Annotated in this window: 103 protein-coding genes and 1 other RNA gene (2 of these 104 only partly in view); 46 read left to right on the top strand and 58 right to left on the bottom strand. The window is 56.2% G+C overall.

Going from position 1 to position 115,343, the window contains the following annotated elements:
• Positions 1-1,272, top strand: the 3' portion of a protein-coding gene (locus tag STH12_RS13140) for an EAL domain-containing protein (RefSeq protein ID WP_237158617.1). The gene continues 774 nt to the left of window position 1, outside the view; the window shows 1,272 of its 2,046 coding nt (coding positions 775-2,046); its start codon lies beyond the left edge, outside the window; the stop codon is at positions 1,270-1,272.
• A complete protein-coding gene (locus tag STH12_RS13135; RefSeq protein ID WP_126167949.1) occupies positions 1,263-1,595 on the top strand; it encodes a hypothetical protein in 333 nt (110 codons plus the stop codon). Before STH12_RS13140 ends, STH12_RS13135 begins: the two co-directional genes overlap by 10 nt.
• A 93-nt stretch (positions 1,596-1,688) precedes the next feature.
• Here STH12_RS13135 and metK read toward each other — a convergent pair whose 3' ends face one another.
• Positions 1,689-2,840, bottom strand: coding sequence for a methionine adenosyltransferase (metK, locus tag STH12_RS13130; protein ID WP_126167948.1), 1,152 nt, complete (start codon positions 2,838-2,840; stop codon positions 1,689-1,691).
• Between the two features lie 368 nt (positions 2,841-3,208).
• On the opposite strand from metK, the gene tkt reads away from it, so the two are divergent.
• The 4 genes from tkt to fba all read left to right on the top strand — a co-directional run bounded on the left by tkt (position 3,209) and on the right by fba (position 8,799).
• A complete protein-coding gene (gene tkt, locus STH12_RS13125) occupies positions 3,209-5,200 on the top strand; it encodes a transketolase (RefSeq protein WP_126167947.1) in 1,992 nt (663 codons plus the stop codon).
• A gap of 120 nt (positions 5,201-5,320) precedes the next feature.
• Complete coding sequence (gene epd / locus STH12_RS13120) at positions 5,321-6,337, top strand: erythrose-4-phosphate dehydrogenase (protein ID WP_126167946.1); 1,017 nt, start codon at positions 5,321-5,323, stop codon at positions 6,335-6,337.
• A gap of 81 nt (positions 6,338-6,418) precedes the next feature.
• Positions 6,419-7,600, top strand: a complete 1,182-nt coding sequence (locus STH12_RS13115; protein ID WP_126167945.1) for a phosphoglycerate kinase — start codon at positions 6,419-6,421, stop codon at positions 7,598-7,600.
• A gap of 131 nt (positions 7,601-7,731) precedes the next feature.
• Positions 7,732-8,799 carry a class II fructose-bisphosphate aldolase gene (gene fba, locus STH12_RS13110; protein WP_126167944.1) on the top strand — a complete coding sequence of 356 codons (1,068 nt, stop codon included), beginning with the start codon at positions 7,732-7,734 and terminating at the stop codon, positions 8,797-8,799.
• Positions 8,800-8,883: 84 nt separating this feature from the next.
• Here fba and STH12_RS13105 read toward each other — a convergent pair whose 3' ends face one another.
• On the bottom strand, positions 8,884-9,282 hold the full coding sequence (locus STH12_RS13105; RefSeq protein ID WP_126167943.1) for a hypothetical protein: 399 nt from the start codon (positions 9,280-9,282) through the stop codon (positions 8,884-8,886).
• A 12-nt stretch (positions 9,283-9,294) separates the two neighbouring features.
• The gene (locus tag STH12_RS13100) at positions 9,295-9,762 is read right to left on the bottom strand and encodes a hypothetical protein (protein WP_237158615.1); all 468 of its coding nucleotides are present in this window, start codon (positions 9,760-9,762) and stop codon (positions 9,295-9,297) included.
• Between the two features lie 175 nt (positions 9,763-9,937).
• On the opposite strand from STH12_RS13100, the gene STH12_RS13095 reads away from it, so the two are divergent.
• From STH12_RS13095 to STH12_RS13075, 5 genes are all read left to right on the top strand, one after another.
• A complete protein-coding gene (locus tag STH12_RS13095) occupies positions 9,938-11,440 on the top strand; it encodes a protein adenylyltransferase SelO (RefSeq protein ID WP_126167942.1) in 1,503 nt (500 codons plus the stop codon).
• A gap of 155 nt (positions 11,441-11,595) precedes the next feature.
• A complete protein-coding gene (locus tag STH12_RS13090) occupies positions 11,596-12,336 on the top strand; it encodes a DUF481 domain-containing protein (protein ID WP_126169519.1) in 741 nt (246 codons plus the stop codon).
• 266 nt (positions 12,337-12,602) lie between these two features.
• A complete protein-coding gene (gene nhaD / locus STH12_RS13085; RefSeq protein ID WP_418856622.1) occupies positions 12,603-14,009 on the top strand; it encodes a sodium:proton antiporter NhaD in 1,407 nt (468 codons plus the stop codon).
• A gap of 162 nt (positions 14,010-14,171) precedes the next feature.
• Positions 14,172-14,876, top strand: a complete 705-nt coding sequence (locus tag STH12_RS13080) for a helix-turn-helix domain-containing protein (RefSeq protein ID WP_126167941.1) — start codon at positions 14,172-14,174, stop codon at positions 14,874-14,876.
• Positions 14,863-15,393 carry a hypothetical protein gene (locus tag STH12_RS13075; protein ID WP_126167940.1) on the top strand — a complete coding sequence of 177 codons (531 nt, stop codon included), beginning with the start codon at positions 14,863-14,865 and terminating at the stop codon, positions 15,391-15,393. Before STH12_RS13080 ends, STH12_RS13075 begins: the two co-directional genes overlap by 14 nt.
• A 36-nt stretch (positions 15,394-15,429) precedes the next feature.
• On the opposite strand, the gene STH12_RS13070 is transcribed toward STH12_RS13075, so the two are convergent.
• Positions 15,430-15,948 carry a hypothetical protein gene (locus STH12_RS13070; protein ID WP_126167939.1) on the bottom strand — a complete coding sequence of 173 codons (519 nt, stop codon included), beginning with the start codon at positions 15,946-15,948 and terminating at the stop codon, positions 15,430-15,432.
• A gap of 9 nt (positions 15,949-15,957) precedes the next feature.
• Positions 15,958-16,776, bottom strand: coding sequence for a cytochrome c3 family protein (locus STH12_RS13065; RefSeq protein ID WP_126167938.1), 819 nt, complete (start codon positions 16,774-16,776; stop codon positions 15,958-15,960).
• A 389-nt stretch (positions 16,777-17,165) separates the two neighbouring features.
• Here STH12_RS13065 and STH12_RS13060 point away from each other — a divergent pair, with 389 nt between their 5' ends.
• The 3 genes from STH12_RS13060 (at position 17,166) to STH12_RS13050 (ending at position 19,934) form a co-directional block, all read left to right on the top strand.
• Positions 17,166-17,927: a winged helix-turn-helix domain-containing protein gene (locus tag STH12_RS13060; RefSeq protein WP_126167937.1), complete on the top strand. Its 762-nt coding sequence runs from the start codon at positions 17,166-17,168 to the stop codon at positions 17,925-17,927.
• Positions 17,920-18,435 carry a hypothetical protein gene (locus STH12_RS13055; protein WP_126167936.1) on the top strand — a complete coding sequence of 172 codons (516 nt, stop codon included), beginning with the start codon at positions 17,920-17,922 and terminating at the stop codon, positions 18,433-18,435. Before STH12_RS13060 ends, STH12_RS13055 begins: the two co-directional genes overlap by 8 nt.
• Positions 18,436-18,530: 95 nt before the next feature.
• On the top strand, positions 18,531-19,934 hold the full coding sequence (locus STH12_RS13050; RefSeq protein WP_126167935.1) for a hypothetical protein: 1,404 nt from the start codon (positions 18,531-18,533) through the stop codon (positions 19,932-19,934).
• Here the strand turns inward: STH12_RS13050 and STH12_RS13045 are convergent.
• From STH12_RS13045 to STH12_RS13020, 6 genes are all read right to left on the bottom strand, one after another.
• Positions 19,924-22,140: a PAS domain-containing protein gene (locus STH12_RS13045; protein ID WP_126167934.1), complete on the bottom strand. Its 2,217-nt coding sequence runs from the start codon at positions 22,138-22,140 to the stop codon at positions 19,924-19,926. The two genes, STH12_RS13050 and STH12_RS13045, sit on opposite strands and share 11 nt — an antisense overlap.
• Before the next feature lie 83 nt (positions 22,141-22,223).
• Entirely contained in the window at positions 22,224-22,853 is a 630-nt protein-coding gene (locus tag STH12_RS13040) for a TatD family nuclease-associated radical SAM protein (RefSeq protein ID WP_126167933.1), read from the bottom strand.
• Positions 22,854-23,059: 206 nt separating this feature from the next.
• A complete protein-coding gene (locus STH12_RS13035; RefSeq protein ID WP_126167932.1) occupies positions 23,060-26,254 on the bottom strand; it encodes an efflux RND transporter permease subunit in 3,195 nt (1,064 codons plus the stop codon).
• 2 nt (positions 26,255-26,256) lie between these two features.
• Positions 26,257-27,465, bottom strand: coding sequence for an efflux RND transporter periplasmic adaptor subunit (locus STH12_RS13030; RefSeq protein WP_237158611.1), 1,209 nt, complete (start codon positions 27,463-27,465; stop codon positions 26,257-26,259).
• 227 nt (positions 27,466-27,692) lie between these two features.
• A complete protein-coding gene (gene srmB / locus STH12_RS13025; RefSeq protein ID WP_126167930.1) occupies positions 27,693-28,916 on the bottom strand; it encodes an ATP-dependent RNA helicase SrmB in 1,224 nt (407 codons plus the stop codon).
• A gap of 65 nt (positions 28,917-28,981) precedes the next feature.
• Positions 28,982-29,683 (bottom strand): tRNA1(Val) (adenine(37)-N6)-methyltransferase, encoded by a 702-nt coding sequence (locus STH12_RS13020; RefSeq protein ID WP_126167929.1) that lies wholly within the window; start codon positions 29,681-29,683, stop codon positions 28,982-28,984.
• A 549-nt stretch (positions 29,684-30,232) separates the two neighbouring features.
• Between STH12_RS13020 and brnQ the strand changes: the two genes are divergently transcribed.
• The 5 genes from brnQ (at position 30,233) to STH12_RS12995 (ending at position 36,846) form a co-directional block, all read left to right on the top strand.
• Complete coding sequence (brnQ, locus tag STH12_RS13015; protein ID WP_126167928.1) at positions 30,233-31,570, top strand: branched-chain amino acid transport system II carrier protein; 1,338 nt, start codon at positions 30,233-30,235, stop codon at positions 31,568-31,570.
• A gap of 228 nt (positions 31,571-31,798) precedes the next feature.
• Positions 31,799-32,677: a site-specific tyrosine recombinase XerD gene (xerD, locus tag STH12_RS13010; RefSeq protein WP_126169517.1), complete on the top strand. Its 879-nt coding sequence runs from the start codon at positions 31,799-31,801 to the stop codon at positions 32,675-32,677.
• Between the two features lie 143 nt (positions 32,678-32,820).
• Positions 32,821-33,546 (top strand): bifunctional protein-disulfide isomerase/oxidoreductase DsbC, encoded by a 726-nt coding sequence (dsbC, locus tag STH12_RS13005; RefSeq protein ID WP_126167927.1) that lies wholly within the window; start codon positions 32,821-32,823, stop codon positions 33,544-33,546.
• Between the two features lie 75 nt (positions 33,547-33,621).
• On the top strand, positions 33,622-35,346 hold the full coding sequence (gene recJ / locus STH12_RS13000) for a single-stranded-DNA-specific exonuclease RecJ (protein ID WP_126167926.1): 1,725 nt from the start codon (positions 33,622-33,624) through the stop codon (positions 35,344-35,346).
• 201 nt (positions 35,347-35,547) lie between these two features.
• Positions 35,548-36,846 (top strand): hypothetical protein, encoded by a 1,299-nt coding sequence (locus STH12_RS12995; protein ID WP_126167925.1) that lies wholly within the window; start codon positions 35,548-35,550, stop codon positions 36,844-36,846.
• Between the two features lie 48 nt (positions 36,847-36,894).
• Here STH12_RS12995 and rpiA read toward each other — a convergent pair whose 3' ends face one another.
• Positions 36,895-37,554 carry a ribose-5-phosphate isomerase RpiA gene (gene rpiA, locus STH12_RS12990; protein ID WP_126167924.1) on the bottom strand — a complete coding sequence of 220 codons (660 nt, stop codon included), beginning with the start codon at positions 37,552-37,554 and terminating at the stop codon, positions 36,895-36,897.
• Between the two features lie 210 nt (positions 37,555-37,764).
• On the opposite strand from rpiA, the gene STH12_RS12985 reads away from it, so the two are divergent.
• Positions 37,765-38,691, top strand: a complete 927-nt coding sequence (locus STH12_RS12985; RefSeq protein ID WP_126167923.1) for a DUF808 domain-containing protein — start codon at positions 37,765-37,767, stop codon at positions 38,689-38,691.
• Positions 38,692-38,815: 124 nt separating this feature from the next.
• Here STH12_RS12985 and STH12_RS12980 read toward each other — a convergent pair whose 3' ends face one another.
• The 6 genes from STH12_RS12980 to STH12_RS12955 form a co-directional block, all read right to left on the bottom strand.
• Entirely contained in the window at positions 38,816-39,595 is a 780-nt protein-coding gene (locus tag STH12_RS12980) for an EAL domain-containing protein (protein ID WP_126167922.1), read from the bottom strand.
• A 209-nt stretch (positions 39,596-39,804) separates the two neighbouring features.
• Positions 39,805-40,002, bottom strand: a complete 198-nt coding sequence (locus STH12_RS12975; RefSeq protein WP_237158608.1) for a hypothetical protein — start codon at positions 40,000-40,002, stop codon at positions 39,805-39,807.
• A 417-nt stretch (positions 40,003-40,419) separates the two neighbouring features.
• Positions 40,420-40,899, bottom strand: a complete 480-nt coding sequence (locus tag STH12_RS12970; protein ID WP_126167921.1) for a hypothetical protein — start codon at positions 40,897-40,899, stop codon at positions 40,420-40,422.
• Between the two features lie 145 nt (positions 40,900-41,044).
• Entirely contained in the window at positions 41,045-41,665 is a 621-nt protein-coding gene (locus STH12_RS12965) for a 5-formyltetrahydrofolate cyclo-ligase (protein ID WP_126167920.1), read from the bottom strand.
• A gap of 8 nt (positions 41,666-41,673) precedes the next feature.
• A non-coding RNA gene (gene ssrS / locus STH12_RS12960) (6S RNA) lies at positions 41,674-41,854 on the bottom strand.
• A gap of 52 nt (positions 41,855-41,906) precedes the next feature.
• Complete coding sequence (locus tag STH12_RS12955) at positions 41,907-42,215, bottom strand: cell division protein ZapA (RefSeq protein WP_126167919.1); 309 nt, start codon at positions 42,213-42,215, stop codon at positions 41,907-41,909.
• A 239-nt stretch (positions 42,216-42,454) separates the two neighbouring features.
• Here STH12_RS12955 and STH12_RS12950 point away from each other — a divergent pair, with 239 nt between their 5' ends.
• The 6 genes from STH12_RS12950 (at position 42,455) to gcvP (ending at position 50,304) form a co-directional block, all read left to right on the top strand.
• Positions 42,455-43,027, top strand: coding sequence for a UPF0149 family protein (locus tag STH12_RS12950; protein WP_126167918.1), 573 nt, complete (start codon positions 42,455-42,457; stop codon positions 43,025-43,027).
• Positions 43,028-43,057: 30 nt separating this feature from the next.
• Positions 43,058-44,338, top strand: coding sequence for a 2-octaprenyl-6-methoxyphenyl hydroxylase (gene ubiH / locus STH12_RS12945; protein ID WP_126167917.1), 1,281 nt, complete (start codon positions 43,058-43,060; stop codon positions 44,336-44,338).
• A gap of 3 nt (positions 44,339-44,341) precedes the next feature.
• Positions 44,342-45,523 (top strand): FAD-dependent oxidoreductase, encoded by a 1,182-nt coding sequence (locus STH12_RS12940; RefSeq protein ID WP_126167916.1) that lies wholly within the window; start codon positions 44,342-44,344, stop codon positions 45,521-45,523.
• Positions 45,524-45,804: 281 nt separating this feature from the next.
• The gene (gcvT, locus tag STH12_RS12935) at positions 45,805-46,899 is read left to right on the top strand and encodes a glycine cleavage system aminomethyltransferase GcvT (protein ID WP_126167915.1); all 1,095 of its coding nucleotides are present in this window, start codon (positions 45,805-45,807) and stop codon (positions 46,897-46,899) included.
• A gap of 25 nt (positions 46,900-46,924) precedes the next feature.
• The gene (gcvH, locus tag STH12_RS12930) at positions 46,925-47,314 is read left to right on the top strand and encodes a glycine cleavage system protein GcvH (protein ID WP_126167914.1); all 390 of its coding nucleotides are present in this window, start codon (positions 46,925-46,927) and stop codon (positions 47,312-47,314) included.
• Between the two features lie 101 nt (positions 47,315-47,415).
• Positions 47,416-50,304 (top strand): aminomethyl-transferring glycine dehydrogenase, encoded by a 2,889-nt coding sequence (gcvP, locus tag STH12_RS12925; RefSeq protein ID WP_126167913.1) that lies wholly within the window; start codon positions 47,416-47,418, stop codon positions 50,302-50,304.
• A gap of 491 nt (positions 50,305-50,795) precedes the next feature.
• On the opposite strand, the gene ampC is transcribed toward gcvP, so the two are convergent.
• Positions 50,796-51,968 carry a class C beta-lactamase gene (gene ampC, locus STH12_RS12920; RefSeq protein ID WP_126167912.1) on the bottom strand — a complete coding sequence of 391 codons (1,173 nt, stop codon included), beginning with the start codon at positions 51,966-51,968 and terminating at the stop codon, positions 50,796-50,798.
• A 672-nt stretch (positions 51,969-52,640) separates the two neighbouring features.
• Here ampC and STH12_RS12910 point away from each other — a divergent pair.
• Together STH12_RS12910 and STH12_RS12905 are read left to right on the top strand one after the other, a co-directional pair.
• The gene (locus tag STH12_RS12910) at positions 52,641-53,072 is read left to right on the top strand and encodes a DUF4339 domain-containing protein (protein WP_126167911.1); all 432 of its coding nucleotides are present in this window, start codon (positions 52,641-52,643) and stop codon (positions 53,070-53,072) included.
• Positions 53,073-53,115: 43 nt separating this feature from the next.
• Complete coding sequence (locus tag STH12_RS12905; RefSeq protein ID WP_126167910.1) at positions 53,116-55,017, top strand: GYF domain-containing protein; 1,902 nt, start codon at positions 53,116-53,118, stop codon at positions 55,015-55,017.
• An 80-nt stretch (positions 55,018-55,097) separates the two neighbouring features.
• Here the strand turns inward: STH12_RS12905 and STH12_RS12900 are convergent, their stop codons facing one another.
• A complete protein-coding gene (locus tag STH12_RS12900; RefSeq protein ID WP_126167909.1) occupies positions 55,098-56,252 on the bottom strand; it encodes a sterol desaturase family protein in 1,155 nt (384 codons plus the stop codon).
• A gap of 203 nt (positions 56,253-56,455) precedes the next feature.
• Here STH12_RS12900 and STH12_RS12895 point away from each other — a divergent pair, with 203 nt between their 5' ends.
• Positions 56,456-57,322, top strand: coding sequence for a DUF2927 domain-containing protein (locus STH12_RS12895; protein ID WP_164551208.1), 867 nt, complete (start codon positions 56,456-56,458; stop codon positions 57,320-57,322).
• Between the two features lie 91 nt (positions 57,323-57,413).
• Positions 57,414-58,568 (top strand): hypothetical protein, encoded by a 1,155-nt coding sequence (locus STH12_RS12890; RefSeq protein ID WP_126167907.1) that lies wholly within the window; start codon positions 57,414-57,416, stop codon positions 58,566-58,568.
• Positions 58,569-58,683: 115 nt separating this feature from the next.
• Here the strand turns inward: STH12_RS12890 and STH12_RS12885 are convergent, their stop codons facing one another.
• The 4 genes from STH12_RS12885 to STH12_RS12870 all read right to left on the bottom strand — a co-directional run bounded on the left by STH12_RS12885 (position 58,684) and on the right by STH12_RS12870 (position 62,472).
• Positions 58,684-60,192, bottom strand: a complete 1,509-nt coding sequence (locus STH12_RS12885; RefSeq protein WP_126167906.1) for a tetratricopeptide repeat protein — start codon at positions 60,190-60,192, stop codon at positions 58,684-58,686.
• 232 nt (positions 60,193-60,424) lie between these two features.
• Positions 60,425-61,033: a DUF1287 domain-containing protein gene (locus STH12_RS12880; RefSeq protein WP_218567747.1), complete on the bottom strand. Its 609-nt coding sequence runs from the start codon at positions 61,031-61,033 to the stop codon at positions 60,425-60,427.
• 56 nt (positions 61,034-61,089) lie between these two features.
• Positions 61,090-61,635 carry a peptidylprolyl isomerase gene (locus STH12_RS12875; protein ID WP_126167905.1) on the bottom strand — a complete coding sequence of 182 codons (546 nt, stop codon included), beginning with the start codon at positions 61,633-61,635 and terminating at the stop codon, positions 61,090-61,092.
• 57 nt (positions 61,636-61,692) lie between these two features.
• Positions 61,693-62,472 carry a PhzF family phenazine biosynthesis protein gene (locus tag STH12_RS12870; protein WP_126167904.1) on the bottom strand — a complete coding sequence of 260 codons (780 nt, stop codon included), beginning with the start codon at positions 62,470-62,472 and terminating at the stop codon, positions 61,693-61,695.
• Between the two features lie 381 nt (positions 62,473-62,853).
• Between STH12_RS12870 and STH12_RS12865 the strand changes: the two genes are divergently transcribed.
• Complete coding sequence (locus tag STH12_RS12865) at positions 62,854-64,002, top strand: ammonium transporter (protein WP_237158869.1); 1,149 nt, start codon at positions 62,854-62,856, stop codon at positions 64,000-64,002.
• Positions 64,003-64,100: 98 nt separating this feature from the next.
• Here the strand turns inward: STH12_RS12865 and yqfB are convergent, their stop codons facing one another.
• Entirely contained in the window at positions 64,101-64,412 is a 312-nt protein-coding gene (yqfB, locus tag STH12_RS12860; RefSeq protein WP_126167902.1) for a N(4)-acetylcytidine aminohydrolase, read from the bottom strand.
• Positions 64,413-64,502: 90 nt separating this feature from the next.
• Positions 64,503-64,745: a hypothetical protein gene (locus tag STH12_RS12855; RefSeq protein ID WP_126167901.1), complete on the bottom strand. Its 243-nt coding sequence runs from the start codon at positions 64,743-64,745 to the stop codon at positions 64,503-64,505.
• Between the two features lie 254 nt (positions 64,746-64,999).
• Between STH12_RS12855 and STH12_RS12850 the strand changes: the two genes are divergently transcribed.
• The gene (locus tag STH12_RS12850) at positions 65,000-65,797 is read left to right on the top strand and encodes a MerR family transcriptional regulator (protein WP_126167900.1); all 798 of its coding nucleotides are present in this window, start codon (positions 65,000-65,002) and stop codon (positions 65,795-65,797) included.
• Between the two features lie 48 nt (positions 65,798-65,845).
• Here the strand turns inward: STH12_RS12850 and STH12_RS12845 are convergent, their stop codons facing one another.
• Positions 65,846-66,412, bottom strand: coding sequence for a MarR family winged helix-turn-helix transcriptional regulator (locus tag STH12_RS12845; RefSeq protein ID WP_126167899.1), 567 nt, complete (start codon positions 66,410-66,412; stop codon positions 65,846-65,848).
• A 91-nt stretch (positions 66,413-66,503) separates the two neighbouring features.
• Between STH12_RS12845 and STH12_RS12840 the strand changes: the two genes are divergently transcribed.
• Together STH12_RS12840 and STH12_RS12835 are read left to right on the top strand one after the other, a co-directional pair.
• Positions 66,504-67,250: a hypothetical protein gene (locus STH12_RS12840; protein WP_126167898.1), complete on the top strand. Its 747-nt coding sequence runs from the start codon at positions 66,504-66,506 to the stop codon at positions 67,248-67,250.
• A 10-nt stretch (positions 67,251-67,260) separates the two neighbouring features.
• Complete coding sequence (locus STH12_RS12835) at positions 67,261-67,827, top strand: peroxiredoxin family protein (protein ID WP_126167897.1); 567 nt, start codon at positions 67,261-67,263, stop codon at positions 67,825-67,827.
• A gap of 78 nt (positions 67,828-67,905) precedes the next feature.
• On the opposite strand, the gene STH12_RS12830 is transcribed toward STH12_RS12835, so the two are convergent.
• Complete coding sequence (locus STH12_RS12830; protein ID WP_126167896.1) at positions 67,906-69,591, bottom strand: DEAD/DEAH box helicase; 1,686 nt, start codon at positions 69,589-69,591, stop codon at positions 67,906-67,908.
• 209 nt (positions 69,592-69,800) lie between these two features.
• On the opposite strand from STH12_RS12830, the gene STH12_RS12825 reads away from it, so the two are divergent.
• Complete coding sequence (locus tag STH12_RS12825; protein WP_126167895.1) at positions 69,801-70,325, top strand: hypothetical protein; 525 nt, start codon at positions 69,801-69,803, stop codon at positions 70,323-70,325.
• 1 nt (position 70,326) lies between these two features.
• Here the strand turns inward: STH12_RS12825 and STH12_RS12820 are convergent, their stop codons facing one another.
• From STH12_RS12820 to nirK, 5 genes are all read right to left on the bottom strand, one after another.
• On the bottom strand, positions 70,327-71,100 hold the full coding sequence (locus tag STH12_RS12820; protein WP_126167894.1) for a Crp/Fnr family transcriptional regulator: 774 nt from the start codon (positions 71,098-71,100) through the stop codon (positions 70,327-70,329).
• 217 nt (positions 71,101-71,317) lie between these two features.
• Positions 71,318-71,806, bottom strand: coding sequence for a copper chaperone PCu(A)C (locus STH12_RS12815; RefSeq protein WP_126167893.1), 489 nt, complete (start codon positions 71,804-71,806; stop codon positions 71,318-71,320).
• A 21-nt stretch (positions 71,807-71,827) separates the two neighbouring features.
• Positions 71,828-72,457, bottom strand: coding sequence for an SCO family protein (locus tag STH12_RS12810; protein ID WP_126167892.1), 630 nt, complete (start codon positions 72,455-72,457; stop codon positions 71,828-71,830).
• A 19-nt stretch (positions 72,458-72,476) separates the two neighbouring features.
• Positions 72,477-73,445: a hypothetical protein gene (locus tag STH12_RS12805; RefSeq protein WP_126167891.1), complete on the bottom strand. Its 969-nt coding sequence runs from the start codon at positions 73,443-73,445 to the stop codon at positions 72,477-72,479.
• A gap of 73 nt (positions 73,446-73,518) precedes the next feature.
• The gene (gene nirK / locus STH12_RS12800; protein WP_126167890.1) at positions 73,519-74,700 is read right to left on the bottom strand and encodes a copper-containing nitrite reductase; all 1,182 of its coding nucleotides are present in this window, start codon (positions 74,698-74,700) and stop codon (positions 73,519-73,521) included.
• A 290-nt stretch (positions 74,701-74,990) separates the two neighbouring features.
• Between nirK and STH12_RS12795 the strand changes: the two genes are divergently transcribed.
• From STH12_RS12795 to cydC, 3 genes are all read left to right on the top strand, one after another.
• Positions 74,991-76,304, top strand: coding sequence for a DUF3626 domain-containing protein (locus STH12_RS12795; RefSeq protein WP_126167889.1), 1,314 nt, complete (start codon positions 74,991-74,993; stop codon positions 76,302-76,304).
• A 202-nt stretch (positions 76,305-76,506) separates the two neighbouring features.
• Entirely contained in the window at positions 76,507-78,348 is a 1,842-nt protein-coding gene (gene cydD / locus STH12_RS12790; RefSeq protein WP_126167888.1) for a heme ABC transporter permease/ATP-binding protein CydD, read from the top strand.
• Positions 78,345-80,072, top strand: a complete 1,728-nt coding sequence (gene cydC / locus STH12_RS12785) for a heme ABC transporter ATP-binding protein/permease CydC (RefSeq protein ID WP_126167887.1) — start codon at positions 78,345-78,347, stop codon at positions 80,070-80,072. Before cydD ends, cydC begins: the two co-directional genes overlap by 4 nt.
• 87 nt (positions 80,073-80,159) lie before the next feature.
• On the opposite strand, the gene STH12_RS12780 is transcribed toward cydC, so the two are convergent.
• The 5 genes from STH12_RS12780 to STH12_RS12760 form a co-directional block, all read right to left on the bottom strand.
• A complete protein-coding gene (locus tag STH12_RS12780) occupies positions 80,160-80,336 on the bottom strand; it encodes a helix-turn-helix domain-containing protein (protein ID WP_126167886.1) in 177 nt (58 codons plus the stop codon).
• A 119-nt stretch (positions 80,337-80,455) separates the two neighbouring features.
• Positions 80,456-83,632 (bottom strand): bifunctional proline dehydrogenase/L-glutamate gamma-semialdehyde dehydrogenase PutA, encoded by a 3,177-nt coding sequence (gene putA / locus STH12_RS12775; protein WP_126167885.1) that lies wholly within the window; start codon positions 83,630-83,632, stop codon positions 80,456-80,458.
• Between the two features lie 273 nt (positions 83,633-83,905).
• Positions 83,906-84,478 carry a TIGR04211 family SH3 domain-containing protein gene (locus tag STH12_RS12770; protein WP_418856621.1) on the bottom strand — a complete coding sequence of 191 codons (573 nt, stop codon included), beginning with the start codon at positions 84,476-84,478 and terminating at the stop codon, positions 83,906-83,908.
• 153 nt (positions 84,479-84,631) lie between these two features.
• Positions 84,632-85,903: an inorganic phosphate transporter gene (locus STH12_RS12765; RefSeq protein WP_126167883.1), complete on the bottom strand. Its 1,272-nt coding sequence runs from the start codon at positions 85,901-85,903 to the stop codon at positions 84,632-84,634.
• Positions 85,904-85,918: 15 nt separating this feature from the next.
• Complete coding sequence (locus STH12_RS12760) at positions 85,919-86,599, bottom strand: TIGR00153 family protein (RefSeq protein WP_126167882.1); 681 nt, start codon at positions 86,597-86,599, stop codon at positions 85,919-85,921.
• A 234-nt stretch (positions 86,600-86,833) separates the two neighbouring features.
• Here STH12_RS12760 and STH12_RS12755 point away from each other — a divergent pair, with 234 nt between their 5' ends.
• On the top strand, positions 86,834-88,297 hold the full coding sequence (locus STH12_RS12755) for a CYTH domain-containing protein (protein WP_126167881.1): 1,464 nt from the start codon (positions 86,834-86,836) through the stop codon (positions 88,295-88,297).
• A gap of 79 nt (positions 88,298-88,376) precedes the next feature.
• Here the strand turns inward: STH12_RS12755 and STH12_RS12750 are convergent, their stop codons facing one another.
• The 8 genes from STH12_RS12750 to STH12_RS12715 form a co-directional block, all read right to left on the bottom strand.
• Positions 88,377-89,198, bottom strand: coding sequence for a potassium channel family protein (locus tag STH12_RS12750; protein WP_126167880.1), 822 nt, complete (start codon positions 89,196-89,198; stop codon positions 88,377-88,379).
• Positions 89,199-89,229: 31 nt separating this feature from the next.
• Entirely contained in the window at positions 89,230-89,559 is a 330-nt protein-coding gene (locus tag STH12_RS12745; RefSeq protein WP_126167879.1) for a hypothetical protein, read from the bottom strand.
• Positions 89,556-90,203, bottom strand: a complete 648-nt coding sequence (locus tag STH12_RS12740) for a hypothetical protein (protein WP_126167878.1) — start codon at positions 90,201-90,203, stop codon at positions 89,556-89,558. The genes STH12_RS12745 and STH12_RS12740 overlap by 4 nt, the downstream gene beginning before the upstream one ends.
• Before the next feature lie 319 nt (positions 90,204-90,522).
• A complete protein-coding gene (locus STH12_RS12735) occupies positions 90,523-91,212 on the bottom strand; it encodes a PspA/IM30 family protein (RefSeq protein ID WP_126167877.1) in 690 nt (229 codons plus the stop codon).
• A gap of 11 nt (positions 91,213-91,223) precedes the next feature.
• On the bottom strand, positions 91,224-91,637 hold the full coding sequence (locus STH12_RS12730) for a YjfI family protein (RefSeq protein WP_126167876.1): 414 nt from the start codon (positions 91,635-91,637) through the stop codon (positions 91,224-91,226).
• A gap of 101 nt (positions 91,638-91,738) precedes the next feature.
• Positions 91,739-93,466: a polyamine aminopropyltransferase gene (locus STH12_RS12725; RefSeq protein ID WP_126167875.1), complete on the bottom strand. Its 1,728-nt coding sequence runs from the start codon at positions 93,464-93,466 to the stop codon at positions 91,739-91,741.
• 1 nt (position 93,467) lies between these two features.
• Entirely contained in the window at positions 93,468-94,367 is a 900-nt protein-coding gene (locus STH12_RS12720) for a DUF350 domain-containing protein (RefSeq protein WP_126167874.1), read from the bottom strand.
• Between the two features lie 21 nt (positions 94,368-94,388).
• A complete protein-coding gene (locus STH12_RS12715) occupies positions 94,389-95,366 on the bottom strand; it encodes a hypothetical protein (RefSeq protein WP_126167873.1) in 978 nt (325 codons plus the stop codon).
• 197 nt (positions 95,367-95,563) lie between these two features.
• On the opposite strand from STH12_RS12715, the gene glnE reads away from it, so the two are divergent.
• The 3 genes from glnE (at position 95,564) to STH12_RS12700 (ending at position 99,471) form a co-directional block, all read left to right on the top strand.
• On the top strand, positions 95,564-98,443 hold the full coding sequence (glnE, locus tag STH12_RS12710; protein WP_126167872.1) for a bifunctional [glutamate--ammonia ligase]-adenylyl-L-tyrosine phosphorylase/[glutamate--ammonia-ligase] adenylyltransferase: 2,880 nt from the start codon (positions 95,564-95,566) through the stop codon (positions 98,441-98,443).
• Positions 98,440-99,072: a DUF6942 family protein gene (locus tag STH12_RS12705; RefSeq protein WP_126167871.1), complete on the top strand. Its 633-nt coding sequence runs from the start codon at positions 98,440-98,442 to the stop codon at positions 99,070-99,072. The genes glnE and STH12_RS12705 overlap by 4 nt, the downstream gene beginning before the upstream one ends.
• Before the next feature lie 204 nt (positions 99,073-99,276).
• A complete protein-coding gene (locus tag STH12_RS12700) occupies positions 99,277-99,471 on the top strand; it encodes a hypothetical protein (protein WP_126167870.1) in 195 nt (64 codons plus the stop codon).
• Here STH12_RS12700 and STH12_RS12695 read toward each other — a convergent pair.
• The 7 genes from STH12_RS12695 to STH12_RS12665 all read right to left on the bottom strand — a co-directional run bounded on the left by STH12_RS12695 (position 99,461) and on the right by STH12_RS12665 (position 106,173).
• Entirely contained in the window at positions 99,461-99,991 is a 531-nt protein-coding gene (locus tag STH12_RS12695) for a hypothetical protein (protein WP_237158606.1), read from the bottom strand. The genes STH12_RS12700 and STH12_RS12695 overlap by 11 nt on opposite strands.
• Positions 99,988-100,797, bottom strand: coding sequence for an FAD:protein FMN transferase (locus STH12_RS12690; RefSeq protein WP_126167869.1), 810 nt, complete (start codon positions 100,795-100,797; stop codon positions 99,988-99,990). The genes STH12_RS12695 and STH12_RS12690 overlap by 4 nt, the downstream gene beginning before the upstream one ends.
• 4 nt (positions 100,798-100,801) lie before the next feature.
• Positions 100,802-101,353, bottom strand: a complete 552-nt coding sequence (locus STH12_RS12685; RefSeq protein WP_126167868.1) for an FMN-binding protein — start codon at positions 101,351-101,353, stop codon at positions 100,802-100,804.
• Between the two features lie 44 nt (positions 101,354-101,397).
• Positions 101,398-102,294, bottom strand: coding sequence for a DUF6662 family protein (locus STH12_RS12680; RefSeq protein WP_126167867.1), 897 nt, complete (start codon positions 102,292-102,294; stop codon positions 101,398-101,400).
• A 143-nt stretch (positions 102,295-102,437) separates the two neighbouring features.
• A complete protein-coding gene (locus STH12_RS12675; protein ID WP_126167866.1) occupies positions 102,438-103,382 on the bottom strand; it encodes a LysR family transcriptional regulator in 945 nt (314 codons plus the stop codon).
• Positions 103,383-103,448: 66 nt separating this feature from the next.
• A complete protein-coding gene (locus STH12_RS12670; RefSeq protein WP_418856620.1) occupies positions 103,449-105,542 on the bottom strand; it encodes an alkyl/aryl-sulfatase in 2,094 nt (697 codons plus the stop codon).
• 286 nt (positions 105,543-105,828) lie between these two features.
• Positions 105,829-106,173, bottom strand: a complete 345-nt coding sequence (locus tag STH12_RS12665) for a DUF3634 family protein (protein ID WP_126167864.1) — start codon at positions 106,171-106,173, stop codon at positions 105,829-105,831.
• A 143-nt stretch (positions 106,174-106,316) separates the two neighbouring features.
• Between STH12_RS12665 and STH12_RS12660 the strand changes: the two genes are divergently transcribed.
• On the top strand, positions 106,317-106,499 hold the full coding sequence (locus STH12_RS12660; RefSeq protein WP_126167863.1) for a hypothetical protein: 183 nt from the start codon (positions 106,317-106,319) through the stop codon (positions 106,497-106,499).
• A 77-nt stretch (positions 106,500-106,576) separates the two neighbouring features.
• Here STH12_RS12660 and STH12_RS12655 read toward each other — a convergent pair whose 3' ends face one another.
• The 4 genes from STH12_RS12655 to aptA all read right to left on the bottom strand — a co-directional run bounded on the left by STH12_RS12655 (position 106,577) and on the right by aptA (position 110,684).
• Positions 106,577-107,305 (bottom strand): TorF family putative porin, encoded by a 729-nt coding sequence (locus STH12_RS12655; protein ID WP_126167862.1) that lies wholly within the window; start codon positions 107,303-107,305, stop codon positions 106,577-106,579.
• A 109-nt stretch (positions 107,306-107,414) separates the two neighbouring features.
• Positions 107,415-107,780 carry a cupin domain-containing protein gene (locus STH12_RS12650; RefSeq protein WP_126167861.1) on the bottom strand — a complete coding sequence of 122 codons (366 nt, stop codon included), beginning with the start codon at positions 107,778-107,780 and terminating at the stop codon, positions 107,415-107,417.
• 40 nt (positions 107,781-107,820) lie between these two features.
• Positions 107,821-109,311 carry a CoA-acylating methylmalonate-semialdehyde dehydrogenase gene (locus STH12_RS12645; protein WP_126167860.1) on the bottom strand — a complete coding sequence of 497 codons (1,491 nt, stop codon included), beginning with the start codon at positions 109,309-109,311 and terminating at the stop codon, positions 107,821-107,823.
• 32 nt (positions 109,312-109,343) lie between these two features.
• Positions 109,344-110,684 carry an omega-aminotransferase AptA gene (aptA, locus tag STH12_RS12640; RefSeq protein WP_126167859.1) on the bottom strand — a complete coding sequence of 447 codons (1,341 nt, stop codon included), beginning with the start codon at positions 110,682-110,684 and terminating at the stop codon, positions 109,344-109,346.
• A 429-nt stretch (positions 110,685-111,113) separates the two neighbouring features.
• Between aptA and STH12_RS12635 the strand changes: the two genes are divergently transcribed.
• On the top strand, positions 111,114-112,610 hold the full coding sequence (locus tag STH12_RS12635; protein ID WP_126167858.1) for an aldehyde dehydrogenase: 1,497 nt from the start codon (positions 111,114-111,116) through the stop codon (positions 112,608-112,610).
• A 77-nt stretch (positions 112,611-112,687) separates the two neighbouring features.
• Here STH12_RS12635 and STH12_RS12630 read toward each other — a convergent pair whose 3' ends face one another.
• The gene (locus STH12_RS12630) at positions 112,688-113,995 is read right to left on the bottom strand and encodes an NAD(P)/FAD-dependent oxidoreductase (protein WP_126167857.1); all 1,308 of its coding nucleotides are present in this window, start codon (positions 113,993-113,995) and stop codon (positions 112,688-112,690) included.
• Positions 113,996-114,294: 299 nt separating this feature from the next.
• Between STH12_RS12630 and STH12_RS12625 the strand changes: the two genes are divergently transcribed.
• Positions 114,295-114,843 carry a cupin domain-containing protein gene (locus tag STH12_RS12625; RefSeq protein ID WP_126167856.1) on the top strand — a complete coding sequence of 183 codons (549 nt, stop codon included), beginning with the start codon at positions 114,295-114,297 and terminating at the stop codon, positions 114,841-114,843.
• A 392-nt stretch (positions 114,844-115,235) separates the two neighbouring features.
• On the top strand, positions 115,236-115,343 hold the 5' end (the start) of the coding sequence (locus STH12_RS12620; protein ID WP_126167855.1) for a gamma-glutamyl-gamma-aminobutyrate hydrolase family protein. It continues 657 nt past the right edge of the window; the window shows 108 of its 765 coding nt (coding positions 1-108); it begins with the start codon at positions 115,236-115,238; the stop codon falls past the right edge of the window.

The raw sequence follows: 115,343 nt of genomic DNA, 5'->3' as shown, positions 1-115,343 counted from the left end.
ATTGCCATTTTCCTTGAAAGTCGTGATGCCCAAAGCCGAAACCTAGCCAAAATCGCGGCCCCTTTTTCGCTGGTTAATATCAACGAGCTGCTGATCTATGGCCTGCCGATTGTGTTTAACCTGCGCATGGCGGTGCCGTTCGTTGTCCTGCCTTGCCTAAACGTGCTGCTGGCCTGGTCGGTATTGCAAACCGGGCTGATGCAATTCGATGGCAGGCCATTCCCCTGGGTGACGCCGATTTTCCTCAACAGCTGGATTGCCTCCGGTGGCTTTGGGGTTATTTTGCTGCAAATTCTGTTGGTCATCATCGGGGTGTTTGTCTATCGCCCCTTTATCCGCCGCTACAGTGTGTTTACCGATACCAACAGCTTCGATAGAGAGCTGATTAAACGCGCCGAGCTGCAATATGACATTGAGCGTCTGTCTGAACGTCAGTACAGCCGTAATCAGTCGGAGACCCTGGCAGCCAGCCGCAACCTTGAAAAAACTGTCCGTGAAGTGCTGTCCGGTGAACTGCTTATCTACTATCAGCCCAAACTCAAGTTGCCGGAGAAAAAGGTTGTCGGTTTCGAGGCCTTGCTGCGGCTTAAAGATGCCCATGGTCAGATAAAAGGCCCCTGGTTTATCGATGCCTTCCAGAAGGCGGGCTTTTCCCACGTGATTGATCGCTTTGTGATAACCACGGTGGCAGAAGATTTAACTCGTTGGGAGAAAATGGGTTTTCAGCCCAAGGTGAGCATCAACCTTGACCCCAATAATCTCAACGATGTGCAAATGCTCGATCGCCTCAGAACCGCTCTTGGACGCTATGCGGCACAAATTGAGGTAGAGATCCTCGAAAGCGCCTTTATGAAGGATCTGGATGGCATCAACAAGTCGATTGAGCAATTGCAAACCCTGGGGTTCCGTTTCCTGCTGGATGACTTTGGCACCGGTTTTTCGAGCCTTAGCCTGCTGACTCAAATCGGGGTGGACGGCATTAAATTAGACCGCAGCATGCTGGCCAAGGCGCAGGAAGATAAGGGGCGGGTGCTCTATTGTCAGGTGTGCGATTTGTGTCAGAACCTGGGGTTTGCGCTGGTGGCCGAAGGGGTGGAAACCGAGGCCGAAGCCACCTTTGTGGCCAACGCCGGTGTAGGTTATGTGCAGGGGTGGCTGTATGCCAAGGCGATGCCGGCCGAGATTGCCCGCGCCTACGCCATGCTGCACAATGATGCCTCCAGCGACAGTAGTGAATACAGCGCCGACCAACAGGGAGAACCATGGCTGTAAGTCCCACCCCAATTGAATCCTTACTGGCACCCTACGCCCATCATCCGTTAAGTGCTTGGGATAAACTCAGGTTCGCCTTCAGCCTGTGTCAGCATAAAGGTCTTGAGGTCAGCGCATTTCGTGGTGGTATGCCGCGTGAAGGCTATTGGCTGCTTGCAGACGGGCAGGGGGTATTTTGTGGCGCTGTGAATCACTGGCAGGGATGCTGGGAATACCAGGAACTGCCAGCAGCTTCTGAGCTGACCGTGCTTGAAATGGTGGCCGTGCCTGAATCTCAGCTTGGTTTTATGTTGGTGGAAACCGCCCATTTCGATCACTGCTGATAGCGCTATCAAGGCCGTGCAGCCGCATCTTGATACCCAATTCAGGACAATAAAAAACCGCCTTTCGGCGGTTTTTTATGGGCAAGTGCCTGATTACAGACCTGAGTCTGCGCGCAGGGCCTCGGCCTTGTCGGTTTGCTCCCAGGGGAACTCGCTGCGGCCGAAGTGGCCGTATGCGGCAGTCGCCTGGTAGATAGGACGGGCCAGGTTCAGCATTTCGGTCAGGCCGTATGGGCGCAGGTCGAAGTGCTGACGCACCAGCTGGATGAGTTTCTCTTCAGGCAGCTTACCGGTACCGAAGGTCTCGATGCTGATGGACGTTGGCTCGGCCACGCCGATGGCGTAGGAAACCTGGATTTCACAGCGGTCAGCCAGACCGGCAGCCACGATGTTTTTGGCAACATAACGGGCAGCGTATGCGGCTGAGCGGTCAACCTTGGATGGGTCTTTACCGGAGAAAGCGCCGCCACCGTGACGGGCCATGCCGCCGTAGGTGTCAACGATGATCTTACGACCAGTCAGACCACAGTCACCCATAGGGCCACCGATAACGAAACGGCCAGTTGGGTTGATAAAGAACTTGGTGTCCTTGTTCAGCCACTGGGCAGGTAACACAGGCTTGATGATGGTTTCCATCACGCCTTCTACCAGATCAGACTGAGACACAGAGTCGCAGTGCTGGGTAGAAAGTACGATGGCATCGATGCCGATAATCTTGCCTTCATCGTAGGCGAAGGTTACCTGAGACTTGGCGTCTGGGCGCAGCCAAGGCAGGGTGCCGTCTTTACGCACTTCAGACTGACGCTTCACCAGCGCGTGGGCGTAGGTGATTGGGGCTGGCATCAGCACGTCGGTTTCGTTGCTGGCGTAGCCAAACATCAAACCCTGGTCGCCGGCGCCCTGTTCACGTGGGTCGCTGCGGTCAACACCCTGGTTGATGTCGGGAGACTGCTTACCGATGGCGCTCAGAACCGCACAGGAGTTGGCGTCGAAGCCCATGTCAGAATGAACGTAGCCAATTTCACGGACAGTGTTACGGGTCAGTTCTTCGATATCAACCCAGGCAGAGGTAGTGATTTCACCGCCCACCATTACCATACCGGTTTTTACGTAAGTTTCGCACGCAACGCGGGCCTTGGGATCCTGGGCCAGGATAGCGTCGAGTACGGCATCGGAGATCTGGTCTGCAATTTTATCGGGATGACCTTCTGAGACCGACTCAGAGGTAAACAAGTGTTTTGCCATGTTTGGAAAATCTCGTCTTTAAGCGTTAAACGTGTAGAAGCATCTACATCTAGACGGCCATTTTAGTTGAATTTCTCTCCACGATCATCCCCCGTTTGGGAAAATTTAGTGCCATTTGTGACCCAGATGCCTGACTGTCAGTGGGCTGTTTTGGCAAAGGAAATTATTAAATTCAACAAATTCAGCGTGATAAAGGGCTAAGTTGGCACGCCCTCTTGACTATAGTTTGCTGTAGCGGCCGCTGCATAAAAGCAACTGTGATTTTTCTACGACTGTGGTGGAAATTTAAATTTGCGTCCACAAGCCCTGTTAAGGGAAAATATGTGCCCACAATTGCCCGAAAAGCCTCAATACAAGCAGGAGAGAGCATGTCTCGTAAAGAACTCGCCAACGCTATCCGTGTCCTCAGCATGGACGCCGTTCAAAAGGCCAACTCCGGTCACCCCGGTGCCCCAATGGGGATGGCTGATATTGCCGAAGTCCTTTGGCGCGGTCATCTGAAGCACAACCCCACCAATCCACAGTGGGCCGATCGCGACCGTTTCATCCTCTCCAATGGCCACGGCTCCATGCTGCACTACTCGCTGCTGCACCTGGCCGGTTATGACCTGTCTATTGACGATCTAAAGCAATTCCGTCAGTTGCACTCTCGCACCCCAGGCCACCCTGAGTATGGTTATGCCCCAGGCATCGAAACCACCACGGGTCCTCTGGGTCAGGGCATCACCAACGGCGTGGGTATGGCCATTGCTGAGAAAGTGCTGGCTGCTCAGTTCAACCGTGACGGTCACGACATCGTTGACCACTTCACCTACGTGTTCATGGGTGACGGCTGCTTGATGGAAGGTATCTCCCACGAGGCTTGCTCTCTGGCAGGCACCCTGGGTCTGGGCAAACTGATTGCCTTCTGGGATGACAACGGCATCTCTATCGACGGTCACGTTGAAGGCTGGTTCACCGACGACACGCCAAAGCGTTTCGAATCTTACGGCTGGCACGTGATTGCCGGTGTTGACGGTCACGACAGCGACGCCATCGACGCTGCCATCAAGGCGGCCAAGGCTGACCCTCGTCCAACCCTTATCTGCTGTAAGACTGTGATTGGTTACGGCTCTCCAAACAAGTCCGGTTCACACGACTGTCACGGCGCGCCACTGGGCGATGCTGAAATCGCAGCCGCCCGTGAATTCCTCGGCTGGAAGCACGATCCATTCGTTATTCCTGCTGACATTTATGCCGAGTGGGATGCCAAAGAAGCCGGTATCGCTTCTGAAAAAGCCTGGGATGCCAAGTTTGCCGCTTACGCCGCTGCTTACCCAGAGCTGGCCGCAGAATACCAGCGCCGCGTGAACGGCGAACTGCCAGCCAACTTCGGCGCAGAAGCCCAGGCCTATATCGAGAAGTTGCAGAACAACCCTGCCAATATCGCTTCCCGTAAAGCCTCACAAAACGCCCTGGAAGCCTTCGGCGCCATGCTGCCTGAATTCCTCGGCGGCAGTGCCGACCTGGCCCCATCCAACCTGACCATGTACTCGGCTTCCAAGTCCATCACAGGTGACGATGCCAGCGGTAACTACCTGCACTACGGTGTGCGTGAGTTCGGTATGACCGCCATCATCAACGGTATCGCTCTGCACGGCGGCTTTGTGCCATACGGCGCTACCTTCCTGATGTTTATGGAATATGCCCGTAACGCCACGCGTATGGCTGCCTTGATGAAGGTGCAGAACATCCAGGTTTACACCCACGACTCTATCGGTCTGGGCGAAGACGGCCCGACTCACCAGCCAGTAGAGCAAATCGCTTCGCTGCGTGTGACCCCGAACATGAGCACCTGGCGCCCATGTGACCAGGTTGAGTCTGCCGTGGCCTGGAAATATGCCATCGAGCGCAAAGACGGCCCAACTTCGCTGATCTTCTCCCGTCAGAACCTGGCGCAAATGCCACGCAGCGCCGAGCAGCTGGCTAATGTCGCCAAGGGCGGCTACGTGCTGGTAGACAGCGCCGCGGCACCTGAGCTCATCATCATTGCCACCGGTTCTGAAGTTGAGCTGGCCGTGAAGGCGCAGGCCGAGCTGACCGCCAAGGGCAAGCAGGTACGCGTGGTGTCCATGCCATCTACCGATGCCTTCGACAAGCAGGATGCGGCCTATAAAGAAGCCGTTCTGCCTGCCAGCGTCACAAAACGCGTGGCCGTGGAAGCGGGTATTGCCGATTACTGGTATAAGTATGTGGGTCTGAACGGCCGCATCATCGGTATGACCAGCTTCGGCGAGTCAGCGCCAGCCAATCAGCTGTTCGAAATGTTCGGCTTCACCGTCGACAAGGTGGTTGCCGCCGCCGAAGAGCTGCTGGGTTAATACTGACGCGAGCAAGGTGGCAGCCTGGCTGCCACCGGTCTGACCGGCGTTGCCGGTCAGCCTCTGTCGGCAGGGGAGCCGACAGGGTTTTCACCCTCCCCAGAGGATTTGCTCACCACTATGATCCGTGTTGCTATCAATGGTTATGGCCGCATCGGCCGCTCCGTACTGAGGGCGCTTTATGAGTCCGGCAAACGGGGCCAGATGCAGCTGGTCGCCATTAATGAACTGGCCAAGCCCGAGGCCATAGTTCACCTGACCAATTACGACACCACCCACGGCCGTTTCCATACCCGTGCCAGCCTCAATGAAGGTATGATGCACCTTGGAGATGACGCCATCCGCTTGCTGGCCGTTGAAGATGCCGCCGCGCTGCCCTGGCGGAAGCTGGATGTGGATTTGGTGTTCGAGTGCACAGGCGCCCTCAATGACAGGCAAAGCGCCGAAGCCCATATTCATGCCGGTGCCCGCAAGGTACTGATAAGCCATCCGTCTTCTGCCGATGTCGATGCCACCATCGTTTATGGTGTCAACGATGCCAGCCTTAAAGCCACAGATACCGTAGTCTCCAATGCCTCCTGCACCACCAACTGTCTGGTGCCGGTCATCGACGTGCTCGACCGCCACTTTGGCGTGAGGAGTGGTGCAATCACCACCATCCACTCGGCCATGAACGATCAGCAGGTGATTGATGCCTACCATGACGACCTGCGCCGTACCCGTGCAGCCAGCCAGTCGATTATCCCGGTGGACACCAAGCTTGCCCGTGGGATTGAGCGCATTCTGCCGCAGATGAAAGACAAGTTTGAGGCTATCTCGGTAAGGGTGCCGACCATCAATGTCACCGCCATCGACCTCTCGGTGACCCTGGATACCCGCGTGGATATCGCCACCATCAACGCCGCACTCAAGGCCGCCGCCGATGGCAGCGCCAGTGGCATACTGGGCTATACCGACGAGCCTCTGGTATCATGTGACTTTAACCATGATCCGCGCTCCAGCGTGGTGGATGGCACCCAGACCCGTGTCAGCGCCGGACATCTGGTGAAAATGCTTTTGTGGTGCGACAACGAGTGGGGTTTTGCCAACCGCATGCTCGATACCGCCCTGGCCATGGCCGCCACACAAGCCGATTGACCCTACAGGATAATGAAGAAGAGCAGGGACAAGCTTTTCTCACAAGAATTTGTTTTTGATTAAAAATAAGGAAGCAATACCATGACAATTATCAAAATGTCAGACCTGGATCTTAACGGCAAGCGCGTGCTTATCCGTGAAGATCTGAACGTGCCTGTGGCCGATGGCGTTGTCACCAGTGACGCCCGTCTGCGCGCCTCTTTGCCCACCATTAAGCTGGCGCTGGAAAAAGGCGCTGCGGTAATGGTGATGTCTCACCTGGGCCGTCCGACCGAAGGCGAGTACAACGAAGAGTTCTCCATGAAGCCTGTGGTGAACTACCTGACAGCCGCGCTGGATTGCCCTGTGCGCCTGGTCAGCGATTACCTCGATGGCGTTGATGTTGCCGTTGGCGAAGTGGTTGTGTTCGAAAACGTGCGCTTCAACAAGGGCGAGAAGAAGAATGACGAGGCGCTGTCGAAGAAGATGGCGGCCCTGTGTGACGTTTACGTGATGGACGCCTTCGGAACCGCGCACCGCGCCGAAGCCTCCACCAACGGCGTGGGTCTCTATGCCCCTGTCGCCTGCGCAGGTCCCTTGCTTGCTGCTGAGCTTGATGCGCTCGGTAAGGCGCTGGACAACCCAGCCCGCCCGCTGGTGGCCATCGTGGGTGGCTCCAAGGTATCAACCAAGCTGACCGTGCTCGAGTCACTTTCCGGCATCGTTGACCAGCTGGTTGTCGGCGGCGGTATCGCCAACACCTTTATTGCCGCAGCCGGTAATCAGGTGGGCAAGTCGCTGTATGAAGCCGACCTGATTGATGAAGCCAAGCGTCTGGTGACCAATGCCCAGAGCCGCGGCGGCGATATCCCTGTGCCTACCGATGTGGTAGTGGGTAAAGAGTTCAGCCCAACTGCCGTGGCTACCCTGAAAGATGTGAGCGATGTTGCCGCAGACGATATGATTTTCGATATCGGCCCAGACAGCGCCGAGGCCCTGGCGGCCATCCTTAAGAACGCCGGTACCATCGTCTGGAACGGCCCTGTGGGTGTGTTCGAATTCGACCAGTTCGGTGAAGGCACCAAGCGTATCGCCCAGGCGATTGCTGAGTCTTCTGCTTTCTCTATCGCCGGTGGCGGTGACACTCTGGCGGCCGTGGATAAATACGGTATCGCCGACAAGGTGTCTTACATCTCTACCGGTGGTGGCGCCTTCCTTGAGTTCCTCGAAGGCAAGGAGCTGCCAGCCGTGGCCATGCTCACCGCCCGTGGTGCCAAGGCATAACACTGCAACAAATTACTATTATTAAAAAAACCGCCTCCCGGGAGACCGGGAGGTATAAAAATCAGTCCAAACGATAGCGACCTCGGTGACCCAAATTCAGCATGGATGTCACCCTATTAATGGAGTAAAAAATGGCCCTTATTTCCCTACGTCAACTGCTGGACCACGCTGCAGAGCATGGTTACGGTGTGCCTGCGTTCAACGTGAACAACCTTGAGCAAATGCGCGCCATCATGCAGGCGGCCGAAGCCACCGACAGCCCTGTGATTGTTCAGGCCTCTGCCGGTGCCCGCAAGTACGCCCGTCCTCAGTTCCTCAAGTACCTGATGAACGCCGCCCTCGAGCAGTATCCCGATATCCCTGTGTGTATCCACCAGGACCACGGCACCCACCCCGACGTGTGCCAGCGTTCTATCCAGCTGGGTATGAGCTCGGTGATGATGGACGGCTCTTTGATGTCAGACGGTAAAACCCCGGCTTCTTACGACTACAACGTCGACGTGACCCGCAAGACAGTGGCATTCGCCCACGCCTGTGGTGTGTCTGTTGAAGGTGAAATCGGCTGTCTGGGTAGCCTGGAAACCGGTACTGCCGGTGAAGAAGATGGTATCGGCGCTGCTGGCGTACTGAGCCACGACCAGCTGCTGACCACCGCCGAAGAAGCCGCGCGCTTTGTGGCCGACACCCACGTGGATGCCCTGGCCATTGCCATCGGTACCAGCCACGGTGCCTACAAGTTCAGCCGCAAGCCTACCGGTGACGTACTGCGTATCGACCGTATCAAAGAAATCCACGCCCGTATCCCTAACACCCACCTGGTGATGCACGGCTCGTCTTCTGTGCCCCAGTACTGGCTGGAAATCATCAACCAATACGGTGGTGAAATCCCTGAGACCTACGGTGTGCCGCTGGAAGAAATCGTTGAAGGCATCAAGCACGGCGTGCGTAAGGTGAACATCGACACCGACCTGCGTCTGGCCTCCACCGGCGCGGTACGTAAGTTCCTGGCCGAGAACCCAAGTGAGTTCGACCCACGTAAGTTCCTCAAGGCCTCCATGGAAGCCATGGCCGATATCTGTACCGAGCGCTACGAAGCCTTTGGCTGTGCCGGTATGGCATCGAAAATCAAGCCGCTGTCACTGCAGGCCATGTACAAGCGTTATCAGACCGGCGAGCTGGACCCGAAGATCAACCTCTAATCTCGCTGAATTGAAAAAGCCCGCAATTGCGGGCTTTTTTCTTTTAAGCTGAGCGAATTAACCAGAGGGAAAGCCCTCTCAGGCTCACATCGCAAGCTTTTTACGCATGGCATCGTCGCGCACATTGAGGGTGATTTCATAGGCGATGGCGCGTCTGAGTTTCACCATCCAGCCATCCACGTTTTCCTGCTTGAATTTGCAGTCGCAGCTGGCATCCACCAGTTTCAGCTTGGCCTCATCACCGACCACCGCCAGCTCGGCCTTAATCCGATAGCCCTTGTGGTTGATGGTGGCAAGGTAGAGCTGATCCGAGACCTTCTCATAGGTCCAGCCGTTACGGCTGATGCCTTTTTGCACCAGTTGATCCTTGTTGGTTAACTGGTCGCCAAAGGGCAGGGGATCGGTATAGGTCAGGGTCTGGGCAAACAGAGGGCCGGCGGCAAGGCTCAGCAGCACAGCGGTAATTAATGTTGTGATTTTCATAGTGCGCTTCCCTTAAACCTTATTGAGCTCGTTCACAATGCTGAGGCGTAAGTTTTTGATGTACTTGTAGTAACTTTTATCAGCCTTGTAGCAAATGCCATCCACCGGCTTGGTGCACACCAAATCGTTGCTGGATTTTTCGTGCTTGATTTGCACGTACTTGTCGTCGTATTCAATCCGCAGCAGTACCACGTCACCGCGGTAGTCAAAGCGGGCCATGATGTAGCCATCGCCTTCGCCGTCATACACCCAGGAAAAACCTTTGGTGTTAATCATGCCCTGCAGGATCCCAAGGCGCAGCTCTGGCGCTGAGCGGCCTTCGGCGGGGATTTCCTGATGCACAACACGAATGTATTTATCGGAGGTTTTACCGTTTATCGACTGGTCGATATTCAGCATACCGGGGGCAGCCTGAGCGGCGGCGCTTCCCAGCAAAAACAGGGCGGCAAGCCCGGACTTGAGGTTCAGGGGCAGGTTCACGGATTATTCCTTGTGGTGGTGTCCTTAAGGGCACAACTGTAACGGGATTGATGGCATTTGTTAAGCCGAAGAATGCCTTTGTCGTGCGCCTGACTGTGACAAGGCGCCGCTCTGGGTTACCATCGTGGAAATGTCTCAGATTTCACACCGCCTTGCGGTGCAGCCGGAGCCGTCCATGACGCAAGCTTTCGCCCCTTTTTCCTTTGATAACAGCTTCGTTCGCGATATGCAGGGTTTTTACGAGCCCTGGCAGGGCGCACGGGTGCCCAATCCCGCCATGGTGTGTTTTAACCTGCAGTTGGCCGATGCCCTCGGTATGGACATGAGCCTTGCCGCCGATGAGCGGCTCGCTGCCTTTTTTGCCGGCATGTTGACGGCAAAGGGCAGTGAGCCGGTGGCGCTGATCTACGCCGGTCACCAGTTTGGCGGCTTCTCTCCACGCCTGGGTGATGGCCGTGCCCTGCTGCTTGGCGAAGTGGTTGACGGCAACGGCAAGCGCTGGGATATCCATCTTAAAGGCTCGGGAAGAACCAATTTTTCCCGCGGCGGTGATGGCAAGGCTGTGCTTGGGCCTGTGCTGCGCGAATACTTGATGGGTGAAGCCATGTTCGCTCTGGGAATTCCCACCACCCGCGCCCTGGCGGCAGTCAGCACCGGAGAGGACGTGTACCGCGATGGCATTAAGCCCGGCGCTGTATTGGCTCGGGTGGCCGCAAGCCATATCCGGGTGGGCACCTTTGAGTATTTTGCTGCCCGCGGCGAACATGACGCCTTGGCGCAGTTGGTGGATTACAGCCTTCAGCGTCATTATCCGAAAGTTGCTGGGGTTGCTGGCGATGAATCACCGGCGCTGACGCTGCTCAAGGCGGTATCCCACGCTCAGGCACAGCTGGTGGCCAAGTGGATGGGCGTTGGCTTTATCCACGGGGTGATGAATACCGACAATGTGACCATTTCCGGCGAAACCATCGACTATGGCCCCTGCGCCTTTATGGACAGATACGATGCCCGCACCGTATTCAGCTCCATCGATCACGAAGGTCGCTACGCCTATGGTAATCAACCGGGTATCGCCCGCTGGAACATGGCGCGCTTTGCCGAGGCATTACTGCCGCTCTTGGCGGAGGATGAATCCGAGGGGCTGGCCCAGGCGCAGGCGGTGCTGGATGGCTACGCCGAAGTCTATACCCATGCCTGGCTTGCGGTGTTTGCTGCCAAGTTTGGCTTAAGGGAGGTTAAAGAGGGCGACCTTGACCTCTTTATGGACTTCCTGAAACTGCTGGGTGAACTCAATCTGGACTTCACCCAGGCCTTCAGAGCCCTTGGCTACAGCATTGAGCCAGGTGACGAAGCGTCGGCAAACGGGATTGCTGCCCTGGCGAGTGCAGCCGGTGTTGATACCAGTGCCCTCGGTGGCTGGCTTGGCCGCTGGCGGGCCCGTCAGGATCAGTCCGGCGCTGACACCGCCGCCATGATGGCGCAGCACAATCCGCTGTACATTCCCCGCAATCACTTGCTGCAGGCGGCACTGGACAGTGCCGAAAGTGGCGATATGCAGCCATTTGAGCAACTGCTGCAACGGGTAACCCGCCCTTACACCGAGGTGGAAGGTAAGGCGCAGTACGCCCAGCCAGCACCCGCCGATTTCGGTCCTTTCAGGACATTCTGCGGCACCTGATACTGACAAAGTCGCCAATTCAGGGCCATTCAACAGGAATGGCCTTTTTTATGTCTGACATTGGCATTTTGTGGCGGATTTCGCATTTTCATACTCAAGTGTTACCATGTGCGGCGATTTTGGGAGCGAAAACACCTGATAAGGATAAGAGAATGATGAACAAACTGCTGATTGCTGCGGCCTTGTCTGCGGCGATGCCTTTTGCGGCTGTAGCCGGTGCCGACTTTGTTGAAGGCGACAAGACCTTCGCAGGTGAAGCTGAGCTGGGTGCCACCCTGACCACAGGTAACACCGACACCACGTCGCTGAAAGGCCGTCTGGGTCTGAAGCACGAGCTGGGCAACTGGGAAAACCAGTACACTCTCGAAGCTCTTTACAAAGAAGATACTGACGAAGTGACCGCTGAGCGTTACTTTGCCGGTGCGCAGGGCAACTACAAGTTCGACGATAACGACTACCTGTTTGCCAACGCCAACTACGAGCAGGACCCGTTCACCGGTTACGACTACAAGTTCACTGCGGCAGTGGGTTATGGTCACCGCTTTATCGACACCGACAAAACCACCCTGGCAATGGAAGTGGGTCCCGGTTATCAGTATCAGCGCCTCGACGATGAGCAGGCTGCGCTGCTGGGTTACACCTCTGACGACAGCATTGTGGCCCACGGCGTGCTGAACTTTGAAACCGCCATCAGCGATTCTTCCAAGTTCAAGCAGCTGGTTGTTGCCGACTACGGTGACAAGCTGGAAGCCCGCTCTGAAACCTCGCTGACCGCCAACATCATCGGTGCCCTGGCAATGAAATTTGCCGTGATTGTGCGCTACAACAGCGAGCCGCTGGATGGCAAAAAGAGCACTGACACCGAAACCAACATGACCCTGCTGTACGCCTTCTAAGTACAGGTCATCATGCGGAAAAAAGCGCCTCAGGGCGCTTTTTTTGTTTTTTTATTACTACCTTGTAGGTAAATGTAAAAAAATACTGAAATTTTTTGTGATTCAGGCAAAGCTTATTCTAAGAAAGTTGCGCTCAATCAACATTTGCACCTCCGGCGGCGTGCTACTTTCTGCCCAGTTTCCAACGAATAAGGCGAACTATGAGAACAAGGCATTGGATGGGGGGAGTCCACCGCATTGCGGGGCTGGTGATTTCATTTTTGACCATGGCGTTGATGGCGCCGCTTGCCTGGGCCAGTGAGTCGGGCCAGGGCGAATGGCTGGATTTAACCCACTCGGGAGTGGGCTATCTGGCCATTTTTATTTTCGTGCTCGCCTATACCCTGGTGATGCTGGAAGAGAAGCTGCATCTGAGAAAATCCAAGCCGGTACTGGTGGCGGCCGGCATCATCTGGGGCATGCTGGGGTTTGTTTATTCCCAGCACGGCATGCCCCAGGTGGCGGAAGAAGCCTTCAAGCACAACCTGCTGGAATACGCCGAACTGCTGCTATTCCTGTTGGTGGCCATGACCTACATCAACGCCATGGAAGAGCGCGGCCTGTTCGATGCGCTGCGTGCCTGGATGGTCAGCCGCGGCTTCAGCCTGCGGCAGGTGTTCTGGCTTAGTGGCATTCTGGCATTCTTTATTTCGCCGGTGGCGGATAACCTGACCACAGCACTGCTGATGTGCGCCGTGGTAATGAAGGTGGGTGGCGAGAACCGCCGCTTTATCGGCCTTGCCTGTATCAATATAGTGGTGGCCGCCAACGCCGGTGGTGCCTTCAGCCCCTTCGGCGACATCACCACCCTGATGGTGTGGCAAAAAGGCATAGTGCCCTTTGGTGAGTTCTTCGATCTTTTCATTCCATCGGTGGTGAACTTTATGGTGCCGGCGTTGGTGATGAGCTTCTTTGTTGGCAATGAACGTCCTGCGGCCGTATCGGAGCGGGTGTTTATGCGCCGCGGCGCCAAGCGCATCGTCGGGCTGTTTTTGCTGACCATTGCTTCTGCTGTGATGGCCCACTCTTTCCTGGGAATGCCACCGGTGCTGGGCATGATGACCGGCCTTGGCATGCTGCAGTTCTTTGGCTTTTTCCTTCGCAAGACCTTCGACAGCTCGGTGGAAAAGGCCCGCGCCAAGGCGGAAGCCAACAAAGACAACGACCGCCTGGCCAATCTGGGCAACGTGGTGCCCTTCGATGTGTTCAGCCGTGTGGCCCGCGCCGAATGGGATACTCTGCTGTTCTTCTACGGGGTAGTGCTGTGTGTGGGTGGCCTTGGCTTTATGGGCTATCTGACCCTGGTATCGGAAGCCATGTATACCCATTGGGACCCTACCTATGCCAACGTCGCCGTGGGTTTGCTGTCGGCTGTGGTGGATAACATTCCGGTGATGTTTGCCGTGCTGACCATGAACCCGGACATGGCTCTTGGCCAGTGGCTGCTGGTGACCCTGACCGCCGGGGTCGGGGGCAGTTTGCTGTCCATCGGCAGTGCCGCCGGGGTAGCGCTGATGGGGCAGGCCCGCGGTATCTATACCTTCGGTACCCACCTCAAATGGACCCCGGTGATAGCCCTTGGCTATATCGCCAGTATTCTGGTGCATATGTGGCTGAACGCCGCCACCTTCTGATCACATGCCCTTATGCCGCGTTACCTTTGTAAGTATTTGAATCAAAGGTAATCCGGCAGGGTTCACGTTTTTGGATGATATTTCCCTTTAGGCAGCCTGGATCACAACGCCGGGTTGCCGGTCCCTTTTATACTGCCGCCCCTTTTAACGGAAGGTGGCAGTATGCAAATAGGCCCGGCGCGGTTTTCTCCCCAAGCTTTGACACTCTCTTTTGCCGATGGACGCGAGCTGGCGTTATCGGCGGCTCAGGGTGCCTTACTGCTGATGCTGGGAAGCGAGCGTGGCCGGGTGGTGTCCCGCTCCAGTTTGCTCAGTGCCCTCAAACGGGTTGGCGTGGCCGAGCCCCGACTCGACAGTGAGATGCGAAGCCTGGGGGCGCTGATGGGCAAAGACTGGCCCCGGCTGCTGGAAGTAGTAGGCGATCAGGGCTTTATTCTGCATGCACGTCCACGGCCCGGGCGTTCGCTGTTTGGCCGCCCGTTGGGGGAGATGTCCAAACCTCTTTTCCTTGGATTGATGCTACTGATTGGTGCGGCGCTGGCGCTGATGCTGCTGGCGATGCCTTCACGGGTCACACCGCCTTTCAGCAAGCTTGAGCGGCTGACAGTTGCCAACGGGCAGCAGGTTGAGCTGCGCAGATTTGGCGAACCACATGCGCTTATCGGCGAGCTTACCAGCGTGCTGGAAGGCTGCAAACCGGCGGATTGGTCGGTGATTACCGTGTCGGTGGCGACCCAGGGTGAGCTGATGCATCTGGTGCTGGAGCAGCCCGGTGCACCGCCCCGGAATCTTAAGTTGCTTGGCAGCCAGGAGGCGATGCTGGCACTTGATATGAACGCGCTGAAGGAGGCCGGTGTCTGTGACTAATTCGCCATTCTGGAGCCGGGCCCTGCTGTGGGGCGTTGCGGTGGCGCTGCCGCTGCTGGGCTTGATGCTGATGCAGCTTTTGAGTCATCAGCGCAGTGATATAGAGCTTCACTGCGATTCCAGCATGTTTGTTGCCGGGCAAAGCGATGCTAAACGAGTGCTGCTGGATGTGCGCATTCGTGAGGGTCTTGCCGAGCTTGTGTACGGCATAGAGCGGGACGGCCGCGAGCTTGGTGCAGTGCGGCTCAGCGGTCAGCTGGTGGATTGGGCTCCGGCAAACCTCTGCTATCAGTTGTCCCTCGATAGGGGCCAGGTGCTGATGGATTTTACCCAAACCCAATTGCCGGAGCATTTGCAGCAGGTACTGCTGCTTGGCCGCGAGCCCTTGCTGCGTGGTCAGTCGCTGCCGGTGAATTTTAAGATGCTGGAGCAGAGTGGCACGCGGGCGCTGCTGGGGTTTGATGACAGCAACGCCCTGTGGAGCTGTGAGGTAAAAAAGCAGGGGCCCATGGGCTAGCGACCCCCGTTGTCGCATCACGGCGCGTGTAGCAGCTTAGGGTGCTTCTGCGACAAATTGCATGTCACTGCTGGCCTTGGCGCCGTGGAAGGTGATGGCCAGTCGATAACGGGACAGGGTGCCGTCGGGGGCGTCCTGGCTCCAATCCAGCCCCTGAGCCTGGAACAGATAACGGCCTTTGGTATTGCCTTCGGTCAGTACCCCTTCACAGTCGGCGGGCACGTCGCCGCACACAAAGCTCTGGGTCACGTGCCAGCGCTTCCACGCCTTGGCATTCCTCGAGGCCTTGCCTTCGGCGGGCAGACCAAAGTAAATCAGTTCGTACTGTTTGGCTTCGGTCACCGCCAGTCCGGCGCCATCTTTCAGCACAAACTCCACTTCACCGGTTAAGGGCTCAAAGCTGACCACTTCCAGGCTCAGCGCCTCGGCTTCATCTATGTGGACAGTGTCGGCCACCGGTGGCTCTGGTGGCTCAATGTCCGGGCTGTCGTTATCGCTGCCACAGGCGCCCAGCAATAAGGTGCCCAGCAGGGGATAGAGTAGTTTTGCGTTCATGGCGCCTCCTTAATTGAAGTGGCCGGTGTGACAGGTGGTGCACTCCATGTCTGTCTTGACGCTGGCGGCCGGGCCCATGGTCTCTGTGGTGCCGTGGCAGGTCTGGCAGCGCTGGGCTTCATCGGAAGGCTTGGCTTCAGGGGTACCGGCAATAACTTCACCCTTGTGGGCGCGGTTAAGGAGTTCAACCAGATGGTAGGCCATGGAGGCCGACAGACGGTAACAGCGCTCGCCTTTCTGACTGAAGGTTTTGCCGGATGCCTTGGACCAGTTACTGATGGAGGAGTGACACAGCACGCTGTTAGCGATGGAGGAGCTGCCAACCAGGGCGGTTTTCTCGGCGGTGGAGCCAATACCAGCAATAAACTCAGGCGTTTCCAGCGGCAGCATGGTGTTTTCATACCAGCGGAAGGCGGCGCCAATCACGGCGGCGTTCTGGCCGTTGATGTCATCGAGCAGGTTGACCAGCATACCGATGGCGTTGAGGTTGCCACAGAGGGTGCCTTGTCCCACCACCCCGGCAAAACCGTATCCGGCCAGTGCGGTTGGAATGCTCTTGAACTTGTCTGCATCCACACTGGCCGAGGCGGCCAGCATGGTTACTGTGGCGTGGAATACCTGATGCATACAGCCGCCGCCGGTTTCATAGGCCAGTTTGGCGGTGGCCATGGGGTCCAGAGGTACATACTTAAGCTTTTCACCCAGCGCCAGCTGATAGTTGCCGTTTTCATCTGTGGCGGCCATCAGCGAAGTGCTGACCAGACCAAGGCCAGCTGCGCTGCCGAGGCCGATGATTTGTCCGAGCGCCTGTCGTCTGTCGATTTTCATATAGTTATTCCTCTTAGTGTGATGCCAGGGCCAAGTGGCCATGGAGCCAGTATGGCGGCCAGTAAAACGAAGACTGTGATTTATCCCCCTTGAACCCGGGGGCGGAACCGACGGTTTTTGGATAGGCGTTTTCGAACGATATGCGTTATGGCAACAGGGAAATAAGGGCGATAATCGCGTCAGATCGCGCTATTTGTAATATTCATGTGAATTCATCCACCTTCATGACGCTTCAACGCTGGACTGAAGCAGATTCAACATCCTGTGCGGATTCACAATTTTCAAAGATACCTCCTTCGAGGCAAAGAAAGACCGCGCCTTAATCCAGATCACAGTTGATTTGTGCCCGTTCCGTTACAATTGCCCCGTGCAACTGTTGAGGGTTTGGAATGCAATTGGGTGAATGCTGGTTTGATGACGCCAGGGGGGAGCTGACCAACAGCGCCTCCGGCGACGTATGGCATTTGCCCCGCGCCGAATTGCAGGTGCTGAGGTTGTTGGTGCGTCATCCCGACGAAGTGGTTTCCAAATCGGATTTACGCCGCGGCGATGAAGCCCATGACGACTTGAGCGACTCGTCCGTTGCCCGGGCGGTATTTATGATCCGCTCCTTTATCGGTCCCGGCAGCGAGCTGTTGATTGAAACCGTGAAGGGCCAGGGCTATATGCTGCGCCAGCAGGTTGTGCCCCAGGCTGCCCCCCACCAAAGCTGCCAAATTCGCCTTGGCCGCCGCTTCAGTGTAATGCCGGTGTGGCTGCTGGCCCTGCTGATGCTGCTTGCCATCAGCGCCAGTATTTACTACGCCTACCGGGTCGGCGAGCTGGCGCCGACCGCGCCGCTGCGAGTGCAAACCCTGACTCAGGCCGACGGCCAGTTGGTGAAATTGGTGCTCTATGCCCATTCCCGCAGCAACAATACGCTGCTACTGGATAAGGCCGCTATCATCGCCGGTGCCCTTGGTGATTGCCGCAAGTCGCGCTGGCGCGACGTGTTTGTGTCGTTAAGTCACGACTCAAGGGTGCTCAATATCACCATGCGTGGCGATTATCTCGGTCAGGCGGTGGTGAGAAACCTTAAAGTCAGCGATGGTCGTGAGCCCAGAGCCTTTATCAGCCCCGAGTGGCTGAAGGAGGTCGACATCTGTGACTAGGCCCTGGATTTGGGGGATTAACCTCAGTATTTTACTGCTGCTGATGCTGGCGCTCGGTACTATCTATTCGCTCACCCGCGGCGCAGAAACCACCTTGCTGAATTGCTCATCAGAACTCTATGAGCCGGGGGATGGCGGCAAGGCGCGTCAGTACCTGCTGGTGGATCTGGTGACCAAGGGCAAGCGGGCGCAGATGCATTACCGTTACTTCAACCTCGATGGCACCCAGGCGGGCAGCATCAGCATGGAGGGGAAACTCAATACTTCCCCCGGCGCCGGTAACCGCTACAACATCGCCATCCACAGCAAGGAAGAAAAGCCCGGCAAGGACGGCTCGCCAGTGCCCATGCACATGAGCTATGTTTCCTATGTCAGCGGCCTGAATCTGTCCGGCAAAGGCTTACATGAGCTGGAGCTGGAAATCCTCGAGCTGGATACTGCCCGCGACTACGCTATTGTGCTGTTTCAGCCGAGCAATACTGTCTGTGGTTGCCGGTTGATCCATTAACGCTGTCTTGGCACACTGAAGGGGAAGGCTAAGCTTATGCCTTCAATCACTTTTTTAAATCCGCTTTCTCTCTTTCCAACCCCTTCGGGAGGCTTGTGGCCAACGTTCAGTTAAAACAGGAAGACGCGCTTTCGGTTAAATTTTCCCATCAGCTCGGCACGGGCGATGCCTGCCGGTTGGATCTCTATTTTGCCCTGCCCAAAGAAATGGGCATTGGCCCCGAGAGCCTGGATGAAGAGGAATACTTCCACAGCGCCATTGTGGGGCGGCGGGCTTACTATTCCGACGGCCTGCATCTGCCGTTGGTGCAAAGCCGTTTTATCAGCCTCAACAAGCGCACTATGGAAGAGTTCAGGCTCTATCTGAACCTGTTTGCCTATCAGTTTGCGGTGGCGATGGAGAATGACACCAAGGAGCTGCTGCAACTGAAAACGGCGGAGGAATTCTTTCCTGCGCTGTCGGAGCTTGGCGAGCAGGTGGTGGGGATCTTGAAAAAATTCCGCCGCAGCGAGCCCACCGAGCCCAAGTGGAAGCCCTGGTTTGAACACGCCGACAACTATTTATCCTGGCACTGCGAGCAAAAGCTGTTGCAGCTGTTGATGCATGCCCCTGAGTTGCCGGCGGAGGAAGCTGAAAGCTTTGAGATGGTGCGCGAATCGACGCTGGCACTGTGTCGCAGTGAATCAGAGTATCGCGACTCCAGGCGCTACAACTCAGAAAAAACCAAGTCAGATCATAACCGTATCTCCAATAAGATGTTGCTGCTCAGGCGGCTTATCCAGCAAGGGGTGGTACTGAAAGAAGAGCTGAAACCCCTCGGTGTTGGCCTGAAAAAGTTTGTCACTGGCCTTGCCACCGGTTTGGTGATGTTGGTGGTGTCGGCGCTTATCATCAAGGCTCAGGGGGTATTCAGCGGCCTGACCATGAGTCTGCTGTTTACCCTGGCGGTGATTTACGGTTTTCGCGAGATTTTTAAAGAAGATATCCGCAACGTCATGTGGCGGGCCATTCAGCGCGGCCGCCCGCGCTGGAGCCGATTGCTGCGGGACACTTCCAGCCAAAAAGTCATTGCCCGCCAGCAGGTGTGGCTCGACTTTATGCGCAGTAAAGACCTGCCGACGGCGGTGACGGAAATCCTCAGCCGCCGTCACCAGCAAAACCGCATCGAGGCGGAATACCTGCATTACGGCATTTCCACCCGGGTAAACGATGAAGACTTTTTGGCGGGGTACGACACCCTGTCGGAGCAGGTGTCATTCAGTCTGGTGCCCTTTGTGCGCTATCTGGAGCGCGGCAAGGTGAGGGTGTTTCGCGAGCAGGAAGGCAATATCAGCGCCGAGACCGCCGAGCGCCGTTATCAAATCAACGTGGTGTTGGTGTACCGCGAGGGGCGCAAACCGCCCCGTTATGCCAGATACAAGATCACCTTAAACCGCTCCGGGATCATCAGTGTGAGTGAGAAATCCCTGCCGGAGCAGCTGTTGGGTGTCAGCGGGTAAAGGCCTGGCAAATCTTCTGATCGCCGGTTTGTTTGGCCCGCTTAAGGGCGATTTCGGCGTGGCTGATGTAGGCTTCCAAATCCTGACCGTCCTGATACGCGGCAATACCGATGGAAATCCCTTCGCCCAGGCCATGGGTGTTGAGTTCACCCAGCACATCCATAGCGTATTTGTGAGCCTCGTTGTTGCCGGTGGATGGCAGAATGATCACCAGTTTACCCAGTTGCCAGTGGGAGATCTGGAAGTTTGATGGCAGCTCTTTGAGCAGCAACATTTCCACTTCCTGCTGGCGCTTCTCCAGCTGGCCGATATCGCTCATATGGCTCAGCATTCCCGATGGGCTGATGTCCATCAGCATTAGGCAGGAATCACTCCGGCTGGATTCGCCCAGGGCTTCGAAGTAGCGCTGCAAATCTTCAATATTGGCCAGAATGGTGCTGCGATTGGGGATAAGGTGGCCGTTGTCTTTGCCACGGCGACTGGCGGCCTGCTCCAGGGTACACACCAGATATTCCACATCCCCTTCGTCATCGAGATGACCTTTGAGCGTGGCTTGCAAACAGGTGGAGGCATTGTTGGTGCAAAGGATTTGCCCTTGCCAGCTGCCCTGCATGGCCACCATCTGGCTGATGCGCGGCCACTGGTTGCCCAAATCGTTTTCCAGAATATCCGCCAGATTGCCACTGATGGGCTCGGCAATATCCAGCAGTTGCTCAAAGGCGCTGTTGTACTTGAGCAGGGTGCCATCGGCGCGGGTGAGGGCGGTGGCCACAGCGCTGTCGGCCAGCAGGCGATGCAGGGATTCCTGCTTGCGGCTTTGGGCCAGCTCACTGATGTCGGTCAGGCCCACCAGGAAGTAGCGCTGACGGTCGCGATTGGCGCGGGTATAGCGGATTTGCACGGTCAGCAGTGCATCCGGGGTATTGTCCAGACTCATCTCACCGCGCCATTCGCCCTTGTTCTGGGCGGTTTGAATGATGCGGGCGTAGGTGTCGTCGTCGAGCTGCAAACAGCGCTGCAAACTGCGGTCGGTAAGCTGATCGGCCGCCAGCGCCAGCAGCATACCGGCGGTAGGGTTGGCACTCAGTACCCGGCCCTTGTCGTTCACCAGCAGCATGCCTTCATCGCCACTGAACAAGTCTGCCGCCAGTTGAATACTGTTGTGGCGGGCGCGCTGCTCGAGACGATACAGGTGAGTGAGCACCACAGCCGCCGAGGCCAGCAGGGTGAGAATTACCGCGCCAACAATCAGAATGGTTTGCCAGCGGGCAAAGCGAGAGGCGATATCATCGTTGCGGATGTAGGACACCAAAAAGTATTCGCGGCGGGTTTCGTATTGGGTGGTCAAATCCACCTTGAGATACACGAAGGTGGCATCGTCGCCGTGGAACTGGCCGAAGTTGCTCATGGCCATTTGCCGCCACAGTGCCGGATAGCTCTGACGCAGGCTGGCGTTGAGGGATTCGGGCAGCCTTGGCAGCGGATTATCACTGGCACCGGCGTACATCAGGCCCTGGGTGTCGAACATCATCATCGGCGATTGGCCGGAACTGATGGCCGGTTTCACCAGCTCCAGGGTGCGCAGCATGGAGTTGTAGGTGACCAGATAGCCGCGCACTGTCTGATCCGGGTTTTCGAGCCAGGCCAACTGGTACATGTAGGGCTCGAGGCCGCCATTGATGGACAAAAACTCCATCGGCGAGCTGTAAATCTCATTGCCGCCCATATTGCGGGCACCGCCCAGCAGCGAGGGGGGCAGGGTTTGGGTGCCAAACTGGTTGGTGGAGGCAAACATAAACTCGCCCCGGGCATCAAACAGAGCTATCCCCATCAGCTCCGGCATGTTTTTCTGCAAGCTTGTCCACTGACTCAACAGCTTTTCTTTAATGGCCTCATCGCCGCTTTCCATGTATTGGCGCAGCAATTCGCCGCGGGCGAAGGTTTGGGTGCGAAACTGCTGAAAGGTCACCTTGTCGGCAATCATGGTGCCCACGGTTTGTAGTTCGCTGTATCTCTGGGTGGCCCATTCTTCCTGTAAGCGCCGCTCACCCAGGGTGATAATCACATTGGTTACCAGCACCACGCTAATCACCAACATGGCCAGCTGGCTGGCGATGGCCAGCATCCGCTGATGGGACCAGCGTACGCCCTGAGCGTCGGTCAGCAGTGAGGTCAGAGGTGAGAGTCCGGTGTTGGGTTTGAGCATGCCAAATCAGGTTGGGTCAAAAGTGGACAACATGTTAACACGAATCCCCGACCAATGAAGAGAGCATTCAAGGAGCTGCGGCATCAGCCCATGATGTCGAGCTTGCGATGCTTGAAGCGGCAACCTGCAGCCTCCACCAGGGCGCGGCAGGCATCAATATCCACGCCTTCCAGGCCCTCGATGGCTGACACTTCCACCCGCGCTATGTATTTGGGTGCCTCTTTTATAAAGGCATTGACCGCGGCAAAGGAGCCCTTGAGTTTGGGTTGGCAGTGACGCAGATAGGTGTCTTCGTCCTGGGCATTGAGGGAGACCGACAGGGCATCCACGCAGCTCGCCAGTTCAGGCAGGATATTGCGCTTATGGAACAGGTTGCCAAGGCCATCGGTGTTCACCCTGACCTTGCCGCCACGGGCTTTGATTTCCCGGGCAACCCCCAGCAGAGTTGCCAGATTTAAGGTGGGTTCGCCGTAGCCACAAAAAACATATTCATCGAACTGACTCACATCGCCAAGCAGGGGCAAAAAGTCTGCGGTGGTCGGCTGGCTGCTCAGGGCAAGCTGATACTGATGAATTTGCTTGCTGCCCTGCTGCTTGGGGCAAAAGGCGCAGCGCAGGGTGCAGCGGCCGGTGATGTTGAGATAACGGCTTTGACGGATATCGTAAACCAGCGTGGGCTGGGTCTGTTCGCTGATGGTGGTGTCTGTGTGCATGGAACTGCAGTGCCTGGGGCACGTCCTTACTCAGGATGGATGGCGGCAGTCTAACAAAGGGATGCGCCGGAAAATGTCTGCGGGATCAAAAAGGGAGAGCCTGTGCTCTCCCTTTTCCTGTTCTGGCGTCGGTATCATGGTGATAGCCGCGCGCCTGAATTACTGCCTGTGCCTCGCACCTTGTGCCTGCAGTGCCTCAGCGCTTGTCACAATGCGTCATGCTTCCCCGGCATATCGCTGTGGCCTGAGCTTGGGCTCATGTGCGCAGCTTCATGGGCGTGCTCCTGGCTTGCCGGGCGCCACCACCAGTTAAAGAAACGGCGCCACAGTTTGCTGAAATCAGCCAGAATGACGTACAGCAGCGGCACCAGGATCAGGGTCACCACGGTGGAGAACAAAATCCCGAATGCCAGCGAGGTGGCCATGGGGATCACAATCTGCGCCTGCAGGCTGCGCTCCAGAATAATCGGCACCAGACCGAAGAAGGTGGTAAGCGAGGTCAGGATAATCGCCCGGAAGCGGAAACAACCTGCATTCACTGCCGCATCTTTTATCGAGTAACCCTGCGCCCTGGCGCGGTTAACAAAGTCCACCAAAATCAGCGAGTCGTTCACCACTACCCCGGCAAGGGCGATGATGCCGCACAGGCTCAATACGCTCAGCGACAGCCCCAGTATCAGGTGGCCAATGATGGCGCCAATCATACCGAAGGGAATAACCGACATGATGATAAGCGGCTGGCTGTAGGATTTAAGCGGAATCGCCATCAGCGCATAGATGGTAAAGAGCGCGAAGAACAGCCCCTGCAGCAGGCTGAACATGGCGCTGGCTTCTTCCTGACTCTGGCCATCGAGCGCACTGGATATATGGGGGTACTTGCGCTTGAGCTGCGGCATAAAGTCTTTTTCAATCTCTGCCACCACTTTGCCGGGCTCAACCTTGTCTTTGTTGGCGGCGGCGGTGATGCTGATGGCGCGGCGACCGTCCACCCGGGTGATGGCGGAGTAGGAATCGCCCACTTCAAAATCGGCCACGGTGGCGAAGGGCACGGCATTGCCATCCGGGGTGCGGATCAGCATGTTTTCCAAATGCCCGAGGGTGCGGCGCTGCTCCAGTGGGTAGCGCACCATCACCTTCACTTCTTCTTTGTTGCGCAGGATTCGCTGGGCCTCATAGCCGTAGAAGCCGTAACGCACCTGACGCGCCAGATCCGACAGGGTCAGCCCCAGTGCCTCGGCTTCGGGGCGGATCTTCAGGCGAATTTCATGGCTGCCGGAGGAGTAGTTATCGGCAATGTCGTACAGCCCCTCGTAGGTACCAAGCTTGGCTTTAAGCTCCTTGGCGGCCAGCGCCAGTTGCTCAAGGTCGCTTGACTGCAGGCGGAAGGCCACATCGGCGCCGCCATCCCCGGTAGTGGCGTTCATCGACAGTTTTTTCACCCCGACCATTTCCGGCACCGCATCACGCCAGGCTTCGGTAATGGCATTTCCGTCCAGCTCGCGATCTTCACCCTTGGTCAGCTCGGTGAAAATAAAGGCGCTGGTGCGGGAGTTGAGGGCAAAAAAGCTGTGCTTGACCACAGGTTCACCGTACTTTTGCTCCATCTCACCGTTCATGCGGTACAGAGCATCTTCGATATCCTGCAGTGCCTTGAGGGTGGTTTCTTCCGAGGTGCCTTCTTCCATTTCCAGCTGTACCTGGACGAAATCCGACGGAATGCTGGGGAAGAACACCCAGCGCACCATGCCGCTGCCCACTAGGGCAATCGACAGGAACAAGACGCCAATAAAGCCCGCCAGCCAGCTGTATCTGTGGTAGATGGCGCGCTCAAGGAAGCCTTTGTAGCTGTGATGGATAAAGTGGGCCACTCGTTCGTTGAATCTTTGCTTCATCAGTCCCAGGCGGCTGGTGGGTGCCTTGGTGCTGACTTTCATATGGCCAAGGTGAGCCGGCAGAATGAGTTTGGATTCCACCAAAGAGAAAGCAAGACAGAGGATGACCACCATGCCGATGGATTTCCAGATGATGCCCATGGGGCCATCCACCATCAGCATAGGGATAAAGGCGGCAATGGTGGTCAACACCCCGAAGGTGGCGGGCATGGCCACCTTTTGGGCGCCGCGAATGACGTTATCCATGCTGTGGCCGTGGCGCTCCACCTCGGTGTGCACGCTCTCGCCAATCACAATGGCGTCGTCCACCAATATCCCCAACACCAAAATAAAGGCGAATAGGGTGAGCATATTGATGGTCAGCCCGAAGGGTTCCAGCGGCATCACCAACACAGTGCCGAGGAAGCACACCGGGATCCCGACCATAACCCAGAAGGCGAGTTTGAGGTCGAGGAACAAGGCCAGAATTACAAATACCAATGCGGCGCCCATCAGCATGTTCGACAACATCATGTTGAGGCGACCGTTGAGGTAGTGGGTCAAATCGCCCCAGTAGTCGAGCTCGGCGCCGGCCGGCAGGGTGAGTTTGCGCTCACCAAGGTAAGATTTCACGTCTTCGGCAATGGCAACGGCGTCCTGGCCTTTCAGGCTCAGCACTTCCACTATCACTGCGGGTTTGCCGTTAAAGCGGGTGTATTCGAGCCGCTCTTCGAAGTCATCCTTGATGGCCGCCACATCGCTCAACATTACCCGGCTGCCGTCCAAGCCGGTGGCCACCACTATGCTGGAGAAGTCATCGCCTGTGTAGGCCTGGCCCTTGGTGCGCAGCAAAATATCACCGTCTTTGGCGCGAATGGCACCGCCGGGCAGATCCAGTGAGGAGTTTTGCACCGCCATGGCCACCTGGGTGAAGGTAAGGCCGTATTCCCGCAGCTTATCTTCAGACACCTCGATGCCGATTTCATAATCCCTGGCACCAGCCACCTGAGCGCGGGTCACCGAAGGCAGCGCCGCCACTTCATCACGGATGTTTTTGGCCAGCTCCTTCATTTCGTGGGGATTGAGATCGCCGTACACCGACAGCCAGATCACATTGTTTTCAGGCTTTCGTTGATAAATGTTGGGCTTTTCAATGTTAGCCGGGAAGGTGGAAATCGCATCGATACGCAGCTTGGCTTCATCGAGTACGGTTTTGGGATCCACCCCGTCTTCAACTTCCACGGTGATGTTGCCAAAACCATCGCTGGCGACCGACGTCACCTTCTTGATGCCGGTAACATCCTGAATCGCTTCTTCGATTTTGATGTTGATCCCTTCTTCGATTTCCTGCGGCGCCGCGCCCGGATAGGCCACGGATATTTGCAGCAGGTTCATCTCGAAGCTGGGGAAAATTTCTTTATTGATGATTTGGGTGCTGAACAGACCGCCAATCAGCAGCACTATCATCAGCAGGTTTGCCGCCACACTGTTGCGGGCAAACCATGCAATTATGCCTTTGTGGGTGTCCATGGTTACTTGTCCCCTGCCTGCGCCAGACGCTCATCGGAAGGCGCTGTGTCGTCCTTGCTGCTGTCAGGTTTGTCTTCGCCCTGGATTTTCACCATCTGGCCACTGCCCATGTTGCCGATATTGGTAATGGATACACGCTCGCCGTTTTTCAGGCTGTCTTTGATGAAGGCATGCTCCACATCGGTGCGCACAACTTTGACTTCACGCAGTTCCAGGGTGTTGTCGGGAAGTACCACAGGCACTTTACTGTCGCGCACTATGTAGCGGGGCAGTTTAACAATGCCATCGACGGTGCGGCCCTTGATGATGGCATTCACGAAGGTACCAAACTTAAGTGGCAGTTCGCCGGTGCTCTTGTGCAGGCGCAGATAAGGGTCTTTCACCTCGGCAACCAGATACACCATGCGGTTGCTCTGATCTATAACGCCTTCGCTGCGCACGATTTCGCCCTGCCATACCACGTCACGACCAGCCAGGGTGGCGCTTAAGGTGACTTGGGTGTCGGGGTTATCGACCGATTCAAGGTAGGCCAAATCGGCATTGGTAATCGGCAGGCGAATTTCGGCAACGCCGGTGTCGTAAAGCTCACCAAGCTTAGTGCCAAGGGTGACATACTGGCCCAGATCCACGCTGCGTGCCTTGACGATACCGTCGAAGGGGGCGCGGATCACGGTGCGTTCCAGGTTACGTTTGGCGCGGGCAAGTGCTGCCTCGGCATATTTCACGTTGGCCTGTTCTTTTTTCAGCTGAGGGATACGCAGACCAAGCTCTGGTGGCACGCCTTTGTCGTACCCCTTGAACTCGATCTTGGCCACTTCGCCGCGGGCAATCTCTTCATTCAGCGCTGCTGTGGCCTGAGCCAGACTGGCTTCTGCCTGCATCAAATCGGCTTGATAATCTGAAGGCTCAATCACCGCCAGCTCATCGCCTTTTTTCACCACACCACCGGAGACAAAGTTTGCCGACACGCTCAGCAGGCGTCCCTGTACTTCGGCGACCAGTTGGGTCTTGTGTTTGGGGGCAACCACACCGTAGGAAGGCAGGTTGAGAGAGACGGTTTCCTGATGGACTTCAGTCACTTCAATTAACGGCAGTGGCAGCTCGTCGGCTTTCTGCTCGGGCGCTTCCTTCATGCCGAGCAATACCACGGCGGCAAATATAAACAGGAAGAGGATGATGATAGGGAGGGTTCTTCTTAACAGTGTACTCATAGCGGCCCGCTTATCCATTTTCAGGTAACGGTGCCTAAGTTACCAAATGCGGCTTGCTATACCAATCAGTTTTTGTAAAGGAAATGTATCTGATTTTGTTCCGCTAATAGGCGTTTGAGTGCTGCCAAGTCCTTGGCAAGCCTTTGATATTTGGTTGGGGCTGAATAAATGCTGCGCAAAAAGAAAGGGAGCCTGTGGGCTCCCTTAACAACAAGTTACAAAAGTGGTTATTTTTTAGCGGATTTTTTGGGCTTCTTGGCCTTGCCGTCTTTGGCTTTGACCTTCTTCTTGCCCGGTACCTTGGCTTCTTTGTGCTTGGGGCGCAGGCCTTCGATTACCCGACGCTTGAGCGACTGCTCGGTGTAGCGCTCAATCTTCCCCAGAATACGCATATCGTGGGCTTCAACCAGCGAGATGGCCGTGCCCTTGGCACCGGCACGACCGGTACGGCCAATACGGTGCACATAGGTATCGGCCGAGCGTGGCATGTCGAAGTTAATCACATGGCTGATATCGTCGATATCGATACCACGGGCGGCCACATCGGTGGCCAGCAGCACGTTCACTTCACCCTTGGTAAAGCGGCCCAGTGCCTGGAAGCGTTTCTTCTGATCCATGTCACCGCGCATAAAGGCGCAGGCAATGCCTTCCTGTTGCAACATGCCATCGAGGCTGGCAACCACTTCGCGGGTCTTACAGAACACAATGGCGCGGGTCACGTCTTCCTGCTTGAGCAGGTGACATAGCAGCGCGAACTTGTGGTTCTTGTCATCGGCAAGGTGGATCCACTGGTGGATTTTGGCCTTTTCGCTGCGTGGTGGCTCGGATTCCACAAACACAGGATCGTTCAGCAGTTCGCGGGCAAAAGCACCTACACCGCCGCCTTCGAGGGTGGCAGAGAACAGCAGGGCTTGCTTGCGGCCCTGAGCTTCAACAGCCAGGGTTTTCACCACATCGCCAAAGCCCATGTCCAGCATGCGGTCGGCTTCATCAATCACCAGGGTTTCAACCAGCTCGGCGCTGAACAGTCCCTTGTCGAGGTACTCGAGCAAGCGGCCTGGGGTGGCAACCAGAATGTCCACGTTTTGTTTCAGCATGGCTTCCTGGGGCTGGTAAGGCACACCGCCGGTGATGATCTTGATATCCAGCTCGAGGTCGGTGGCCAGATGGCAGGCGTAGCGATGCACCTGGCTTGCCAGTTCCCGGGTGGGGGTAAGGATAAGCACCCGCGCCTGACCGGGACGGCGGCGAGGGAAATCAATCAGGTGCTGCAGCGCAGGCAGCAGGAAGCTGGCGGTTTTACCTGTGCCGGTAGGGGCACGCGCCAGAATGTCCCTGGCTTCCATCGCAAGAGGGACTGTCATGCGTTGAATGGTGGTGGGGGACGTATGCCCCATGGCTTTCAGCGACTCCAGCAGGGCGGGGTCTAATTGGAAATCTTCAAATTGCATGGCGGCGTTCCTACGAAATCAGGCGCGGTATTATAGGCGCTTTGTTGGCGCTTCGATACCTTGTCTTACAGTTTCAGGTAAAAGTCTCTGGTGAGCTCAGTCATGGCCTGGGTGTAATGGCCTTGAATGTCACGGATTGCCAGCTGGGTTTCTGTGGGCTGGCAAGGTATTTTCGATATCGCTATCAATAGCCTGCGCGGCGGTTTCCCCTCAACGGTACTGACGGCCACCCGGCGGCTGACATAAAGCTCAGCGTGAGTGAGTGCTTGCAAAAAAGCCGCTTCGCTCTCGGTAGGCAGGATAACACTGGCAACGCCATTTTCGCTAAGGTGTGTTGCAAACAGCTGACACAGCGCAGTAAAACTCAGGCTGCCTGTGTGCCTTGCCTGGGCGCGGCCGGGCTTGTCGCTGAGTGGACCTGTCTCAAAATAGGGCGGGTTACACAAAATGTGAGTAAACACTTCGCCGCTAAGCGCTGTGGACGAAGTGGCATCGGCTTCAATCAAGCAAAGCCTGTCGGCCCAGGGGCTGGCGGCAAAGTTGTGGCGGCAGGCGTTGGCCGCGGCTGTGTCGATTTCGACGGCGGTAATGCTGGCATCAGAGCGCTGGGCAGCCATCAACGACAGCAAACCGCTGCCGGCACCGAGATCCAGTACTGAGTCGGCGCCGTCAAGGTCGGCCCAGGCCCCCAAAAGCACACCGTCGGTGCTCACCGGCATGCCGCAGCCCTCATCGTCGATATGAAATGCCTTGAAGCTGAACCCCATCGTTTGATTGCCCTTGTTGGTTGTCTGTTATCTGTGGTCGCCATTATCACTTGGGGCCAATATGCCTTCAGTGCCCGCGGCTGCGCATTGCCGGGCATAGTAGCAGAGCCCTTGTCCAATTGCCGGAAAATCCCAGTTCTACCTGTGAGCCCTGGTTTAGTTCTGGTCTTACCTCTAGGCGTTAAAGGTTAGGGGGATGTGACGCGCCAAGGCCCACAAACGGGCAGCTTTGTGATCCCGGGCAACATCGCGTTAGCCCCGATGTTGCATCCGCGCGCTTTTTTAGCGGATGAACGGCCGTTTCCTTGCGCTCGGGCGATGGCTTTGATAATAGTCTCTGTCCTTCCCGGGGCTTTTTACACGACTTCGGGCCCCTCGGCGGCGATTTTTAGCAAAACTTGCCTCGGGGCTGCGGTTTTTTTGGGCAGTTCACGCCAAATTTACCCATTTTTTCCTGTAAGCATGGCTTTACAAGTCCGATTGCGTCGATGCAAGCCGGTAGCCAAGCGCGGGATAATCACTTAAGTTTGTTAACAAAACACTAATAAGATGGGGCTTCTTGTGCAAAACAAGCAGATGAGTTTCTCAGACACCCTGAGTCTGGGATTTATGACCTTTGCGTTCTTTTTGGGGGCTGGCAACCTGATATTCCCGCCGTTTGCGGGCATGCTTGCCGGAGAAAACATGCCACTGGCGATGATGGGCTTCCTGGTGACGGCCGTGGGTATGCCGCTGGTGGGCCTGATTGCTGTGGCCAAAACCCAGGGTAAGGTTATGGCCTACCTGCCTGCGGTGGCTGCCACTGCGCTGGCGGTGGCTATCTATATCATTATCGGCCCTGCCTTTGCAGCGCCCCGCACCGGCCTGGTGGCGTTTGAGATTGGTGCCAAGCCCTTTCTTGGCGATACCAGCGCCGTGTGGATGCTGGGCAGTGTGAGCCTGAATGTGGCTCAGTTGCTGTTCACCCTCGGCTTTTTCACAGTAACCATGCTGCTGGCGCTGTTCCCCGGCAAGCTGATGGACAGCGTGGGTAAGGTTCTGACGCCGGTGCTGATGGTACTGCTGGTGGCGCTGGCCGTGTCGGTTATCCTGCTGCCCGGCGGTGAAACCGCTGCCCCTCAGGGTGATTACGCCGCAAGCCCACTGATCAAAGGGGTGATTGAAGGCTACAACACCATGGATACCCTGGCCTCGCTGATGTTCGGTATGCTGATTATCGACCTGCTGCGTAAAAAAGGGGTGGACGATCCCAAGGCACAGACCCATGCGCTGGTGCGCGCTGCCATTATCGCTGCATCAGGCCTGGCGTTTGTGTATATCTCGCTGTTTTTCCTCGGGGCCACTGCCGGTGATATCGCCGTTGGCGCCGACAATGGCGGCCAGATCCTGACCCGTTATGTTGACCGCGAATTCGGTACCCTCGGCGCCGCCATGCTGGCGACTGTGGTATCGCTGGCCTGTCTGACTACGGCGGTTGGCCTGGTGAGTGCCTGCTCCGATTACTTCAACGAGCTGTTTCCGCGCATCAAGTATCGCCAGTTTGTGATCCTGTTCTCCGCCATTTGTGCCTTGGTGGCCAACGTGGGGCTGGCGCAGCTTATCAGCATCAGTATTCCTGTGCTGGTGAGCATCTATCCTGTGGTGATTGCGCTGGTGGCGGTGACCTTCCTGACCGAGCGCATGCCAAACCCTGTGCTGGGCCACAGACTGGTGCTGGCGGTGGCGCTGCTGTTTGGTGCCATCGATGGCCTGAAAGCCGCCGGTGTTGATATGAGTCTGGTGGACTTTATGCCACTGTACGCCGAGGGTATGGCCTGGTTGTTGCCAACTGTGGTGACCATGGTAATCTGCCTCTTTATCGGTAATCGTCAGGCCGAGGCGGCTTAACCGACATAGATTCAGACAAAGCCGGGCCTGCCCGGCTTTTTTGTTGTTTTGAGAGGCTTCTTGCTTGCCTCAGTGATGGAGTGTGACTTGAGCGCCAACGCTGCCCCCAAATCTTCCAGCAGGAACTCCCGTAGCGGCAGATCCCGTGGTGATAAGTCCCGTAGCGATAAGCCCAGTCGCAAGACGTCCAAAACTACCGCGGCGGTGAAGCCCAGCGCCCAAGGCGCCATGCTTATCGATGCCTTTGTGGATGAGCTCTGGTCGCTGCACGGGCTGTCGGACAATACCCTCAGTGCCTATCGAACCGACCTGGCGCAGTTTGAGGTGTTTTTGGGAAGCCGGGGCATGACACTGCTGACGTTGGACACCCTGACCTTGCGGGACTATCTGGCGTTTCGGGTCGAAAAGGGCATGGCCAAAACCTCCACCGCGCGCATGCTCTCGAGTCTGAGACGCTTTTACCGCCATTTATTGGTGTCGGGGCAGATAACGGAAGATCCCACCGCGCTGGTGGAATCACCCAAGCTTGCTAAACCTTTGCCCGGCAGCCTGTCCGAGGCCGAAGTGGAACGGCTGCTGGCCGAGCCAAACAGCGAAGATCCGATAGAGTGCCGTGACAAGGCCATGCTGGAGCTGCTCTATGCCACCGGGCTGCGGGTCAGTGAGCTGGTGGGGCTGGGGATGTCCGAGCTTAGCCTGCGTCAGGGGCTGGTGCGGATTATCGGGAAAGGCGGCAAGGAGCGGCTGGTGCCTATGGGCGAGGTGGCTCAGGATGCGCTGGAGCTGTTTTTCGATGGCTCGCGTCAGCAACTGCTCAAGCAGGGTGCTTGTGATGTGGTGTTTCCATCGAGCCGTGGCCAGCAGATGACCCGCCAGACCTTTTGGCATCGCATCAAACTCTACGCCCTCAGGGCCAGTATTCACACCGAGCTGTCGCCCCATACCTTAAGGCATGCGTTTGCAACCCACCTTTTGAACCATGGCGCCGATCTGCGGGTGGTGCAGTTACTGCTGGGCCACAGTTCATTGTCGACAACCCAGATCTACACCCATGTGGCCAGGACCCGACTGGCGGATTTGCATGGTCAGCACCACCCAAGGGGCTGATGCGAAACGCCAAAAACATTATCTGATACAAAATCGACGGCACTCGATTTGCTTTTGTCGACATTAGTCGGTAACTTTTCAGGCCATTCGCGGGTCTAAGTCTTTAAGCGATATTGAACCGCCGTGCTTATCAAGGAATTCACATGAAATTGTCTCGCACCCTGACCCTTTGGGTTTCCCTCGCCCTGGCGCCATTGGCCTTTGCCAGCTCGCCAACGCCAAACGATATGCTCAAGAAAAAGGTTGAAGATACCCTGGGGCTGGAAGTGAGCTCGGTCGCCGCCGCGCCAATCTCAGGCCTGTATCAGGTGATCACCAACCGTGGCGTGCTCTATATCACCCAGGATGGCAGCAAGCTTATCCACGGCAATATCTACGACCTCGACAGCTCGATGAAAAACCTCACCGAGGCCGCGCTGGCCGGTCCGCGTCTGGAAATGCTGAAAAACTTCGAAGACAAGATGCTGGTTTACAAAGCCAAAAACGAAAAACACGTGGTGACTGTGTTTACCGACATCACCTGTGGCTACTGCCGTAAACTGCACCGCGAGATGGCCGACTACAACAAGCTTGGCATTACCGTGCGTTACCTCGCCTTCCCACGCCAGGGCGTGCCTTCACCAAACGCCGATGAGATGGAAGCCGTGTGGTGCGCCAAAGACCCACTTAAAGCCATGGACGATGCCAAAGCCGGTAACGCCATTACCGCCGCCAGATGTGACGCCGACATCGCCGGCCAGTACAATCTGGGTGGCTCTTTCGGTGTGAATGGCACCCCTGCCATTGTGCTGGAAGACGGCTCTATGATCCCGGGTTACCAGCCACCCAGTGCGCTGTTTGACCTACTGGAGCGCGTAAGCGCCCAATAAACCGAACCAGCTCGGTTTCCAAGGTGAGCCCAGGCTCACCTTTTTGTTGTCAGTCTTTTGCAAGGAGTTTCCGGCGTGAAGTACAAGCTCACCAGACGCCCTACGGTGGATGATTCCCACCTGCCTGCACACCTGCATCCGCTGCTGAAACAGCTGCTGGCCCGTCGCGGCGTGGCCGCCGAGGAATGTGAGCAGGAACTGGCCTCCTTGCTCAGGCCGGAAACCATGCTGGGATTGCCAGAGGCCGCAGCCATTCTGGCGGATGCGGCCGAAGCAGGAAAGCGGCTGCTGATTGTCGGTGACTTCGATGCCGACGGTGCCACCTCCACCTCAGTTTGCCTGTTGGCGCTGGCGATGATGGGCATAGAGGGCGCCGATTTTCTGATCCCCAACCGCTTCGATTATGGCTACGGCCTCAGCGTGCCTTTGGTGGCGCTGGCGGCGCAAAAGGGCGCCGAGGTGCTTATCACCGTGGATAACGGTATCAGCAGCATAGATGGCGTGGCCGCCGCCAAGGCCGCAGGTATGCAGGTGGTGATCACCGACCACCATTTGCCCGGACACGAGTTGCCGGTGGCCGATGCCATCGTCAATCCCAATCAGCCCGGCTGCCAGTTTGCCAGTAAGTCCATTGCCGGTGTCGGGGTTGCGTTTTACCTGATGCTCGCCCTGCGTGCAGAGCTTAGAAGCCGCGGCTGGTTTGCCCGCCTCGGCAGACCCGAGCCCAATCTTGCCACCCTGGTGGACATAGTAGCGCTGGGCACAGTGGCAGACGTGGTAAGCCTGGATGCCAATAACCGTATTCTGGTGGATGCGGGCCTTAAGCGGGTGCGGGCAGGGCGCTGCCGCCCCGGCATTACTGCGCTGCTGGAAGTGGCCAAACGTAATCCCGCCCGCGCCGTGGCTGCCGACTTCGGCTTTGCCGTAGGGCCAAGGCTCAATGCCGCCGGTCGTCTCGATGAAATGTCCCTCGGGGTCGAGACCCTGATGTGCAGCGATATCATGTACGCCCGCCGTATGGCCGCAGAGCTTGATGGTCTTAACCTCGAGCGCCGTGAGCTGGAAACCGGTATGCAGGCCGAAGCATTAAAAAGCCTCGAGCGTCTGCAGCTTAAAGAAGATGAATTGCCCTGGGGCATTGCCCTGTATCAGGACGATTGGCATCAGGGGGTGATAGGTATTCTCGCCTCGCGGATTAAAGACAGATACCACAGACCGGTTATCGCCTTCGCCGAGGCGTCAGACACTGAAATCAAAGGCTCGGCCCGCTCCATCAAGGGGCTGCATATGCGGGATCTGCTGGAGCTGATTTCAAGCCGCCATCCGGGACTTATTCTGAAGTTTGGCGGCCATGCCATGGCAGCCGGTCTGAGTCTCGGTAAAGCCGATTTCGAGCGCTTTAACGCCATCTTCGATGCTACTGTGCGGGAGATATTGGCGCCAGAGCTGCTAACCGGGGAAATCCTCTCAGACGGCGAGCTGCCGGTGGAGTTTATGACCCTGGAAACCGCTGCGCTGCTGCGTGCCAGTGGCCCCTGGGGGCAGGGATTTGAAGAGCCGCTGTTTGACGGTCATTTCCGTTTGCTGCAGCAGCGGCTGGTGGGCGAGAAGCACCTGAAAATGATGGTGGAAACCGAATGTGGCCGCCTGATGCTGGATGCCATCGCCTTTAACGTGGATCTCAAACTCTGGCCCGATGCCACTGTGCGCCACGTGCAGCTTGCCTACCGCCTCGATGTGAACGAGTTTCGCGGCAATCAAAGCCTGCAGCTGTTGGTCGAGCAGATAGAGCCTATGTAACCCTTATTCGGGGTTCATACGGTAAGCTCATAAAAATCAACAAATTGATGCGGCAGTAAACAAATTGTCTTAGGATGTTGCCAGGTCGGCGCCAGGACTGGTGCTAATCGTGGCTCGCTGCTGAAAATGATAACAACAGGCAAGCACGGGGTTGCGCGCACCTTACTTGGGTGGTGCCGACATTTTTCAAAGGAATTGAATATGTTCAAATACTCTCCCTTCGCGTTGGTCGTTGCAGTTGCTCTGGGTGGCTGTGGCGGCTCGTCAGACTCTGTTGATGACTACCGCCCCGACGTCGCTCCGCCTTCCACCTCTGAACCAGATACCTTTAAGCTGCATGCGGTTAAAGTGGATGGCTGTGGTGTTGGGGCTGATTTTACCGATGCCGGCATGCTCATTCACGATGCCAATGGCGCTGTGTTATCTGAAGTCAGTGCAGATGCCAATGGCAAATTTGAGTTTGAGCTGCCCGGAAATGCCAAACATGTCACGGTAAAGGGATATACCCGCTACATCAACTGGAATGGCTTGCTGGTGCAGGAGCCTGAATACATCAGTTTTCTCGATGTCAGCGCCCAGGATCTCGGTGAAGTTCGTTTTCTTGATATTAGTGAAGAGGCAAACTGTGGTTGCCGGACTATCACTGCCGATGTGACCGATTTAGCAGCTGTACGCACAGGCTTCATTCTGGATAGAACCGCCCTGGATGCAGCAGATACTCAAAGAAGCATGGAAGTTTGCACAGTCGATGCAGATAAGCTCAGGGTACAGCTTGGCACACCAGATGGCTCAGCAAGTCTGGCAGCCCGTATCGATGTGTATAACAAGACTGAATTCACGCTTTCATTGAATGACTTCAGCCATGCGGGTGTGAAAGTGAAACTGAGCGCTGAAGTGGCTGCCGGCAGCCGTAAAGGTGTTTCCCAGTATTTTACCAATCCCTACCATTATGGCTCCTATGATAGTACCACCAGGCTGGCATCTGAGTTTGTTTATCCATCGCTGAGCGAAGCTAACTTGTTTATTGCTAATGGTGACAACGAAGGCACTGGTTGGGGGATTTTGGCCTGGGTTGATCAAGAGGCAGATTTATCCTCCGTTAAGCCTATGGTACTTGGCGCTCAGGGGCAGGCCTTGAAGACCGAACTGACTCAGGGTGTGCTGGCTAAAAGCTACCCGCTCAGCTTTGATTTTAGTGTGGTATCTCCAACAGCAGTTAGCTCTAAGTTTTCGATTTATCACCGGAACCTTCAGGGCGACGCCACCTCTTGGCGTATTCATGGCGGTGCCAAAGGCCAGTTGCCGGATCTGGTACTGGGTGGTGGCGAGCAGTTGAGTCAGTTTTTCGGGGCTAGCGATGCGGTGTCTGTCACAGACTTGGGCAAGGCCATGGATCTGAAGAGTTATCGCGCCGAGCGAACCAAGGTGCAGAACAGCTTTTTGGATGCCAGGGACGCAATGATGGTACAAAGTACATTGTCCTTCAGCATTCGCCAATAAAACAAAAAGCCACCTTCGGGTGGCTTTTTAGTGCTGAAACGGCGGCTATCAGGCTGTAACTGTCTTCACGCCTTCCGGAGTACCTACCAGCAGTACGTCGGCGCCGCGATGGGCAAAGAGACCATTGGTCACTACGCCTACGATGCCGTTGATTTGCTGTTCAAGCTTCTTGGGCTCCATGATCTTCATGTTGTGCACATCAAGGATCACGTTGCCGTTGTCGGTGACAACCCCTTCGCGGTATACAGGGTCGCCGCCCAGTTTGACCAGCTCACGTGCTACATAAGAGCGGGCCATGGGGATGACTTCAACCGGCAACGGGAACTCGCCGAGAATCGCCACTTCCTTGGTGTTATCCACGATGCAGATAAACTTGTCGGCCACGGCAGCGACAATTTTTTCGCGGGTCAGGGCTGCACCGCCGCCTTTGATCATGTCCATCTGGCCGTTGATTTCATCGGCACCATCCACGTAAACCGACAGTCTGTCGACACTGTTCAAGTCATACACCGGAATGCCCAAGGCCTTGAGCTTGGCGGTGGAGGCTTCGGAGGATGACACAGCGCCTTCGATATCAGCCTTGATTGTACCCAGGGCATCGATAAAGTGGTTCACCGTGGAGCCGGTACCCACACCGACGATGCTGTCCTTTTCTACGTACTTGAGTGCGGCCCAGGCGGCGGCCTTTTTCATTTCGTCTTGAGTCATGGTGAGGTCCTGTAAAAGACGTTAATGCGAAAAATTGCCCTTAGTATACCTGTAACTTGTTGTGAAAGTGGTTGGGGCTTAACAAAAATCCATCCTAGGTCCTCTTTTACGGGATCTGCTGCCGGTTTGGCAAAATCGGGGCTGCGCTTTGCTGCGGCAATGGATTAGGATAGCCTTTGAAAATTCAGGATAGTTTCACAAGGAGATGTTATGGCCGGAGCCAGTTTGCTCACCTTACTCGATGATATTGCGACCATTCTTGATGATGTGTCTGTGATGAGCAAGGTTGCTGCCAAGAAGACTGCCGGGGTGCTGGGTGATGATTTGGCCCTCAATGCCCAGCAGGTTACCGGAGTGAATGCCGATCGCGAGCTGCCGGTGGTGTGGGCGGTTGCCAAAGGCTCGTTTCTCAATAAGCTGATTTTGGTACCGGCGGCACTGCTTATCAGCGCCTTCGCCCCCTGGTTGGTGACGCCTTTGTTGATGTTTGGCGGCCTGTTTTTGTGCTTCGAGGGCTTTGAGAAGCTGTGGCACAGCAAGGCCAAGCATGAGGGCACAGAGGGCGAAGATGCCCATGAGGCGCTTGTCCCCAAGGGCATGGAACCCAAAGAGTACGAAAAACAAAAGGTAAAGGGCGCGGTACGTACTGACTTTGTGCTTTCTGCCGAGATTATTGCCATTACCCTGGGAGTTGTGGCTGAGCACCCCTTTATGACACAGGTTGCCACCCTGTCGATTATTGCCGTGGTCATGACCATAGGCGTGTATGGCCTGGTGGCGGGCATAGTAAAGCTGGATGATTTGGGGCTGTGGCTGTCGAAAAAGGCGTCCGGCATTGCTCAAACCATTGGTGGCTGGATCCTGGCGGCAGCCCCCAAGCTGATGAAACTGTTATCGATTGTGGGCACTGCGGCCATGTTTATGGTGGGAGGCGGTATCCTTACCCACGGCGTGGCAGTGCTGCATCATGGTATTGAGGCTGCCGCCGAACATGTGGCTGCCATCGCAGGGATTGGCCCTGTGCTTGCATTTTTAACCCCAAGCCTGCTTAACCTGATTTTCGGCATTATTGCCGGAGCACTGGCGGTGATGCTGATGAACCTGATAGCAAGGTTCAAGGGCGCCGAGGCGCATTAAGCCAGCGTTCTGTCAGATGCTAAATCCGGCTTTAGCTCAGAGCTCAAGCCAAAACTCAGAGCCCAAGCCAAACTGGGAGCCAAATGATGAAAAAGCAGTGCCTCGGCACTGCTTTTTTGTTTATTCAGTTTGGCGAGCCCAGCAAGGGGATGTCGGTGGCAGGGGTTAAATACTCCAGACTGGGTTTGGCAAACAGGTAGCCTTGCAGGTAACGGATCCCCAAGCCGGTCAGGCACTCCAGTTCAGCAAGTGTTTCAATACCTTCAGCCAGAACCTGGGTGCCCTGCAGCGCGCAGTGAGCCATGATGTCTTTAATTTGCGCCTGTTTTTGCGGCTCCCGGTCGATATTGCGAATAAGCGACATGTCCAACTTGAGCACATTGGGCTTGAGTTCCGCCAGCCAGCTAATGTGGGTGTAACCTGCACCATAATCATCAATGGCGGTGAGAAAACCGAATTGGGCGTAACTCTGGAAAATATTTCTCAGGTGCACCTTGTCGATAATCTCTTCTCCTTCAGTCACTTCAAAGATGAGCTTCTTCAAATCGAAGCCGTAAAGATGGGCGGCTTCAATGGTTGCCCTGATACAGCTTTTGGGGTTGTAAACGGCATTGGGTAAAAAGTTGATGGTGAGGAAGGTATCGCAGCCCAGTTCGGCAGCGGTTTTAATGGCACTGACCCGGCAGGCCTGGTCGAAATAGTATTTATTGGCATCATTTATTCGCTCAAACACCCAGGCGGCGCCTTGTCCCTCAGGGCCGCGAACCAGGGCCTCATAGGCAAAAATATTGCGGCTTTGCCAGTCGATAATCGGCTGAAAAGCCATGCGGATATCAAAGCCGAGTGAGACGCCACTCAGGCAGTCTGCGCAGGTTTGTTGTTTGATTTCGCTGGGGAAGTCCACGTTTTCGTCTCAGGGAATCACTGAAAAGGGGCGTGATTTTACTGTAGACCCTGGCCTGCGGGAATTCCAAAAATCGGCGCTGCAGACATTTGATTATTGGCGATAAAAGCACACGCCAGATAAGCAAAAGACCCGCTTGGGGCGGGCCTTGGCTGAACGCTCTCGTCGCCAGCCATGTGGCGGCGAAGCCTGAGCTAAACTAAGCGATATCAGTGGCTTGGCTTGTCGTGAGCTGCAGCGTATTTCACTGCAATCACGGCAACCACCATCAGCACAAACGGCATAGGGGCGGCAACCATGCCAAGGGCGCTGACATTCAGCATAAAGCCCATTGCGATATGACCAACCAGTGCCAATACCAAACCCAGAGTCGCGAGCAGCAGTACAACCAGTTCTGATTTCATCATCGAATTCCTTTTTAAAAGCCTTTGTGCGGTGGCGAGGCTGGCTCGCCGTCTTGTTCTGTTGGGCTCAGTATGCGTTGTTGACGCAGCAGATATTTGATCGCTATCAATTTTTAGGTAGGGTTTCTTTGCTAGGGAAATAAAGTTTGCGCCAGCGCAAGCTTTGTTAAGAAATGGCGGAAAAGGTTAAAAAGTTGGCTTGGGTTATGCTTGGCTACCCATGGCCGCGGTCTGCGCTGCAGCCACAGGCCAGATACATGGCCAGAATCAGGTGAAAAACGTGGCCAGAACCAAGTGAAAACGTAGATAGAAATAAGCGACAAACGTTGAGAGCGACGATGTGGGGCTGTCGGGCGAGTCAGACGAGAGAGACGCCAAGATTTGGCTGGTTAAACCAATCGCTTGCCTAAAAGCGTTCGGCTATTCATCCGCGTCCTGATTTTCAAACTTGCCCATTTTGGCGTACCAGAGGGCGTTTTTCTCCAGCGCGGTCAGACGGGTGCGGGCACAAAACCCGGCAAGACCAATCCCAAGGGGCACCACTATCAAGTCTTCGCTGTGAAACGGCAGCAGATAGCTGAAGACCACCAGATACACCACGGCAGCCGTGGCGGCAGGAATGAGCAGCAGTTGCCACTCAAAACACTGGCCCAGCACTCTGGCACCAAGGCCAATCAGCACAGGTGGCAGTAAGTAGAGGAAAACCATGCCAAGGTCCTGCTGGGCGAGGACAGTAAAACAGCCCAATGCCACCACGGCGCCAATCAGGCTGCCAAACAAGGTTTTGTACACAGATTGCCTGGCCATCAGTGCATTGAAGGCGTTTTCCATCATGGTCATTTTGGTGCGGGCACGCTTGGCGCTGTCTATCTTGCCGGCGCGTTCGAGTCTGGGTGGCATGAATTGAGCTAATTGATTGAACCTGAATCACATCTTACCCAATTTGGCTGCCAAAAGAGAACCGCCCCGGATAAACCCCAGTGGCAGTGTTCTGAATTCAGCATGGCTGAGCTGTGGCGTTATAGTGCCTGTATTTTCTGGTTAATCAGCCGAAGCTATGTATGCGAGATGGCGTCACTATGGTTGCCAAAGGCACGTCCCAGGCTTCAACCGGCAGGGCGGGCAGGCGCTGGCAGTCGTGGGCAAGGCCTATCACCCTGGTGCTGTCAGGCAGCTGCGCCAGGGTGCGGTCATAAAAGCCGCCGCCCATGCCGAGGCGGTTGCCGGTCTCATCGAAGGCGACCAGCGGGGTAATAATGGCGTCGAGCCGATGGGCCGGGCACAGTTGATGGCAGGCCAGCACGGGCTCGGGAATACCGTAGAGGTTTTCGCGCATGTCGGTCTGGGCATCGTAGCGGATAAACAGCAAATGGCCTTCGGCGAAGGGATGCAGCACCGGCAGATAGACTTCAACTCCCAGTTGCCACAGAGCGGCGATTAAAGGGCGCGGGCTGATTTCACCGTCGTTTTCAAGATAAAGTGCGACTCGCTTGGCGCCTTTGAGCTCGGCCTGCAGACGAATGGCTGCCTGATGGGCGGCAGATGCCTGGATATCGTCCGACAGTGCGCGCCTTAGGCTGCGCACCTGTTTGCGGATGGCGCTGCGCGCCTGGAGATGTTGATGTGCTGGGGCGATGTTCGCCTTGGCGGTGACGGATGCCGTCATAAGTTGAGATGCTCCCCGGAATGCCGCTGCCGGTGTAGCCCTTGAACCGTAGGTTCAAGGCGGGCCTGCGATTACTTCCTAAGGCTTCTCGGTACGAGCCGAGCCTGCTCAATGTCGGTAAAACACCTGCCCTAAAGTCAAAAATATCGGCACAGGGACATTACCAGCTGGCGCACAACCCAGGGAGCAAATTTGGTGGTGTTACACCGGGACTGTACCCGGCGCAAAACCTGTAATCAGTTTAATCGTCCTTGTGGCTTCGCTCAACCAAAGCCTGCTCTAACGTGCGTTGCAGCAGGCGGATCCTGTCATCCATTTGCTGCATATAGTCCTGATTTTTCCTCTGTTCTTCGTAAAGTTCGTGACCAAAATTCAGGGCAGCCATAATGGCCAAATCTTCCCGACTGAGGTTATTCGAACGGCTGCGAAGCGAGGTCAGTTGCTGCTCGAGCTTATGTGCCACCGCCCTGAGTGCCGCTTCCTGTCCGGATGGACAAGCGACCGAGTAGGTGCGTCCAAGGAGGGTGATGTCTATGGCGCTGCTGCTCATGGGCTATCCCTGTGGTGGTCTTTATGTGGCGGACTATATAAGGCGGGTTTCAAAAGTGCAAGGCCAAGGCAGAGGATCCGTCGCCTGACTTATCGAGTTTGCTGCTTGCGTGAGCAAAGCTGTGATATGTCGGACAAACGTCACGCAAAATTGCCATAAATCGCGACCACTGAACTTGGTGGTGTTGGCCCCATCTGATAGCATTGCCCCAATTGGTTTGACGCCACGGACAGAAATTTATGGCAACCCCACCTTCTTTGAAAATCGAAAAACTCCTCGCCGCGCTCGAGGCTGCCGAAATCGGTCAGCATCCGGTGGAAGTCCACGGCGCTATGGTCGGCCTGATTGCCGGCGGCGTAGAGCAGGGCCGCGGCGCCTGGCTCAAACCGCTGCTTGAGCTGATGAATGATGGTCAGGCGTTGCCCGGCGACCTGCAACAGCTGGTGGAAGAACTCTTTACCGACACCCAGGCGCGTCTGGCTGAGCGGGACTTTGGCTTTACGCCGCTGCTGCCCGAAGAAGAAGAGCCGCTGTGTGACCGGGTTGAGGCCATGTCACTGTGGGTGCAAAGCTTTCTCACCGGCCTTGCCATTATCCAGCCTGGGCTGAATAAAGCGCCCCAAGACGTGCGTGAAATCGTTGCCGATCTTGCTGCCATCGCTCAGGTGGAAATCGATGTGGCCGAGGATGAAGAATCCGAAGCGGCTTACACCGAAATCGTTGAGTTTGTGCGTATGGCTGCCATTCATTGCTATCAGGAATTTGGCCCCCAAGAAGGCGAAAGTGGCGACGACGGCACAGTGTTGCACTGATTTCAGTTTCCGACCCAGCTAGAGGTTCCCATGAGCGGTGATGCAGGCAGCAATCAAGGCACTTCTCCCCTCGAGACATTTGAGACCGATATCGCCATTGTCGGTGGCGCCATGGCCGGTGCCACTCTGGCACTGGCGCTGGACAAGCTTGCCAGCGACCTTGGCAAGTCCCTTCGCATTACCCTGATTGAAGCCAGACGTCCCGGTGACGAACACCCGGGCTTCGATGGCCGCGCCATTGCCGTGGCCGAAGGCTCCATCACCGAACTTAAGCGCCTCGGCGTTTGGCGCCATTTGAGCCAGCTTGGCACCAGCATTACCGACATTCACGTATCCGATCGCAGCCATTTCGGTATGACCGAGCTTGGCAGCAAGGCCTTTGGCCTGCCGTATCTGGGGCAGGTGGTCGAGCTTGAAGCTGTGGGCAAGGCGCTGTTTGCCGCCATCGAAAAGAGCCAAATCCGCTGCTTATGCCCCGACAGCCTGCAACGCCTCGAGGCCGGACAAGACGCCCACACCCTGGTGCTTGCCAGCGGCGTCGTGCTCAAAGCCAAACTGGTTGTGGCCGCAGACGGCTTGGGCTCGGCGGTGCGCAGCCACTTCAACTTACCGCTGGAGCAGGTGGATTTTGGCCAGAGCGCCGTTATCGCCAATGTGGCGCTGGACAGGCCCCACAATCACTGGGCCTGGGAGCGCTTTACCGGTTCTGGCCCGCTGGCGCTGCTGCCGATGGCCGACATTCATGGTCAGCACAGATTATCGCTGGTGTGGGCCATGCCGCCTGAAGAGGCCGAGCACTACCATCACTGCGATGAAGCCGAGTTCGTCAGCGCGCTGCAGCAGGCCTTTGGTTACCGCGCCGGGCAGTTCACGGCCGCTGGCAGTCGTCACAGCTATGAGCTCAAACTCAGCTGGATGCCAAGGCCTATCCATCATCGCTGCGTGTTCGTTGGCAATGCCGCCCAGACACTACACCCCATTGCCGGTCAGGGCTTTAACCTGGGCCTTAGGGACATTGTCGATTTGTTGTCAGTGGTTAAAGCGGCGCTGGTGCAGGGTGAGGACATCGGCGATATCCGCCAGTTGCACGCCTATTTACGTCTGCGCGAGCAGGACAGACGCGAGACTTTGCTCGCCATCGAGTCGCTGGTGCGCGGCTTTTCCAACCAATATTGGCCGCTGGTGGCCGGACGCAGTCTTGGGCTTAGATTGCTGTCATGGTGCCCACCGCTGAAGGCGCCTTTGGCCAGCCGTGCCATGGGCTGGCGCCGCGGCGTGCGCCTGTCGACTGTTTCCCCTTGTGAGGATTGATTGATGCTCAGGACCCAAAGCTGTGATGTGGCCATCGTTGGCGGTGGCATGGTAGGGCTGGCAACGGCCATTGGCCTTGCCGAAGCCGGGCTTAAGGTGACTGTGCTGGATGCGGGCTCCCAGGCTGCGGTGGAGGGTGAGCCGCGCCTCAGAGTCAGCGCCATCAATCGCGCCAGTGAAGATTTGCTGAAGTCCCTCGGCGCCTGGCATTTGCTCGATAGAGAGCGTCTGGCGCCCTATGGCCGGATGCAGGTGTGGGACAAGGACGGCATGGGTCGTATCGGGTTTGATGCCAATGAGCTGGGTGAAGACAGCCTTGGCACCATCATCGAAAACGACAACATTGCCTTCGCGCTGGCCAAACGTGCCGCCGAGTGCGACAACCTCGATTACCGTGAAGGCGTGCGTTTAAGCAGGCTCGCCTTTGGTGAAAAGGAAGCCTGGCTGACGCTGGAAGAGGGCGACATGCTCTCGGCTGCGCTGGTGATTGCCGCCGATGGCGCCAACAGCTGGGTGCGCAGCCAGTGCAATATTCCGCTCACCTTCTGGGACTATGGCCATACTGCCATTGTTGCCACCATAGAAACCGCTGAGCCCCATCAGGACTGTGCCCGCCAGGTGTTCCTGCCGGACGGTCCGCTGGCGTTTTTGCCGCTGTATCAGTCAAACCTGTGCTCTATCGTCTGGTCAGTGACCGAGCCCAAGGCGCAGGCGCTGCTGGCGATGGATGATGAAAATTTTTCAAAGTCGCTCACTGCCGCCTTCGATGCCCGCCTCGGGCTTTGCCGCGTGGCCAGCGAGCGTATCGGCTTTAATCTGCGGATGCGTTATGCCCGCCACTTTGCCCGTCACCGCCTGCTGCTGGCGGGGGATGCGGCCCACACTATACATCCGTTGGCGGGGCAGGGGGTAAACCTCGGCTTTCAGGATGCCGCCGCGATTATCGACACCGTTGCGCGCCTGAAAGACGACGGTAAAGACATAGGTGATTACCGTCTGCTTCGGCCGCTGGAGCGTGAACGCAAGGCTGCCGCCCAGGAAATGATTGCCACCATGGAAGGCTTTAAGCGCCTGTTTGAAGGCAATAATCCCATTAAACAGGCGGTACGGGATCTGGGGCTGAACCTGGTTGATAAGTTGCCTGGGCTGAAAACAGTGTTCATCAAACAGGCCATGGGCAGATAAGCAAACAAGCTTGCGAAAAACCGTCTGCGGCAGGGGGAAGTCAGTGCCGCGCGCTGATGATTTTTGCAGCAAATATCAAACAATTGGCGCAGTTTTCGGCCAGTGAAGAATTTTAACGTTAGTTTTTCGAATGTAACTCATGAGAAAAACTAATGATTTGACTGTTCGGATTAGAAAATTCTCTTGTATACAAATTTGTGACGCAAGGTATAATTTCGCCGCATTTTAACCAGGTGCCGTTTCTATTTTTGGCACCAAAGCCCCGGATAGAAGGGATAACAATGGCTAATAAAACTGTACTCTTTAGCAAGCACCTGGAATCAAACGCCAAGATGGTGGATTTCCACGGCTGGGATATGCCCCTGAACTACGGTTCGCAAATCGAAGAGCACCACGCGGTGCGCCGCGACGCCGGTATGTTCGATGTGTCCCACATGACTGTGGTTGACGTTGAGGGTGCCGATGCCCGTGCCTTCCTGCGCAAACTGCTGGCTAACGACATTGCCAAGCTGACCGTTCCCGGCAAAGCCCTTTACGGCGGCATGCTGAACCACGAAGCCGGCGTGATTGACGACCTCATCACCTATTTCCTGAGCGATACCCACTACCGCGTGGTAGTGAACTCCGCCACCCGCGAAAAAGATCTGGCCTGGATTGGCGAGCAAGCCAAAGCCTTCGAGGTGACCATCACCGAGCGCCCTGAACTGGCCATGATTGCCGTGCAGGGTCCTAACGCCAAAGCCAAAGCCGCTACCGTATTCAGCGCCGAGCAAAACGCCGCCGTTGAAGGCATGAAGCCTTTCTTTGGCAAGCAGGCCGGCAGCCTCTTTATTGCCACCACAGGTTACACAGGTGAAGCCGGTTACGAGATCATCGTACCCGAAGCTGAGGCCGAAGCCCTGTGGCAAGCTCTGCTGGATGCCGGTGTGCAGCCATGTGGCCTGGGTGCCCGTGACACCCTGCGTCTGGAAGCCGGTATGAACCTCTACGGCCAGGACATGGACGAGAGCGTTAACCCACTGGCGGCCAACATGGGCTGGACCATCGCCTGGGAACCAAGCGATCGCGACTTTATCGGCCGCGAGGCCCTGGAAGCCATCAAGGCCAAGGGCACCGACAAATTGGTCGGTCTGGTGATGGAAGAAAAAGGCGTTCTGCGTCATGATATGGCGGTGTTTTTCACCGACGCTGACGGCAACGAGCAGCAGGGCGTGATCACCAGCGGTACTTTCTCACCCACTTTGGGCTATTCTATCGCGATGGCGCGTGTACCCGGCTCCGTTGGCGATACCGCCGAAGTGGAAATGCGCAAGAAGCGTGTGCCTGTGCGTGTTATCGCACCCAGCTTCGTACGCAACGGCAAACAAGCATTTTAAAAGACCCGATTAAGGAACAAGAACAATGAGCAATATCCCGTCTGAACTCAAGTATGCTTCTTCCCACGAATGGATCCGCAAGGAAGAAGACGGCACCTACACCGTAGGTATCACTGAGCATGCTCAGGAGCTGCTGGGTGACATGGTGTTCGTTGAGCTGCCTGAAGTGGGCGACACCGTATCTGCCGGCGAAGATTGTGCCGTTGCCGAGTCTGTAAAGGCCGCTTCTGACATCTACGCCCCTATCTCCGGTGAAGTGGTAGCCGTGAACGAGTCTCTGGAAGATTCTCCTGAACTGGTAAACAGCGATGCTTACGGTGACGGTTGGTTCTTCCGCGTGAAGCCTTCTGACGAGTCTGAGCTGGACAGCCTGCTGGACGCCGAAGGTTATCAAGCAGTTATCGACGAGGAATAATCCTCGCCAGGAAAAACGAAGCCCCCCGGGGCTTCGTTTGTTTTATCCGACATAAAGCAGATCGGTCGCTTACCAGACCGGCGTAATTTGAAAGGTTTATCATGACCAAGCAAACCCTCACAGAGCTGGAACAGCACGAGCTGTTTCTGACCCGTCACATAGGTCCCGATGCCGACGAGCAGCAAGCCATGCTGAACTACGTTGGTGCCGAGTCACTGGAAGATCTGACCAAGCAAATCGTACCCGAGTCTATCCGCCTGGGTCGTGAGCTGAACGTGGGTCCATCCAACGCCGAAGCCGAAGGTCTGGCCTATATACGTAAGCTGGCCGACAAAAACCAGGTGTTCAAGAGCTACATCGGCATGGGTTACCACGGCACCGAAGTGCCAAACGTTATCCTGCGTAACGTGCTGGAAAATCCAGGTTGGTACACAGCTTACACCCCTTACCAGCCAGAAATCGCCCAGGGCCGACTTGAAGCCATCCTGAACTTCCAGCAGTTGTCCATCGACCTGACCGGTCTGGACCTGGCCTCAGCCTCCTTACTGGACGAAGCCACTGCCGCTGCCGAAGCCATGGCGCTGGCCAAGCGTGTATCCAAGGCCAAGAAAGCCAACCGCTTCTTCGTAGCCGACGACGTATTCCCACAAACACTGGACGTGGTAAAGACCCGCGCCGAGTGTTTTGGCTTTGAGATTGTGACCGGTCCAGCTGCTGATGCCGCTAACCATGAAGACCTCTTTGGTGCCCTGTTCCAGTACACCAACCGTCTGGGTCAACTGACCGATTTCACCGAGCTGTTTGCCAAGCTGCGTGAAAAGAACGTAATTGTGACCGTGGGCGCCGACATCATGTCGCTGGTGCTGCTGAAGACCCCGGGTGCCATGGGCGCCGACGTGGTATTCGGCTCTGCCCAGCGCTTTGGCGTGCCAATGGGCTTTGGTGGCCCACACGCTGCCTTCTTTGTGTCCAAAGACGAGCACAAGCGCTCTATGCCAGGCCGTATCATCGGCGTGTCCAAAGACACCCGTGGCAACACCGCCCTGCGTATGGCCATGCAAACCCGCGAGCAGCACATCCGCCGCGAAAAGGCTAACTCTAACATCTGTACCGCACAGGTGCTGCTGGCCAACATGGCGTCTTTCTACGCCGTATTCCACGGCCCACAAGGTCTGAAGGTTATTGCCTCACGCATTAACCGTCTGGCCGACATCCTGGCCGCCGGTCTGGCTGCCAAGGGTGTGACTGTACTGAACACCCAGTGGTTCGATACCATCAGCTTCAAGGCCGATGTGGACGCCGTACGCGCCCGCGCCCTGGCTGCCGGTGTGAACCTGCGCTATGACGCCGACGGCGTGATGGGCGTAAGCATTGCCGAAACCACCACCCGCGCCGACCTTGCCGAGCTGTTCGATGTGATCCTGGGCGCCGGTCATGGTCTGGATGTAGCGGCGCTCGATGCCGATATCCTGGCCAGGGGTTCAAGCTCTATTCCTGCGGCCCTGGTGCGTGAAGAAGCTTTCCTGACTCACCCAACCTTCAACAGCTACCACAGCGAAACCGAAATGATGCGCTACATCAAGCGCCTCGAGAACAAGGATCTGGCACTGAACCACTCCATGATCTCGCTGGGTTCCTGCACCATGAAGCTCAACGCTGCCGTTGAGATGATCCCGGTGAGCTGGCCTGAATTTGCCAACATGCACCCATTCTGCCCATCTGAGCAGGCCGAGGGTTACACTCAGCTGATTGGTGAACTGTCTGACTGGCTGGTGGACATCACTGGCTACGATGCCGTGTGCATGCAGCCTAACTCAGGTGCTCAGGGCGAATACGCAGGTCTGCTGGCCATCCGCAAGTACCACGAGTCCCGTGGCGAAGGCCACCGCAATGTGTGTCTCATTCCTCAGTCTGCCCACGGCACCAACCCGGCTTCTGCCCAGCTCGCTGGCATGAAAGTGGTGGTTACCGCCTGTGATAAAGAAGGTAACGTGGATCTGGACGACCTGCGCGCCAAGGCTGCCGAAGTGGCCGAGAACCTGTCGTGCATCATGATCACCTATCCTTCTACCCACGGTGTGTACGAAGAAACCGTGCGTGAAATCTGTGACATCATTCACCAGCACGGCGGCCAGGTATACCTGGACGGTGCCAACATGAATGCTCAGGTAGGCCTGACCGCCCCTGGCTTTATCGGTGCCGACGTATCGCACCTGAACCTGCACAAAACCTTCGCCATCCCTCACGGCGGCGGTGGTCCAGGCATGGGCCCAATCGGCGTGAAGAAGCACCTGGCGCCTTTCGTAGCCGGTCACGCTGTGGTTAAGCAAGGTATCGAGAGCGACAACAATGGCGCCGTATCTGCCGCACCATTTGGCAGCGCCGGTATCCTGCCAATCAGCTGGATGTACATCAAGCTGCTGGGCAGCAAGGGTTTGAAGCAATCTACCCAGACCGCCATGCTGAACGCCAACTACGTTACCAAGAAGCTGTCTGAGCACTATCCGGTGCTGTTCCGTGGCCGTAACGATCGTATTGCCCACGAGTGCATCATCGACATGCGTCCGCTGAAAGAAGCCTCTGGTGTAACCGAGATGGACGTGGCCAAGCGTCTGAACGACTACGGTTTCCACGCCCCAACCATGAGCTTCCCGGTTGCCGGCACCCTGATGATCGAGCCAACTGAGTCTGAATCCAAGGCCGAGCTGGACCGCTTCATCGAGGCCATGGTTGCCATTCGCGGCGAAATCGCCCGTGTTGAGAGCGGCGAGTGGCCGGTTGACAACAACCCACTGGCCAACGCCCCGCACACCATGGCTGACATCATGGACCCGGCCTTCGATGCCCGCCCATACAGCCGTGAACTGGCGGTGTTCCCAACCGAGTCAGTGCGTGCCAACAAGTTCTGGCCAACGGTGAACCGTATCGATGACGTTTATGGCGATCGCAATCTGTTCTGTGCTTGTGTGCCGATGAGCGACTACGAGTAAAAATTGCTGCCTGGACTTGCTCCTGCGGCGTTAAATCTCGGTTCCAGTGCTCATTTACAAAAGTAAACTGCGCGCTGGAACCATCGATTTGCCTTGCATGAGCGGCGTCGGCAACGCAATTTTGGCCTTGTTGCCCCTTGGCTAGACTGACAAATAAAAAACGAGTGCTTCGGCACTCGTTTTTTTTATGGGCTAACAAAAGCCCATTTTTGTCCGCTGTTGTTGAAACCCTGTCGGCTTTTACCGCTGTGCCAGCAGCAGAAAGTTGTGGGTCTCAAACCGGGAGCGCCGAGCCCACACCCGGGGAAAGTGCGAAAGCGTGCCATTGGGCAAGCGACAGAATTAATTTTGTCGTTTAGCCGGAGCCGAAAGCTTTTCTGTCACCAGAGCTTGGTCTTGCTACAGCTTCGGTATCCTGACCCAGACTACGCGCCCAAGCTTATCGTCCTTGGCACTTCTCAGGAGGGAGCAATAGGTCATCTCTTGGCAATTCATTGCTGTGCAGCGCCGAGGATCCTGTAGGCCGCTTCAACCCTGGCGGGGATTGGGTAGTTTTTATTTGCCAGCATGACTATCGCCAGTCTCCTGCTTGGCACATAAGCCACATAGGCACCAAAGCCGCCGGTAGAGCCGGTTTTATTGATGAATACCTCATCCTGGGAATTGGCGCCAGTAGCGGGTGTTACTGGATTAGGCTTGGTTATTACATCCTTTGAGTTGCCCGCCAGCAAGGTGTCCAGCGTCGTTGGGTAAGGGTAGATTTCCCAGCCCAGCGCCTGGGTAAAATGGGTGGTTTGGTAGCGGCCTTTGTGGGTTTCTTCGATGGCGGCGCTTATCTCGGGCGATAATGGCGTAAGCCCCATATTGGCTTCGAGATACTTGAGCATGTTGCTGGCGGAGGACTTGATGCCATAGGCCTCAGCATCGAACATACCGGTCGACAGCCGTATTGCCTTGCCCTTGGCATTGTAGCCAAACGAATATTGCCCAAGCTTGGCTTCAGGCACCTTGATAAAGGTATTGTCCAGTTTCAGCTGGGGCAAAATAGTCTTTTCCATCAAGGTGGTAAAGTCAGCTTTGGCACTCAGGGCCGCAAGGTATCCGTACAGGCCTATGCTGGGGTTGGAATACATTCTGTGACTGCCCGGGGCAAACGCCGGTTGCCAGGCTTTGTAGTAGGCCAGCATCTCGTCATGGGTGCGGACGTTATTCGGGAACTGCAGTGGCAGCCCGCCGGCGCTGTATGTCGCAAGCTCAAGCAATGTGGCGTTGCCAATAGGCGTGCTTTGCCAGGCGCTGACAAAGCTCGCGGCTGTGTCATCAAGCTTGAATGCCCCCTGATGCTGCACATAGCTGCCCAGGGTGGCGGTAAAGGTTTTGCTGATGGAGCCAAGTTCAAACAAGGTGTCGCGGGTAACCTCTTTGCCCGCGGCGACATCGGCAAGGCCATACTGATAAAAATGCTGCTGACCATCCATGCTTATCGCAATCGCCATGCCGGGGATTGCGTAGTCTGTCATCAGCTGATTGGCTTGCTTGTCGACTTCCTGGGTCAGTGCCTGAAGCCTGGCATCCGTGGTTTCTGCCGTGGCCAAATGAGCGGATAAGCCGATTACCAGGGTGATGGCGCAGGTTGCGCTTTGCCTTATATTCATTCGGTTCATAGCATTCGCTCCATTCGCTCCATTCGTTCCATTCGTTCCATTCGCTCCATTCGTTCCATTCGTTCCATTCGCGCCATTCGTTCCATTCGTTCCACTCGTTCTATTGGGTTCAGCCCAGCCCGCTCAGTGCCAGCTCAGCTTAGCCCAGCTCAGTGTTAGCTCAGTATGGATTTATTCAATCCCGCTCTGCTGTCAGCCTGATGGCAGGCATGCAGCACAAGCCGTTGCCGCGAAACTGTGGATTCCATTCAACGCTAATCCAGTAACCAGTAAAGATAGTCAGAATCGGCACTCGGAAACAGTTAATAAAGCTTCATAAATACATTTGTTTCAATGCCGCGTTGGCAGGCATTGGCTGGCGTTGGCGCCGTGTTCAGCGCTGACGGAGTATTCCGTATTGGCGAGGATTAATTTTCCAAACTTGATGGCCTGAAACAGTAGTTTTGTTAAAAACTATCGGTTAATGTAGCCTGTTGACGTATTGGGTTTTCCCCTGAGAACGGATATGGAAATCTCTTGGTTGAACAAGCCTTTCAAGCTGTTGCTTTAAAAGAGTTTTCGCCCCCATACGCCATAAACAACTTACGCAGGACGCGCCACTTGCCCGCTCTGCCATCTGCCTGAAAACGATAATGAGTAGTTCAAACACTATTAAAGGGTAAGAGTTGACCTATGAAAGAGTGGTATTTCTCCCATAACGGTGAAGTCAGCGGGCCGCTGGGCCTTGCTGAATCAAACCTGTTTATTGCAAACAACCCAAATAGTTACGCCTGGCACCCGTCCTTTGCGCAGTGGATGCCGGTGAGTCACATCGACGAGTTTGATATTGCCATCACGCCACCACCGCCACCCAAGGCCATTCCCAAAGAGCTGATTGCTCACTTCATTGCCAAAGAGCAGGAGCTGAACAAATCGCTTGGGCGTATCGAAGATACCTTAAGGTCGATAGACAATTCGCGTGCCGAGTTGGAGCGCGACATTAACGAGACCAAGGGCGTGACGCAAACCTTGAATCAGGAAGTGAACACCACCCTGCGCAGTATCAACGAACAATACGAAGCGCTGCAGAAAAAACTGGCGGGATTCAAGTCCAAGCAGTCCTGAACCGCACCCTGATAACAGTTAACGGCGAATAAGAATAATGACGATGAAAAAATGGTTTCTATCCCAGGATGGCGAACTCACAGGGCCATTAACCGAAGCTGAGGCTATCGCCTATTTACAGGACAAACCCAATTGCTATGGCTGGCATCCCACCTTCAGCCAGTGGCTGCCGGTGAGTCACATTGCCGAATTTGTTGGCCGTGTGCCTGCGGTTGAGTCGCCTGCCAAAATTCCCAAAGAGCTGATTGACGGGTTCAATACCAAGCGCACCGAGCTGCAGCACACCTTCGGCGCTATGGATGAGTCTATTAAGTACACCAAGACTTATCTCTATGAGCTTGAACAGGAAATCAACATCTACAAGCGTCTCACCAATAAGCTAAGCGACGAAGTAAAGCAGGGTATTGGCGGCATTGAGTCCACCTATCAGGGCTATCAGAAGGTGCTGGAAGATTTGGTTTATGCGGTCAGCATGGCCAAGGTGGAAATGGAAGAGGTCACCGCCGAGTTCGATCAGCGCCTGTTTGAGCGCGAAAAGGACCTGGCTTCGGCGCCTGCTGCGCCCCAGGCTGTGCTGAACACCGCTGCCAGCCTCGGACTCGCCCTCGACCCGGTGGCAGTAAAGGCGGCCGCCGCGCCTGTTATTCCGGCGCCGGTTATGTCTGAGCCAAAGACAGTACAAAAGGACCCCTTGGCCAGCGCTGCCAAAGACGCCGCCGAGGCGCTGAAGCTATCCCAGTCAGCAGCCATCGAATTCGATATCGAGCCACCGGCTGCAGAGCCAGAAGTTGTGGCCGAGCTTGCTGAACCAGAGCTGGTTGAACCAGAGGCAGTTGTTTCTGCGCCAATCGAGCCCGAGACAATTGAACTCGAAGCCATTGAGCCTGACCCAGTTGAGGCTGAGCCAGTTGAGCCCGAAACCGTTGAAGTTGAAACAATCGAGCTTGAAGCCATCGAGCTAGAGCCTGTCGCCCCCGCTGCGCCAGCCAAGGCTGAGTTGGAACTGGTCGCCGACCCGGTGGCAACTTCAGTTACCCCTGATGCCGCCCAAGAACTGGTGGCCCAGCTTGAGCCTGTGGCGGATATTCAGGCTGAGATTAAGCCAGAGCCCAAGCTGCAGGTGGTGCAGGATGCGGTAGCCAGTAAGCCTGCTGCGGCGGAAACTGTCTCCCTGGATCCCGTGGCTGCCAAACCTGCTGCTATCAGCAAGATTGCACCGCCGCTGGATATCGACCCAGTAGCGGCGCAGCCAGCCAAGCCTGCTCAGTTGGACCCGATTGCCATGCCAGTTGATCCGATTGCTGCGGCAGTTGATCCAGTAGCCGCGGCAGTTGATCCAGTAGCCGCACCTGCCAAAGCAGCGGCCGTATCGCTCGACCCGGTTGCCACCAAGGCCGACCCCAATGATTTTTTTGCTGAATTAACCCAGCGCTCCCAGTCCCTCGACCCTGTGGCCAGCAGGCCGCCTGCGGGTATGGACAAGCTGCTGTTTGGTTTCAGCCCGGAAGAGTTTGGCGCAGCCAGCGGCGATGCCAAGCCTGCACCTCTGGCCGAAGTGCCCAAGGCTGAGCTGCCTGCCGATGCAGAGCCCTTAGCCAGTGCCGATAAGCAGGCCGATAACAAGGCTGATAGCAAGGCCGATAACAAGGTGAAGTTCAGCGAACAGCCAGAAGGCGATGAGGACGGTAAGAACGATAAGGGCGAACCCCTTGCCAAGTTGCAGGCAGTCACCAGCATCTTCAAGTCGGTATTCAAGGGCGAGAAGAAGGATGAGATCCGCTTCCTGTCTGAATCAGAGGCTGGCCCGGGCGCTGCCCAGGCAGAGGACGCCGCCGAGCCAGAATTGGCAGAGGCAACCGCTGACAAGCCCAAAGAGACTCAGCCAAAGGAAGTGAAGAACGACATCGAAGGCCGGATGCGCCGCCGTAGCAGAAGGCGCGGTTAACTTCCGCAGTCTCTTCTGCTCATGCAAACAAAACGCCCGAACCTTGAGTCGGGCGTTTTTGTAGCTGCTTTCAGCCTGGGTCAGCTGCCGGCGCTGCGGCGCTTGAGCCAGCAGCCAAAGGGGTACCACAGCTGGCCTAAGAAGGAACGGGGCAGCGGCTTGGTGGTGCCGTAGTGGGCGGGCCAATGTTTGGATGGCACATGCAAAGTACCAAACAGCCAGTCGTATATTGGCGTGTGGGCGCCGTAGTTGGTATCTATCGCCGGTTTTTCTGAGCTGTGATGCCAGTGATGGAACCAGGGGGTCACCAACAGATATTTCAGTGGTCCAAAATGCAGCCGGGTGTTGCAATGGATAAGCACCGCCTGCAGGGCGGCGAAGGCCACATAGATATCCAGCGCAGCCTTGTCGGGGCCAAGCAGATACAGGGGCACCATCACCATGGCGCGCTCAGAGAACATCTGAATAAAATGGCCGCGGGAGCCTGCCAGCCAGTCGAGATCTTCTACCGAGTGATGCACCGCATGAATGGGCCACAAAAAGCCCACTTCGTGAAACAGCCTGTGTTCCCAATAGAGCACAAAGTCGGCAGCGAGGATAATGGCCACCACCTGCACCCACAGCGGCAGTGCCTGCACCCAGGCCTGCACATCGTCACTCACAGCCCAGTGGAAGTGGCTCACATGGTAGTTGGCGTAAAGCAGGATGGCGGAAATCGCCAGATGGTTAAACACAAAGTACCACAGATCCAGCCCCCAGCCGGGTCGCAGGATCACCTGATCCCTGTACCTTGGCAGCAGCTTCTCGAGGGTCATAAAAATAAAAACCGAGCCGAGAAACGCCAGGATCAGCCAGTCGACACCGAGGGACAGCTGTTTTGGTGCCACTGGCCCCACAGGAATTTGCCAGCCGCCCAACAGAAATGCGATGCTGGTCAGGGTGATACCCGTTATCCCCAGACGGCGATAGCCCCCAAGCACAAAGGTCAGCAAGCCAAAAAACAGTGAAAAATACATGCCGTATTTCAGCACCTGCTGCAGCTCTTTGGCGTCATAAACCGCCCGAAGCTCGGTGGTGGTCAGGTAAGAGGGGTACAGGTAGGCAAGCACGGCCAGCAGCGACAGCGCGCCCAGAAACACGCTGGCGTAACCGCTGATCTTGCCTTCGCCGATGCGAAAGGCTTTATGAGGGCGCGACGGCACCTCGCGTTGCTGATATTGATACTGCTCGTTCATGGTCACATCCTTGTTTTGCCCGCCAGTTCAGCGTTGTGGGGCAGGGTAACTGGCCCTTGGTTGGCGCGTTGGCGTGCCGCTATTCTAACAGGGTGCAATACTTTTAACAGAGCAGGCGTACGGCATCAGCTTGTATACATGGGTTAAGCCGAAAGCCTGGGCAGTGACTGAGTAAATAATTTAATGAATCAATGGGATATAACATGAGTCGAGCCCAGTGCCCGCAAGATATGCCAATCAGCGCCAGGCCCGGCCGCGCAAACTTTGGGTTGGTGTTTAGCCACGGTTTGAACTACCTTGCCGCCGCGCTCGGGGCCTTGCTGTTGGCGGGCCAGAGCCTGGCTGCGCCGCTGCGCTCAGCCGACGCCAATTACCTCAATACTGCCTTTATCGCCAATGCCTTTACCGCCGTGGTGCATGGGCGGGAATATGAAGCCGGCAGCTTTGTCCTGTCCCGTTGGCCGGGGGAGATTAAGTTCCATATCCATGAAGGGATACAGGATCCCCAGGCTGTCTCGCTAATCGAGATGCACCTGAGCCAGCTTGGTGACATCAGTGGCCGCCGCTTTACCAAGGCACCCGCCGCTGAGGCCAGGCTGGAGATTTTTCTTACCCGTCAGCGGGACTGGCAGACACTGGTGACTGACCGTCTCGGTGCCAGGGCCGCGGCAAACCTGCATGGCGCCGTGTGTCTGGCCAATTACAGTGCTCCCGGGGGCGTGATAACGGCGGCGCAGGTGTTTATTCCGGTGGATCAGGCCAGGATGCAGGGCAAGCTGGTGTCCTGCGTGGTGGAAGAAATCACCCAGATCATGGGCCTGCCCAACGACAGCGAGGCGGTGTTCCCATCGATTTTCAACGACAGAACCCCGGACGACCTGTTAACACCGCTGGACTGGGTGCTGATAAAGCTGTTGTATCACCCCGATTTGGCGCCGGGGATGACAGCAAGCCAGAGCGCGGTTGCGGTGAAAACCCTGCTGCGCCAATGGCAGGCTGACGGCACCCTGCAAGGTGCTCCGGCGCAGGTAAAGCAGGGAGAACTCTACCGTATTCTGGGTCGGCGATGATGGGCCCTGTGTGTTCACACTGGTGCAACAACCGCCTTTAAGGTATCTTGGGGCGGAGTTTTCAGGCCTTATGGAATAGCCAAATAGAATCATGGAATTACCTGCATCGCTTAACAGTTTTCGCGCCCGTGTTACAGGGGCATTTCGTCGCCCGGCCAACAATTCTCTTTCCCGCGCGCTGGTGAGTTTGCGTCAGTTCTGGCACAGCCTGAATTTTGCTCAGCGCAGCTATTTGATGGCGACCCTGCTGTTGATTGGCGAAACAGTGTTGATGTTGGATTTGGGCACCTGGTTTATCAGTTTGCTAACGCTGATGGTGCTTGCAGCCCTGGCCAGCGAATTCTGGCCGCGCTTTTTGCATGTGTGGCACAGTCTGCCAGGTAAGGCATTGATTTTGCTGTTTTACGCGCTGGTGGCTAACTTTGCCCTGGGGAATGCTGCTGGTATGGTGAATGAGGTGACCGGCGTCTCGGCCGCAAGCCTGCCATACAGCCACAACTTTGCGATTTTGCTGAGTTTACCCGGCTGGTTTTTTATGACCTCCGTTATGATGCTGCTGCTCGCACAAGTGGCCATGCCCTTTTATCTGCTACTGTTGCTACTGCTTAAACCCTTTGGTATTCATGCTCTTTGGCATCCTCCCCATTATCGTTTTGTGTTTACCACCGCCTTGGTACGTTGGTTTTGGAGTATTGCGCTGCTGGTGCAACTGTTGATGTTTGGCGCCTTCACCGGCGTCGGCTCCGACTCAGGTACTTTAACGTCCAAGCTGTATGATGGCTTCATGGAGGCGGAAAAAGAGCTGGTAAACGAATTGCCGCTTAAGCAGACTGACGCTGATGAAAACGAGGTGATTGCAGCCGCTGCGCCGGTCGAGCCCGGGGCGGATGAGGCCCTGGTTGATGAGGCCCTGATTGATGATGCTCTGGTTGATGACGTGAATACGCCGGATGCTGAGTTCGGTATTCATTTATCCACAAATGGTGAGCGGCGCTCGTTGGCGTCGATGCCGATGCAGGAAATGCGCGCCAGAGCCTCGCGCTACCACAGCTTAAGGCAGTCGATGCTGGAATATTTTATCTATCACTATGAGGCCGATAGCCGTTCCCGCTGCGAGCACGAGGACGGCAGCAAGGTGGTGGAATTGAACGACTACGAAATCCTTGAAATCCTCGATCATGAGGCCGGGGACGTCCGTTACAGCTATAAGGTGAAAACCTGTGTGTCACCGGCCTTTGGTCACTGAACACAGCTATTGACCATGCTGCAAAACAAAAAAGCTGCCAGGGGCAGCTTTTTTTATGGGTGGCTTTTTTATGGAAGGCCTTTCTTATTCGAGGCTCAGGCGCCTGGTTTGTCAGTTATGCCGCTTCAGCGAGCGCTTTGCGGCGTGACTCCAGCCGAACTTCATACAGCGCCGCTTCGGTTTCAGTGAATGCCTGCTTCAGTGAGTGCAGGGTGGCCTCTGCCTTGCCGCTACTGAGCAGAAAACCATGGATTTCAGTCATCAGCTTGGCCCATACAGCGGCATCCACCTTATGCCCCTGCTCGAGGCAGGTTTCATAGAGCATATCAAGGGCAAAGGTGTTACCGCCGATCACCGCCCGCTCCAGCAGTTCTATAGCCCGTTCCGGGTCGCGCTTACCCTGCTCGCCGTCCTGCAGCAGGCGTATGGCATGGTTCTGATCCATATCGGCCTGGGCACTTTGGCTGATGGGGAAGCGGCTTAGGAAGTCCTGATAGCTGTTTTCGGCCTCAGTTTTTTCGTACTGCCCCAGGCGTTTGGTTAAGTCTTCCAGCGCCTGCACATGCTCGGGGGCACGGTCGGTGGCCGCCAATTTGTAATATTGCCGGGCGGTGGGCAGGTGTCGGCGTACTCCCAAACCCCGCTCGTGGGCCTGTGCCAGCAAGAACTGGGCGTGGGTCCACCAGGCCTCGGCCATCGGCGTCAATATCGCCACGGCTTCGGTGTGGGCGTCGTTGCTGTGCTTATGCAACAGCAACAGCTCGGCCAGGGTGAAGGCGGCACTGAGGTTATCGCTGTCGTCTTCCATGGCCTGGCGCAGCAAAGCCTCAGCCTTGTGCAGATCCCGCGCAAGCAGATTGCCGTTCAGGTACATCATCCCCAGCTCTACCCGGGTGTATTGGTCGTCCACTGCCAGCTCTTCAAGCAGGGCGGCGCCCTGGCGGATGTCATCGCGGTTATGCTCGTTTTGCAACAGTAACCAGGCGAGTTCCCGCTTGGCGCTGCTATCGCCGCCGGCGCTTGCCAGTTCAAACTGCTCCCGAGCCTTGGCGGCGTCGTTGCCATGCTCTGCGGACTGATAGTATCTGCCCAGCTTGAAGTGGGCTTCAGCGTGGCCTTTTTCGGCGGCTTTTTGCAGCCAATACAGGGCTTTGCTTCCATCCGGGTCGGTAAGTGGATTATCGAAATACATGGCGCCCAACTGGGTCTGCAAATCCACATCACCGGCCTCGGCGCCGGGACGCAGCAGCGACTCCAACTGCTGCTTATCGCCACCCAATACCGGGTGTACATTGAAGCTCAGCAAGGTGCGTTGTTTGGCGGCAAGGAGCGGGTCCAGCTCGGCGGCTTTGGCGTACCAGTGGCGGGCCTTGGCGTCATCGAGCATGCCGAACTCTTCCAGGCTGTATAGCTCAGCCAGCATTTGTGCGGCTATGCCATTGCCTTGTTCGGCCTTGTCCTGCAACAGGGCGGCGAGTTCGTCATATTTGTTTTGTCCCATCAGGCGCATGGCAGCTTTGATGATGGCGTCGGTGTCACCGTCTTTAAGGCGTTGGCGCTGGCGCCAACGGGAGAAAACGACAAACAGGGTAACGATAAACAGAATGGCAACTAACAGCTTCATAGCGATCCTTCACTGTTTCAAAGCATGGGCTCGCAGAGCGCGGGCCGGTTAATGAAATGTCTTACAAAGGTTGCCACGATGAAAAGAAGTCAAAGGAATTCATGTACATCCCTGCTGCAACCTTGGCTTCTTGGGGTCAGTGTGCATGGATTGAGCTGCAAGCGCAAGGCGATGTGAAGGCCATGTGCCAGGCAGCATGGCCATGCCAGAGGGGGAGTGTTGGCCGCAGCCCTTACTGCGCTTCAGCCTTTTGGGGCAAAAAGCGGAAACGACCTGTGATGGGGTAGTCGAACAGCATGTCTTCCAGCACCGGGCCCTGACCTATGTTGTGCACTATCAGCGGCCGCTTGCCATCGGTGGAGCGCTTGTCGGTGACTATGCCAATATGGGGCAGGCTGGCCGATACTGTCCAGGTCACCAGATCGCCGGGTTGGTAGTCGTCGCCACTGGCGCTGACCTTAAGTCGCTCACCATGGCGGCTGAAAAAGGTTTGCAGATTGGGCACCCGCCGGTGATCTATGTTGCTGTCTGGCTTGGATAAACCCCAAATGCGTTTGGATGGGTATTGGCTGAAATTGGCGCTGATGTCTTCGTGCACCAATGCCTGCAAATCCAATCCCAGGGCACGGTAACTGCGAATGACCACATCGGTGCAAACACCGATATCGGCCGGAACGTCGCCCATGGGGTAGGGAATGCGGTGGTAGCTGCCATCGTAGCGCACCTGATGTTGGGTGCGCTCAAGGGCCGCAGCAACCAGCTCGTCGGCGGTGATGGCGCTGGCAAGCCCTGGGGAGAGCAGCAACAGCAGCCAGAATGCGCATGTGAACTGACCTTTCACTTGAGTCTCCCTTTCACTTGAGTCTCCCTTTCGGTTTAGTGTTTGAAGCCGTGGGCTCAGTGCAGTCGAATGGCGTTGATGATGACCGGTGTTTTTGGCTCATGGAAGGCAATTTTTTTGTCATCATCGTAATATTTTTCAATTACTTCCGTATTGGCGATGGCATCCAGAACGGCTTGACCTTCAACCAGTTGCCCAAACACTGTGTAGCGGCCATCAAGATGGGGCCTGGCTTCATGGCAGATGTAAAATTCGGTGGAGCCTGAATTGGGGTCTTCATCCCTGGCCAATCCAAGTGTGCCCTTGATATGGGGATGGCTGTTGAATTCCGCCTCCACCATGGGCTCGCTGTTTTCATCCAGGCTGCCCGCCTGGATCACATGGCCCTTTACTACCCGATAAAACTGCTTGCCGTTGTACCAGCCACTGGCCGCCAGCCGCTGGAAGTTGGCTACGGTTTTGGGCGCCTCGTTGGGGAAGAACTCAAAGGTCATTTCCCCCATATTGGTTTCTATGGTGGCCAGGTTGTCGGCGCGCCCCTCGGGGCTCAGCAGCACAAAGGCAGCAGCGGCAATGCAAAGCAGGTAACGGGCAGGGTTCATGGGTTATTCCTTTTATATTATTGAGTTATGTTTTGATTTTCTTGATGTGTTGTCCGGTTAAATGTGGATTTGCCCCACCAGATAATCGGCGGCCTTACCTTCCAGGCTGACCCGTTCGCCCTGCAAATGGCACATCACAGTGCCGGGGCGTGACGATATTTGCCTGCCGATAAGCTCGCGCTTGCCGAGCCGCGCAGCCCAGTATGGCGCAAGCTCGCAGTGGGCCGAGCCTGTGACCGGATCTTCATCCACCTTGAGCGCCGGAAAAAAACAGCGGCTGACAAAGTCCACTTCATCTCCGGGAGCGGTAACCACCACGCCTCTGAGGGGCAGGTTCAGCCAGTGCGACAGCGTGGGCGTTAGATTCTTGAGGGTGGCTTCATCCTTTACCCGAATGAGGTAATCGAACCCCGCCAGCACCTCTAAAGGCTCAGCATTCAGGCCGTGAAGCAGCGCCGCAGGCACCTCACAGGGGGTGGGCATGGTTGCAGGGAAGTCGAGTCGGTAGCCATACTGGGTGCGTGCCACCCTGAGTGTGCCGCTGCGGGTAAAAAAGGCCACTGAGGCGGATTGCCAGCCCAAATGGGTAAATATTACATGGGCCGCGGCGAGGGTGGCATGGCCGCACAGGTCAACCTCCTCCCCGGGGGTGAACCAACGCAGGGCAAAGCCGTCGGCTTCGGGGATAAAAAATGCGGTCTCGGACAGGTTGTTCTCGGCTGCGATCTGTTGCAGCAGGGTATCGTCCAACCACTGCTGCAGAGGGCACACGGCGGCAGGGTTGCCTTCAAATACCCGTTCGGCAAAAGCATCCACCTGATAAATGTCGAGTTTCATTCACATTCCTTATGTTGATATCAGCTTTGTTTGTCACAGATTTAACCAAGAAGGTCAATCCTTGTTCGCAGTAGCGACCATTCGTCAGCCGCAGGTCGTTGCGGATTGTGCACTTAATTGGTGCACGCTTTTGGTGCGAAGGCACCAATTGAGTGCGCTGCCAAGTGATTTTTTATGCACTTTATTTGCGCGTGGCTGCACTGCAATGGCGCGTGGGCGGGGCTGATGCCCCAAGGCATAAGGCGCTGCCAGTCTGGCCTGCTTTTTGAATTCTGCCATTCATTAACATTTTGGCATCAATTGGTGCCCGACTTTGGGGGATACAAGGTGGAGTCATTGAAAGCGGGCACAGATGTGCTGTTTATTCTGCTGGGGGCCATCATGATTTTGGCCATGCACGCCGGGTTTGCGTTTTTGGAGCTGGGTACGGTGCGGCGTAAAAATCAGGTCAATGCGCTGGTGAAAATTCTCACCGACTTCTGTGTCTCAGCCATGGCGTACTTCTTTATTGGCTACGGCATTGCCTACGGGGTGAATTTTTATGCGCCTGTGTCTGAGCTGTCGCTGGATAATGGCTATGAGATGGTGAAGTTCTTCTTTCTGCTGACCTTCGCTGCCGCCATCCCGGCCATTGTGTCCGGCGGCATTGCCGAGCGTGCCAGATTCAAGCCGCAACTGCTGGCGACCTTTTTGCTGGTGGGCTTTGTGTACCCACTGTTTGAAGGCATGATTTGGAACAACAACTACGGCGTACAGGACAGCCTGAGTCAGTGGTTTGGCGCGCCATTCCACGACTTTGCCGGATCAGTGGTGGTGCACTCGGTGGGGGGCTGGATTGGTCTTGCCGCAGTGCTGATGCTGGGTGCCCGCAAGGGGCGCTATCACAAAGACGGTTTGATGACTGCCTTCCCGCCGTCCAGCATCCCTTTTCTGGCCCTGGGTGCCTGGATTTTGATTGTGGGCTGGTTTGGTTTTAACGTGATGAGCGCGCAAAAAGTGGAAGGGATTTCCGGACTGGTGGCGCTTAACTCGCTGATGGCCATGGTGGGCGGCACTCTCACCGCCATGCTGTTTGGCCGCAACGACCCCGGCTTCATTCATAACGGCCCGCTGGCGGGCCTGGTGGCGGTGTGCGCCGGCTCTGACATCATGCATCCACTCGGCAGCCTGGTGGTGGGCGCTGTGGCTGGCGCCCTGTTTGTGTGGCTGTTTACTGCCACCCAAAACCGCTGGAAGATTGATGATGTGCTTGGGGTGTGGCCACTGCATGGCCTCTGTGGTGCCTGGGGCGGCATAGCGGCGGGGATTTTTGGTCTGGAGGCGCTGGGCGGTGCTGGCGGCGTATCCCTGGTGACTCAGGTGGTTGGCACCCTGATGGGGATTGCGGTGGCGCTGCTGGGCGGCCTTGTAGTCTACGGCGCGCTGAAAAAGCTCACCGGCATTCGCCTCGATGAGGAGCAGGAATACATAGGCGCTGACCTCGCCATTCATAAGATAAGCGCATCCCCCGAGCGGGAGTCATTTCGCTGAGTGGGCTGTGATTATCATGCGGCAGGCAAAGGCAAGGGCTTCCCTTGCCTTTTTGCTTTTCGGCTTAGTCGAAGATATCCAGGCGCTGCCGCGCTAATTCAGGCGAGGCGGTATTCAATCACATACAGCGAATCGATACCGGGGTAAATCTCACGGATAAGCGGCTTTAACGCGTCCAGTGTCAGGTACTCCTGACGGGCGTGTTCTTCGGTCAGCTCATCGAAGCTCACCGGCGTGACCGAGATAATGTCGATATCACAAAACCAGCGGTCCGTTTCCAGTGTGTGCACCGCCACCCGGGTGCCGGGTACGTAGTGGCTCTCGGCTTGATCGCGGATGGTGATGGTCTTGTCGCCACTCAGAATAATCGGCTCGAACCGCTCGAAAAAGGTGATTTTGGTTAGGGGCATTCAAAACTTCTCCATGTTAAGGATCTGTTTTACCGTACATCACGCCCCATCTGAGCCCTCACTTAAAAAAGTGAGGGCAAATTTACCTTTTTACTTGTAAGCCCATGCGGTGCATTGCCACCCAGGACCAACGTGCATGTTATAGCAGCTTGATATTCCATAGGCTGTAGCATCTGGCCTTGCATATTTTGCTGCACCAAGAGCATTACTTCTGGCTTGGCTTTCAGAAGTTCCGTATGCCGAGTGGTATGTTGTTCCATAAGTTGTGCCAGCATAAGCTGCGGCGGAGGCGAAAGCACCAACAGTAATCAGGGTCAATAAAGCTTTTTTCATTGTAAATATCCTTTTAATAGTCATCCTGCGGATTTGCAGGAAGCGGGTACATCCTTATCCCGCAGGTTATTATTTGCACATTTATGACAGCGTTGTCAATTGAGGTGTGAGTCATTAATAAGTCTGATTTTTTGCTTTGAATTATTATTATCGGGATTGAAAAATTAGCTTGCGTCTCACGTTACGTGAGGCTCAAGACTCGCTGTGGTGTTCGGTTAGAACACGGATGTATGGACGGTTTTTAAGGAGAGCGTGTGGCGCAGTACAGTGTCAGTGATCTGGCCAGATTGGCCGGGGTGAGTGTGCGAACCCTGCATCACTATGATGAAACAGGGCTATTGTGCCCCAGTGGTCGCAGTGCCGGAGGCTACCGGATTTACGGTGACAGGGAGCTTATCCAACTTCAGCAAATCCTGATGTATCGGGAGCTGGGGCTCAAACTCGCCGATATCAAAGCGCTGATGCACAGCCCTGGGAATAGCCCTCAGCAGGGCACAGATCAACAGATGCTCGCCTGCCTTAAAGAACAATATCAACAGCTTGGCGGCCGCATCGCCCACTTTGAAAAACTGCGGGGCATGCTGGCATTGGCCATCGACAGGCTCGAGAACGGGCCGCAGGAGTCTTGGATGACAGATAAACATGCAGCAACGGCGCTTTTCAGCGACTTCAGTGACAAGGCGCGCAGCGAAGAAACCCTGCGTAAAGAAGCGGTAGCAAAGTGGGGTGAGGAAGCTGTTGCCAAAGGCGGCAGCGGCAGGGATGGGCTGACGCCATCGCAAAAGGCGGTGCTGGACGCAGAAGGTGAAGCCATTGCCATGGCGCTTGCCGGCTTATTGGGGGAGTCGCCCGGATCTGAGAAGGTGCAGGCGCTGATGCAGCGTCAGCATCGTTGGCTCAGTGCCAATGGTGAGTGCCCCAAAGCGCGGCTTCCCATGCTGGCGGCTATGTACCTTGCCGACGACAGGTTCAGGCAATTTTACGACCGCTTCGGTGAAGGCACCGCAGCGCTGATGCACGATGGTCTGCTGGCCTACGCGGCAAACGATTGAGCTTACACAGTGTCAGAAAAAAACCGGCGTAATGCCGGTTTTTATTTGCTAATCAATAGCTTCATATTCACGGCAGATAAGCCGGGTATCCGCCTCAGACAGTGCATCACCGGTCAGGCCGCATTGGAAATGCCCTTCTGTTGGGCTTTGGTTGTAGCGGCACTGGCGGCACACACCAAAGGCGCGGCCACCATTGGCCTGTTGCAGCTGCTTTAACAGCTCAGTGAGGGCGCCTTGCAGCCGGCTGTCGACTCCATGCTCTGTGTGCAAGGCACAAAGCAGAGGAGACTGGGTCAGCTCGCTGAGCAGTGCCAATCCGGCGTCCGAGGGTTTGAGGTGCACCACCCGCTTGTCTTTGGCGTCGGCCTGGCGCTCAATCAGCCCCTTTTTCTCCAATACTTTCAGGGTTTGCGACACGGTTCCCTTGGTCTGGCCCAGGTACTCACACAGGGCCATCAGGGTGTCCGAGTAGCGGTTGCTCTCTCCCAGATAGCACAGGGCATCGAACTGCACCGGAAGCAGCCCCAACTCGACTAATTTGTTTCGCCTTTCGCCGCGCAGCAGCGCCGCAATGCGTTCCAGCAACTGCTGGATCTGGATGGTTTCTGAGGTCATGAAATAATTGTATCGCCTCGAAACTATATTGACAAGGCTGGATCATTTTGGTTTTAATTGTTTCGACTCAAAACAATCAAGGAGATCCACCATGAAACCATCACAACTCGCCATTGCAACCCTGTCAGGTTTGCTGTTCAGCGCAGCCGCCATTGGCCACGGCGCCCATCAGGGCGGCATTCAGGCCAAAACCGATAAGGCGATAGAATCCGCCTTTGACTTAGTGCATGCCAAAATCACCACCAAGGGCAATGTGGCTACCTTCCACATGGGGGTTGCCGGTGAAGCAGGTAGCCTTATTCCCAAGGCCGGTGGCAAGCTCGCGGGCGCTTCGGCCTTTGCCTACGTATGGCCGACCAGTATCGACAGTGGTGAAGTGGGCTTTGACGCCGGGGCTGGCATTCTGGCGCTGGCGGTGGCGAGCCACCCGGACTTTGACGATACGCCGCTGTTCGATGAAAACGGCGATAACAACACCGACAACGATGGCGACCTGTGGCACAGCCACTGGGTGGTATTGGTAGCCGATGACGTGTGCGGCCCCGGCAAGCTCAAGGTGAAGGATATACCCGAAGGAGCGCGCCCCAAGCTACCCAAAACCTGGCCCGGTTTACCCCTGTATATCGACAGCCCCGGTTTTGACCCGCTGCTGAGCGGCGACAGAGTCGAGGTGAAGGTGCCATTTGACAATATCGATGTTGTGACGTCCGCCAGCTTTGATGGGGTGACGTCGGGGCTTAGAGTCAGCGCCAATCTGCATGCGCCGCTGTTTTGCGTGGTGGATGTGTTCGATGTGGCCTCTGGCGACCTGAGTCTGCCGGGTAAGGTAAATCATTAAGGAGCCGTTTATGTCGCACATCGAATTTCCACTCGCTCCAGAGCTTGCAGTCAGTGGCTGGCTGAATACGCCAAAACCCTTAAGCCTTGAGGATTTTCGTGGCAAGCCTCTGCTGATTTACGTCTTTCAGATGCTGTGCCCCGCCTGCATCAGCCATGGTCTGCCGCAACTTGCCCGGGTGGCGAATACCTTCGGTGATGACATTGCCATTATTGGGCTGCACTCGGTGTTTGAGCACCATGGGGTGATGGGGCCGGAGGCGCTGCAGGCCTTTGTGCATGAGTATCGGCTCAGGTTTCCCATCGCCATCGACCGTCCGGCCGGGCGCATTCCCGAGACTATGGCCCGCTGGGGATTTCAGGGCACGCCGACCCTGGTGCTGCTGGATGCAGACGGGCGGGTGCGGATGCAACATCTTGGGCCGCTGGAAGATATGAAGCTCGGTAAGGCGATAGGTGCCCTGCTGATGCAAGAGGCTCTGCTGGGAGGGAAGGTTAATAGGCGTGAGGCTTCAGACTCTGGCATGTCAGCCGATTCAGGTGCTGAGTTATGTAACGACAGGCTCTGCCAGTTATAACAAGCGGCCTTGGTGACTCTTCCCTCAAACAAAAAACCGGCCATTGGCCGGTTTTTTATGGTCTCGCCCGGGCAAAGATCAGCCCTGATTGCGATCGCCAACTTTGGCATTGCTGCGCGGGCGCTGCTGGCCTTGTGAGTGCTGGCCTTGAGCTCGATTGCCGCTGCGGGGTTTGCTGTTTGCCGCTCTGTCTGTATTCGAGCGGTCATTGCGAGCGCCGCTTTGACGGTTGCTGTCGCTACGGGAACTGTCATTGCGGGGACTACCGTTACGGAAACTGTCGCTACGAGCTTTGTCGCTGCTGCCATGCTCAGCACGGGAGCGATCGCTGCGGGGCTTGTCTGTGCGCGGCTTGTCACTTCTCGGCTTGTCACTTCGCGGCTTATCACTTCTCGGCTTGTCAGTGCGAGCCTGGTCGTTACCGCCTCTTTCGCGGCGTTGCTGTTCGCTGCGGGATTGGCTTCTGTCCTGCTGGTTGCGCTCTTCCTGCGCTCGGCTGCCCTGACGCTGCTTGGGCTGAGCATTGCGGCCCTGGCCCTGAGGTTTGCGGCCCTGGCTGTTATTGCCGGGCTTGCCACCCTGCTTATTGCCTGGCTTGGACTTGCCCTGATTTTCGCTGGCGGGCAGGCCGTGAACCGGCTCAAAACCCACAAATTCTTTGCGTGGCAGCGACTGCTTGATCAGTCGTTCGATATCCCTTAATTGCTTGGCTTCTTCACTGGATACCAGTGACGCGGCTTCACCGCTGGCACCGGCGCGGCCGGTACGGCCGATGCGGTGCACATAGTCTTCCGGCACGTGGGGCAGTTCGAAGTTCACCACGTTGGGCAGTTCGTTAATGTCGATACCACGGGCGGCGATGTCGGTGGCAATCAGCATCCGAATGGCGCCGCGCTTAAAGTCGGCCAGCGCCTGGGTACGGGCGTTCTGGCTCTTGTTGCCGTGAATGGCAGCGGCCTTAATGCCTTCTGCGTCCATCTGGCGTACCAGACGGTTGGCGCCGTGTTTGGTGCGGCAAAATACCAGTACCTGCTGCCAGCGATAGAAGCGGGTCAGCTCGGCCAGCAGTGCGGGCTTCTTGGTTTTGTCCACCGGCACAATCCACTGCTTGACGGTTTCGGCGGCGCTGTTTTTCGGCGTAACAGACACCTCGGCTGGGTTGTGCAGCAGTCCGTGGGCCAGGGTGCGGATTTCTTCCGAAAAGGTGGCGGAGAACAGCAGGTTCTGACGTTTGGCCGGTAGCAGCTTGAGGATGCGGCGAATGTCGTGAATAAAGCCCATGTCCAGCATGCGGTCGGCTTCATCCAGAACCAGAATATCCAGTCCGGAAAAGCTCACCACACCTTGCTGGTGCAAGTCGAGCAAGCGTCCGGGGGTGGCCACCAGAATGTCTACACCGCGGCGCAGGGTGGTGATCTGCGGGCTAATGCCCACGCCACCGAATACTACTGTGCTCTTGAGTGGCAAGAACTTGCTGTAAGCGTGGATGTTTTCACCGATTTGCGCAGCCAGTTCGCGGGTTGGCGTCAGAATAAGCGCTCGAACCTGCTTGGGGCCGGCCTTTTGGGTTTGAGACAGTAATTCCAGCAAGGGCAGGGTAAAGCCGGCAGTCTTGCCGGTGCCTGTTTGGGCTGCGGCAAGCAGATCCCGTCCTTTCAGTACCACAGGAATTGCCTGCGCCTGAATGGGAGAGGGGGTTTTATAGCCCTTATGATCGAGGGCTTTGAGGATGGGAGCCGACAGTCCCAGAGAGGCAAAACTCATGCAGTGTACTCTTGCTGGCAGGAAAAGTGCCCGCTGCAAAGGCCAGTCTTTGCGCGGGGGCGCAAGCTTACCAAAGCATAGGCCTTACCGCCATCGCAGGGAGGGAATTTTGCGATTGTTCAGTGCCTTTTCAGTTTCATCCCCGTTTAATGGGGATCTGAAACACTGATTGGCAATGGCAACTGACTGTCAGCAACAAAGGATGAAACATGAAATATCACCTAATGACTGCCGCCGCTGCGGCTCTGGCGTTGTCGGGCTGTGGCTGGTTCGGTGGCGATGAAAAAGCGGCATTGGAGCAGGCCTGGCTTAACAAGGATGTGGAAATAAAACAGGCGGTTGAGCAAATTCGTACCCAGGGGCTGGAGGCGGTGGCGAGCAGCGCTCAGGCCGGGTCAGTGGCCGCCTGTGTGGCCGACCGACTGGCGAAAGACCCGCTTGGGGAACTCGCCACTGTAGAGGGCGCGCTGGCTGAGTCTGCCAAGGTGGCAGAGCTGTTGGCTGAGCTTGAGAACCTGATGTCGCAGGAATTCAGTTTCGACAGCGCTGCCAGCTTGCTGCAAAAGGGCGCCGATATGGCCGCCTATGCCAAGGTGCTGATTGAAGAGCAAGGACTGGAGGGCGCTTCCAAGAGCCTCGCCGCCATGGCCACTCAGGCAGAATCTTTTTCCCAGCAAGACCTTGGCGCTCATTTCCAAACCCTTATCGAAGGCTGTAAAACCAGCACCAACTGAGTCATTCGGCCTTGGTGGGAATGGTGCTTTGGCGTCTGGGCTCCCTCGCCATCGCCATGGGGCAGCGACCACAACTGCTGCTGGCGGGCTGCTGAATATTGGCGTAAAGCTTGGCCAGATCGGGAATATTGATAAGCCCTCTGGACTCTTCGATGATGCCTTCGCTGTTCATCTTTTTAATCAGCCGGGAGAAGGTTTCCGGCTGAATCGATAGCCGTGACGCCAGGGTTCGCTTGGGCACATCCAGCGTCAGCTCACCGCTGTTGGCGCCGGAGCGCTTGCTGTGGCGCACCAAAAACAGCATCAGTCGGTTTTCGGCATTTTGCAGGGTCAGGTTTTCGATTTCCTGCAAATCCTTGTGCAGGCGCATGCTCATGGTTGCCATCACCGCCAGGCAGGCTTCGGAGTTTTGCTTCAGCAGCCCCAGATAGGTTTCGGCATCGAAGCTGATAAGCTCGCAGCCCTGCACCGCCTGGGCCGACACCGGATAAAACGCCTGCTGGTTGAATATCAGCGCTTCGGCAAAGGTGTTGTGGGGACGAACCACCTCCAGCACCTTGAGTTGCCCCTGGCTGCTGGTAATGTACAGCTGCAGATTGCCTTCCATCACCAGATAAAAGCGCCGCGCCTCGTCCTGGCGATGAAACAGATGTTGCTGCGGCGCCAGATGAATACGGCTGGCGCTGCTCATCAGCACCGCCAGCTCGTGGCTGTTGAAGGAAGAAAACAGGTGGTGCGCCTGGATCCTTTGGCTGGTTTTGGTATCGGTGATCATCTTGCTCCCCCGGTGATTCGCGAAAAGTTGCGCTGCTGCACACCGTGGAAACGGGTATCTATTAGATAAAGCGATACGGGTATCCATCTGGTAAAGCAGGGTTTTATTTGCATCTTTCCCTTTGGGCAAGCTAAGTCACATTTTGATTTGATTCCTTGATCTGGATCGCCTGTAGCGCGATAGCAGCGTTGGCATCCTTATTGGTTGCCGTTTGCTGTCAGTGATGATGCTCATGCCCGCTTGCACCCGAGGCATCTGCCGCAGGCCCTTTGATGACTTTGGCTTCAATCTGTCGTTCACTGCCATCATCGAAGTGGGCGGTAAACTGCAGGGATTCGCCCTCGGCGGGCACCCGTGACATCGCCATAATCATGCCGTGCAGCCCAATGGGCGCCAGGCTGACCATGGCATGGGGCGCAATGTCTATCTGCTCGACCCGCTGCATTTTGATGCTGCCGCCCTGATGCACACTTTGGTGCAGTTCAACCCGACCATCGGCAGAGGTGATGGCGGTGAGCGCAACTGGCGTGTCGGCGCCGTTGTGCAGGGTGAGATACAGTGGCAAAGCCCTAGCAGATGGCGGCATGGCACGCACCCAGGCGTCATGCACCATCACATCGGCGGCCATGGCGGATGTGGTGAACAGCAAGGCGGCGAGGCATCCAAGGTTGAACAGTTTTGCAGGAATAGTCAGCTTTAAAGACATAATCAGCTCCGTTTGTAAAAGTTATCCGGCGGCAGGGGCGGCAAGCAGCGCCGAAAGTTCGGTCTGCATTTCATCCAGCGGGGTGCCGGTGTAGAAAAAACCTCTGACCCGCCCTTTGGGGTCGAGCACAAAAATCTTGGCGGTGTGGGAGTAGAGATATCCCTTAGCCCCGGCGTCTTTGGCTTCCAGGCTGAGTTTTTTGTACTCGGTGGTCACCTTATCGTCGGCAAGTTTGCTGTAATCGGCGTGGTACAGGGCTGCCACTTGGTCGATTTTGGCGCGCTCGTCCACCAGACCGATAAAGCTTGGGTCGAAGTAGCTCAGGTATTTGTTCAGGTGCGCCGGGGTGTCGTAGTCGCTGTCGATACTGACAAACAGCACCTGGATCCGGCTGCGCTCATCATCGGGCATGCGCTGCATCAATTGGCTGACATGGGCCATGGTGGTGGGGCAGATGTCGGCGCAGTTGGTGTAGCCGAAGAACATCATGACCACCTTGCCGCGAAAGTCGGTCAGCGAGACGGTATCGCCTCTGCTGCTTTGCATACTGAAATCACCGCCTATGCCCTTGAGTACCGGCATCCCGGCGAGCGCGGCTGAACTTGCCAGCCCCAGCGCTGCTGCCAGGGGGATGAGAATGCGAAGTTTCATCTTTGGTCTCCTTTGAAAATTAACAGCGGATTTCGGCGCCAAGGTCGGTTACCGGTGGCAGATAGGTTTCGCGGTACTCCAGCACCTGCGCCTCGCTATGCTCGATAACCACGGTCATTTGCACCTCAATCTGAGCCAGCTCTTCTTCACCTTCGGCGTTCCACGCCCGCCATTGATACTCAAATCCAACCCGATACACGCCGGGCTGCTCTGAGGGTTGCAGGTTGAGGTTCTTGATTTCGCGCCGACTCCTGACGTAGTGCAGCGACTGCAAAAAGCCGAGGTAGCCTGCTGCGTCCGCCGGGTCTTTCTCGGCCACCACAAAGTTCTGCGTGCCTATCTGCTTTACGACCGGGGTGATTGTTGCTGGATTATCGAGCTGCTCAGTCCAGCGAAACACCAGTGCCTTTATGAGGTTGGTCTCACTGGCGCTGCGGTAGCGGGAATCGAAGTCGTCAATTTCATGCACCTGAGGGGTAAGGGAGCTGAGTTTCAACGTTTGGCTGTCGAACACAAGCTCGGCCTCCAGATAATGCCCGCGGGTTTCGCCGCTGTTGCTGCGGGGCAGGAATTCCAGCGTTACCGCGACCCGCTGCTGATGGCTGCCATCAGGGCTCTCGTCACTGTCTTCGAGGGTTACCGACAACAGGTGATGGGCGCCGCCAGCGGGGCTTTGTGCATACTCCGGCAGTGAAATCTCGGCGTTGGTGTTGGTCAGCGTGGCAGGGATCTGCCCCTGATCCAACTTGCCATACCACAGATACACGGCAGCATTGATGGCGTAATCACGGCCATTTTCTTCGGCGGCATGGGCGACGCTTATTAAACACAGCAGGGGCAAAAATAGCAGCGACAAATACAGCCCTAGCAAACGCAGCCGTGACAAACACAGCCGGGACGAATACTGTCGTAGCAAATACAGCAGCGATAAGCCCGGTATTGCCAGGGGCCGCCGAATTTCTGGCAAAGCACTCAGGAGTCTGACCATAACGCCTCCTTCATTTTGCGGCTGAATGCGCCGGGCCGAAGTTGGCCCGGCGATGGCGGGTAACGCCCTTTACTCAGGCGATGGCGGAAGGCTTTCTCACCTGCACCATCAGGTTGTCATCCCACTCCCCATCCACCTTGATGTGGGCGGCGGCGCCTTTCATGATGGCTTCAATCAGGTTGTGGTTAACGTAGGCATGCAGCCCGGGTTGACGGAAGGTATAGAGGGCGGCGGCCGCGCTGCCACCTGCGACCATCCAGGTTTCCAGATCCCGTTGAGGCCGGTCACTGAAGGAGCCCGCTGCCCACACATAATCGCCATGGCCGCCGATGATATGGGGACGGGTGTCGCGGTTGGCCTGGGAGTGAATAAACAGCACAGACTCGCCGACCTTGGCTGGCATGGCATTCTTGCCGGTGAGGGCGCCCACGGCGCCGTTGAACACGATATGGGACGGCGTCAGGGTCTTCATGGCAGCCAGCACTTCTTCCATGCTTTCCATCAGCAGCTTGTATTGCTTGTATTGACCTTTTTCATCCCTGGGCACGTAAAAGTCGGCTTCGCCAATGTAGTAAGCGCGGTCGTAGTGCAGAGGGTTGCCGTCGCCATCGCTCAGGCCTTCCCGAGGTAATACCATGATGGCGCCGTGCATGCCCATGGCCACGTGCCAGGGGATCATGATGCCGCCGGGGGCGCAGTGATACACAAAGGTGCCGGCCTTGGTGGCCTTGAAGCGGAAACATACTTCCTGACCGGGCGCGACCAGAGTCAGCTCGCCGCCACCCAAGGCGCCTGTGGCGCTGTGTAAATCAATATTGTGGGACAACACATTGGTCTTGGGATTGACCAGCGTCAGCTCTACATAGTCGTGCTGATGGCACACAATCAGCGGGCCGGGCACGCTGCCATTGAAGGCGCATACCCAGGCTTTTACGCCATTTTCGAGCTCAATTTGCTTCTCTTCGACTTCGAGCCGCACCTCAATGACCTTGGGTTTACCGGTGGCCACCTGATCATGTTTGGGCACCATTGGCGGCGGCACCAGTTCCTGCTTTACCCTTTCCAGTTGATCGGCGGTGTAATTGGCCATGCGATCGCTTTTGGCCTTTGCGCTGGCCGTTGCCGCCTGCGCGCCTGAGTTCATCAAACCCGATGCCAGCCCCAGCCCTACCACTCCTGCACCCACTGAACCGCCGAGGAACTGGCGGCGCTGTTGATTGAATTCGGCAGGCTGCTGCTCTGTTTTGTCTTTCATAAATGACTCCACTCGATTATGTCGCTTATTGTGTGGGCCTGGGGCCCTTGTGATGGTGAAATTTACATCGATTGGTGTCTAAATTAGCGCCGCCATGGCAAAAGCAATTGATGCAAGTCAACTGGCGAAAAAAACTTTCCCCTGACGTTAGCGGTAGCGCTAAGTGGATGAGCTAAATGAATAAAATTAAAAGGATTAAACTCCTTTAATATTCATGGAGCTTAGGGCCATCCTTTGCTATCTTGGCGGTAATTCTCATCGCCAACGGGCATGTCCCGGGAAGTACTGCAATGCCCACGGCCCGCGCGCGCCATTTTGCCGCCATCGATAATCTCAGCCACTACGCCCGCAGTCGTCGGGACGGGGCGCTGGCGATTATTCGCAATGTGCTGCAGATGTCGGATATTTCCCCCGCCCGCTTTAATGCCGCCATGCAGGCCATTGCCAGCCACGGTCAGGTGGCGCTGCATTTTCATCCCGACAGGTTCGACAGCCGTGGCCTGATGGTGGCTGAGGGCCTGGCGCAGGACGGCCGTTACCGCTGTCAATTCGAGACCCGGGTTTCCAGCGGTTTGTTATCACCGGAAATTGGTGGTGCCCGCGATCACTGGGAGCGCAGCTTTTTTGGTGAGGTAAGTAACGAGTTAACCGCACGCCCCAAATATGGCGCGCTGGATCTACTGCGAGCCCCCAACGGCCCGGCACCCCGATTCGGCAGTTGCTATCTGTTGACCAAGCCGGAAGTGCTTGAAAGAGCGACATTTTGCTTTCACGACTCCTATCGCAACCCCTGTGACAAGGGCACCGCCGAGGCGTTTGAGCTGGTGATGGCAGCGCTTTTGACCGAGAGTTTTGAGCGCCGTTATGCCCTGGGGGAATACGGTCTGTCGCCGGGCAAATTGATAGAAAGGTTGCTGATTACCCTGAATGAGGATGCGCAGCATCGCTTCATGCGGCCGCTGGCGGGCAATCTGGATCATTACATCGAAGCGCAAATTCATGGGCCTGTGCTGCTTGGCAATGATATCGACGCATTGGTGGCCGATCCGAGTTTCAGGGGTACCGAAATTGAGCCGCTGCTCAATGCCCTGGCGAGCCGTTATGACATTAATCTGATGTGGCATCGCGGGCTGTCGCTGGCGGTTGAGGATGTGGTAAGCGATTTTCGTGGCCCGTCTATGCCAACATTGGCCAGGCGGGTCGCGATTGACGGTCAAATCAATGCGTATGCCATCGGCGTTGCCGCAAGAGAAGTGAGCCGTTTCCCCACCCGCTGGCGCGACCGGGGGCATCAGGCCGATGTGCTCAGTGAGCTTAAATGGCTGTGGCATCTGCTGGTACGCTACGGCTCCACCACTGACTGCTGCGCCCCTGAGCCTGATGGGTATGGCGCTGACATTGACCTGGCACCGGAGCTGGAAGCTGGTGGGGAAAGTGGTGCCGGGGAAAGTCGTGTCGTGGGAAGTCGCGTCGGGGACACAGCAGAGCCGCAAGCCGTTACTGACACCCGTGCCATGGCAGATGAAGCCGCTTGCCTTAAAGCAGAACCATCAAAGCCGGACTCAAAAGACGCGCCAGGCTCCAAGCCCAGCACGGCCGACTGACGGCGCGAAGCCGCAAAAGCCTTAACCCAGACTTAAGGCTTTTTTTGATCTGGCGCAAATTTTGTGAATCCCTTAACAAATCAGTCTGCTCGGGTTTATTCGTTAAGAAAACGCTGAGATACTGCCTCCCTGCCGTCGTTTCCGGTCCAGTTGTTGGGCCCAGGTGCAGGGCCCCAATAGTGGGCTTGGATGCAGGATATTCATGGACAAATCCCTCGAAAAACAACTTTCCCAGTGGCTAAAGAGTCGCAAAGGCGCCTGCGGTCCCTTTTTGGCATTCAGCGTCGCCCTCGGTGTGCTTGGTGGCGTGCTGCTGATAGCGCAGGCTTTTGTTATCGCAAGCATTCTTTCGGCCGTGGTTATGGAAGCCGCAGCACCATCTTCCTTTATCAGCGAGTTTGCCGCCCTGGCGGCATTGATTGTGGCCAGGGCCTTATGTGCCTGGGGCCGTGAGCGGCTGGGGTTTGAGGCCGGGCGCCGACTGCGACTTGGTTTACGTCAGCAGGTGCTCACCCGGCTGACCGAACTGGGGCCCGCCTTTGTCAAGGGCAAGCCCCTTGGCAGCTGGGGCGCTGTGGTGATTGAGCAAATCGAAGATTTACACGACTTTTACGCCCGCTACCTGCCGCAGCTGTCGATTGCGGCGCTGATCCCGCTGATTATTCTTGCCTGCGTATTTCCGATGAACTGGGCGGCAGGCCTTATTCTGCTCGGCACTGCGCCGCTTATTCCACTGTTTATGATCCTGGTGGGTATGGGCGCCGCCGATGCCAATCGCAAGCATTTCTCGGCGCTGCAAAGGCTCTCCGGCCACTTTATGGACCGGCTAAAAGGGCTGGTAACACTGCGGCTGTTTCACCGCGCCGACGCCGAAGGCAAGGCCATCGAAAAGGCCTCGGATGAGTTTCGAAGCCGCACCATGGCGGTGCTTAGGATGGCGTTTTTAAGCTCGGCAGTGCTGGAGTTTTTTGCCGCTATCAGTATTGCGCTGGTGGCGGTGTACTTTGGTTTCAGTTATCTCGGTCATCTGGATTTTGGCCACTATGACCTCGGGATAAGCCTGTTTACCGGCCTGTTTGTGCTGATGCTGGCGCCCGAATTTTATCAGCCGCTTCGGGACATGGGCACCCACTATCATGCCAAGGCGCAGGCGGTGGCGGCGGCCGAAGCGCTGTCTGAACTGTTAAGCCTTGAAAACAGCGCCCATCAGGGCAAGCAGCCATTGCCGCAGCAGCGCGAGATTGTGGCAAAGGACCTGATTATCTACAGCCATCAGGGCGCAAAGTTGGCTGGCCCCTTAAGCTTTAGCCTTAACCCAGGGGAGCGGCTTGCCATAGTCGGGCCTTCTGGCTCGGGCAAAACCAGTTTACTCAATGCGTTACTGGGCTTTTTGCCCATCAGCGGTGAGTTTTGTGTGGGCGGGGTAAACATCCATGAACTGGACATGGGCGACTGGCGCCGAACCATCGCCTGGCTTGGGCAGGAGCCGCATTTGTTCCACGGCAGCTTAAAGGACAATATCGCCATGGGCCGCAGCCTTGATGAAAAGGCGCTGCTGGCGCTGTGCGACAAGGCGCAGATTGGCGATTTTGTTGCGTCATTGCCAAAGGGGCTTGAGCATCCCATCGGCGAAGGCGGTGGCGGTCTGTCGGTTGGGCAGGCCCAGCGATTCGCGCTGGCGCGGGCGCTTGCCGGTGAGCCTGAGCTCTTTTTGCTGGATGAACCCGGTGCCAGTCTGGATGTGGACAGTGAGCAGCGGGTAATGGCGGCGATTCATGCCGAAAGTCAGGGTAAGAGCCTGCTCATGGTTAGCCACCGACTGGATGAGCTGGAGCGCCTCGATGGGGTGCTGGTGATGGATGCCGGCCGCATTGTTGAACGTGGCACCGTGGCTGAGCTCAGTGCATCAGGGGGGCTTTTTGCATCCCTGTTGGCCGAGTCAGGATTGGCCGAGTCAGGGTTGGCCGCAGCAGGATTAGCACAACCAGATTCAGAGCTCGAAGAACAGGCACAGGAACCGCGACTGGGAGGGGATGCATCATGAGTCTGTTCAAGCTCTTCTTGCCGCTGCTGAAACGCCAATGGCTGATGATGTTCACCGGGCTGCTGCTTGCCATCACCACGCTGTTGGCGGGAATTGGACTGCTGTCGCTTTCCGGCTGGTTTTTATCGGCCACGGCGGTGGCGGGGCTCAGTGTGGCCACAGCTCAGGCGTTTAACTTCTTTACCCCCGCCGGAGGGGTGCGTTTCTTATCCATTGCCCGTACTGCCAGCCGATACGGCGAGCGGTTGGCGACCCACGAGGCCACCTTCCGCCTGCTGACTGAGCTTAGGGTAAAGGTGTGGCGCGCGCTCATGCCACTTGGCGATCGTGAGCTGAGTCACTTTCGCCGTGGTGAGCTTTTGAATCGGCTGGTGGCCGATATCGATACCCTGGATCACTTTTATCTGCGATTGATGGTGCCGATGGGCGCCTTTTTGGCTGTGTTGCTGGCGCTGTTTGCCTTTATTGGCTGGTTCGATACCAAGCTTGCAATGGTGCTTTGCGGCGGCTTGCTCGCCTGTTTGCTGCTGATCCCGGTCACCTTCTATCTGCTCGGGCGAAACAGTGCCGCTGCCGTGGTGAACGGCAAGCGCCGCTACCGGGTGCTGACCATGGAGTACCTTGGCGGTATTGCCGAGCTGTCGCTGTTTGGCGCTTTGGTGGGTTATCGCAATAGTCTCGATGGCGCTGAGACCGACTGGCAAAAAGCCCAGGCGCGGATGGCGAGTTTGCAGGGGCTGTCCCAGGCGGCAATTATTCTCGCCCACGGCGCGCTGGTGCTGACCATTCTGTATCTGGCTGCATCCGGTGTGGGTGAGCGAGTGCCACCGGGGCCGCTGGCGGCTATGGTGCTGTTTGCCTCGCTGGCGGTAATGGAAATGATGATGCCGCTGGCTGGCGCCTTTACCCAGCTATCGGGCTGTCTCGCTGCCAGCGATCGGGTGAAGGCACTGATAGATACCGAGTCTTCGATTTGCTTTGGGCCACAGCTTCAAGCCGCCCGCGGTGACCTGCGCTTCGATGCAGTGCATTTTGGCTATGATGCCAATACCCAGGTGCTCAGCGGTCTTGAGCTGACTGTTCCAGCGGGCGCACGAGTGGCAATTCTGGGTAAAACCGGTGTGGGCAAGTCCAGTCTATTTACCCTGCTGACCCGGGGCTACGATGCCGACAGTGGTCGCATTTCCATCGGTAATACGGATATTGGGCAGCTCTCGGAAGCGGCGCTGCGGGCATCAATGACAGTCGTCAGTCAGCGGGTGCATCTGTTCGCAGGCTCACTTCGGGATAACCTTGCCATCGCCTGTGAGCACAAACCAAGCGATGAGGCGCTGCTTGAGGTACTCGCCAGGGTGGATTTAGCCTATCTTGCCGAGGGTGAAGAAGGGCTTAAAGTCTGGATAGGTGAGGGCGGCCGTATGCTCTCTGGCGGTGAGCAGCGACGGATTGGTATTGCCAGGGCACTACTGAGGGACACGCCCTTGCTGCTGCTTGATGAGCCCACCGAAGGTCTCGACAGACGCACTGAGCTGCGGATGCTGGCGCAGCTGTTTGCCCACGCAGAAGGCAAAACACTTGTCATGATCAGCCACCGCCTGACTGCCATGGCACAGATGGACGCGATTCATTTGCTGGAAAATGGCCGGATTGTTGCCAGTGGCAGCCATGATGAGCTGCTTGGCAGTCATCCGGAGTATCGGGCGCTTTCCCTCGCCAAGGGCTAAAAGGCGGTTAATTCAGTAATAAAAAACAGGGCCTTTGCCCTGTTTTTTGCCTTCTGGTTAGTCCAAACCGGGTTAATCCAAACCGGGTTAACCAAGTCTTTTTGAAAACTCCAGGTAGCGCATTACTTCGTCTTCTTTGAACATCAAATCATCACCTTCTCCCTGAGCCGAGAGCAGGTTTTCCCGTGCATAACGCTTGATGGTGATGGGTTTTTGATCGAGGATTTTTGCGACCTCGTCCAATGTCAGCATTTTATCGCTCATCTGGCCTGTCCTGTGTGGGTTGCTACTGGGGATTTTTCAAGTATAGACAAAGTCTGCTTAAGGCAAGAAAAACAAAAAGCCGGGCATCAGCCCGGCTTTCTTTTACGCGAAATGCGTTATCAATCAGCGTCACCCAGCGACAGCAGGGTAGCGTTGCCGCCGATGGCGGTGATGTTGTTGGTGCGGGTCTTTTCGGTCACGAAACGGGTCAGGTAGTGTGGACCACCGGCCTTGGGACCGGTACCAGACAGGCCCTGACCACCGAATGGCTGCACGCCAACCACGGCACCGATCTGGTTGCGGTTGATGTACACGTTACCCACGTTCACCTTGTCGGCAACTTCCAGGGCATGGCCTTCGTTGCGGCTGTGGATCCCCAGGGTCAGACCGAAACCGGTAGAGTTGATTTCGTCGATAACCTTGCCAAGGTCGGCAGCCTTGTAACGCACTACGTGCAGGATAGGACCGAAGTTCTCTTTGCTCAGCACCTTGATGGAGTCAATTTCCACCGCGGTTGGCGCCACGAAGTGACCGTTCTCGGTGCCTTGTGGCAGACGCAGCTGGTGAATAGGACGACCCACCTGGTTGATGTGGTCGATGTGCGCGTTCAGGTTGGCCTTGGCGGCGGCATCGATAACCGGGCCCACGTCGGTTTTCACCGAGTTGGGGTTACCCACGGTCAGCTCGTCCATGGCGCCTTTGAGCACCTCAAGTACGCGCTCGGCAATGTCTTCCTGCATGTACAGTACCCGCAGCGCCGAGCAGCGCTGACCGGCGCTGGTGAAGGCAGAAGAAACAACGTCATTCACAACCTGCTCAGGCTGGCTGGTGGAGTCAACCACCATGGCGTTCTGACCACCGGTCTCGGCAATCAGCGGGATGATGGCGCCTTCGCGGCCGGCCAGGGCGCGGTTGATCACCTTGGCAGTCACGGTAGAACCGGTAAAGCACACGCCGCCGATACGCTCATCAGCGGTCAGCTTGGCGCCTACAAGGGCACCGGTGCCTGGCAGGAATTGCAGCACATCTTTTGGAATACCGGCTTCGTGGGCCAGCTGTACGGCGCGGAAACCAACCAGACAGGTCTGCTCGGCAGGCTTGGCGATAACTGTGTTACCGGTTGCCAGCGCGGCAGCCACCTGGCCGAGGAAGATGGCCAGCGGGAAGTTCCATGGGCTGATACACACGAAGGGGCCACGGCCCTGGAGGAACAGCTCGTTCAGCTCGCCTGTAGGGCCAGGCAGCAGTTCGGGCTTGCTCATCATCTTCTTGGCCTGAACGGCGTAGTAGCGGCAGAAGTCCACGGCTTCGCGCACTTCATCGATACCGTCCTGAATGCTCTTACCGGCTTCACGGGTACACAGGGCAATCAGTTCTTCGCGGTTTTCTTCCAGCAGGTCTGCCAGCTTTTGCAGGGCATTGGCGCGGGTTTCAACCGGAGTACGGCACCAGGACGCGAACGCGCGGTCGGCACCGGCCAGGGCCTGTTCGATGGCAGTCTCGTCGGCAAAGGCAACCTGACCCACCTTCTGGGTGGTGTCGTATGGGCTTAACACGTCACGCAGTTCGCCTGACAGGGTTTCACCGTTTACCAGCGGGCCTGCGGTCCACTGGGTGTCCTTGAACTTCTCCAGGGCGGCGAAGAAAGGCTCGGATTCGGAAATGATGTTCATATTGAGTCCCTTGGAGTTTTTGCGCTCAGCACCGAAGATGTCGGCGGGCTGTACTATCTTGTTGTTTGCCAGGGTCTTGTAGCCTTGCAGGGTTTTCAGCGGGTGGGTCACCAGCGACTCGATTGGGGTCTTGGGATCAACCAGCTTGTGTACAAATGAGGTGTTGGCACCGTTTTCCAGCAGACGACGCACAAGGTAAGGCAGCAGGTCTTTGTGGGCACCGATAGGGGCGTAGATACGCACTGTGGGTACGGCGGCTTCGGCCAGCAGGGTGTCGTACAGCTCCTGACCCATACCGTGCAGACGCTGGAACTCGTACTTGCGATCGCCAACCATGGAGGTGATGGCGGCCACAGTTTGCGCGTTGTGGCTGGCAAACTGCGGATAGATCACGCCGCGGGTAGCCTCAGACAGCAGATAACGGGCACAGGCGAGGTAAGACACGTCGGTAGCGGCCTTGCGGGTAAACAGCGGATAGCCGCCTTCACCGGCCTGCTGAGCCCACTTGAGTTCGCTGTCCCAGTATGCGCCTTTCACCAGACGCAGTGGGATTTCATCACCCTGTTCTTTGGCAAGGCGAGTCAGCCACATCAGCACTGGCAGGGCGCGCTTGGAGTAAGCCTGCACCACGATACCCAGCTGACCCCAGCCTTTTGAGGCATCGGATTGATACAGCTTCTTGAACAGCTTCAGGGACAGCTCGAGACGGTCAACCTCTTCGGCGTCAATCTGGATACCGACATTGAGGCTGCGAGCCTGCTGCACCAGCTTAACCAGGGTGTCGTACAGCTCGGTCATTACCCGGTCTTCGTTGGCCACTTCGTAGCGTGGGTGCAGCGCAGACAGCTTGATGGAGATGGTTGGACGCGGGGCTTCGGTCTCATCGAACTGGCCTGTGCCCAGCGCCTGAATGGCGTTGGAGTAGTCGCGGAAGTACTTTTCAGCGTCCTTGGTGGTCAGGGCGGCTTCACCCAGCATGTCGTAGGAGTGGGTGTAACCCAGCTTGCGCTTGTCGACCGCGTTTTTCAGACCTTCTTCGATGGTGCGGCCCAGTACGAACTGCTTGCCCATGATCTTCATGGCGGCGTACATGGCCTGACGAATTACAGGTTCGCCCAGACGGTTAACCAGACGGCTCAGCAGGTTGCTTGGCGTGCCGTCCATGTTTTTGTCGAGTTTGACAATCTTGCCGGTCAGCATCAGACCCCAGGTAGACGCGTTTACCAGCACAGAGTCACTCTTGGACATGTGCTCGTCCCACTTGGCGCCAGAGAGCTTGTCCGCGATCAGGGCATCGGCGGTCTCGGCATCGGGAATACGCAGCAGGGCTTCGGCCAGACACATGAGAATAATGCCTTCCTGGGTTTCCAGGGAGTACTGCTGCAGGAAGGCATCGATGCCGACCATCAGGCCTTTCTTCTCGTACTGACGTACTTTGGCCACCAGATCGTGGGCACGACTGGTGACGCGTGTGATCTCTTCGTCGCTCGACGGAACCAGCGCGATCAGCTCCTTGAGGTAGGCTTCCTCATCAACGATGTAGTTATGACTGATCAGACTGAACAATTCGTCGAGATTGGCGTTGTCGTAACGACCTGCCAGTACTTCACTCGCTTTGAACATAGTTATCTTTCCATCTGGGCCGGTTAAGGGGTAATCGGGTAGTACGGCTCGGCTTCACCCGAAGCTCCGGCGGACGTCTTTTTCATTTTGTATACAATTTGACGCCTCGGGCGCGTGAATTATACATGCAAAATGTGATCGGTGACACTGGACGGCGAACTAATGTGAAGATTGTTTGATTTGGATTAATCGAGGCGGGCGTAACGCACAATTGACAAGGCCCGGTCGTTTGAAACTGGCCGGGCCTTGGGGATTTTTAAGGGGATTTCGCGGTTAATTCATCCAGCGACCGGCGCGTTTGCGCTGGGGTCTTGGCAGGTAAACCAGAATCACACCAAGGAACAAACCGATAGCGGCAATAATGCCCCCTTCCTGCCAGTGACGGATGCGCTCGTTGTCACGCAGGGACTCGGCTTCGGCCTGGGCTTTGTCGCGGGCTTCTTCGGCGCTGGCCTTGTCGGCGGTGGCGGCGCGTACCAGCTCATCGGCACGGGCCAGCTGTTCACGCAGGTTGCCAATGGTACCGGCGCTGTCTTTGAATTCTTCGCGAACCGATGCCAGCTCAGCCTTGCTGTCACTGAGGGCCTGCTCGGCTTCTTCCAGCTTTTGTCTCAGGCTCTTGTCGCTGCTCAGAGCATCGGCACGTACCCAACCTTCGCGGCCGCGGTGGTCGACGATTTTGGCGTAGTCGTTGGAGGTTTCGCCGGTGAAGGTGACTGGCGTACCGGCGCTGACACTGCCCAGAATACGGAAGCTGGTGCCCGGGCCATTGTGCAGATAGACGTAGATATCATCGGAGATTACACGGGACTGGCCGTCGGCCATCAGCGCGGGAGAAAGGAGCAGGGCTCCGGCAAGAAAAAGGGGTCTGAGCACAGATAACATCTCATCAGCAAAAGTGTGCCACCATGCTAGGGATTTGGGGCGCTCAATGCAAGAGGGAAGTCTTGCGACTTCCCTCTTGATTTTGGCTCTTGTTCAGTGATTTAAACTGAATGTTCAGCCGCCGAAAATACCGCGGATGATATAGAAGAACACGATGGACAGACCGGCGCCCGCAGGCAGGGTAACAACCCAGCTCACTACGATATTGCGCACCACGCCCAGGTTGATAGCCGCAATACCACGGGCCATACCTACACCCAGTACCGCACCTACCAGAGTCTGAGTGGTAGAGATTGGCAGACCGGTACCCGAGGCGATAACCACGGTAGAGGCTGCAGCCAGCTCGGCGGCAAAACCACGGCTTGGGGTCAGGTGAGTGATGTTCTTGCCGATGGTTTGCATTACGCGCTTACCAAAGATGGCCAGACCAAACACGATACCGAAGGCGCCCAGAGGCAGAATCCACCAAACCAGTGCGGACTTGGAAGCAATTTCACCACCGCTGTTTACCACAGATACTACAGCAGCCAGAGGGCCGATGGCGTTGGCTACGTCGTTGGAGCCGTGGGCGAAAGCCATACAGCACGCAGACACAACCATCAGCACGGCAAACACTTTTTCCACGTTAGCAAACTGAGTGTGGCGGTCGGCTTTATCGGCCATTTTCAGGCGGCTGATAAAGATTTTACCCACGATAGCCACGGCAATACCGATGGCGATGGCCAGCGCATAAGCCTCAACGGCAGAGAAGTGCAGACCAACGTGCTTCAGGCCTTTCTTGATGGTCACCAGTGACATCACAAAACCAGCCAGTGCCATGTAGAAGGGCACGAAACGCTTGGCGTTGTCGAGCGGATTATCTGTGTTGAAAATCAGCTTCTGCGCACTTTGGAAAATCAGGAAGGCGATAAAACCAGAGATGGCCGGGGTGACAATCCAGGAACCCACGATGCCGGTAACCTTACCCCAGGCTACCGCTTCGGTGCCCACACCCACAGCGGCAAAGCCGATGATGGCGCCCACAATAGAGTGGGTGGTAGATACAGGCCAGCCCAGAGCGGATGCCACAACCAACCAGATCCCGGCTGCCAGCAGCGCCGAAATCATGCCGTATACCAGCAAATGTGGCACTTCGGCAAAATATCCGGCATCGATAATGCCGTTACGGATGGTGCTGGTTACTTCGCCGCCAGCCAGATAGGCGCCGGAGAATTCAAAGATCATCGCAATGATGATCGCCTGCTTGATGGTAATGGCGTTGGAACCTACAGAGGTACCCATGGCGTTGGCTACGTCGTTCGCGCCAATACCCCAAGCCATCAAGAAACCGAATGCAGCCGCAATGCCAATAAGCCACGGGCCATAGGTGACAAAAATATCAACCATAATAGAAAACCTTCGTTATACGCGAGCCAACATCAGCTCTAAACGGGAACCGACTCGCTCGGCCAGGTCAGCCAGATCGCCAACCCATTCGATGATTTTATAGAGGAACATCACGTCAACGGCGCTCATGCCTTCTTCGATGGCATACAGGCCGCGGCGGACGGCGATTTGCAGATCGTCAGTGTCTTCTTCGATAGCATCGAGTTCACGGACCATCTTCTCAACCAGGGCCACTTCACGACCACGGAAACCGGCTTCAAGCAGTTCGTCGAGTTCGTTGATGGCTTCTTTGGCCAGAGCTACCGCGTCCAGACAACGCTTGAGGTAGGCCATAAAAGGTTCCTGGATCGGGGCAGGGATAACCAGATTGCGGCCGATAATACGACCAGAGATGTCTTTTGTTTTATTGGCAATCTTGTCTTGCTGGGTCAAAAGCTCCAGCAGATCGGTTCGTTCAACGGGCATGAACAGACCGCCAGGCAAGGTCAGACGGATTTCACGCTTCAATGCGTCCGCTTCTTTTTCTGCCTTGTTGATTTGCTTGCGAAGTTCGGTTGCTTTATCCCAGTCGCCTGAGGTTGTGGCTTCAAAGAAGGGAACCAGGATATTGGCACACTCGTGCACTTTGTCGATGTGCTCTTGCAGAGGCTTGATTGGCGATTTTGCAAACACGCCCAAAATGGAGTTTACTGGCATAGCCGTTTACCTATGTAGGTTATTCCACTATTGGAAAATTGCGGGCGCATGGTAACTCATGCGTCCCCGTATTGAAACTGTGTTTTTACCTAAAAAACGTCAGTCTTTATACTATCGGGTTATAACCTAACCCGCGGCGCAAATCATACTGACGAATTATGACAGCTATGTGACATTATGACGCCAAGGTGTCAGTTCGATGAATTTTTGATGACGCAGTAAGGCCTTGACCCCATGGATGCCGAGATAGAACTCAAGCTTTTTTTCCTTCCTGAATTTAAAGATACCCTCATTACTGAGATCAATCACCTGTTTGTAGAGACTTTTCAGACAGATGTCATGCTCAGTAATGGTTATTTCGATACAGACGCACTGCAACTGCGCAGCTGGGACATGGGATTGCGGGTCCGCGGCCGAAACGGCAAGCGGGAGCAAACCATCAAAACGGCCGGAAAAGTGGTCGGCGGCATTCACAGCCGTCCCGAATATAATGTCGATATCGACGCAGATAACCCGGATCTTACGCTGTTTCCGGCTCATATCTGGCCTGAGGGCGCAGACCTTGCCGATACCCAGGCCAAGCTCAATTGCGTCTTTCACACCGACTTTCGCCGTCTCACCTGGCTGGTGACCGAGGGGGCAAGCCAAGTCGAGATTGCCCTCGATGAAGGCATTATTCGCAGTGGGAATCGTGAAGAGTCCTTATGCGAGCTCGAATTTGAACTCATGTCAGGTCAGGCCGCCGATCTGCTGACGTTGGCTGAAAAACTGATGGCCAGGGTGCCGCTGCGACTGGGTAAGGCCAGTAAGGCGCAGCGTGGCTACCGTTTGGCCGGACTGGGTGCCAAACCCATACTGGCGCAGCTCGATACTGTGCCGCTGCCGCCGGATTGCCACGCGGCCCAGGCTTTTGCGGCAACGCTTGAAACCGCGCTTGAGCGTTGGCAACTGCTGGAAGATGCCATAGCTCAATCGGCTGCCGATCCGCAAAGTGCGGCGCCGCTGTGGGCAAGGCTGCGCACCTGCATTGGTTTGCTGGAGGCCGGTTGCCGCCAATTTGGTGCCTTGAGTGACAGCCTGAAAAGCGGCTTTGGTCAGGTTCGCCGCGCACTTGCCTTTGTGGATGATGCCGTAGCGCTCTCGGCCATTGCCGAAAACCGTGATTCCCTGTTTGGTCGTCGTCCCGATGCGCAGCGCTGGCAAACCGAAGCGCAAAACTGGATGGCTCAGGAGAGTGTCCAGGCCAGGCTGGAGTCGCTGTGGCGCCTGCCGGCCTATGGTAAGGTGCAGCTCGAGCTGGTGACCTTGCTGTTTGGCAAGCCGGTTGAAAATCAAATGGCGCTCAAACAGGTGGCGGATCAGCTGCAACAGGTCTCGTGGGAGGGCATTCAGCAACTGATGCCCACCAAACCGTCCACCACTGACTTTTTGGCGCTGGGCGCTGCGCTTGATGATGCGCTGCTGGTTGGTCTTGCCTACGGCGAGCTCTACAGCGCCGATGCCCGCAGGCAGTACCGCGCGCCATGGCAGGATCTGCGCCGGGGCATAGATGCACTGCGCGCCTATGTGCTTCTTGGCGATATGGCGGGCCCCGATGCCGAAATGCAGGACTGGCTCGAAGACAAGGCGCTGAGTTTGATGCATGCCCTTGAGCAGAGCCATAAGAGTGCGCTGGCGCAGTCGCCCTATTGGCGTTAAGCACAGCAGCTGGCTAACCCGGTAAAGTGCTTAAAAACAAAGCCCGCCTAATTTCGGCGGGCTTTATTATTAGTGCAGATCAGGGCGTTTGCGGTTCGTCATCGTCATCGGCCTGTGCATCTTTCAGTGCCCGGCGCAGCGCCGCCATTTCCCTTAGCATAATTGCCTGATTTTCTTCCATACGTTTCAGCGCCTGCTCCATATCGTGACGCAGGTTCTCGGCGTGAGCTTCCTGACGCTCTTCCTCGTCCGGCGCTACAAACACAGAGGCCATATAACCCGAGATGATACCGAAGAAGCTGACGCCGCAGACAATCACCATGGAGCCGACGATGTGGCCAGCGGTGGTCACCGGGTAATGGTCGCCGTAGCCCACGGTGGAAATCGTGACCATGGCCCACCAGATGGCTTGCTCGGCGGTGAGGATGTTGGAGCCCTCGGCGGGGGATTCAACCAGCAAAATCGCCACCGATGACAGGGTGAGTATGGTGACCAGGGCCACCAACAGGCTGGCGAGGGTGGCTTGTTTGCGCTGACGCAATACCTGCGACAGCAGCGAGCGGCTCATTCGGATCAGCCGGACAACCCGCAAAATCTGGAATAGCCTGGCAAAGCGCAGCGCTTCAATCGCGGGAATACTGGCGACAAAATCAATCCAGTGATGGCGGATAAAAAACAGCTTGTCTTTGGCGCGGAACAGACCGGTGAAGAAGTTCAGCATAAAGATGCTGCAAATCCCGGTGTCTATCATAAACAGCAGTCGGTAGGTTTCTTCATCGAGCCGACCAAAGGTCATGACCAGCACCACGATAACGGCCAGCAGTGACAGCAGCATCATCGCCAGTTCAATGGGCGCTGGCGCCTTGATGCGTTTCACGTGGCCGTGTGTTGGTTCAGACATCTGACTCCCCCAAGTCATGGTGATGGTGTGTTCAGTCCTCGGAAACGAACTGAACCAGGTCTTCCAGTACCCGTTTTTTTATCTCAAGCTGTGCATCGGCGCTGAGGCCGTATTTCTCGGCCAGTGCCACATAATCCTCAGGGCTCAAAGATACAGTCAGTCTGGGCCGGGTAGGGCGCTTGGCCACCGGCAGCCCCAGAATGGCGCGAATTTGATCCGAGGGGCTGCGGTTGGCATCCAGTGCTGCCTTACGGATTTCGTATTGGAACTTTTCATCCAAATCAAAGGCCACTTGGGTCGCCTTGGCGGCCTTTTGGTTTTGCAGCCAGGTTTCCGGCAGCGGGTGTTTGGTCTTGGTCATGGGTGATTTCCTGGCCAGTACTCGCGAATAAGGCTGAGCGGTTTTGTCAGGCCGACGAGAACATCCGTTTCGCCGCCTTCAAACACTTCCACTTCGAGGCTGAATTGTTCGCCGTCGTCTTCCAGCTCGTAACGCTCAAAGGGCTCGCCGGTGGCGCCATTGGCATCCTGGGGCGGTTTGAGGCCGCGATAATCCTCGCGGTGAAAATAGCCAAACAAGGCGAAGCTCACTTCATGGTATTGATTTCCAAGCCACTGCTCAAGCCTCTGCGGAACGGTTTGGACGGTGAGACTCGCTTGGCTGTCTTCGTCAAAAATCTCACCAAAGGCGTCGAGTCCAAACAGGGATTCCACTTCGGGGCGGCTGATTTTGAGGCTGAAATGTACATGGGGTTCATCGTCATCAACCAGGGTCATAAACAGGGTATCGCCGCCAGCGCCCTTAAGTTGCCACTCGATTTCCTGGCTGCGCTCAAACTCGTAGGTGTTGATGGCAATGACTTCCAGCGACTGACCACGAAGCTGCGCAGGCAAACCAAAGTCATTGTCCAGGCTGATGATATCGCCTTTTGTCAACTCTTTGGGGTGCTTGATTACTCTGGGAGGGACGGACTTGTCACCGAAGAGGCTTTTAAAAAAACTCATGCTTGCTCTCCCGCGTCAGCGGTTTGATTTTCATAGTCAGGCTTAAGACTCAACAATAAGAGATAGAGAAACAATACTGGAGGTAAAGCGAGTAAGCAGGTCGCGATAACAGCGGTTTTTCTGGGCGTTGAGGTTTTGCGCTTTCCCAGAGAATAGCTCCAGGAATAGATTCCCCATACAAACAATGAAAATACGCCGAACGCCATTATCTGCCCGATTAAGGTCGTTGAGAACATAAACTCTTACTCCCCTTGAAATGCAGTAAAGGCCGAGCGTTGGGTAACGTTCGGCCAGTGGTGACGCTGTTATAATTGTCCGGTTAGCCCTTACGGGACTTGAGTCTTTCGAGTACCGCGTTGGCATCACTCTTTTGCTCACCAATGCCGGCTTCGGCCAGTTTGGCGGCAAGCGACTTGTCGCTGTCCTCGGCTTCCAGGGTCTCAGCGGCCTTCATGCGGTCGTCAAACTGCTGCTGACGGGCCTTGATGCGTTCAAGCGATTCTTTGGCATTCAGCAGCTTGGAGTTGCTGGAAGCAAAGGAGTCGGTGATGGATGCCGTGGCTTTCTGCACGCTTTCGGTGGTTTTGACCATCGACAGCTGACGCTGATAATCGGCCAACTGACGTTCGGTCTTTTTCACCAGGTCTTTCAGCTTGGCGGCGTTGTTGGAGAAAGCTTCGTTGGAAGACTGCTGCTCGGCCAGCTCCATTTCCAGCTGGGCGATTTTCTCAGCCACTTCCAGCGCCAGCGCTTCGTTGCCTTTTTCCAGCGCCTGGGTGGCATAGCCTTCGTGTTCGCTAATGGCGCGCTTGAGGCGATCCACTTCGCGGGCGGCGGCCATTTCTTTGGCCATCACTTCGGTCAGGTCGCGCTTGGCTTTGGTCAGGTGTTTTTCGGCGTCACGGATTTCCTGCTCGAAAATGCGTGTGGCATTGGCGTCGACAATGCTTTGGCCTACTTCGTTGGCACCACCGCGAAAGGCGGTCAGGATCTTGTTGAGAATGCCCATAATGCAGCTCCTTAGTTCAGGTAATCGGCCATTTCGGCAATAACTTCGAGACAGTTATCGGACAGGACGCTGAGCTCCTGCTCGATTTCGGCCATGCTGGATTTGAGTGACAGTGCGCCATACACCACATATTTGTCGTCGATTTTGGCAAAGGCCGACAGTGGCATGGGAATGTTCAGCTCCAACATGGTTTCAAACATATCGGCACGGGTTTCGGGTTTGACTTCGTCTTCGCCCCACAGATAGCTGATGCACAGCACCTGGTTATCGGTAACCGACACAAAAATCGGGATCTCCTCCCGTCCTACGATATTGACCTGCAACACCTCCACGTCACCTTCGATGGGATAGCAGTCAAACCGGAAACCGGTCTGGCTGTTGTCACCCAGTCCGTTAAGGTGATTGGCGATAGCGTGGATATTCATAGTCGTCCTCTCTGACATATTATGTCTGTGTTTCAAGATAACACCGGGACATAATATGTCAAGTGTTATCTTGGCCGAAATTTCGCCGCCTTGGCGAGTCCCTAAAAAAGGTTGATACCGCTCTCTTCTTTCCAGGCTTCCAGGTGGTATTGATAAATCACCTGGGTGCCGAAATGGTTGATGTCCACCTCTTGCTCGCGCAGCAGAAACCCGGGCGGGAAGGCAAAGGCTGCGCCAATCATCTCTTTGTTCACCCAGGGGTGAGTCGGTGCAGTGCCGTCCAGAATCCGCTGCTCTGGTGAGCCATTGAGGGTGCCCAGGGTCCAGCCCCATTCGCCGAAGCTGGGCACATTCTGATGATATCTTGCCACCTTAAAACCCGCCGATTCGAGGGTTTTGCCAATGCTCAAAAAGGCGCGGGTGGCGTGCCATGGCGAGGTGGACTGAATGGCAATGGCGCCATCGTGGCTGAGCACTTCTTTGAGTTTGCGATAAAACAAATCTGAATAGAGTTTGGATAAGTCCGGATGATTGGGGTCCGGCAAGTCCACCAAAATCACATCGAAGTGTTCACCGGCTGCAATCAGGCGGTCGATGCCGTTAAAGGCATCATCAAAGATAAGCCGCACCCGCGGGTCGTTGAGGGCATTGGCATTCTGGCGGAGTAGCCGCTCGGCCAGGCGTCTTGGCATGGTCTGCGGCGGCGATTGAAACAGCTTCACCAGCCGTTCGTCCAAATCCATCAATACCACTTCCTGCGGGTTCCAGCGCAGAGCATCCCGTGCCGCCAGACCGTCACCGCCGCCAACAATCAAAATCCGCTGCTGACGCGCCGCCGCCATCATTGGCGGCCACACCAAAAAGCCGTGGTAGATATGCTCATCCTGGGTGGAAAACTGCAAGCGACCATTGAGGTACAAAGCATACACAGGCTCTGCCTGTCCCCGTGGGCGTTCAGTAAACACCAACTGCTGAAAGCGGGTGGCCTCGGTGTAGATAACCTTGTCCTTGTAGAGCAGATTATTGAAGTCCTGCTCCAGTGGCGGCCCTTTTACCGCGAGCAGCACTAAGGCAAAGGATGCCAGAATATGCCCGGCAAGCAGCCAGCCAAACCCTTTCAGGCGCGCTCGGAAACGGAAGATAAAGGCAAAGCCCGCCAACAGGTTAACGCTGGCGGTGAGCGCTGCGGCTAGCTGAATATCCATTGCCAGCATCAGCCCGACCCAGATGGCTGCGCCTGCGCCTGCACCTATGTAGTCGGCGCCGTAAATGGTGCCGGCGTTATGCAACAGGTGCTCATCTGACAGCGCCTGACGCACCCGGGCAATCAGCGGAATTTCCATGCCAATCATCAGCCCCAGCAATGTGCCTACCACATAGGGCAGATACTGGGCAGCTTTTTGCAGCGCGCCCAACAGGCCGCCATTTGGCATCAGATCCGGCGGCAGGCCAAAGGTATCGGCAAGCAGTTGTGGCAGGGTTTGGGTGAGGCCAATGGCTGCGGCGCACAGCAGTACGCTGCCGGCCCCAAGCAGCGCTACTGCCAGTTCCAGCAGGGCAAAGCCAATGAAAGGATTGCGAATGGCTCTGGCGGCAAAGGCGCCCACACCCATGGCCACAATCATCAGACCAATCATGGTATAGATGGCCGCTTCCATGGCGCCAAGGATGCGCCCGGCATAGTGGCTCAGCAGATACTCGTAAATCAGGCCGCAGCCTGCGAGCGCCGCCATAATGCCAAGCAGCAGCGCGTCATCGGCCCGGCCAAGGTGTTTGGCCGGGCTCTGGGCGTCGGCTGTAGCCGACGCGCTTTGCGTCTGATTACTCACTTCAGGCCATCAGCCCGGTGAGGATAAGGGCAATCGCAATGCTGATGGCCACTTCCACTGCGGCAAGACCCACGTTGTGCTGGCGCTCTACTTCATCGGCAAGGTTAATACGTGCCAGCACCAGCAGCTTCACCAGCTTAAGCAGCAGGCTAAGTACCAGCAGCATTACCACTGAGAAGCACAGCCAGCCAAGCAGGTTAACCACATAGGCCGTGGGCTCGAACACAATAAAGTGGCTGGCGGCATTGAAGGTGAGTGCCATGGCGAGCATATGGCCTGAGTGACGGATAGCAAGGGCCGTGTGGCCTTTGGCCAGCGCTTCTTGCATACAGGCGCCCTGATTGCGGGCGCTGTAGCGGTTTTCACGCATCCGTGTCAGCAGAACCAGCATCAGCTGCGAGACCACAAAGGCGGTGGTGATGGCGATAAAGGTGTTGATGGTCAAATCGTCCACCCACAGCAGGCTGGCGCGGATGATGATGGCGGTGGCCACAGCCGCGGCGGCATCCACCAGCGCCACAGACACATTGCCTTTGAGGATGTGGGCGTTTTTGTCGATGTTGTTGAGGGCGATTTTGTCGTGCATCACCCGGCCAACTTTAATCAGCAGCATGCCAAACAGGCCATAGGTACCCATGCCAATGGCTTCGGTGACATAGTTGGGGGCCGCTGCGCCTGTGATGGCACCGGTCAGCACTATCCCCAGTGCCAGCACGGCGCCGGCTGTGCTGATCCCGAAGGCGAAATTGTCTTTTTCGGCCAGTTCCTTGCTGCTGTTTACCTTGACGCTCCAGCCCTGCAGATAGCGCATGGCGGTGAGCAGCAGAACAGCGATGGCCAGATCGATGGCCAATATGATCAGCAGTTCCTGAGTCAGGCCATAGTCTTGTAACAGTGTCATCTTTCAATCCTTATTCTGTTCTCACTTGCCACGGCGGGAGCTGCGGCTGGTGCGGTTTCCGGAATCGCGGAAACTGCTGTCCTTGGCGTAGTTGGAGCGAAACTTCTGCCTTTCGGTGCGGGCCTTGCTGGCCTGAGCCACGCTGGGGGCCTGCTGGCTCTGACGGGACAGTCCGGTCGCGCCGCTGCGGGTCTTGGCGTAGGGGCTGTCGAAGCGTTTGCCCTGATTGTCGAAGCGCTTCTTGGTCTGGGTAAATACCTGTTGCTGCTTGAGCACATCTCTGGGTGAGCTGTAACGGTAACGGCCGACATCGTGGTAGTAGCTGTAATGACGACGGCTGGACCAGTTGTCGTAATACACAGGGCGATGGAACAGGTTGGAGAACATGGCGTACATGCCATACCAGGCCCAGAAAGAGGTGCCGTTGCTGCCGGTCTGCCACTCGCCGTAGGCGGGGTTGCCAATCAGTTGGCTGCCGGGGCCAAAGTCGTCACCCAGGCTTGCCAGCTCTGATTCACGGCTCACCGCATTCACCCGCGGCAGGCTGCCACCGGACATGTCGGCGAGGGTGTTTAACGGGTCAGACAACATGTCGTTGTAGAGCGCCGGGTCGGCGGCCTGATAGAGGTTTTCAAGCTCATCGAGGCGCATGGCTTCATCAACAAAGTTGGCGGGATTGTTGGCCTCATCGAGGCGGCGTTTCAGGCTCTCGAACAAGGGGCCTTTGCCTGCGTCGGTGGCCAGCGCCGAGACAATCGGCGCCAGAGACGGGTCCTGTTGATTCAAGCGCTCGGCATAGTGCCCGATAAGGGTGGCGTTACGGATTTCGCCCTTATCCAGCATGGTACCGAGGGTTGCCAGACGGCCTGCGTCCAGTTCAAGGTATTTTTCAATTTGCCTCGCTTGTTCGGCCGCCCCGTTATCGGAACAGCCGCTCAGCGCCAGCATCAGCATCACGGCTCCCAGCGGGAGCAGTATGCGGCTAAGCCATCCTGCCATTTTATCTCCATCTTTCCTGCCATTTACCGGCGGGAACCTGACTAAAATTCAGGGAATATTATCGGTCTAGGTCATCCCCGGCGGTTTATAGTAACCTTAACCGGGCACCGGCGTCCCGGGTTTATCCCAAGGCCGGAAATGCATTACCTATATCATTCTTGACATAATATGTCGATACTCGGTCGCCAGGGATTAGTATGTCGCAAACGCAGCAGCTGGAAACACCACAGGAAATTCTCGAACAGGGCAACAAATGGCTGGCATCGCTGGCAATTCAGTGGCCCGATGGCCTGGCGGCGCTGAGTGCCGGGCAGAAACAGGAGCTGTGTCAGGTGGCCGGGCTGAGTGATTTTATTGCCCGTGAATTGCTGCGTCACCCCGAGCGCATCAGCGCGCTGTTTGCCGGTTTGCTTGATACTGTAGACAGGGCCAGTTTCGACCGGGAGTTGCACGCCGAACTTAACGACGTCAGCAATGAAGAAGAGGCCAAAGCGGTGCTGCGCCGTTATCGCAACTTCCAGATGGCCCGGCTTGCCTGGCGCGATTTTATGGGCAAGGTGGCATTGAAAGAATCGCTGCTGGATATCTCGGCCCTCGCCGAAGCGCTGATTGTGGCCGGTCGCGACTGGCTGTACCGCGACATGTGCCAAAGCCTGGGCACGCCCTGCGACAACGAAGGCAAACCGCAGCCGCTGATGATCCTCGGCATGGGGAAGCTGGGTGGCCGCGAGCTTAATTTCTCCTCCGATATCGACCTGATTTTTACCTTCCCCGAGCATGGAGAAACCCACGGCGGCCGCCGGGCGCTGGATAATCAGCAGTTCTTTATCCGCATGGGCCAGCGGCTGGTAAACCTGCTGGCGCAGGTCACCATGGATGGCTTTGTGTTCAGGGTCGATATGCGCCTTCGCCCCTACGGCGACAGCGGCCCGCTGGTGGTCAGCTACAGCGCCCTTGAAGATTATTATCAGGAGCAGGGCCGTGACTGGGAGCGTTACGCCATGGTCAAGGCCCGCGCGCTTGGCCCCTGGTGCGGTTACAGCGATGAGCTGCACAGTTTGCTGCGCCCCTTTGTGTATCGCCGCTACATCGACTTTTCGGCCATCGAATCCTTACGGCGGATGAAACAGCAAATTGCCCAGGAAGTGCGCCGCAGGCAGCTGACTGACAATATCAAGCTTGGCGCCGGCGGCATTCGCGAAGTGGAGTTCGTGGTGCAGAGTTTCCAGCTTATCCGTGGCGGCCGCGAGCCAAGCCTGCGCACCCAAAGTCTGTTTGGTGCCATCGACACCCTCTACAGCCTGGGGCAGCTCGAATACCTGGCGGTGGATGAGCTGAAAAATGCCTATGTGCTGCTAAGAAGGGTGGAAAACCTGTTGCAGGCCATCGACGATAAGCAAACCCAGACTCTGCCGGACAATCGTCTCGATTGGCAGCGACTGTGTGCGCCGCTGGGCATGGCCAATGAGATTGACCTTCGCACCCATATCGAGGCGGCCATGGGCAAAATCCACCGCCATTTCCGCGACACAGTCGGCGGTGAAGAAACCGAAGAAAATCATGAGCATTGGACCTGGCAGTTCTGGAATGTGCAGGAAGAAGATCACGCCGAGGCGCTGCTGAAAGATCAGCAAATCGATGATGATGAGTTTTGGCCATTACTGAAGGGCTGGCGCGAAACCATGGCTAGGCGCCCCATAGGTCCCCGTGGCCGCGAAACCCTCGACCGGCTGATGCCCAAACTGCTTGGCGAACTGGTGGCCATGCCCCGGCCGTCGGCGGCGTTTGCGCCCGTGTTCAATGTGGTCGAGCAGGTGCTGACCCGCACCACCTACCTTGAGCTTTTGTGTGAAAACCCCGGCGCCCGCGCCCAACTGGTCAGCCTTTGCTGCGCCAGCCCCTGGATTGCCGATCAGCTGGCCAAGTTCCCCATGCTGCTGGATGAGCTTATCGACCCGGCGGCGCTGTACGACATTACCTCGCTGGATGATTACGGCAGCGAGCTGCGTCAATATCTGTTACGGGTACCGGAAGACGATATGGAGCAGCAAATGGAGGCGCTGCGCCAGTTCAAACTGACTCAGCAGCTGAAAATTGCCGCCGCCGATGTGACCGGGGTGCTGCCGATTATGCAGGTAAGTGATCACCTGACCTTCCTCGCCGAAGCCATTATCGAGCAGGTAGTGCATCAGGCCTGGGGACAGGTGGCGGCCCGACACGGCGTACCATCGCACCTGGAGCCGGGCGAGATGGGCTTTGCAGTCATCGCTTACGGTAAGCTGGGCGGCATTGAGCTTGGCTATGGCTCGGATCTGGATTTGGTGTTTTTGCACAATCATCAGGGCAGTGGCGTTACCAATGGGGATCGCCAAATCGACATTGGCCACTTTTACGTCAAGCTTGCCCAGCGGATCTTGCACCTGTTTTCAACCCGCACCACATCGGGCGAGCTGTATGAAGTGGATATGCGTCTGCGGCCATCCGGCGCCTCAGGTTTGTTGGTCAGTGAGATTGAACGCTTTGGCGAGTATCAGCGCGATGAGGCCTGGACCTGGGAGCATCAGGCGCTGGTGCGCTCGCGGTTTGTGTTTGGCGACAATCAGTTAGCGGGGCAATTCAGCCGTATTCGCGCCCAGGTGCTGGGGCAGCAGCGCGACGCTGGCAAATTGCAGCAAGAGGTGAGGGAGATGCGCACCAAGATGCGCGAGCACCTGCTGAAGGTGGACGAGGGCATGTTCGATTTGAAGCAAAGCCCAGGTGGTATCGCCGATATCGAGTTTATCGCCCAGTATCTGGTTTTGAAAAACAGCTTCGAGCACGATGAGTTAACCGTTTGGTCTGACAATGTGCGGATTTTCCAGACTGCCGCCGAACTCGACATTCTGCCGCTGAATCTGGCCCAGCAGCTGATTGCGGCTTACTGCACCCTGAGGGATGAAAACCACCGCCTGACGCTGCAGCGGGAGGCCGGTCAGCTGCCGTTTATTGCGGTATCGGATCACAGTGAACGGGTACTGTCGATTTATCGGGACATTCTGGGCGACGAGCAGCCTGGCCAGTCGGAGAGCGGCGAGTGAGCTGTGGGTTGGGAGACTGCCAGTATCTGATTGCGGCCTGTATCGATAAGCGTCCGACCTTTATGCACCTTGAGCAGCTTGAGGGCTGGCAGGGCATGGTGGATGGGGAGATTGCGGCCATCGGCAATGCCTGTGGTAACGGCTGGCGCAAGGTCTTTAATGTGTACGCCAAGCTGCTGTGGGCGCTGGCAAAAGACCCCGTGATTGCCAAGGCGCTGCGTCCGGCATTATCGTCCGTTGCCAGTTTTGACCGTTGGCAGGATTACCGCGACGCTTGCCTGCTGCGTTCTGACTCGGGTACGGCGCTGCTGTTTTCCGAGCCCTGTTTTTCGGAGCCCATCTCGTCAGGCTCAGTTTTGAGCGAGGCAGGTTCAGCCTTGAAAGTTCCGGGCGAGAGGGCGGAAACCCAACCCCTGCACATCATCATGGGCAGGGGGTATGGCAAGGCGCTGGCCTGCAAAGCCGAGGCACCCTTTAGCCTGGAGTGGCTCAATGACGCCTTTGCCATCGACCGCCATCGGCGGGTTATTGTCTGCCCCTATTTTGATTATCGTCAGCTCAGTGATGCCCGTATCGACACCCTGGTAGGCCTGGTGAAAAGCCTGTTGGTCCAGAATAGTGGTCGCTGAGAAAAGGATGTGCGCGCGGACTTATCTGAATCTATCCAACATTTTCATCTGGCATTATTTACCCTGGATTGTCAGACGCCATTCAGCTTGAATGTGTTACTTACAAAGGTTAATGGTAACAAGTGTATTTGCGGCGCGGGGTTGTCTGTGATGACCCGGGCGAAGATGCCAGTAAATGATGTAACAAACGACAGGAGTTGAAGCGTGAAAAAAGCAGTGGTACTCATGGGTGTGTGTCTGGCGAGCCTGGGGCTCGGCGGCTGCGAGAACCTCACCTGGGTGGAACCCAAACCGGCAAAGGAAGTCAATCAGCCACAGATCCCCGAACAGGATGGCATGGTGCAGGACAACGAGCGCATTCTGGAAGAGGCTCGCCGCGACGGCAGGCTTAATCGCTGACTGGCTCGTTTGGCGCCGCCGGGCTTAAGCCTGGCTTGGCGGCCCGGCGACCAGGTTTCGCCTGGGCCGCGCGAAGATGTCCGGCGCGAATTTGATGACCCCGAACCCAATGCCATACAAAGCTTAGCGACAGCCCCAACCCCAGCAGCGAGTGCAGCACGCTGGCCACCAACTGGCTGTCGCTGCTGCTGAGATAATAGAGTCCAATCCCGGTTAACATCAGCAAAAGCAGCGCCAGCGCCATAAAGATGCCGCTGAGATGGTTTTCCCTTCTGCGCCATCCGGCGCGAATATGCACCTGCCACAGGGCGCCAAGCAACATCAGCAGCACAGATGCCGCCAGGGTGTGGGTGCTTACAATTCCGAGCCTGAGGCTGCCCGGCAGGTTGAAGTCCAGTTCCCACTCCAGTTTGAATTCCATCACCCAGGGGTACATGGCAATCCCGGTGAGGCTGCAGGCAAACATGGCCGCAAGCAGTAAATAGAAGAACCCGTCCGGGTAGCCATTCAGACGTTTCATGCTGTGTTTCTCGCGATTATTTCCGTTGGTAATTGGCCGCCCAGAGCGCGGACAAGGCCGGGCTCACCAAAGGCGGCTATCTTGGTCAGGGCGTCGGCGCGCCAGGCGAAAGGGGCAATCACAGTGTGCAATTCTGCCTTGCCGGGCGCCGGGCGGTCGGTAAGCACCAGTGCCGGATAGGCGGGCGTTGGCGCAGCGCCGTGGCGAGAGCTTGCCAACGCCTGATTGCAAAGGTAGAGACTGACGCCAAAGCCTTCATCGGAGCGAAGTTGCACCCGGGTGGGTATATCGCCAAAGGCTTTCAGATCGCCGCCAGCGTTGACTGAACCAGACCGAATGCCGCAGTGCTTAAGGCAGGCAACCGCCAAATCCACCGCATAACCTTTGGCGATACCATCCAGAGTAAGTAGTACCGGGCGTTTGAGCCGGGCTTTATTCGATGCAAGTTCAATGTCTTGCCAGTTGCCCCGTGGCAAAAAGTGGCCGTGCTGATGCTGGGGCAGAGCGCCGCGACTGACCAGCTCAGCGCCAAGGGTCACGTTAAAGCGATTGGCGCTTAATTTGCCAAGGCCTTTGGCTAGCCTCAGCAGCCGCATGCTGTGACGACTGAGTTCAACCCAGTTGCCGGTACCTGCGTTCAGGCGCGACAGTTCGCTGTCCGGCCGGTGAAATGACAAGCCTTCATCGATTTGTTTTATAACGGCAAAAGCCGCCTCAATGGCGGCTTGGGGGCTGGCATTGCCTGCGTCGCTGATGCAAATTTCGCAGAAGGTGCCAAGCAGTGGCCGGGCGCGCCTGATGTTCATGGCGTCAGGCTTGCTGGCTTAAAAACAGTTGATGGATCACCAGCAGTCGTTTGACCCCGTCGAGCAGATTACGACAGCTCAGGGTGGCGCCACTGATGTTGGGCACATCTTCTTCCAGCTTGAAGGGATCCTTCAGTGTCTTGCCCTGAAAATTAGCGCGCCAGCTGGCTTCACGCACCTCGCCGCCGTGGGTTTCACGGTAGCTCAGCACTTCAATGCCAAGCACTTCGCCACTGGGGCTGATGGCGGTGGCATAGGTGATGTACTCATGCTTGCCAATCACATCATCGACAATAAACCAGCCTTGTAGCTGGCCGTCTTTTTCTGCCCGCCAGATTGGCTGGCTGTCCTGGCGCTGGCGAGTGCCTGCGTGGGACTTAATGGCGCTGCGGGCGTCGCTGTCAAACAGGGTCGGGCGCTCGACAAAGTTGCTGGCGGCGGGGAACAGCAGCTGCTGCGCCTGGGGGATGCTCAGGTAATCGGCGGCCACGGCGGGCGCCGCCACAAAAGCCATGGGGATAAACCACAGGCTGTTATTGAATAGGGAATTTGACATGGAAGGCTCCGATAGGGGGCATGGCGGCCATGCCCCGGTCAGCATCAGAAGTTATAGGCAACCTTAAAGCGCCATTCCTGCTCGGTTTTTTCAATCAGGTGCAGGCTGGTGTCCTGGCCATCAAACTGTTCGCCGCCACCGGCAAGCTGCGGGAACCAGGTGAGGGTTGCCCACCAGTTGGCGCTGCCGTAGTGGATAGATGGACCGGCAAACCAGGACCAACGCTCCTGACCCACTTCGGTTTCAAACTCGGTTTCGTACAGCACTTCGGCGCTGACAAACCAATTGGGCGCGAAGCGGTAACTCAGACCCGTGCCGAATTTAAGCTCGATTTCCATTTCAGGGTCGGTCGGCCAGTCGAAGTCTTCAGGCAGATTGTCGATAGGGGCGCGATCGGCGTAGGTGGTTTCCACCGCCAGGTTGCCAAGCCACACCAGTTCGCCTTCGAGCAGGTACTTCTGGGTTTGCAGACCAAGCTCCAGCGACAGGGTGTCTTTGTCATAGCCCGAGTGCTTGTCAATCCAGTCATAATCCAGTGACAGGCTGGCCTGCAGGCCCAGCGTCTCCATGGCGGGGCTCAGGAACATGTAAGCCATGCCCACTTCCACGCCAGAGGCTTTGACACCTATATCCTTGGCGCCGGGCAGATAGCCGTCAACCGACAGGCCGTCGGTGTCGAGCGACATAAACTTGGCCGATACCGAGGAAGAAAACTTGCTGGATACGCCGTATTCGTATTCGGTTTCGAAATCGATGCCCTGATACGAACCCTGACTCTTGCCATCACGCACAGTGACTTTCTGATACAACTCGGAAGCGCCTTTTGGCAGAGCTTCGGCGCCTTTGAGGTAGCCAAACAGATCTTCACCGGCAACGCTTTGCTGGCTGACAGCAGCGGTCAGCAGGGCAAGTGTGCACAGCCCAAGTTTTGTTGCTTTCATGTTCATTCCCATCTTGATGTTATGTCCAAACTGCTGCGCATTTTAGATAGTAAAGATATAAATGAAAATAGTTTGCATTAAACTTTGGCGTGGTTTTTGTGGTATGCCTTTGATAAATAAGGCTAATAAATTTTAAGTTTATTTTAAGCTTGTTGGCTTGATACCGCCTGGCTGAGAATTTCCCTTAACCAGCGGTGGGCTGGTTGGTTGTCGACCCGCCGTGGCCAAACCATGTAAACCGGAATGGGGCGGCTCTTGAAGGGGAAGGGCAGTACCTGCAATTGCAATAAAGGGGCATAGGCGCGGGCCAGTCTGGAGGGGGCGATCCCAATGGCTTCGCTGCGGGCAACACTTGCCATCATGCTGATTTCACTGCTGTTCTCACTGTATAGGCGCCGCTGGGGCAAGGGCTCTTCGCAGAAGATCTCGCCCAGACTCTGGCCGTGGCGGCTCAGATTGAGCACGCAGTGGCGCTCTGCGGCAAATTGCCCGGCCGAGAGACTGCCACGAATGCGGGGGTGCTTGCCGGCGGCCACGCAGACAAAGTGCTCTTCAATCAGCAGTTGGCTTTTAGTGCTGTTACCAGAGGGGGGGAGTATATCTATCACCATGTCGGCGCTGCCACTGTAAAGCGCCTGATAGACGCCTTCGGGATCGGCGGTCATGTCTTTAAACACTATGCCGAGCTTAAGGCCGCACAGCAGCGGCTCAAGCAGGGGTTGCAATGTATGGGTAGCCGCTTCATAGGTATATACAGTGAATTGGCGGGTGCTGGTGGCCGGGTCAAAAGCCTTGAAGGCATCCAGGGTGGCGGCTATGTCTTCCATGGCGACGGATAAGCCCTGATACAGCTGATGGCCTGCGGCGGTGGGGGTGATGCCGCGTCCGGCGCGCACAAACAGCTCTTCACCTATCTGGGTTTTGAGTCTGGCAATGGCGTTGCTGACCGACGATTGGGTCAGCCCCAGAATATCCGCCGCCCGGGTGAAGGAGCTGTGCTGATAAACGCACAGAAACACCCGTAGCAGATTGAGGTCCAGTTTACCGTAGTCGCCCATGTAACCCTGTATTTGTTTCAGGTAAAACAATAAGGTAACTCCAATAGTGGCATAAAAAAAGAGGCAGCTGCTGCTGCCTCAATGGGAGATTTTTAGTTATTGCTGATGCCTGCGGCCCCAGTGTTTGTCGCTGTGTGCCGGACTGGCCTGATAGTAGATGCTGCGATTGGCTTCGGCGGCGGCTTCGTTTGGCAGCGGTACAATCTCAAACCTTGGGTCGAAATCCACCATCAGGCTTTTCAGGGTTGCCAGTACCTGGGTATTACCCTCTGAGCTGGCTTTGCCGGTCTCAAACAGTTGCTTGAGGCTGACCTGGCCCAGATTCATGGCGATGGCATCGCGATTATTGAGGGTCAGTGTAAGGTCGGCACCAGCTTTGGGCTTCTCAACCCGGATGTTGTTCAGGTTGCCGTTGGCAAGCTCGACATAATAGGTTTCACCGATGTCCGGCAGCACCAGATTCATGCCAAAGCTGTGATGCTGCGCCTTGAGTGAGTCAATCCTGGTCGCCATGTAGTCGAGCAGGCTGCCGATGGGCAGGTTGGCAATCACATCGGCGGAGGCCGATTTCAGCTCACCATCCTGAATACCGACCCTGAGCTCCTGGGCCCCGGACAGATACACGTTGCGCCAGCCCGCGCCTTCGGATTGATAGCCAAGCTGCTCGTAAGTATCGGCCAGCAGATTGCGGGCCTCGAGATTCCCAGGTTCAGCAATCACTACCTTATTCAGCGCAGTGGCGACAAAGTTGTATTCACCCTGACTGTAATCCTTTTTGGCTTTTTTCAGCACCGACTTGGCGCCGCCCATGTATTCCACAAATTTGGCCGCTTCTGCCTCGGTAGGTAAGGGGTTCAGGTTGGCCGGATTCATGTCGAAATAGCCAAGGTACATGTTGTACACCGCGCGGGCATTGTGGCTGTAAGTGCCATGGTAGCCATTGGTATGCCAGGCTTTCTGGATGCTGTCAGGCAGCACTTTTTCGATTTCCCAGCCGATGTCCTGCATCACCACGCCCGAGTTGGCCAGTCGCAGCGATTGGTTATGCACAAAGCCGTAGTTGTCGCGCTGCAGCTTCATATAGGCCTGAATATTGTCCTTGTCCCATACCGGGGCACTGTGGGCCGAGAACAGAAACTCGGCATTGTCGCCCCAGGCTTCCAACATCTGGTTAATGGTCTTGGACCACTTGAGCGCATCGCGCACCTTGGCACCGCGCAGGGTGTAGATATTGTGCATGCCGTGGTACATCACCTCGGCGCCCCAAATAGTTTGCATCGATGGAATGTAGGCCACCGCCTCTGACGGTGCTTCGGTGCCTGAGGCGTCCATAAAGATGATGTCGAGGCCGTCGATGTTTATCTTCTCGAACTTCTGGCCCTGCGCGTTGGTTTCAAAGTGCGGCACTATGTAAGTGATTTCGCCCTTGGCGATGCCGTTGGAAAGCGCTGCATCCACTATGCCGGTGTCGTTATAGGACAAGGTGGCACCGTACTGATACGAGGCCCTGCGCGCCATGGCGTTACCAGCTAGCACATTCTCATTGACCATTTCCGAGGTAATGTTGTGGGAGCCGTAAATTTTCACCTGTGGAAAGCGCTCGGCCACGGCCCGTGAGCCGCCAAAGTGATCGGCGTGGGAGTGGGAATACACCATGGCGACTACCGGCTTATCACCGCTGGGCAGGTGTTTAAGGGCAAAGTCCAGGGATGCCTTGGCCGACTCATAGGTGGTCAGCGGATCGAACACAATCCAGCCATTGTCGGTACGGACAAAACTCATGTTGGCAAGGTCGGTACCACGCACCTGATAGATGCCGTCTCTGACTTCATACAGACCATAGGCTTCGTTGTTGAGCTGGGCCTGACGGTAGAGTGACGGATTCACGGTTTCCGGCGTTTTGTCACCGATAAATTCAAACTTGTCAGCCAGTTGTGCGGCGCTGACGTCGTCGAGTTTGGCAATCAGCTTGGCGCGGGTGTTGTTAAAGGCGGCTTGGTCGGCAAAGTTGAGTTTGGCCTCAACGGCGGCGTTGTGGGTTCGGGTGGCCTCGGTGGCTGGCTTGCCCTTGTAGCTAAAGCTGGTGGTCAGGGCATGCTCATCCTGCCCATCGCCATGGCCTGTATCCGCCTGTACGGCAGGGGTTGATAAGATTGCAATGACAGCCACAGAGACAACGGAAAGTTTCAGCATCTTGGTGCTCCTTGTGAAATTGGCATTTGCCGATAGCACCGAGTTTAGAAAGACTGCATATTTCAATAAATGCAGGTAACTATGGTTTTGTTATTTATATTGTGAATGTGTTGTGGGCCGTGAATGTGTTGAAGAGAGTCTCGCTGGGTGAACTGCGCTCCCGGATTGGTGCAGAGGATACGACCGCAACCTTGTTAAAACGCACCTCAGGCAACGACGCTGGCAGAAAAACGAAAACGCCGACCCTAAGGTCGGCGTAATGGCCGTGATTCTATTAAGCGTGTCAGAGGCTTTGTTTGCTGTGGTCGACCGATTTACGATCGTACAGCTCAAACGGAAACAGATTGCGGATCCGCTGGGCAACGCTGTCGGCCACGTTAGCTGAGATGTGCAGTCGCACATCGCCGGCGCGCTCGGCCCTGATGGTGCCGGTAAGTTTTTCAGACTTGGCCAGCTGACGGCATTCCCGCTCGAACTTCTCCGGGATCTTGCCCTTGTGGCTGGTCATACGGCCATCTTTGAAATGGATTTCAAAGAGTGTCAGGCCTTTTTTATTGCTGAACACCAGTCGATACAGAATATAGATACCAATAGCAATAAACAAAATTTTCAGGAGGTTAGCGGTCATATCATCTTCCCTTGCCGTTTTTGTTTAAGATACGCCTTAAGTTATCGTCTGAAAAGTGGCCCAGATCGCATTTGTCAGCTTGAGAAAAGCAGGCTTGGGCACTACATTTTGCTGTAGGAACACTGCCCGTTAAGGATGACGATATGCCGCTTACCAACGCCCGCGATTGGTCACTGATGTGTGACAAACAAGCCAAACTGATTGAAAGCATGCGCAGCCATTTTCCAGAGCGCCATGAGCCGCTGACTGAACTCAGTCGTCATTGGCGGGAACTTAAGCAGCTGCTCGACAGTGGTGCCATTCCACGGATGACGGATGTGAAATAGCGCCAATCCGATACAGGCAATAAAAAACCGCCAATAAAGGCGGTTTTTTTGTGGCGGGAAGGGAGAAAGACCGGGGCTTAGAAAGCGTAGCTTACGCTTGCCAGCACAGTGCCTTCACTGTTGAACAGGTCATCTTTGATGGTCACGTCACTGTCGATGTTGTTGTCCAGCCAGGCCAGAGACAGACCAAAGCCAGCCACTTCGGTGGACACACCGATGGAGTAATCGATAAAGCTGTCACCGAAGCCGAAATCTTCATCTTCAATGGCATCGCCGAAGTTGTTACCTACGTGCAGATCCAGGCTCCAGTTCTCGGCAAATTCCCAGCTATAGTTCAGCTCGAGGTAGTGGTAATCGTAGTCTGAACCACTGTAGTCATTGGTGTACCAGTAGGCCGCACGGAAACCGTGGAAATCGGCGCCTATGGTGCCTTCAAAGTAGTCGTAGTCGCTGGTTTCACCGAAGTAGTTGTAGCGATACAGGGTCACATCAAATGACAGATCGTCATTTACTTCGTGGTAGTAACCGGCGTAGATATCCAGTTCGATGTTGGTGTCATCATCGGGACCGAAGTCAACGTTACTGGCCCAGGCACCAACAAAGAAACCTGAGTCTGCGGAGTAGTCGATGCCACCGGAAACCTGCAAACCGCTGTCGGTTTGAGAGATGCCACGGAAGCGGTAGTCGTTGGCAATGCCCACTTCACCGGTCAGTTCGCCGGCATTGGCCAGGGGTGACAGCAGCGCACCTGTCAGAAGGATCCCAGTCAGCTGTGCAAGCTTGTTTTTATTGAAATATTTATCCACGCTTGATTCTCCATTTTACTTTTGTTGACAGGGACGACGCCGAGGCGTCCGTCCTCATTGATTGCCAAACATCAGCACAGGGCTGCGACCTCATGGCGGGTTTTACAAATCAGTTTTGCTCAAAAATTACATAGACCTTTTTGCAATGTTCAACCACTTCCCATGTGCCTTGAAAACCGGCGGGGATAACGAACTTGTCTCCAGCCTCCACGGTCAGACTGTTACCGTCTGCGTCGCGGATGATGCTGCACCCCTCGAGGATGTCACAATATTCGTGTTCAGTATAGTTGACATTCCATTTGCCGCCAGCACTTTGCCAAATCCCCACATGAAACTGGCTGCAATCACTGGAATAATGATTGGTAAGTGCTTGTTCAGGATTGCCCTCTATTCGCTTTTCTTCGGCGAGAAAGTAGCGCTCCGTTTCGGTTTTTGCATTGGAAAAGTGTTGAATATCTTTGACCGAGATAGCCATTTTTGACTCCAAAAGGGGCGCACAGGCGCCCCATCGGGTTTTACTTCATGGTTGGCATAACAAACTCTGCGGCGAGTTGTTTGCCCTGAGGCCAACGTGCGGTGATGGCCTTGCGCTTGGTATAGAAGCGCACGCCATCCGGGCCATGCATATGCAGCGGGCCAAACAGTGAACGCTTCCAGCCGCCGAAGCTGTGGAATGCCATTGGCACGGGAATGGGCACGTTTACCCCTACCATGCCTACCTGAACGTGATGGCAGAAGTGGCGTGCTGCTTCGCCGCTCTGGGTGAAGATGGCCGTGCCGTTACCAAACTCATGCTCGTTTACCAGTTGCAGGGCGCTGGCGTAGTCTGGCACTCGCACGATACAGAGCACTGGGCCGAAGATTTCTTCTTTATAGATAGTCATCTCGGGAGTGACCCCATCGAACAGGCAGGCGCCGAGGAAGTAGCCATTGGCCTTGTCTTCCATCGACAGCGTACGGCCATCGACCAACAGCTTGGCACCTTCACGGACGCCCGCTTCCACATAGCCTGAAACCTTGTCCAGATGCTGGGCCGAGATCAGCGGACCCATTTCCATTTCAGGAGTCAGACCATTGCCCACCTTGAGGGCTGCAATCTTGGGCAGCAGTTTTTCCACCAGGGCATCACCCACGTCGCCCACAGCCAGTACCACAGAAATCGCCATACAGCGCTCACCGGCTGAGCCGTAGGCGGCGCCCATCAGCGCATTGACCGCCTGATCCAGATCCGCATCCGGCATTACCAGCATATGGTTCTTGGCGCCGCCAAGGGCCTGCACCCGCTTGCCGTGGGCGGAGGCGGTGGCATAGATATACTCGGCGATAGGCGTGGAGCCGACGAAGCTCACCGCCTGCACATCTTTATGGGTCAGCAGGGTATCCACGGCTTCTTTGTCGCCGTTAACCACGTTGAACACACCATCTGGCAGACCGGCTTCTTTGAGCAGCTCGGCAATGCGCATCACTGAGCTTGGGTCTTTTTCAGACGGCTTCATGATAAAGGTGTTGCCGCAGGCGATGGCGATGGGGAACATCCACATGGGTACCATCACCGGGAAGTTGAACGGGGCAATACCGGCCACCACACCCAGCGCCTGATTCACGGCCCAGGCGTCTACGCCGGTGCCCACCTGAGCTGTGTGCTCGCCCTTGAGCAAATGCGGAATACCGCAGGCAAACTCCACCACTTCTAGGCCACGGATAAGCTCGCCCTTGGCATCATCCAGCACCTTGCCGTGCTCGCGGGTGATAAGCTCGGCCAGTTCATCCATATTGGCTTCAACCAGCGCCTTGAACTTGAACAGAATGCGGGCGCGGTTAAGCGGGGTCATCTGTGACCAGCTCTCGAACGCGGCCTTGGCGACGGCGATGGCGTCGCTCACTTCCTGGGCACTGGCCAGTGATACTTCGGCGCGTGCTTCACCGGTGGCGGGTTCAAATACTGATTGGGTACGGGCGCTCTTGGCAGTGTGCTGACCGTTTACAAAATGAGTAATGCTTTGCATGGTTATCTTTGGCTACCTATTAATTCTGTTTTTCAGCCGATGGCCTTGATGGCATCTGCCAGGGTATTGATCATCTGGTCGATATGTTGCTTTTCGACAATCAGTGGTGGAGACATGGCGATGATGTCGCCGGTCACACGCACCAGGGTGCCGTTCTTAAAGCAGTGCTCGAACACCTTGTAGCCGCGACGGCCAGGGCCTTCGGCGTTGGGGGCGAGCTGCACGCCAGCCACCAGACCTATGTTGCGGATGTCAATCACATTGGGCAGATCTCTGAGGCTGTGGACGGCATCTTCCCAGTAGCCTTCCAGCTCTTTGGTGCGCTCAAACAGTTGCTCTTCTTTATAGATATCCAGGGTGGCCAGCGCGGCGGCGGCGGCTACCGGGTGTCCCGAATAGGTGTAACCGTGGAAGAATTCAATCAGCTCTTCGGGGCCGGTCATGCAGGCATCATGTACATCCTGACTCACGAACACAGCGCCCATGGGGATGGCACCGTTGTTCAGCGCCTTGGCGGTGGTCATCAGATCCGGTGTTACTCCCCAGCGCTGGGAAGCAAAGGCGTCGCCCACACGGCCAAAGCCGGTAATAACTTCGTCGAAAATCAGCAGGATGCCGTACTTCTGTGTGATGTCACGCAGACGCTTGAGGTAGCCAGCAGGAGGCAGAATTACGCCGGCGGAGCCTGACATGGGTTCCACAATCACCGCGGCGATGTTCTCTGGGCCGTGGAGAGTGATCAGCTGCTCAAGCACTTCGGCCTTTTCCAGACCATGGGCCGGGAAGCCGCGCGAGAACGCGTTCTTGGCAATGTCCAGCGTATGGGGCAGGTGATCCACACCCTGCAGCAACTGCTGGCTGAAGGTGCGGCGGTTGTTGCCGATACCGCCAACGGAGATGCCACCAAAGCCTACGCCGTGGTAGCCGAGTTCGCGGCCAATGAAACGGGTACGGGTGGGTTGGCCATTGGCTCTGTGGTAGGCCAGGGCCATTTTCAGCGCTGTATCGACAGACTCACTGCCAGAGTTGGTAAAGAAGATGCGGTTCAGACCAGCCGGGGCTATCTCGGCGAGGCGGCTCGCCAGCTCAAACGCGAGCGGGTGGCCCATTTGGAAAGACGGCGCATAGTCGAGCTCGCGGATTTGGCGGCTGACCGCTTCGCTGATCTTCTGTCTGCCGTGGCCTGCGTTGCAGCACCAGAGGCCGGCAGTGGAGTCGAGTACGGGCTTGCCGTCAACGTCTTTATAAAACATCCCTTCGGCACCAGCCAGCAGTCGTGGGCTGGCCTTAAACTGGCGGTTTGCCGTGAACGGCATCCAGTAATGCTCAAGGGATGGTGTGTCGTGTCCTGTAGATGCGCTGATGTCGATCATACATTTACCTTGATCCTGATGATTATATGGGTTTTGGGGTGGTTAATATTCGCTATGCTATGTCAGAAATAATGAACATGGAATACCTTTGTGCATTTATTTGTGCCAAAAAAGCTGCTTTTGTAAAAAATATTGAAATAAGTAAGGGCTGCGCGTAATCTGGCACCAAAGGCTTTTGCGCCTCCCTTTTGAGAGGGGATCCGGCGCAGGGGCGTAAATCCCCGCACTTTTACTGCTGTTTGGTTGCAGTTCCTCTATAAATAGCTGCAACGCCACTTATATAGAGCACAAGACATAAGTGCTCCGCCGGTGGGCAGCAGCTGGCGTAGGGTGGCGAGCCAACGCCTTGGGCGGAACGCAGACGTGATGCCGCGTCTGACAATCGGTAAACATTAATAAACATAATAATCAAGTGGATACGAGGTCATCATGAGTACACCCCAGAGCCGCAGCGAGTGGGAAGCACTGGCACAGCGTCTTGAGATCAATGGCAAAGCCTTTATTAACGGCCAGTATTGCGATGCCGTGGGCCAGGAAACCTTCGAGTGCATCAGTCCGGTTGATGGCCGGGTGCTGACTCAGGTTGCCAGCTGCCAGCAGGCCGACGCGGATCTTGCCGTGGCCAATGCCCGAGCGACCTTTGAGTCGGGCGTGTGGTCACAGCAGTCGCCGGTGAAGCGCAAGCAGGTGATGATCCGCTTTGCCGATTTGCTGGAAGCCAACGCCGATGAGCTGGCACTGCTCGAAACCCTCGATATGGGTAAGCCCATTGCCCATTCCAAAGCCGTGGATGTGGCTGGAGCCGCCCGCGCCATTCGCTGGTCCGGCGAGGCTATCGACAAGATTTATGATGAGCTGGCGCCAACCCCCCATAACGAAATCGGCATGATCACCCGGGAGCCCGTGGGTGTGGTGGCCGCTATCGTGCCCTGGAACTTCCCAATGCTGATGGCCTGCTGGAAGCTAGGCCCTGCGCTGGCTACCGGTAACAGCGTGGTGCTAAAGCCATCTGAAAAGTCGCCGCTGACCGCCATTCGCATGGCGCAGCTCGCCAAAGAAGCCGGTATTCCCGATGGGGTGCTGAACGTGCTGCCGGGCTTTGGCCATACCGTGGGGCAGGCGCTGGCGCTGCACATGGATGTGGATACTCTGGTGTTTACCGGCTCAACCAAGATTGCCAAGCAGCTGATGGTGTATGCCGGTCAATCGAACATGAAGCGCGTGTGGCTGGAAGCGGGCGGCAAGAGCCCCAACATAGTGTTTAACGATGCGCCGGATCTGCAGGCCGCCGCCGAAGCCGCAGCGTCTGCCATTGCCTTTAACCAGGGTGAAGTGTGTACCGCCGGTTCCCGTCTGCTGGTGGAGTCAGGGGTGAAGGATGAGCTGCTCAAACTTATCGTCAAAGAAATGGAAGCCTGGCAGCCGGGTCATCCGCTGGACCCTGCCACCACTTGCGGTGCCGTGGTGGACAAGCAGCAGCTCGATACCGTGCTCAGCTATATTAAGGCTGGCCACGATGAAGGTGCCAAGCTGGTCTGTGGCGGTGAGCGCAAGCTTGAGGAAACCGGTGGCGTGTATGTGGCGCCCACGGTATTCGATGGTGTGACCAACCAGATGAAAATCGCCCGTGAGGAGATCTTCGGCCCTGTGATGTCGGTGATTACCTTCGATGGCATGGATGAAGCCGTTGCCATTGCCAACGACACCATCTATGGCTTGGCCGCCGGTGTCTGGACTTCGGATATCAGCAAGGCCCACAAGACCGCCAAAGCGCTGCGCAGCGGCATGGTGTGGATTAACCACTATGATGGCGGCGATATGACAGCACCATTCGGTGGCTATAAGCAGTCCGGTAACGGCCGTGACAAGTCGCTGCATGCCTTTGAAAAGTACACCGAAGTCAAAGCGACCTGGATAGCGCTGTAACACGGCTGACTTTCAGACATAAAGAAACCCGCCAATCGGCGGGTTTCTTTTTAGTTACGCATTGATATGGAAGCTAATCAGAAGATGTCCATAAAGCGGTGGTACAACATGCCAGCCGCCAGCAGCGGTGAGCGCAGCGCTGGGCCACCCGGGAAGGTCATGTGCTTTACCTTGGCAAACACATCGAAGCGCTCTGTATTGCCGGCGATTGCTTCAGCCAGCAAACGTGCCGCCATATGGGTAGCATTCACGCCATGGCCGGAATAGGCCTGGGCAAAATAGATGTTGGGCGCATCCGGCAGGGTACCAAGCTGAGGCAGACGGTTGGCGCCAATGCCAATCATACCGCCCCATTGATAATCGATACGCACACCTTTGAGCTGCGGGAAAACCTTTTCGAGATTGGGGCGCAGTGCCGCCTCAATATCGGCAGGATCTTTGCCTGAATAGGTGCACAGGCCGCCAAACAGCAAGCGACCGTCGCTGGAGAGGCGGAAGTAGTCCAGGGCGATACGCATGTCGGCGAATGACATATTTTTCGGAATGATTTGCTGGCACATCTCCGGCGACAGTGGCTCGGTGGCGAGCAAATAGCTGCCTGCGGGCAGTACCTTACCGCCCACGTATGGCTCAAGCTTGTGACCAATGTAGGCGTTACCCGCCAGCACCAGTTGGTTGCAGCTGACTTCGCCGCGCTCGGTCAGTACCTTGGGCTTATCGCCCTTGATGATTTTGGTGGCGGCGCTGTATTCAAAAATCTGCACACCCAGTTCGCGGGCCACTCTGGCTTCACCCAGGGCAAGGTTCAATGGATGTAAATGGCCGCTGCCCATGTCCATCAGTGCGCCCTGATAGCAATCAGAGCCTATCACTTCACCTATGTCAGCCTTCTCCAGCAGCTTGAGTTCGTGGCGATAACCTACCGATTGAAGATGCTCCAGCTCTTCAGCCAACTCCTTCATATGGCGGGGTTTTACCGCCAAATCACAGTAGCCCATGGTCAGGTCGCAGTCGATGTTGTGGGCCGCAACCCGTTCACGCACAATATCCACCGCCTCAAAGCCCATCTGGGTGATGGCGTCCACGCCTTCCTGGCCGATATCGTTTTTAAACTGCTCCAGCCCATGGCCAATGCCGCGGATAAGCTCGCCGCCGTTGCGGCCAGAGGCGCCCCAGCCGACCCGTTTGGCTTCCAGCAGAGCTACGCTGAACCCTTTTTGCGCCAGTTCAATGGCCGTATTCAGGCCACTGAATCCACCACCCACAATGCAAACGTCCACCTCCAGTGCACCGTCCAATACAGGATACTGATATATCTCTTTGGCGGTCGCAAAATAGAAGGATTCCGGGTACTTGTCGCTGTGTATGGGTGAATTGTTTGCCATAAGGGCTCCGACACTGGTTTTTATTGTAAATTGGACTTGTCTCTGTATACTCATCACACTTTTTGCGGATTAATTTACAGTGTTCGTTTTATTTAACATGCAATGCCGCTAGAATACAATCTGTATCTGCGCCTTCCTTTCGGAGACGCTTGTGCCTATAGGTAGCTCAGATACTTGAGTTTGCTTGATAAATTACAGTTTTCGAACATGGGGTTTCTTGGCAGAGCTCAGGTTCGGAATACACAATTTGCACTTTATCTGCTGTGCAGATAACTGAACCTGTTTGGGGGGTGACAAATTTGGATATCGGAGCCAGTCTCAAAGCTGTTCGAAAAATGAAAGGCTTGTCCCAGCGTGAGCTGGCCAAGCGTGCCGGTGTAACCAACAGCACCATCTCAATGATTGAGAAAAACAGTGTGAGCCCTTCTGTCAGCTCGCTGAAAAAAGTGTTGTCAGGCATACCCATGTCGCTGGTTGAGTTCTTCTCGATTGGTGATTCGGCATCGGCAGAACAAAAAATCGTATACCGCGCCAACGAGCTGTTGGATATAGGTACCGGACCACTGGAGTTTAAACTCATTGGACGGGACTATCCCAATCGCGCCATGTCAGTGATGAGCGAAACCTATCCGCCAGGCGCGGATACCGGTGAAGAGATGCTTAAGCACGTGGGCGAAGAAGCGGCGCTGGTCATTTCGGGCAAGTTTGAACTGACTGTCGGCGACGATGTATTTGTCCTCGAAGCAGGCGACAGTTATTACTTCAACAGCGAACTGCCACACAGATTCAGAAATCCCTTCGACGAACCCTGTCAGCTGGTGAGTGCCACTACCCCGGCAAACTTCTGATGTGATTATCCACTGCGGCCCTTACCGGGCCGCAGTCGTTTCTGCCTTCCGTTAATCTTCCCCCAGCCCGCGATTTGGCTGCATTTTAAACATCAATGTAAATAATTTTAACCAATCTGAGCCCAAAGCCTCGCCACGCCTGAGCCCCGCTCGCCGTCATGCTCCCGCCTCGTATCAAGGTCAATTTGTATCAATATTTTCAACAAATCTAACTGCTACTTATTCTAAGTTTATGAATTTGCTTGGTTAAAAATTTGTTGGATTAAAAGTGGTTCGAACTGAGGGAACGGCTATTGCCTCGTTCAATATTTCGGTGTACTGTGTGAAAAAATGAACGCCATGTTTGAGGGCGATCACAAAACTCAAACATTGACCCACATGCAAGGTGAAGTATGTCTGACGCCACGATACCCGTGATTGGTGTCTCTGCCTGCAATGCCCCACTGGGATTGCAAACTTTCAATATCGTAGGAGAAAAGTATTTATTGGGTGTGATCAAC

It is taken from the genome of Shewanella khirikhana, from assembly GCF_003957745.1.
GTDB classification, from domain to species: Bacteria; Pseudomonadota; Gammaproteobacteria; order Enterobacterales; family Shewanellaceae; genus Shewanella; species Shewanella khirikhana.
The sequence above is the reverse complement of the archived record's forward strand: the minus strand, read 5'-3'. Positions and strand labels throughout refer to the sequence as shown.

What these genes read in the sequence shown, in the direction of transcription:
- STH12_RS13135 (WP_126167949.1), top strand. Translation starts at nt 1,263, where the DNA reads ATGGCTGTAAGTCCCACCCCAATTGAATCCTTACTGGCACCCTACGCC.
- metK (WP_126167948.1), bottom strand. Translation starts at nt 2,840, where the DNA reads ATGGCAAAACACTTGTTTACCTCTGAGTCGGTCTCAGAAGGTCATCCC.
- tkt (WP_126167947.1), top strand. Translation starts at nt 3,209, where the DNA reads ATGTCTCGTAAAGAACTCGCCAACGCTATCCGTGTCCTCAGCATGGAC.
- epd (WP_126167946.1), top strand. Translation starts at nt 5,321, where the DNA reads ATGATCCGTGTTGCTATCAATGGTTATGGCCGCATCGGCCGCTCCGTA.
- STH12_RS13115 (WP_126167945.1), top strand. Translation starts at nt 6,419, where the DNA reads ATGACAATTATCAAAATGTCAGACCTGGATCTTAACGGCAAGCGCGTG.
- fba (WP_126167944.1), top strand. Translation starts at nt 7,732, where the DNA reads ATGGCCCTTATTTCCCTACGTCAACTGCTGGACCACGCTGCAGAGCAT.
- STH12_RS13105 (WP_126167943.1), bottom strand. Translation starts at nt 9,282, where the DNA reads ATGAAAATCACAACATTAATTACCGCTGTGCTGCTGAGCCTTGCCGCC.
- STH12_RS13095 (WP_126167942.1), top strand. Translation starts at nt 9,938, where the DNA reads ATGACGCAAGCTTTCGCCCCTTTTTCCTTTGATAACAGCTTCGTTCGC.
- STH12_RS13090 (WP_126169519.1), top strand. Translation starts at nt 11,596, where the DNA reads ATGAACAAACTGCTGATTGCTGCGGCCTTGTCTGCGGCGATGCCTTTT.
- nhaD (WP_418856622.1), top strand. Translation starts at nt 12,603, where the DNA reads ATGGCGTTGATGGCGCCGCTTGCCTGGGCCAGTGAGTCGGGCCAGGGC.
- STH12_RS13080 (WP_126167941.1), top strand. Translation starts at nt 14,172, where the DNA reads ATGCAAATAGGCCCGGCGCGGTTTTCTCCCCAAGCTTTGACACTCTCT.
- STH12_RS13070 (WP_126167939.1), bottom strand. Translation starts at nt 15,948, where the DNA reads ATGAACGCAAAACTACTCTATCCCCTGCTGGGCACCTTATTGCTGGGC.
- STH12_RS13065 (WP_126167938.1), bottom strand. Translation starts at nt 16,776, where the DNA reads ATGAAAATCGACAGACGACAGGCGCTCGGACAAATCATCGGCCTCGGC.
- STH12_RS13060 (WP_126167937.1), top strand. Translation starts at nt 17,166, where the DNA reads ATGCAATTGGGTGAATGCTGGTTTGATGACGCCAGGGGGGAGCTGACC.
- STH12_RS13045 (WP_126167934.1), bottom strand. Translation starts at nt 22,140, where the DNA reads ATGCTCAAACCCAACACCGGACTCTCACCTCTGACCTCACTGCTGACC.
- STH12_RS13040 (WP_126167933.1), bottom strand. Translation starts at nt 22,853, where the DNA reads ATGCACACAGACACCACCATCAGCGAACAGACCCAGCCCACGCTGGTT.
- STH12_RS13035 (WP_126167932.1), bottom strand. Translation starts at nt 26,254, where the DNA reads ATGGACACCCACAAAGGCATAATTGCATGGTTTGCCCGCAACAGTGTG.
- STH12_RS13030 (WP_237158611.1), bottom strand. Translation starts at nt 27,465, where the DNA reads ATGAGTACACTGTTAAGAAGAACCCTCCCTATCATCATCCTCTTCCTG.
- srmB (WP_126167930.1), bottom strand. Translation starts at nt 28,916, where the DNA reads ATGCAATTTGAAGATTTCCAATTAGACCCCGCCCTGCTGGAGTCGCTG.
- STH12_RS13020 (WP_126167929.1), bottom strand. Translation starts at nt 29,683, where the DNA reads ATGGGGTTCAGCTTCAAGGCATTTCATATCGACGATGAGGGCTGCGGC.
- brnQ (WP_126167928.1), top strand. Translation starts at nt 30,233, where the DNA reads ATGGGGCTTCTTGTGCAAAACAAGCAGATGAGTTTCTCAGACACCCTG.
- xerD (WP_126169517.1), top strand. Translation starts at nt 31,799, where the DNA reads ATGCTTATCGATGCCTTTGTGGATGAGCTCTGGTCGCTGCACGGGCTG.
- dsbC (WP_126167927.1), top strand. Translation starts at nt 32,821, where the DNA reads ATGAAATTGTCTCGCACCCTGACCCTTTGGGTTTCCCTCGCCCTGGCG.
- STH12_RS12995 (WP_126167925.1), top strand. Translation starts at nt 35,548, where the DNA reads ATGTTCAAATACTCTCCCTTCGCGTTGGTCGTTGCAGTTGCTCTGGGT.
- rpiA (WP_126167924.1), bottom strand. Translation starts at nt 37,554, where the DNA reads ATGACTCAAGACGAAATGAAAAAGGCCGCCGCCTGGGCCGCACTCAAG.
- STH12_RS12985 (WP_126167923.1), top strand. Translation starts at nt 37,765, where the DNA reads ATGGCCGGAGCCAGTTTGCTCACCTTACTCGATGATATTGCGACCATT.
- STH12_RS12975 (WP_237158608.1), bottom strand. Translation starts at nt 40,002, where the DNA reads ATGATGAAATCAGAACTGGTTGTACTGCTGCTCGCGACTCTGGGTTTG.
- STH12_RS12970 (WP_126167921.1), bottom strand. Translation starts at nt 40,899, where the DNA reads ATGCCACCCAGACTCGAACGCGCCGGCAAGATAGACAGCGCCAAGCGT.
- STH12_RS12965 (WP_126167920.1), bottom strand. Translation starts at nt 41,665, where the DNA reads ATGACGGCATCCGTCACCGCCAAGGCGAACATCGCCCCAGCACATCAA.
- STH12_RS12955 (WP_126167919.1), bottom strand. Translation starts at nt 42,215, where the DNA reads ATGAGCAGCAGCGCCATAGACATCACCCTCCTTGGACGCACCTACTCG.
- STH12_RS12950 (WP_126167918.1), top strand. Translation starts at nt 42,455, where the DNA reads ATGGCAACCCCACCTTCTTTGAAAATCGAAAAACTCCTCGCCGCGCTC.
- ubiH (WP_126167917.1), top strand. Translation starts at nt 43,058, where the DNA reads ATGAGCGGTGATGCAGGCAGCAATCAAGGCACTTCTCCCCTCGAGACA.
- STH12_RS12940 (WP_126167916.1), top strand. Translation starts at nt 44,342, where the DNA reads ATGCTCAGGACCCAAAGCTGTGATGTGGCCATCGTTGGCGGTGGCATG.
- gcvT (WP_126167915.1), top strand. Translation starts at nt 45,805, where the DNA reads ATGGCTAATAAAACTGTACTCTTTAGCAAGCACCTGGAATCAAACGCC.
- gcvH (WP_126167914.1), top strand. Translation starts at nt 46,925, where the DNA reads ATGAGCAATATCCCGTCTGAACTCAAGTATGCTTCTTCCCACGAATGG.
- gcvP (WP_126167913.1), top strand. Translation starts at nt 47,416, where the DNA reads ATGACCAAGCAAACCCTCACAGAGCTGGAACAGCACGAGCTGTTTCTG.
- ampC (WP_126167912.1), bottom strand. Translation starts at nt 51,968, where the DNA reads ATGAACCGAATGAATATAAGGCAAAGCGCAACCTGCGCCATCACCCTG.
- STH12_RS12910 (WP_126167911.1), top strand. Translation starts at nt 52,641, where the DNA reads ATGAAAGAGTGGTATTTCTCCCATAACGGTGAAGTCAGCGGGCCGCTG.
- STH12_RS12905 (WP_126167910.1), top strand. Translation starts at nt 53,116, where the DNA reads ATGAAAAAATGGTTTCTATCCCAGGATGGCGAACTCACAGGGCCATTA.
- STH12_RS12900 (WP_126167909.1), bottom strand. Translation starts at nt 56,252, where the DNA reads ATGAACGAGCAGTATCAATATCAGCAACGCGAGGTGCCGTCGCGCCCT.
- STH12_RS12895 (WP_164551208.1), top strand. Translation starts at nt 56,456, where the DNA reads ATGAGTCGAGCCCAGTGCCCGCAAGATATGCCAATCAGCGCCAGGCCC.
- STH12_RS12890 (WP_126167907.1), top strand. Translation starts at nt 57,414, where the DNA reads ATGGAATTACCTGCATCGCTTAACAGTTTTCGCGCCCGTGTTACAGGG.
- STH12_RS12885 (WP_126167906.1), bottom strand. Translation starts at nt 60,192, where the DNA reads ATGAAGCTGTTAGTTGCCATTCTGTTTATCGTTACCCTGTTTGTCGTT.
- STH12_RS12875 (WP_126167905.1), bottom strand. Translation starts at nt 61,635, where the DNA reads ATGAACCCTGCCCGTTACCTGCTTTGCATTGCCGCTGCTGCCTTTGTG.
- STH12_RS12870 (WP_126167904.1), bottom strand. Translation starts at nt 62,472, where the DNA reads ATGAAACTCGACATTTATCAGGTGGATGCTTTTGCCGAACGGGTATTT.
- STH12_RS12865 (WP_237158869.1), top strand. Translation starts at nt 62,854, where the DNA reads ATGATTTTGGCCATGCACGCCGGGTTTGCGTTTTTGGAGCTGGGTACG.
- yqfB (WP_126167902.1), bottom strand. Translation starts at nt 64,412, where the DNA reads ATGCCCCTAACCAAAATCACCTTTTTCGAGCGGTTCGAGCCGATTATT.
- STH12_RS12855 (WP_126167901.1), bottom strand. Translation starts at nt 64,745, where the DNA reads ATGAAAAAAGCTTTATTGACCCTGATTACTGTTGGTGCTTTCGCCTCC.
- STH12_RS12845 (WP_126167899.1), bottom strand. Translation starts at nt 66,412, where the DNA reads ATGACCTCAGAAACCATCCAGATCCAGCAGTTGCTGGAACGCATTGCG.
- STH12_RS12840 (WP_126167898.1), top strand. Translation starts at nt 66,504, where the DNA reads ATGAAACCATCACAACTCGCCATTGCAACCCTGTCAGGTTTGCTGTTC.
- STH12_RS12835 (WP_126167897.1), top strand. Translation starts at nt 67,261, where the DNA reads ATGTCGCACATCGAATTTCCACTCGCTCCAGAGCTTGCAGTCAGTGGC.
- STH12_RS12830 (WP_126167896.1), bottom strand. Translation starts at nt 69,591, where the DNA reads ATGAGTTTTGCCTCTCTGGGACTGTCGGCTCCCATCCTCAAAGCCCTC.
- STH12_RS12825 (WP_126167895.1), top strand. Translation starts at nt 69,801, where the DNA reads ATGAAATATCACCTAATGACTGCCGCCGCTGCGGCTCTGGCGTTGTCG.
- STH12_RS12820 (WP_126167894.1), bottom strand. Translation starts at nt 71,100, where the DNA reads ATGATCACCGATACCAAAACCAGCCAAAGGATCCAGGCGCACCACCTG.
- STH12_RS12815 (WP_126167893.1), bottom strand. Translation starts at nt 71,806, where the DNA reads ATGTCTTTAAAGCTGACTATTCCTGCAAAACTGTTCAACCTTGGATGC.
- STH12_RS12810 (WP_126167892.1), bottom strand. Translation starts at nt 72,457, where the DNA reads ATGAAACTTCGCATTCTCATCCCCCTGGCAGCAGCGCTGGGGCTGGCA.
- STH12_RS12805 (WP_126167891.1), bottom strand. Translation starts at nt 73,445, where the DNA reads ATGGTCAGACTCCTGAGTGCTTTGCCAGAAATTCGGCGGCCCCTGGCA.
- nirK (WP_126167890.1), bottom strand. Translation starts at nt 74,700, where the DNA reads ATGAAAGACAAAACAGAGCAGCAGCCTGCCGAATTCAATCAACAGCGC.
- STH12_RS12795 (WP_126167889.1), top strand. Translation starts at nt 74,991, where the DNA reads ATGCCCACGGCCCGCGCGCGCCATTTTGCCGCCATCGATAATCTCAGC.
- cydD (WP_126167888.1), top strand. Translation starts at nt 76,507, where the DNA reads ATGGACAAATCCCTCGAAAAACAACTTTCCCAGTGGCTAAAGAGTCGC.
- cydC (WP_126167887.1), top strand. Translation starts at nt 78,345, where the DNA reads ATGAGTCTGTTCAAGCTCTTCTTGCCGCTGCTGAAACGCCAATGGCTG.
- STH12_RS12780 (WP_126167886.1), bottom strand. Translation starts at nt 80,336, where the DNA reads ATGAGCGATAAAATGCTGACATTGGACGAGGTCGCAAAAATCCTCGAT.
- putA (WP_126167885.1), bottom strand. Translation starts at nt 83,632, where the DNA reads ATGTTCAAAGCGAGTGAAGTACTGGCAGGTCGTTACGACAACGCCAAT.
- STH12_RS12765 (WP_126167883.1), bottom strand. Translation starts at nt 85,903, where the DNA reads ATGGTTGATATTTTTGTCACCTATGGCCCGTGGCTTATTGGCATTGCG.
- STH12_RS12760 (WP_126167882.1), bottom strand. Translation starts at nt 86,599, where the DNA reads ATGCCAGTAAACTCCATTTTGGGCGTGTTTGCAAAATCGCCAATCAAG.
- STH12_RS12755 (WP_126167881.1), top strand. Translation starts at nt 86,834, where the DNA reads ATGGATGCCGAGATAGAACTCAAGCTTTTTTTCCTTCCTGAATTTAAA.
- STH12_RS12750 (WP_126167880.1), bottom strand. Translation starts at nt 89,198, where the DNA reads ATGTCTGAACCAACACACGGCCACGTGAAACGCATCAAGGCGCCAGCG.
- STH12_RS12745 (WP_126167879.1), bottom strand. Translation starts at nt 89,559, where the DNA reads ATGACCAAGACCAAACACCCGCTGCCGGAAACCTGGCTGCAAAACCAA.
- STH12_RS12740 (WP_126167878.1), bottom strand. Translation starts at nt 90,203, where the DNA reads ATGAGTTTTTTTAAAAGCCTCTTCGGTGACAAGTCCGTCCCTCCCAGA.
- STH12_RS12735 (WP_126167877.1), bottom strand. Translation starts at nt 91,212, where the DNA reads ATGGGCATTCTCAACAAGATCCTGACCGCCTTTCGCGGTGGTGCCAAC.
- STH12_RS12730 (WP_126167876.1), bottom strand. Translation starts at nt 91,637, where the DNA reads ATGAATATCCACGCTATCGCCAATCACCTTAACGGACTGGGTGACAAC.
- STH12_RS12720 (WP_126167874.1), bottom strand. Translation starts at nt 94,367, where the DNA reads ATGACACTGTTACAAGACTATGGCCTGACTCAGGAACTGCTGATCATA.
- STH12_RS12715 (WP_126167873.1), bottom strand. Translation starts at nt 95,366, where the DNA reads ATGGCAGGATGGCTTAGCCGCATACTGCTCCCGCTGGGAGCCGTGATG.
- glnE (WP_126167872.1), top strand. Translation starts at nt 95,564, where the DNA reads ATGTCGCAAACGCAGCAGCTGGAAACACCACAGGAAATTCTCGAACAG.
- STH12_RS12695 (WP_237158606.1), bottom strand. Translation starts at nt 99,991, where the DNA reads ATGAAACGTCTGAATGGCTACCCGGACGGGTTCTTCTATTTACTGCTT.
- STH12_RS12690 (WP_126167869.1), bottom strand. Translation starts at nt 100,797, where the DNA reads ATGAACATCAGGCGCGCCCGGCCACTGCTTGGCACCTTCTGCGAAATT.
- STH12_RS12685 (WP_126167868.1), bottom strand. Translation starts at nt 101,353, where the DNA reads ATGTCAAATTCCCTATTCAATAACAGCCTGTGGTTTATCCCCATGGCT.
- STH12_RS12680 (WP_126167867.1), bottom strand. Translation starts at nt 102,294, where the DNA reads ATGAAAGCAACAAAACTTGGGCTGTGCACACTTGCCCTGCTGACCGCT.
- STH12_RS12665 (WP_126167864.1), bottom strand. Translation starts at nt 106,173, where the DNA reads ATGACCGCTAACCTCCTGAAAATTTTGTTTATTGCTATTGGTATCTAT.
- STH12_RS12660 (WP_126167863.1), top strand. Translation starts at nt 106,317, where the DNA reads ATGCCGCTTACCAACGCCCGCGATTGGTCACTGATGTGTGACAAACAA.
- STH12_RS12650 (WP_126167861.1), bottom strand. Translation starts at nt 107,780, where the DNA reads ATGGCTATCTCGGTCAAAGATATTCAACACTTTTCCAATGCAAAAACC.
- STH12_RS12645 (WP_126167860.1), bottom strand. Translation starts at nt 109,311, where the DNA reads ATGCAAAGCATTACTCATTTTGTAAACGGTCAGCACACTGCCAAGAGC.
- aptA (WP_126167859.1), bottom strand. Translation starts at nt 110,684, where the DNA reads ATGATCGACATCAGCGCATCTACAGGACACGACACACCATCCCTTGAG.
- STH12_RS12635 (WP_126167858.1), top strand. Translation starts at nt 111,114, where the DNA reads ATGAGTACACCCCAGAGCCGCAGCGAGTGGGAAGCACTGGCACAGCGT.
- STH12_RS12630 (WP_126167857.1), bottom strand. Translation starts at nt 113,995, where the DNA reads ATGGCAAACAATTCACCCATACACAGCGACAAGTACCCGGAATCCTTC.